Source organism: Paludibacterium sp. (assembly GCF_019232825.1).
Taxonomy (GTDB): domain Bacteria; phylum Pseudomonadota; class Gammaproteobacteria; order Burkholderiales; family Chromobacteriaceae; genus Paludibacterium.
In genome coordinates, this window is record NZ_JAFAND010000117.1 from 1 (window position 1) to 83,506 (window position 83,506).

At 62.5% G+C, this 83,506-nt stretch carries 85 protein-coding genes; 22 read left to right on the forward strand and 63 right to left on the reverse strand.

Annotated features, from left to right (window positions below):
• The first annotated feature begins 88 nt into the window (after nt 1-88).
• Nucleotides 89-346 (forward strand): hypothetical protein, encoded by a 258-nt coding sequence (locus tag JOZ06_RS14850; RefSeq protein ID WP_293233784.1) that lies wholly within the window; start codon nt 89-91, stop codon nt 344-346.
• Between the two features lie 283 nt (nt 347-629).
• Here JOZ06_RS14850 and JOZ06_RS14855 read toward each other — a convergent pair whose 3' ends face one another.
• Nucleotides 630-1,289, reverse strand: a complete 660-nt coding sequence (locus JOZ06_RS14855; protein WP_293233786.1) for a hypothetical protein — start codon at nt 1,287-1,289, stop codon at nt 630-632.
• Nucleotides 1,290-1,659: 370 nt separating this feature from the next.
• On the opposite strand from JOZ06_RS14855, the gene JOZ06_RS14860 reads away from it, so the two are divergent.
• From JOZ06_RS14860 to JOZ06_RS14875, 4 genes are read left to right on the forward strand one after another with little or no spacing between them, the layout of a single operon-like run.
• On the forward strand, nt 1,660-2,439 hold the full coding sequence (locus JOZ06_RS14860; protein WP_293233788.1) for an ABC transporter substrate-binding protein: 780 nt from the start codon (nt 1,660-1,662) through the stop codon (nt 2,437-2,439).
• 41 nt (nt 2,440-2,480) lie between these two features.
• On the forward strand, nt 2,481-3,233 hold the full coding sequence (locus tag JOZ06_RS14865; protein WP_293233790.1) for an amino acid ABC transporter ATP-binding protein: 753 nt from the start codon (nt 2,481-2,483) through the stop codon (nt 3,231-3,233).
• Entirely contained in the window at nt 3,230-3,973 is a 744-nt protein-coding gene (locus JOZ06_RS14870; protein WP_293233792.1) for an amino acid ABC transporter permease, read from the forward strand. Before JOZ06_RS14865 ends, JOZ06_RS14870 begins: the two co-directional genes overlap by 4 nt.
• On the forward strand, nt 3,963-4,673 hold the full coding sequence (locus JOZ06_RS14875; protein WP_293233794.1) for an amino acid ABC transporter permease: 711 nt from the start codon (nt 3,963-3,965) through the stop codon (nt 4,671-4,673). Before JOZ06_RS14870 ends, JOZ06_RS14875 begins: the two co-directional genes overlap by 11 nt.
• 264 nt (nt 4,674-4,937) lie before the next feature.
• On the opposite strand, the gene JOZ06_RS14880 is transcribed toward JOZ06_RS14875, so the two are convergent.
• The 9 genes from JOZ06_RS14880 to JOZ06_RS14920 form a co-directional block, all read right to left on the reverse strand.
• Complete coding sequence (locus JOZ06_RS14880; protein ID WP_293233796.1) at nt 4,938-6,602, reverse strand: family 2A encapsulin nanocompartment cargo protein cysteine desulfurase; 1,665 nt, start codon at nt 6,600-6,602, stop codon at nt 4,938-4,940.
• Nucleotides 6,577-7,506 (reverse strand): family 2A encapsulin nanocompartment shell protein, encoded by a 930-nt coding sequence (locus JOZ06_RS14885; RefSeq protein ID WP_293233798.1) that lies wholly within the window; start codon nt 7,504-7,506, stop codon nt 6,577-6,579. Before JOZ06_RS14885 ends, JOZ06_RS14880 begins: the two co-directional genes overlap by 26 nt.
• A gap of 73 nt (nt 7,507-7,579) precedes the next feature.
• Complete coding sequence (gene epsC, locus JOZ06_RS14890; RefSeq protein ID WP_293233800.1) at nt 7,580-8,524, reverse strand: serine O-acetyltransferase EpsC; 945 nt, start codon at nt 8,522-8,524, stop codon at nt 7,580-7,582.
• 9 nt (nt 8,525-8,533) lie between these two features.
• Complete coding sequence (locus JOZ06_RS14895) at nt 8,534-9,064, reverse strand: rhodanese-like domain-containing protein (RefSeq protein ID WP_293233802.1); 531 nt, start codon at nt 9,062-9,064, stop codon at nt 8,534-8,536.
• Nucleotides 9,065-9,373: 309 nt separating this feature from the next.
• Nucleotides 9,374-9,685, reverse strand: coding sequence for a cupin (locus JOZ06_RS14900; RefSeq protein ID WP_293233804.1), 312 nt, complete (start codon nt 9,683-9,685; stop codon nt 9,374-9,376).
• A gap of 399 nt (nt 9,686-10,084) precedes the next feature.
• On the reverse strand, nt 10,085-10,819 hold the full coding sequence (locus tag JOZ06_RS14905) for a peptidylprolyl isomerase (protein ID WP_293233806.1): 735 nt from the start codon (nt 10,817-10,819) through the stop codon (nt 10,085-10,087).
• 191 nt (nt 10,820-11,010) lie between these two features.
• A complete protein-coding gene (locus tag JOZ06_RS14910; RefSeq protein ID WP_293233808.1) occupies nt 11,011-11,418 on the reverse strand; it encodes a GFA family protein in 408 nt (135 codons plus the stop codon).
• Between the two features lie 29 nt (nt 11,419-11,447).
• A complete protein-coding gene (locus tag JOZ06_RS14915) occupies nt 11,448-11,678 on the reverse strand; it encodes a DUF2789 domain-containing protein (protein ID WP_293233810.1) in 231 nt (76 codons plus the stop codon).
• Between the two features lie 61 nt (nt 11,679-11,739).
• A complete protein-coding gene (locus JOZ06_RS14920; protein WP_293233812.1) occupies nt 11,740-12,174 on the reverse strand; it encodes a hypothetical protein in 435 nt (144 codons plus the stop codon).
• Between the two features lie 299 nt (nt 12,175-12,473).
• On the opposite strand from JOZ06_RS14920, the gene JOZ06_RS14925 reads away from it, so the two are divergent.
• Nucleotides 12,474-12,926, forward strand: coding sequence for a helix-turn-helix domain-containing protein (locus tag JOZ06_RS14925; protein WP_293233814.1), 453 nt, complete (start codon nt 12,474-12,476; stop codon nt 12,924-12,926).
• Nucleotides 12,927-13,277: 351 nt separating this feature from the next.
• Here JOZ06_RS14925 and JOZ06_RS14930 read toward each other — a convergent pair whose 3' ends face one another.
• From JOZ06_RS14930 to JOZ06_RS14940, 3 genes are read right to left on the reverse strand one after another with little or no spacing between them, the layout of a single operon-like run.
• Nucleotides 13,278-14,678, reverse strand: a complete 1,401-nt coding sequence (locus JOZ06_RS14930) for an efflux transporter outer membrane subunit (protein ID WP_293233816.1) — start codon at nt 14,676-14,678, stop codon at nt 13,278-13,280.
• On the reverse strand, nt 14,675-17,815 hold the full coding sequence (locus tag JOZ06_RS14935) for an efflux RND transporter permease subunit (RefSeq protein WP_293233818.1): 3,141 nt from the start codon (nt 17,813-17,815) through the stop codon (nt 14,675-14,677). Before JOZ06_RS14935 ends, JOZ06_RS14930 begins: the two co-directional genes overlap by 4 nt.
• A gap of 3 nt (nt 17,816-17,818) precedes the next feature.
• Entirely contained in the window at nt 17,819-18,937 is a 1,119-nt protein-coding gene (locus JOZ06_RS14940; protein WP_293233820.1) for an efflux RND transporter periplasmic adaptor subunit, read from the reverse strand.
• 177 nt (nt 18,938-19,114) lie between these two features.
• On the opposite strand from JOZ06_RS14940, the gene JOZ06_RS14945 reads away from it, so the two are divergent.
• Together JOZ06_RS14945 and JOZ06_RS14950 are read left to right on the forward strand one after the other, a co-directional pair.
• On the forward strand, nt 19,115-19,714 hold the full coding sequence (locus tag JOZ06_RS14945; RefSeq protein WP_293233822.1) for a TetR/AcrR family transcriptional regulator: 600 nt from the start codon (nt 19,115-19,117) through the stop codon (nt 19,712-19,714).
• A 10-nt stretch (nt 19,715-19,724) separates the two neighbouring features.
• Nucleotides 19,725-20,288, forward strand: coding sequence for a sugar O-acetyltransferase (locus JOZ06_RS14950; RefSeq protein ID WP_293233824.1), 564 nt, complete (start codon nt 19,725-19,727; stop codon nt 20,286-20,288).
• Between the two features lie 247 nt (nt 20,289-20,535).
• Here the strand turns inward: JOZ06_RS14950 and JOZ06_RS14955 are convergent, their stop codons facing one another.
• A complete protein-coding gene (locus JOZ06_RS14955; RefSeq protein ID WP_293233826.1) occupies nt 20,536-21,276 on the reverse strand; it encodes a metallophosphoesterase family protein in 741 nt (246 codons plus the stop codon).
• Nucleotides 21,277-21,381: 105 nt separating this feature from the next.
• The gene (locus JOZ06_RS14960; RefSeq protein WP_293233828.1) at nt 21,382-22,362 is read right to left on the reverse strand and encodes a pseudouridine synthase; all 981 of its coding nucleotides are present in this window, start codon (nt 22,360-22,362) and stop codon (nt 21,382-21,384) included.
• 47 nt (nt 22,363-22,409) lie between these two features.
• Between JOZ06_RS14960 and hflX the strand changes: the two genes are divergently transcribed.
• A complete protein-coding gene (gene hflX / locus JOZ06_RS14965; RefSeq protein WP_293233830.1) occupies nt 22,410-23,792 on the forward strand; it encodes a GTPase HflX in 1,383 nt (460 codons plus the stop codon).
• A gap of 5 nt (nt 23,793-23,797) precedes the next feature.
• Here the strand turns inward: hflX and JOZ06_RS14970 are convergent, their stop codons facing one another.
• On the reverse strand, nt 23,798-25,243 hold the full coding sequence (locus JOZ06_RS14970) for an MFS transporter (protein ID WP_293233832.1): 1,446 nt from the start codon (nt 25,241-25,243) through the stop codon (nt 23,798-23,800).
• Nucleotides 25,244-25,395: 152 nt separating this feature from the next.
• Here JOZ06_RS14970 and JOZ06_RS14975 point away from each other — a divergent pair, with 152 nt between their 5' ends.
• Nucleotides 25,396-26,331 (forward strand): LysR family transcriptional regulator, encoded by a 936-nt coding sequence (locus JOZ06_RS14975; protein ID WP_293233834.1) that lies wholly within the window; start codon nt 25,396-25,398, stop codon nt 26,329-26,331.
• Nucleotides 26,332-26,420: 89 nt separating this feature from the next.
• Here the strand turns inward: JOZ06_RS14975 and aspA are convergent, their stop codons facing one another.
• From aspA to uvrB, 30 genes are all read right to left on the reverse strand, one after another.
• Nucleotides 26,421-27,824 carry an aspartate ammonia-lyase gene (gene aspA, locus JOZ06_RS14980; RefSeq protein WP_293233836.1) on the reverse strand — a complete coding sequence of 468 codons (1,404 nt, stop codon included), beginning with the start codon at nt 27,822-27,824 and terminating at the stop codon, nt 26,421-26,423.
• 115 nt (nt 27,825-27,939) lie between these two features.
• Nucleotides 27,940-28,851, reverse strand: coding sequence for a LysR substrate-binding domain-containing protein (locus tag JOZ06_RS14985; protein WP_293233838.1), 912 nt, complete (start codon nt 28,849-28,851; stop codon nt 27,940-27,942).
• 19 nt (nt 28,852-28,870) lie between these two features.
• Nucleotides 28,871-29,896, reverse strand: coding sequence for an LD-carboxypeptidase (locus tag JOZ06_RS14990; protein ID WP_293233840.1), 1,026 nt, complete (start codon nt 29,894-29,896; stop codon nt 28,871-28,873).
• Nucleotides 29,897-30,046: 150 nt separating this feature from the next.
• Nucleotides 30,047-31,474 carry an ATP-binding cassette domain-containing protein gene (locus tag JOZ06_RS14995; RefSeq protein ID WP_293233842.1) on the reverse strand — a complete coding sequence of 476 codons (1,428 nt, stop codon included), beginning with the start codon at nt 31,472-31,474 and terminating at the stop codon, nt 30,047-30,049.
• Between the two features lie 156 nt (nt 31,475-31,630).
• The gene (locus JOZ06_RS15000; protein WP_293233844.1) at nt 31,631-31,891 is read right to left on the reverse strand and encodes an acyl-CoA-binding protein; all 261 of its coding nucleotides are present in this window, start codon (nt 31,889-31,891) and stop codon (nt 31,631-31,633) included.
• 215 nt (nt 31,892-32,106) lie between these two features.
• The gene (locus JOZ06_RS15005) at nt 32,107-32,877 is read right to left on the reverse strand and encodes a hypothetical protein (RefSeq protein WP_293233846.1); all 771 of its coding nucleotides are present in this window, start codon (nt 32,875-32,877) and stop codon (nt 32,107-32,109) included.
• Nucleotides 32,878-32,974: 97 nt separating this feature from the next.
• The gene (locus tag JOZ06_RS15010) at nt 32,975-33,715 is read right to left on the reverse strand and encodes a DsbC family protein (RefSeq protein WP_293233848.1); all 741 of its coding nucleotides are present in this window, start codon (nt 33,713-33,715) and stop codon (nt 32,975-32,977) included.
• An 11-nt stretch (nt 33,716-33,726) separates the two neighbouring features.
• Entirely contained in the window at nt 33,727-34,875 is a 1,149-nt protein-coding gene (locus JOZ06_RS15015; RefSeq protein WP_293233850.1) for a UbiH/UbiF family hydroxylase, read from the reverse strand.
• Nucleotides 34,872-36,044 carry an FAD-dependent monooxygenase gene (locus JOZ06_RS15020; RefSeq protein ID WP_293233852.1) on the reverse strand — a complete coding sequence of 391 codons (1,173 nt, stop codon included), beginning with the start codon at nt 36,042-36,044 and terminating at the stop codon, nt 34,872-34,874. The genes JOZ06_RS15015 and JOZ06_RS15020 overlap by 4 nt, the downstream gene beginning before the upstream one ends.
• 17 nt (nt 36,045-36,061) lie before the next feature.
• Nucleotides 36,062-37,351, reverse strand: coding sequence for a Xaa-Pro aminopeptidase (gene pepP, locus JOZ06_RS15025; RefSeq protein ID WP_293233854.1), 1,290 nt, complete (start codon nt 37,349-37,351; stop codon nt 36,062-36,064).
• Nucleotides 37,352-37,504: 153 nt separating this feature from the next.
• Nucleotides 37,505-38,233, reverse strand: coding sequence for a YebC/PmpR family DNA-binding transcriptional regulator (locus JOZ06_RS15030; protein WP_293233856.1), 729 nt, complete (start codon nt 38,231-38,233; stop codon nt 37,505-37,507).
• A gap of 153 nt (nt 38,234-38,386) precedes the next feature.
• Entirely contained in the window at nt 38,387-39,346 is a 960-nt protein-coding gene (locus tag JOZ06_RS15035) for a hypothetical protein (protein ID WP_293233858.1), read from the reverse strand.
• Nucleotides 39,347-39,411: 65 nt separating this feature from the next.
• On the reverse strand, nt 39,412-40,194 hold the full coding sequence (gene fliR / locus JOZ06_RS15040; protein WP_293233860.1) for a flagellar biosynthetic protein FliR: 783 nt from the start codon (nt 40,192-40,194) through the stop codon (nt 39,412-39,414).
• Nucleotides 40,195-40,205: 11 nt separating this feature from the next.
• Nucleotides 40,206-40,475 carry a flagellar biosynthesis protein FliQ gene (gene fliQ / locus JOZ06_RS15045; RefSeq protein WP_293233862.1) on the reverse strand — a complete coding sequence of 90 codons (270 nt, stop codon included), beginning with the start codon at nt 40,473-40,475 and terminating at the stop codon, nt 40,206-40,208.
• Between the two features lie 18 nt (nt 40,476-40,493).
• Complete coding sequence (fliP, locus tag JOZ06_RS15050) at nt 40,494-41,237, reverse strand: flagellar type III secretion system pore protein FliP (protein WP_293233864.1); 744 nt, start codon at nt 41,235-41,237, stop codon at nt 40,494-40,496.
• Entirely contained in the window at nt 41,234-41,662 is a 429-nt protein-coding gene (gene fliO, locus JOZ06_RS15055; protein WP_293233866.1) for a flagellar biosynthetic protein FliO, read from the reverse strand. The genes fliP and fliO overlap by 4 nt, the downstream gene beginning before the upstream one ends.
• Nucleotides 41,659-42,105 (reverse strand): flagellar motor switch protein FliN, encoded by a 447-nt coding sequence (gene fliN / locus JOZ06_RS15060; RefSeq protein ID WP_293233868.1) that lies wholly within the window; start codon nt 42,103-42,105, stop codon nt 41,659-41,661. Before fliN ends, fliO begins: the two co-directional genes overlap by 4 nt.
• The gene (gene fliM, locus JOZ06_RS15065) at nt 42,098-43,111 is read right to left on the reverse strand and encodes a flagellar motor switch protein FliM (RefSeq protein WP_293233870.1); all 1,014 of its coding nucleotides are present in this window, start codon (nt 43,109-43,111) and stop codon (nt 42,098-42,100) included. Before fliM ends, fliN begins: the two co-directional genes overlap by 8 nt.
• A gap of 3 nt (nt 43,112-43,114) precedes the next feature.
• On the reverse strand, nt 43,115-43,633 hold the full coding sequence (locus tag JOZ06_RS15070; protein WP_293233872.1) for a flagellar basal body-associated FliL family protein: 519 nt from the start codon (nt 43,631-43,633) through the stop codon (nt 43,115-43,117).
• 94 nt (nt 43,634-43,727) lie between these two features.
• Complete coding sequence (locus JOZ06_RS15075) at nt 43,728-44,981, reverse strand: flagellar hook-length control protein FliK (protein WP_293233873.1); 1,254 nt, start codon at nt 44,979-44,981, stop codon at nt 43,728-43,730.
• Nucleotides 44,982-45,030: 49 nt separating this feature from the next.
• On the reverse strand, nt 45,031-45,480 hold the full coding sequence (gene fliJ, locus JOZ06_RS15080; protein ID WP_293233874.1) for a flagellar export protein FliJ: 450 nt from the start codon (nt 45,478-45,480) through the stop codon (nt 45,031-45,033).
• A gap of 14 nt (nt 45,481-45,494) precedes the next feature.
• The gene (gene fliI, locus JOZ06_RS15085) at nt 45,495-46,910 is read right to left on the reverse strand and encodes a flagellar protein export ATPase FliI (RefSeq protein WP_293233875.1); all 1,416 of its coding nucleotides are present in this window, start codon (nt 46,908-46,910) and stop codon (nt 45,495-45,497) included.
• Nucleotides 46,882-47,727 carry a flagellar assembly protein FliH gene (locus tag JOZ06_RS15090; RefSeq protein WP_293233876.1) on the reverse strand — a complete coding sequence of 282 codons (846 nt, stop codon included), beginning with the start codon at nt 47,725-47,727 and terminating at the stop codon, nt 46,882-46,884. Before JOZ06_RS15090 ends, fliI begins: the two co-directional genes overlap by 29 nt.
• Complete coding sequence (fliG, locus tag JOZ06_RS15095) at nt 47,708-48,706, reverse strand: flagellar motor switch protein FliG (protein WP_293233877.1); 999 nt, start codon at nt 48,704-48,706, stop codon at nt 47,708-47,710. The genes JOZ06_RS15090 and fliG overlap by 20 nt, the downstream gene beginning before the upstream one ends.
• Nucleotides 48,699-50,444 (reverse strand): flagellar basal-body MS-ring/collar protein FliF, encoded by a 1,746-nt coding sequence (fliF, locus tag JOZ06_RS15100; RefSeq protein ID WP_293233878.1) that lies wholly within the window; start codon nt 50,442-50,444, stop codon nt 48,699-48,701. The genes fliG and fliF overlap by 8 nt, the downstream gene beginning before the upstream one ends.
• Nucleotides 50,445-50,498: 54 nt before the next feature.
• Nucleotides 50,499-50,825: a flagellar hook-basal body complex protein FliE gene (fliE, locus tag JOZ06_RS15105; RefSeq protein WP_293233879.1), complete on the reverse strand. Its 327-nt coding sequence runs from the start codon at nt 50,823-50,825 to the stop codon at nt 50,499-50,501.
• An 18-nt stretch (nt 50,826-50,843) separates the two neighbouring features.
• On the reverse strand, nt 50,844-52,196 hold the full coding sequence (locus tag JOZ06_RS15110) for a sigma-54 dependent transcriptional regulator (protein ID WP_293233880.1): 1,353 nt from the start codon (nt 52,194-52,196) through the stop codon (nt 50,844-50,846).
• A gap of 12 nt (nt 52,197-52,208) precedes the next feature.
• Nucleotides 52,209-52,892, reverse strand: coding sequence for a chemotaxis protein CheB (locus JOZ06_RS15115; protein WP_293233881.1), 684 nt, complete (start codon nt 52,890-52,892; stop codon nt 52,209-52,211).
• A 79-nt stretch (nt 52,893-52,971) separates the two neighbouring features.
• Nucleotides 52,972-53,457 carry a low molecular weight protein-tyrosine-phosphatase gene (locus JOZ06_RS15120; RefSeq protein WP_293233882.1) on the reverse strand — a complete coding sequence of 162 codons (486 nt, stop codon included), beginning with the start codon at nt 53,455-53,457 and terminating at the stop codon, nt 52,972-52,974.
• 12 nt (nt 53,458-53,469) lie between these two features.
• Complete coding sequence (uvrB, locus tag JOZ06_RS15125) at nt 53,470-55,485, reverse strand: excinuclease ABC subunit UvrB (RefSeq protein WP_293233883.1); 2,016 nt, start codon at nt 55,483-55,485, stop codon at nt 53,470-53,472.
• A gap of 233 nt (nt 55,486-55,718) precedes the next feature.
• On the opposite strand from uvrB, the gene JOZ06_RS15130 reads away from it, so the two are divergent.
• Together JOZ06_RS15130 and JOZ06_RS15135 are read left to right on the forward strand one after the other, a co-directional pair.
• The gene (locus JOZ06_RS15130; RefSeq protein WP_293233884.1) at nt 55,719-56,612 is read left to right on the forward strand and encodes a serine hydrolase; all 894 of its coding nucleotides are present in this window, start codon (nt 55,719-55,721) and stop codon (nt 56,610-56,612) included.
• A gap of 257 nt (nt 56,613-56,869) precedes the next feature.
• Entirely contained in the window at nt 56,870-57,205 is a 336-nt protein-coding gene (locus JOZ06_RS15135) for a hypothetical protein (protein WP_293233885.1), read from the forward strand.
• 64 nt (nt 57,206-57,269) lie between these two features.
• On the opposite strand, the gene JOZ06_RS15140 is transcribed toward JOZ06_RS15135, so the two are convergent.
• The 7 genes from JOZ06_RS15140 to JOZ06_RS15170 all read right to left on the reverse strand — a co-directional run bounded on the left by JOZ06_RS15140 (nt 57,270) and on the right by JOZ06_RS15170 (nt 64,698).
• The gene (locus JOZ06_RS15140; protein ID WP_293233886.1) at nt 57,270-58,526 is read right to left on the reverse strand and encodes a flagellar assembly protein T N-terminal domain-containing protein; all 1,257 of its coding nucleotides are present in this window, start codon (nt 58,524-58,526) and stop codon (nt 57,270-57,272) included.
• A gap of 12 nt (nt 58,527-58,538) precedes the next feature.
• Nucleotides 58,539-59,219, reverse strand: a complete 681-nt coding sequence (locus tag JOZ06_RS15145) for an LPP20 family lipoprotein (RefSeq protein ID WP_293233887.1) — start codon at nt 59,217-59,219, stop codon at nt 58,539-58,541.
• 99 nt (nt 59,220-59,318) lie between these two features.
• Nucleotides 59,319-60,215, reverse strand: coding sequence for an EamA family transporter (locus JOZ06_RS15150; protein ID WP_293233888.1), 897 nt, complete (start codon nt 60,213-60,215; stop codon nt 59,319-59,321).
• Nucleotides 60,216-60,257: 42 nt separating this feature from the next.
• Entirely contained in the window at nt 60,258-61,643 is a 1,386-nt protein-coding gene (gltX, locus tag JOZ06_RS15155; protein WP_293233889.1) for a glutamate--tRNA ligase, read from the reverse strand.
• Nucleotides 61,644-61,710: 67 nt separating this feature from the next.
• Complete coding sequence (locus tag JOZ06_RS15160) at nt 61,711-62,907, reverse strand: MFS transporter (protein ID WP_293233890.1); 1,197 nt, start codon at nt 62,905-62,907, stop codon at nt 61,711-61,713.
• Nucleotides 62,908-63,004: 97 nt separating this feature from the next.
• Nucleotides 63,005-63,769, reverse strand: coding sequence for a helix-turn-helix transcriptional regulator (locus tag JOZ06_RS15165; protein WP_293233891.1), 765 nt, complete (start codon nt 63,767-63,769; stop codon nt 63,005-63,007).
• A 59-nt stretch (nt 63,770-63,828) separates the two neighbouring features.
• Entirely contained in the window at nt 63,829-64,698 is an 870-nt protein-coding gene (locus JOZ06_RS15170) for a L,D-transpeptidase (protein WP_293233892.1), read from the reverse strand.
• A gap of 117 nt (nt 64,699-64,815) precedes the next feature.
• Here JOZ06_RS15170 and rlmD point away from each other — a divergent pair, with 117 nt between their 5' ends.
• Nucleotides 64,816-66,372, forward strand: a complete 1,557-nt coding sequence (gene rlmD / locus JOZ06_RS15175; protein ID WP_293233893.1) for a 23S rRNA (uracil(1939)-C(5))-methyltransferase RlmD — start codon at nt 64,816-64,818, stop codon at nt 66,370-66,372.
• A 480-nt stretch (nt 66,373-66,852) separates the two neighbouring features.
• On the opposite strand, the gene JOZ06_RS15180 is transcribed toward rlmD, so the two are convergent.
• On the reverse strand, nt 66,853-67,110 hold the full coding sequence (locus JOZ06_RS15180) for a hypothetical protein (protein ID WP_293233894.1): 258 nt from the start codon (nt 67,108-67,110) through the stop codon (nt 66,853-66,855).
• Nucleotides 67,111-67,438: 328 nt separating this feature from the next.
• Between JOZ06_RS15180 and JOZ06_RS15185 the strand changes: the two genes are divergently transcribed.
• From JOZ06_RS15185 to JOZ06_RS15195, 3 genes are read left to right on the forward strand one after another with little or no spacing between them, the layout of a single operon-like run.
• On the forward strand, nt 67,439-67,978 hold the full coding sequence (locus JOZ06_RS15185; RefSeq protein ID WP_293233895.1) for a hypothetical protein: 540 nt from the start codon (nt 67,439-67,441) through the stop codon (nt 67,976-67,978).
• Entirely contained in the window at nt 67,962-68,873 is a 912-nt protein-coding gene (locus JOZ06_RS15190) for a nucleotidyl transferase AbiEii/AbiGii toxin family protein (protein ID WP_293233896.1), read from the forward strand. The genes JOZ06_RS15185 and JOZ06_RS15190 overlap by 17 nt, the downstream gene beginning before the upstream one ends.
• Entirely contained in the window at nt 68,870-69,115 is a 246-nt protein-coding gene (locus JOZ06_RS15195) for a hypothetical protein (protein WP_293233897.1), read from the forward strand. Before JOZ06_RS15190 ends, JOZ06_RS15195 begins: the two co-directional genes overlap by 4 nt.
• Here JOZ06_RS15195 and JOZ06_RS15200 read toward each other — a convergent pair.
• The gene (locus tag JOZ06_RS15200; protein ID WP_293233898.1) at nt 69,112-69,744 is read right to left on the reverse strand and encodes a papain-like cysteine protease family protein; all 633 of its coding nucleotides are present in this window, start codon (nt 69,742-69,744) and stop codon (nt 69,112-69,114) included. The genes JOZ06_RS15195 and JOZ06_RS15200 overlap by 4 nt on opposite strands.
• A gap of 125 nt (nt 69,745-69,869) precedes the next feature.
• Here JOZ06_RS15200 and JOZ06_RS15205 point away from each other — a divergent pair, with 125 nt between their 5' ends.
• Nucleotides 69,870-70,292: a VOC family protein gene (locus JOZ06_RS15205; protein ID WP_293233899.1), complete on the forward strand. Its 423-nt coding sequence runs from the start codon at nt 69,870-69,872 to the stop codon at nt 70,290-70,292.
• A 67-nt stretch (nt 70,293-70,359) separates the two neighbouring features.
• On the forward strand, nt 70,360-71,064 hold the full coding sequence (locus JOZ06_RS15210; RefSeq protein WP_293233900.1) for a glutathione S-transferase N-terminal domain-containing protein: 705 nt from the start codon (nt 70,360-70,362) through the stop codon (nt 71,062-71,064).
• 1 nt (nt 71,065) lies between these two features.
• Here the strand turns inward: JOZ06_RS15210 and JOZ06_RS15215 are convergent, their stop codons facing one another.
• The 3 genes from JOZ06_RS15215 to JOZ06_RS15225 form a co-directional block, all read right to left on the reverse strand.
• Entirely contained in the window at nt 71,066-72,676 is a 1,611-nt protein-coding gene (locus JOZ06_RS15215; protein ID WP_293233901.1) for a mechanosensitive ion channel family protein, read from the reverse strand.
• Nucleotides 72,677-72,741: 65 nt separating this feature from the next.
• Nucleotides 72,742-73,344: a TetR/AcrR family transcriptional regulator gene (locus JOZ06_RS15220; protein WP_293233902.1), complete on the reverse strand. Its 603-nt coding sequence runs from the start codon at nt 73,342-73,344 to the stop codon at nt 72,742-72,744.
• Between the two features lie 183 nt (nt 73,345-73,527).
• Nucleotides 73,528-74,007: a GNAT family N-acetyltransferase gene (locus tag JOZ06_RS15225; protein WP_293233903.1), complete on the reverse strand. Its 480-nt coding sequence runs from the start codon at nt 74,005-74,007 to the stop codon at nt 73,528-73,530.
• 149 nt (nt 74,008-74,156) lie between these two features.
• Here JOZ06_RS15225 and JOZ06_RS15230 point away from each other — a divergent pair, with 149 nt between their 5' ends.
• A complete protein-coding gene (locus JOZ06_RS15230) occupies nt 74,157-74,375 on the forward strand; it encodes a DUF465 domain-containing protein (RefSeq protein WP_293233904.1) in 219 nt (72 codons plus the stop codon).
• 27 nt (nt 74,376-74,402) lie between these two features.
• Here JOZ06_RS15230 and JOZ06_RS15235 read toward each other — a convergent pair whose 3' ends face one another.
• Complete coding sequence (locus JOZ06_RS15235) at nt 74,403-75,053, reverse strand: pyridoxamine 5'-phosphate oxidase family protein (RefSeq protein WP_293233906.1); 651 nt, start codon at nt 75,051-75,053, stop codon at nt 74,403-74,405.
• Between the two features lie 171 nt (nt 75,054-75,224).
• On the opposite strand from JOZ06_RS15235, the gene JOZ06_RS15240 reads away from it, so the two are divergent.
• On the forward strand, nt 75,225-75,827 hold the full coding sequence (locus JOZ06_RS15240; RefSeq protein ID WP_293233908.1) for a UPF0149 family protein: 603 nt from the start codon (nt 75,225-75,227) through the stop codon (nt 75,825-75,827).
• Here JOZ06_RS15240 and JOZ06_RS15245 read toward each other — a convergent pair.
• Nucleotides 75,824-76,606 carry a transporter substrate-binding domain-containing protein gene (locus tag JOZ06_RS15245; protein WP_293233910.1) on the reverse strand — a complete coding sequence of 261 codons (783 nt, stop codon included), beginning with the start codon at nt 76,604-76,606 and terminating at the stop codon, nt 75,824-75,826. The genes JOZ06_RS15240 and JOZ06_RS15245 overlap by 4 nt on opposite strands.
• Before the next feature lie 117 nt (nt 76,607-76,723).
• Here JOZ06_RS15245 and JOZ06_RS15250 point away from each other — a divergent pair, with 117 nt between their 5' ends.
• Nucleotides 76,724-77,287, forward strand: coding sequence for a DedA family protein (locus JOZ06_RS15250; RefSeq protein ID WP_293233912.1), 564 nt, complete (start codon nt 76,724-76,726; stop codon nt 77,285-77,287).
• 15 nt (nt 77,288-77,302) lie between these two features.
• On the opposite strand, the gene JOZ06_RS15255 is transcribed toward JOZ06_RS15250, so the two are convergent.
• From JOZ06_RS15255 to speF, 3 genes are all read right to left on the reverse strand, one after another.
• Complete coding sequence (locus JOZ06_RS15255) at nt 77,303-77,719, reverse strand: cytochrome c (RefSeq protein WP_293233914.1); 417 nt, start codon at nt 77,717-77,719, stop codon at nt 77,303-77,305.
• Nucleotides 77,720-77,836: 117 nt separating this feature from the next.
• Nucleotides 77,837-78,985: a diguanylate cyclase gene (locus JOZ06_RS15260; protein WP_293233916.1), complete on the reverse strand. Its 1,149-nt coding sequence runs from the start codon at nt 78,983-78,985 to the stop codon at nt 77,837-77,839.
• Between the two features lie 229 nt (nt 78,986-79,214).
• Nucleotides 79,215-81,377 carry an ornithine decarboxylase SpeF gene (gene speF, locus JOZ06_RS15265; RefSeq protein WP_293233918.1) on the reverse strand — a complete coding sequence of 721 codons (2,163 nt, stop codon included), beginning with the start codon at nt 81,375-81,377 and terminating at the stop codon, nt 79,215-79,217.
• 774 nt (nt 81,378-82,151) lie between these two features.
• On the opposite strand from speF, the gene JOZ06_RS15270 reads away from it, so the two are divergent.
• Nucleotides 82,152-83,363, forward strand: coding sequence for an MFS transporter (locus JOZ06_RS15270; RefSeq protein WP_293233920.1), 1,212 nt, complete (start codon nt 82,152-82,154; stop codon nt 83,361-83,363).
• Nucleotides 83,364-83,506 lie beyond the last annotated feature (143 nt).

An 83,506-nucleotide genomic window follows, 5' to 3' on the forward strand; every position in this document is an offset into this window, starting at 1 on the left:
TGCGGCATCCGCCGCAAACAGGCGCGGGCCTTGAGGTGACCAGACCCCAAGACCCGCTAACCAAACCAACTACCCAGGAGTAGTCGATATGGCTGTTGTCCATGGTAATGCAGTTTCCGCCCCCTATTCAAACCAGCGTCTCCGCCAGCAGCAGTTACTTTCCTTGATCGCGGTGTTGTGCGAACCGCGCCAAAACCGTTCCAGCACAGACATGCGCCGGCTGATCGTCGACAGCCGTCTGAACTGGTCGGTGGCGCCGGTCGACGCCACCACGTCATGGCTCTATCTGCCGCAAGCGGTGCGGGCGAGAGAGATTGCGGGCTGCTTAGTGCTCACCGCCGATTAAGGCGATAACCGGAGGCGGGGCCGTAGGGCCCCGGACCTGGTCTGCGTCGTTGCCCGAATGAATGTAACGATCTGGGTTTGTATTACTGATAGACAGACACGCGCCAAACCACTGAGCCAAGAGTGCCGCCGCAGACGGTACGTTGGACGATTGTTCCACTTGGCTCACCCCTCTCTGGCAGTTCGTAGCGTCGCGGCATCCATGCATTTGGGCTGGAATCACTGAGCCCGGCCTTTACTTTTTGCAGAATGCTATCTGGGAGTAAATTACCCCCCGTTTCCCCCTACCCCGTCGTCAATACATCAGGGTCAAGCAATGCGCCCAGGAAAGGACGCGCAGCTTGCTTGTCACCCTGCGACTCGGCGGGTAAATAAGCGCAGACAACGGATGCGCTCTGTTCACCCATGATGGCGGCGCCCACTTGCCATTGCTGCCGATCGGCCATTCGCCACAGTTGGAAATACGCCCTGCAGCGCCAGAGGTAAAAACCCGCCAGCAACAGTTCAAGAATGATCATGGCCGTGTCGTTGGTGTTTGACCATGCCAGGGCATTCTTACTGATATCCACGACAGCCAAAACAAAACCGATCATGTACAACACGCCGCGCACCATCGCCTGCCGTGACATCCATTGGCGCATCAGATCGGCCGAAAAGAAGTAGACATTACGCAAAGTAGACGCTTGGTATGGAACAGCAACGCCGAGGAGGTAGGCTTTGTCCAGATTGGGTGTGCTGTCGTAAAGCAGTTTGTTTTGCCCGCTCAAGGAGCTTAAGGACATGGACAGCAGCATGGGTTGCATGCCAATGACCAACAACCAAAGCATGGAGATGTACGAAGCCGTCTGACCAACCGCCATCGCCAACACAAACCCTGCGACAAACACGATTGTTTTGAGCGGCCGTTCCAGGAAGTAGCTGATGAAAGGTGGGGTGTAGTTCATCGCGATGACACTCGTTAAGGTTTCTCGTCACGCCAGAGGCGCTTCTGGATGTTGACATAATATTACGCCTACAGCCATCAAAACAGCATAAAAAGAGGGGACCTATGAGTGCCGCCGGGATGCCAACGCCGAAGGGGATAGGTCGATGCATAATGATATTGTTGAGCCCCGCTCGACGCCATACAGGGGGAGCGTCGCCTATGTACAAAACGCCACACAGACCATTTAATGCAAATTAGATATAACAACTTAGAATATATTAATCGAATAGTAATATTGGATGATTGCGCACCACAAAGTTAGCATGTTGACTTTATAACTAATAACTTTATTTGGTGCGACAATGAGAACTGCAGGATATATTACAGCATTGGCCCTGACGCTGGGCGTTGCGGGCCTGGCCCATGCCGATCAGCTCGATGACATCCAGCGCGATGGCAAAATCACGATTGGTGTTTTTGACAGCAATCCTCCCTTTGGCTTCGTGGACAGACACAGCAATGCGCTGACTGGTTACGACATCGACTTTGCCCGTGAAATTGCCCGCAAGCTGGGCGTGAAGCTGGAATTACAGCCGACTAACCCGGCAAACCGTATCCCGCTGCTGGTCTCGAACAAGGTCAATGTGATCGTGGCCGACTTCACCATTACGCCGGAGCGTGCCCAGCAAGTTGATTTCAGCACACCTTACTTTGTCGGTGGCCAGCAGTTCCTCGCGCCCAAGGGCAAGTTCCCTCACAAGGAAGACCTGGCCAATGCCCGCATCGGTGCGGTAAAGGGCACCACCGAAGAACAAGCTTTGCGCAAGGAGTTCCCGGGCGCCAATGTGCTTTCCTACGATGAGATCTCCCTGGCCCTGGTCGCGCTGCGCAATGGCAATGTCCAGGCCATCACCCAGGATGGCGCCCTGCTGGCCGGCCTGCTGGCCAAGGCGCCGGACAAGTCGCGCTACGCCATCCTGCCGTACACCTTGTCGGTGGAAAACATCGGTATCGCGGTCAACAAAGGGGAGTCCCGCTTACTGGGCAAGATCAACCAGACTCTGGTCGAACTGGAAAAGAACGGCACGGCCGTCAAGATTTACAACAAGTGGTTCGGCAAGGGCAGTGAAACCCCGCTGCCGCGTACCTTCAAGATTGCCATTCAGTAACAAAACAGCCCCGCCTCTCTGGCGGGGCTTCTGGTATCCCCATGATTCAGTTCAAAAAAGTCAGCAAGCAATTTGGCACTGTGCCCGTCCTGCAGGACATTGACCTGCACATTGCCACGGGTGAAGTGGTGGTGATCTGTGGCCCGTCCGGCTCGGGCAAATCGACGCTGATCCGCTCGATCAACCGCCTGGAGGAAATTGACGCCGGCGAGATCCTAGTCGACGGCTTGTCGGTGCACGACCCCTCGCGCAGCCTGAATGCCCTGCGTCGTGAAATCGGCTTTCTGTTCCAGCAGTTCAATCTTTATCCGCATTTGAATGTGCTGGACAACATCACGCTGGCACCGCGACGCCTGGCCGGGCAGTCCCGCGCCGCGGCGGAGGCGCGGGCCGTGGCTTTGCTGGAGCAAGTCGGCCTGAGCGAGAAACAGGCGGCGTTTCCGGCCAATCTGTCGGGAGGACAACAGCAACGCGTGGCCATCGCGCGGGCGCTGGCGCTGTCTCCGCGCATCCTACTGTTTGATGAACCCACTTCGGCGCTTGACCCGGAGATGGTCGGCGAGGTTCTGACCGTGATTCGGCAGCTGGCGCATCAAGGCATCACCCTGGTGGTGGTCACGCATGAAATGGGCTTTGCCCGCGAGGTGGCAGACCGTATCGTTTTCGTCGACAAAGGCCGCATCCTCGAACAAGCGACCCCGGCGGCTTTTTTCCGCCAACCCTCTCATCCGCGCGCCCGTCAGTTCCTGCAGCAACTAACCAGTCCCCTGCACCTGAGCGAGGCCAGCACATGAAGCATTACCACTTCGACTGGTCCGCGGTATGGAGCGGCCAGCCACTGACCTGGCTGCTGCATGGCGTGGGCGTCACCATGTTGCTGACCGTGCTGTCCTGCCTGCTGGCCAGCTTGCTGGCCGTGATATTGCTGGCGCTGCGCTTTGTGCCGTGGCGACCCGCAGGCTGGCTGGCCGCCGGCTGGATTCAGCTGTTCCGCAATACCCCGCTGACCGTGCAGATGTTGTTCTGGTATTTCGGCGCCCTCCCTCTGCTGCCAGAAGGACTGCGCAATGCGCTTGCCAACGGGCCCATCTTGTTGGGCCTGCCCCTGCCCAGCAGCGAGATGCTGACGGCGATATGGAGCCTGGGTCTATTCAGTGCGGCGTTTCTGGCCGAGGATCTGCGTGCGGGCGTCAGGGCCGTGCCCTTTGGCCAATGGGAGACCGTCCGCAGTCAGGGGTTTTCCACTTGGCCGGCCTTGCGGTATGTGATTTTGCCCCAGGCGCTGGCTCATGCCTGGCCACCTATGGTGAATCAGTACCTGAACGTGCTGAAGAACTCTCCGCTGGCGATGTCCATCGCCGTCGCAGAACTCATGTATCAGACCAATCAGATCGAGAGTTTCAACTTCCACGGCATCGAGGCTTATGCCAGTGCCTCGGTCCTGTATCTGCTGATCGGGCTGGCACTCAGTCAGTTGCTGCAACGACTTGGGCCCGCACCGCTTCATGACAAAGGGGTACCCCATGGCCGTTGAGCGGTTTCATTTTCAGGTCATCATCGATAACGCCCACTACCTGCTGGTCGGCAATCTGGCCCAGGGGCAGATCGGCGGGGTATTGCTGACCCTGTTGATCGCGCTGTCTTCCGGTCTGCTGGCGCTGATCATCGGCTTTGTACTGGCCCTGCTCTGCCGGTTTTTCCCGCGCCGTCTGGCGCCCGCACTGGGCACGCTGGGGGAACTCGTGCGTGGCATCCCTTTGCTACTGCTGATTTTCTGGCTCTATTTCCTTCTGCCCATGCTGCTCGGCCGCGGAGCACCGGATACGATCTCGGTCATTGCCGCGCTGGCACTGTTCAATGCCTTTAGTGTCATGCTGACGATCCTGTCGGGCCTGGCTGCCTTGCCCCCGGGCCAAAATGAAGCCGCCATGGCCAGTGGTTTCACGCATTGGCAGCGTCTGCGCTGGGTCCTGCTGCCACAGGCACTGAGTCATATCCTGCCTTCACTGGTCAATCTGTTCGTTGCCCTGATCAAGGATACTTCGCTGGCCTTTGTGGTCAGCGTACCCGAGCTGACCCTGGTCAGTAGCCAGATCAACAACCGCGAGCAGATCTATCCACTGGAAATCTTTCTCACTGCCGGGGCGATTTATTTTGCGTTGTGCAGCAGCCTAACCTGGGCAGCACACCAGTTGGAGAATCGGTTGGCCAGACGTCAGCTATCCATTGTCTGAACGGATACCTTCCTCAGGCAGCGCCAAATAAAAAGCCGGCACATGGTGTGCCGGCTTTCAGCTTGCTGACAACCCCATCTCCGCGAAGCGGAGGCCCCCTTGCAGGGCAAGGGCGGGGGGATGGGGATTCGATGGACAGGCTGCGAAATCAGCAAGCTGCCTCCGAGGACCGGCTTTGCCGGGCCCTCCGGAACCACCGCAAACCACTAAGTCAACAGCCTGAAAGCCGGCACATGGCGTGCCGGCTTTGTCTCTTCATCAACGTTATCGTCTTGCCGAAGCCAGACGACCCACCACCTCGACCAGCTTGTCGACCTCTTCGCAGGTGTTGTAGAACGCCAGCGAAGGCCGTACGGTGGCCTCCAGACCGAAACGACGCAAAATCGGCTGAGCGCAGTGGTGACCGGAACGCACGGCGATTCCCTCCTGGTTGAGTGCCTGGCCGACCTGCTCCGGGGCATACCCTTCCAGCACAAAGGACAGCACGCTGGTCTTTTCCCGCGCCGTGCCGATCAGCCTCAGACCGCGAATGGACTGCAGCCCGGCCGTGGCATACTCCAGCAAGCCATGCTCATAGGCAGCAATCGCTTCCAGACCGAGACCACTGACATAGTCCAGAGCCGCACCCAATCCAATGGCATCGGCAATATTACCGGTTCCCGCCTCGAAACGATTGGGAGGCGGCTGAAACAGCGTCCGCTCGAAGGTGACGTCGGCGATCATATTTCCCCCGCCCTGCCAGGGCGGCATCTCGTCCAGCAGGGCCTTCTTGCCGTACACCACCCCGATGCCGGTCGGGGCAAACACCTTGTGCCCGGAAAAGACGAAGAAGTCGGCATCCAGCACTGCCACATTGACCCGCAGGTGTGACACCGATTGCGCGCCATCGATCAGCACGCGCGCCCCGGCGGCATGCGCCATGGCGATGACCTCGGCAACCGGGGTCACCGTTCCCAGTGCATTGGATACCTGTGTCAATGCCACCAGACGAGTACGCTCGTTCAGCAACTGCCGCAGACCATCCAGCCGGATCTGGCCATCGTCATCGACTGGAATCACCTTCAGACTCGCCCCGACCTGCTGGGCAAGCTGCTGCCAGGGGACGATGTTGGCGTGATGTTCCAGGTGTGACACAACAATCTCGTCACCGGCGCGAATGTTCTGCCGCCCCCAGGTCGACGCCACCAGATTGATCGCCTCTGTCGCGCCCCGCACGAAAATGATCTCCTCCGCACTGGCAGCGCCAATAAAATGCGCCACCTTGTCCCGTGCAGCCTCGTAAGCCTCGGTCGCACGCGCTGCCATTTCATGCGCAGCCCGGTGGATATTCGAGTTTTCGTGTTGGTAGAAATACGCCAGACGATCAATCACCGCCTGCGGTTTCTGGGTGGTTGCCGCGTTATCCAGCCACACCAGCGGCTTGCCGTTGACCCGTTCGGCCAACAGCGGGAAATCACGCCGAATGGCGTGGATATCCAGCCCGTGCTTAGGCGCAGAGGCCAACTGCGGCGTCAGACCCTCGCGTCCCGGATGCGACCAGTCCTCGACAAAATAATAGCCGCCTGGCGCTGTCGGTTCGGGCGGAGCTAGCACCGCCGGACGTGCGGGTTCCAGCAGCAGTTCACGCAATGCGGCCTCTCCCGGCAAACCGAAAGACTCGGCCGTTACCCGATCATCGACCACGATGCCACGCTCCTGACGCTCAGCGAGGAAGTAATAGTCGGAAGGGGAACGGGGCGTCGCCTGACTGACGGAGGGAGAAAGGTGCTCTCCCGCGCGCGGCGCGTCCGGGCTGGCGCGCGCGGCCGCGTCGGCAGTGGCAGTCTCTCCGGGTAGCGCCGAGAAAAACTGGTTGGCCAGTCGGGCTAGCTCAGCCAGGTCCGGCAGCCCCGTCGGAGAGGACTCACTTGTAAGTGTCTGGATAGTCATGGTATTTGCCTATCTCGACGTCTTCGAGCACCGCCAGGGAATCTTCTGTCAGCACCGCCAGCGAGCAATACAGCGAGATCAGATAGGAGGCGATGGCATTGCGATTGATACCCATGAATCGGACAGACAGCCCCGGGCTTTGCTCGCCGGCCACGCCCGGTTGATACAAGCCGATCACACCCTGGCGTTTCTGCCCCACCCGCAACAGCAGAATGCTGGTCTTGCCATCGTTGATCGGCACTTTGTCGGACGGAATCAGCGGTACGCCGCGCCAGGTGATGAATTGCGAGCCAAACAGGCTGACGGTGGGTGGCGGCACGCCGCGGCGGGTGCACTCACGACCGAAGGCAGCGATGGCCAGCGGGTGGGCAAGGAAAAAGCCCGGTTCTTTCCAGACCTTGACCAACAGTTCGTCCAGGTCATCAGGCGTTGGCGCGCCAGTCAACGTCGAGATACGCTGCGCGTCGTCCACATTGGCCAGCAAGCCGTATTCCGGATTATTGATCAGTTCGTTTTCCTGGCGCTCCTTGATGATCTCGATGGTCAGACGCAGCTGCTCTTTGATCTGGTCGTGCGGGCTGCTGTAGAGATCGGAAACGCGGGTATGAACATCCAACACCGTCGTGACCGCGTTAAGGAACAACTCGCGTGGCTGATCCTCATAATCGACGAAGGTTTGCGGCAGTTCTGCTTCGTCGCGATGCGAGCATGCCACCTGGATTTCAGAAGCATTCTTCACCCGGTTGAGGCGGAAGATACCCGCTTCTACCGGCACCCACTGCAACAAAAGTGTCAGCCAGCGCGGGCTAATGCGCGACAGCTGGGGAACCGTTTTGGTGGTATTGGCAAGCTGCCTCGCGGCGTTATCACTGAGGGCCTGCTGAGCTTCCTGATACTGACTCATAATTGACTCCTGCACTTGTGATAATCATGGTGATCATGGCCAGTCTGTGCATGATCTGAAAACAGCAGAACGACTACTCCCTGGGTAAATGGGGACTGGCTCCTTCGATATCGTGGTCAGACCGGATGATATGGCTGCCCGGCGCCACACTGTGCGTCAGACGGACATTGCTGCCGATACTGGACCCCTGACCGATGGTGATGCGGCCAAGCACCGTCGCGCCGGCGTAAATCACCACCCCGTCTTCTACCACCGGATGGCGAGGCAACCCCTTGACCAGCTCTCCGGTTTCATTCACTGAGAAGCGCTTGGTACCGAGAATCACGCCCTGGTACATGCGCACATTGCGACCAATGATGGCGGTCTCACCAATCACCACACCGGTGCCATGATCAATAAAAAAACCGGGGCCGATGGTGGCCCCGGGATGGATATCGATACCGGTCAGACTATGAGCAATTTCGGTGATGATGCGGGCAACCAGCGGCGCACCCAGCCGATATAGCTGGTGGGCCAGCCGGTGATGAATGATGGCCAGAAACCCCGGATAGCACAGCAACACTTCATCAATGCTGTGCGCCGCAGGGTCCCCCTGATAAGCCGCCAGCGCATCTGCATCCAGCAGGGCCTTGAGCGCGGGAATCTGGCGGGCAAACTGGCCTACCAGTTGCCTGGCCGTCGGGTCTGGCTGACCCGCAGCCCCGGCAGTCAGGCGCCCGGCCAGCTCTCGGCCAACCTGCTCGCTTAAGCGATCCAGCACACTCGGCAAGGTCAGCGCCACATGCAGGTCCACCTCGTCCGCCGACAGTCCGGCCGGCCCCAGCCAGAGCGGAAACATCACGCCGGCCAGATCGCGCACCAGTGTCTGCAATACCTCTCGGGACGGATAAACCCGCGGTGCCTGTTGCGCAGAATGGGCGGCACACCAGGCCTGACGGGAAGTGCGCAACTCAGCCAGGACCTCATCCAGAGGCCAATGATCCTGAACCGGAAACTGACTCTGAATGATCCCTTGCATTGATCGCCCTCAGTCTTGAATCCAGGGTAAATGCCAGTGGCGCCAGCCACCCAGCGCACCGCGTTGCTGGTGCTCGTCCAGATCGCCCTCGAAGCCTTCGGTCACGTTGTAGACCTGGCCAAACCCGGCCTTGGTCGCAGCGGCAGCCGCGGCATGTGAACGTTTGCCACTGCGGCACAGCAGCACCAGCGGTTCATTTTTACTACCGGCCTTGCTTTCCAGCTCACGCAAAAAGCGCGGGTTGGTCGACAGACTGCTGCCAATTTGCCATGGCACATTGCTCACGCCCGGAACCCGGCCGACATAACGCAACTCTTCAGGCGTTCGCACATCAATCAGCACGACGGCCCCCTGTTCGAACAACGACCAGGCCTCCTGTGGCGTCAAACTGCCGGCATAGGGCAGCCCATCCGCCTGCCCGCGTTGTCGGGCCTGCTGCAAAAGTTGTACTGCTTCGCTCACGATATCGGTCTCGCCCGGATCGATGGGCAAGTCGGGGGAAACCCGCGAAGGGTTTCCGGAAAGAGAGATCTGGGCCATGTCTGCTCCTGTGCTTATCCACGTTGGCAAGAAGACTATAGCCGAGGCCTAATAGACCGTGAACGAATCAAAAATGCATTACTTAGCACCAATAGAGATATAAAACCTTGAAGAAGCAACCAATAATATGCCAAATATATATCGCACACAACGCTAGACTGAGATGGATTAGTGTTGAACTGAATCACCCCTTTTTCCTAAGCACAGGTCGTGTCTGGATTTCTGTGTAAACCCGCCGTGCAAGAGCCATGTCTCGATCGGCAGCTCTGGCCGAATAACAGACCCTCGCTCCAGCCCAAAATCACGCGATCAAACACTCCCCTCACGCTCAATCACCAAAATCCGCGCTTCGCCGCGCGGATGCGCGACATGCTCGCAACCCACCCCGGCGTAAAACACATCACCCACTTCCAGCGTCACGACTTGCTCGATACCAGACTCGCGATAATGCATGTCGACCGTGCCGTCGAGCACCGCAAACACCTCGTCGCCATCGTTGACGTGCCATTTGTACGGTTGGTCGGTCCAGTGCAGGCGGGTCGTGGTCCCGTTCATGTTGGCGATATCGACAGCGCCCCAGGCGCGCGCGGCGGTGAAATCCTTGCTGCGAATAACCTTCATGGATGGTCGCTCGTGAAGTGGTGGTGGATTCAGCGATGTTTGGCAGCCCTTCGCGTCGTCAACGTCAGGCTAAGAACCTCTAACAGAACACATTTCGCGGTTGGGTAGCGTGCGTTCGCGAAGCAACGCACGGCCTGTGGGCTCGCGCAAGACGTGCATTGCCTGCGGCGAATGCACACTACAAAACCTGAGCGGATGCCGGTCAGGCGCATGGTATGCATGAGGCGCTGCTGTTGGGATGGCTAACGAAGCGCCCCACCATCAATCTTCTTGGCGAGGGATGGCGGGTTGTCGCTTCGCGCCGAACCCGCCCTACAAAACTGGCATCCCCCACGTTGCCAAGCCGAGAAATCGTCACCGGTTCCTCGGCGCCGGCCAGGGAGGATGTCAGTCAATGCATTACAGCGAAGGCATCGTGTAGCCTTCGATTTTGGCGGCATTAACCAGGCTGCTCAGGTACTGATGCATCATTTTGCTGCCCGCCATCTTGGTCAGGTATTGCTGCAACTGTTCCTTGACGTCATCAAAACTGATCTGTTCGCCCGCGTGGCGCTCGTTGACCTGGATGATGTGGAACCCGAACTGGGTCTGAACGAGCTGCGGGTTGATCTGGCCGGCATCGGTGCTGAAAACGGCCTGTTCAAATTCCGGAACCATTTGGCCACGGCCAAAGCGGCCAAGGTTGCCGCCCTGTTTGCCCGACGGGCAGGAGGAATGCTGTTCAGCCAGCGAGGCGAACAGCGACGGTCGGGCTTGGACTTCGCTCAGCACGCCTTCGGCCTTGGACTTGGTCAGCATGTTGGACAGCTCGTCGCCGCCGGTCAGCGGGAACAGGATGTGGCTGGCCACGGCGGATTCGCCGCTGTTGAACCGTTCCGGATATTGCTCGTAAAACGCGCGGCAGGTGGCTTCATCCACCGGCTCGACTTGAATTTCCTTTTCCATCAGCGCGCCAATGGCTTCGCTGACATTGCTGGTGTCTAGACCTTCGGCACGGGCCTTTTGCAGCAACAGTTCACGCAGGATCAGTTCCTGGATGATGGCCTCGCGCGGCTCGGGGGCCTCGGCATTGTGGTTCTGCTCAGCCTGGATCATCTCTTCGGTGATTTCGACGCCGTTAACGAGAATGGACATGTGATTTTCCTGAATGAAAGGTTGGTACGCTGCAAGGGTACACGGCGTGTTGAATGAACGGAATAAATGAAGCCAATGCGGCGAATGTCAAGAGGGCGGGGGCGATGCAGCACAAGGTTTCATTTATGCAAGAATCCAGATCACGGTGTGGATCTGCGCTTAACCCACACCTCAAAACCCTCGCCCTACCCTTACGCCCCGCCCTGCTTTTTGGGGAGTTCGGGGTTCATCACGTCCCATGTCGCGGCGCTGGCGACGTGAAAATCCAGCATGGGCACGTAGCGCGCGCTGTCGTTGAGCGTGCCGGCCTTGATGCCCAGCAGGCCGGGAAGGTGGCTGAATTTGGCGAACAACTGCGAGCCGCAATGTGGGCAGAAACCTCTGCTGTGGGTATTGCCGCTATCGGCCGTTGAGGCGAAATACTTGGCCTCGCCGGAAATCACCACGTCTTTTTCCGGGAAAACCATGGCGGGCACAAACGCGCTGCCCGACGTTCTTTGGCAGTCTTTGCAGTGGCAATTCCCCGCAAAGACCGGGTCGACATCGACCGAATAGTGGATGCCGCCACAAAGGCACTGGCCAGCGTATTTTGAACGCACAGATTGCTCCGCGAGGGATGATGACGGCGTCAGCCTGCCAGCAAATTGGCCAATTCGTCCACCGCTTCCGCCCATTCGGCGTCGTCATCCAGCGCCTGTTTCAAGAAGGCGGACTGGGCGGCGGTCCAAAATGGCGCGTCGTGGATGCGCGTTTCGCGCGGCAGTGGGTGGCTGACGATGAAGGCGCGGATGGCGCCGATTTCAGCAGGCAGGCCCAGTTGGCTGAACAGGCTGGGCAGATCGTGGCGGCTGGTATCCATGGATCACACTCCGAGGGTATCCAGTCCAGCATAGACCGCGTCGCGCCCAGCCTACAAACCGTCAGGCGTAGGTGTCCACCCCAGTGGTGCCGGTGGTGCCGCCCGTGTCCGACGTGGCGGCCGTGCTGGTGGCGGTGCCGGCGTCGTTTTGATTATTGGCATTGGCGGTGGCATGAGTGCCCGTTTTGCCGCTTTGTGTCCGTTGGGTTTTCTTGCGTTGGCTTTGTTGTGCCTTTTGTTGCTGCAATTGGCTCAATTGCTTGTTCAACGCTTCGATCTGCTTTTTGATTTGCTGCAGCTGTTTCTCCAGCGTGGTTTTATCCGTCGCGCTGCTGCTGCTCGTGCTGCTACTACTGGAGGCGTTGATCTCTTGCGTCAGCGTGATTTCCGACGACTGCAACGTGCTGATCTGGCTTTGTATCGCCTGAATTTGCGCGTCGAGCGCGCTGCTGTTGTTGCTGCTGCCAGTCGATGCGCTCACGGTTTGGATATTCATGACCTGCTCCTTTTTGATCGATGACTCTCCTTTCATCGGCGGTGCAAATCATTTCTATGGTGACTTTACCTATTTTTACCATGAGAACAGCCGAAGAAAGGCCTGACATCTCCTAGGCATCGCTGTCAGCCAGAATTTGTTTCGTTTATTTCGCTTGTTTCGCTTATTTCGTTTATCTATACTCGCAACGTAATGAAGAAATGCCATACATGGCACCGCACCAGCACCACGAAAGGCTAGCCCCAATGAACGGATGCGGGACAACGCAATCGAAGACACACCGAGACGAGATAATGAACATGACAGTCAAACCCGACCTGCCGACAGAGGCCGAAGTAACCCTAGCCAAGGAAAGTAGCCGCCTACTTTCTCTGTATCTCAGCAGCCAGGAAGAAGCTCAGTCAATTCGGGTCATCGATCAAGCAGGAGAGCATGAAGCAGTACAAGTGCCGACAGCCGCCTATCGCCTGCTGATCGATATCCTGGCACAGATGGCTCAAGGTAATGCGGTAAGCCTTATCCCCGTTCATGCTGAGCTGACAACCCAAGAGGCGGCCGACATGCTCAATGTTTCACGTCCGTATCTGGTCAAATTGCTGGATGGTGGGGACATTCCCTTTCACAAGGTGGGAACGCACCGGCGCGTGTGTTACCAAGATCTAGCGCAGTACAAAAACCGGATCGATACGGAGCGATTGAAAGCCTTAGAGGAGCTGTCGGCCCAAGCACAAGAATTGAATATGGGCTATTAAATGACCAGTTTCTCGGCGGTGTACGACGCATGTGTCCTTTACCCTGCGCCCTTACGCGACCTGTTGATGCATCTGGCAATGACAGATTTATACCGAGCAAAGTGGACCGAACGGATACACGATGTGTGGATCAGGAATGTACTACTACACCGCCAAGATCTGACCACTGCGCAATTGCAACGCACTCGCACACTCACTCAGTCTGAATGGGCAAGAGCCTTCTAATGACACAAACACGAGTGTGGTATCGCTTTGCATTCTGTTGCACCCATTCCCACTTTTGCTATTCCAATAAACAAAACCCCAAACCCAGCCAAGGGTTTGGGGTTTTGCTTTACCAGGCAAAACGGCTCAGGACCCGCCGCCGCCCAGCACCTTGAACAAGGTGACGCGATTGCTCTCCTGCGACAGCTTCAGCGTAATCAGCTTCTGTTGCGCAGCATAGAGCGAGCGTTGCGAATCCAGCAGCGACAGGTAGCCGTCGATGCCCGCTTGGTAGCGCGCGTTCGACAGTTTGTAGCTGTTGGCGTTGGCGTCGGTCAGCCGTTGTTGCGCCGACAATTGCTCGCCCATGTTGGCGCGCACCGCCATGGCGTCGGCCGCTTCGCGGAACGCGGTCTGGATATCCTTCTGGTACTGCGCCACGTTGATGTCGCGCGTTACCTTGGCCGCGTCCAACGACGCCATCAGCGCGCCGCCGTTGAAGATCGGCAAGCTGATCTGCGGCACGAAGCTCCAAGTGCCGTTGCCGCCCTTGAACAACCGTCCCATGTCGTTGCTGGCGGAGCCGGCATTGGCGGTCAGCGTGATGCTGGGGAAGAACGCGGCGCGGGCGGCGCCGATATCGGCGTTGGCGGCCTTGAGCGCGTGCTCGTCGGCGCGCAGGTCGGGCCGCGCCAGCAGCACGTCGGACGACAGTCCGGACGGCAGCTCGGACAGCACCGCCGGGCCGTCGAACAGACCGCTTTGCGGCAGCAGGTTGTCGGCCAGCGGCGCGCCGACCAACAGCGTCAGTGCGTTTTGGTCTTGCGCCACCTGGCTGCGATAGCTGGCGGCGTCGACGCGGGCGCTATCGACCGTGGTTTGCGCCTGGCTCACGTCCAGTTGCGAGCCGATGCCGAACTGGAAGCGGCGCGCGATCAGTGCGTACGAGGTCTGCTGGCTGCCCAGGGTGTCCTCGGCCAGCTTCAGCTGTTCCTGGTCGGCGGCCAGCGTCAGCCAGGCGTTGACCACCTCGGCCACCAGGCTGATCTGGGTGGCGTTACGCGTTTCGGCACTCTGCAGGAAGGTCTCCCAAGCGGCGTCCTTCTGGTTCTGCAGTTTGCCGAACAAGTCGATTTCCCAGCTGCTGAAGCCGACGCCGGCGCTATAGCTGTGCGTCACGCGCGGCGTGCCGCCCGAGGTCAGGTCCTGTGCGGTCTGGGCATGCGTGCCGGCCGCGGTGGCGTTGATCGACGGCAGCAGGTCGGCGCGGGTAATGCCGTACTGGGCGCGCGCCTTGTCGATATTGAGCGCGGCGATGCGCAGGTCGCGGTTGTTGGCCAGCGCGGTCTCAACCACTTGCCGCAGGCGGGCGTCGTGGATGAAGGTGCGCCAGTCCAGCGCCAGCCGCTGGGCATCGGTCTGATGGCCATAGTCCGGCAAGGCGGCCGGCACCGGCGCCGCGGGGCGCTGGTAGTCCGGCGCCAACAGCGAGCTGCAGCCGGTCAGCAGGATGGCGGCAAGCGCCAAGGGCAGGATGCGCGGCATCATGCGGTCTCCTTCTCGACGGCCGGGGCCGCCTGTTGGGTCGATTTGCTGAAGAAGCGGCGGATCTGCACGAAGAACAGCGGGATCAAGAAAATCCCCAGCACGGTCGAGGCGAACATGCCGCCCAGCACGCCGGTGCCGATCGCGTGCTGACTGCCCGAGCCGGCGCCGTTGGAGATCGCCAGCGGCAGCACCCCCAGGCCGAAGGCGAGCGAGGTCATCAGGATCGGCCGCAAGCGCATGCGCGCGGCTTCCAGCGTGGCCTCGATCAGGCCGCGGCCCTGCTCTTGCAGCGACTTGGCAAACTCGACGATCAAAATGGCGTTCTTGGTCGATAGGCCGATGGTGGTCAGCAAGCCGACCTGGAAGTACACGTCGTTGGACAGGCCGCGCAGCCACGTGGCCATCAACGCGCCCACCACGCCGAGCGGCACCACCAGCATCACCGAGAACGGCACCGACCAGCTTTCATACAGCGCCGCCAGGCACAAGAACACCACCAGCATCGACAGCGCGTACAGCGAGGTCGCCTGCGAGCCGGCCAGCCGTTCTTGATACGACAGCCCGGTCCACGAGTAGCCGATGCCGGTCGGCAGCTGCGCCGCCAGTTTCTCCATCGTCTGCATCGCCACGCCCGAGCTCAGGCCCGGCGCCGGCTGGCCCATGATCTCGACCGACGGCACGCCGTTGTAGCGCTCCAATCGCGGCGAGGCATAAGTCCAATAAGCGCGCGAGAAGGCGGAGAACGGCACCATGTCGCCATTGCTGTTCTTGACGTACCAGCGCTTCAGGTCGTCCGGCTGCATGCGGAACGGCGCGTCGGCTTGCACGTACACCTTCTTGGTGCGGCCCTTGTCGAGGAAGTCGTTGACGTACGAGCTGCCCCAGGCGGTGGCCAGCACGCTGTTGACGCTGTCCATCGACAAACCTTGCGCGCCGGCGCGTTCCTTGTCGACGTCGAGCTTGTACTGCGGCGTGTCGTCCATGCCGTTGGGGCGCACCGCCATCAAGCCGGGCTCCTTGGCCGCCATCATCAACAGCTGGTTACGCGCCGCCATCAGTTTCTGGTGGCCGAGGCCGCCCTGATCTTGCAACTGGAAGTCGAAACCGGTGGCGTTGCCCAGATCCATCACCGCCGGCGGGGCGAAGGCGAACACCATTGCCTCGCGAATCTGCGAGAACGCCGCCATGGCGCGCCCGGCGATGGCGTCCACCTTCTGGCTGGCCGCCTTACGCTGGTCCCAATCCTTCAGGCTGACGAAGGCGATACCGGTGTTCTGGCCATTACCGGCGAAGCTGAAGCCGGCCACGGTGAAGATCGAGTTGACGTTGGCCTTCTCATCCACCAGGAAGTGGTGTTCCACCTTCTTCAACACGTTGACCGTGCTCTCCTGGGTCGCGCCAGGCGGCAGCGTCACCATGGAAAACAGCACCCCCTGGTCCTCATCCGGCAGGAACGAGGTCGGCAGGCGCACGAACAACAGCGCCATGATGCCGACGATGGCCAGGTAGATCAGCGAGTAGCGCGTGGCGCGCGCCAGCACGCGGCCGACCACGCTCTGGTAGCGCTCGGTGTTGCGCTCGAACATGCGGTTGAACCAGCCGAAGAAACCCTTGTGGTGCTTCTCGTGATCCTTCTCCACCGGCTTGAGCAGCGTCGCGCACAAGGCCGGGGTCAGCACCAGCGCCACCAGCACCGACAGCGCCATGGCCGACACGATGGTGATGGAAAACTGCCGGTAGATCACGCCGGTCGAGCCGCCGAAGAACGCCATCGGCACGAACACCGCCGACAACACCAGGCCAATGCCCACCAGGGCGCTGGTGATCTGCTGCATCGACTTCTTGGTGGCTTCCTTGGGCGGCAGCCCCTCCTCGCTCATCACCCGCTCGACGTTCTCCACCACCACGATGGCGTCGTCGACCAACAGGCCGATCGCCAGCACCATGCCGAACATGGTGAGCGTGTTGATCGAGAAGCCGGCGACCGACAGCACGCCGAAGGTGCCGAGCAGCACCACCGGCACGGCGATGGTCGGAATCAAGGTGGCGCGGAAGTTCTGCAGGAACAGATACATCACCAGGAACACCAGCACGATGGCCTCGGCCAGCGTCTTGACCACTTCGCGGATCGAGATCTTGACGAACGGCGTGGTATCGAACGGATACACGGTCTTCATGCCGCGCGGGTAGAACTTCGCCAGCTCGTCGATGCGGGCTTCCACGCCCTTGGCGGTGGCCAGCGCGTTGGCGCCGGTGGCCAGGGTGATGGCGATACCGGTGGCCGGCTTGCCGTTGAAGCGCGTGGTGTAGTCGTAGCTTTCCGCGCCGCGTTCGATGCGCGCCACGTCCTTCAGGCGCACCGACGAGCCGTCGGTGTTGGTGCGCAGCAGGATGTTGCCGAACTGTTCCGGCGTTTGCAGCAGCGTTTGCGAGGTGACGGTGACGTTGAGCTTCTGGCCCTTCACCGACGGCGTGCCGCCCAGCTGGCCGGCCGACACTTCGGCGTTTTGCGCGGTGATCGCGCTCGAGATATCGGACGGGTTGAGCTTATAGGTGTAGAGCTTGTTCGGGTCGAGCCAAACGCGCATCGCGTACGGCGCGCCGAACAGCTGCACGCTGCCAACGCCGTTGACGCGGCTGATCGGGTCGAGCACGTTGGTCGACACGTAGTCGGCCAGGTCGGTGGCGTTCATCGAGCCGTCTTCCGACACGAAGCCCAGCACCATCAAGAAGCTGGCGTTGGCCTTGTTGACGGTAATGCCCTGTTGCTGCACCACCTGCGGCAGACGCGGCGTGGCCAGCGACAGCTTGTTTTGCACCTGCACCTGGGCGATGTCCGGGTTGGTGCCGGCGTCGAAGGTCAGGTTGATGCTGACGCCGCCGGAGGAATCGCTGGTCGACGACATGTACAGCAGGCCGTCGAGCCCCTTCATGTTTTGCTCGATCACCTGGGTGACGGTGTTTTCAATGGTGCCGGCCGAAGCGCCCGGGTAGGTGGCGCGAATCGACACCTCCGGCGGCGCAATGTTCGGGTACTGCGATACCGGCAAGCCGGTAATCGCCAGCACGCCGGCCAGCATGATGATGATGGCGATCACCCAGGCAAAGATCGGGCGATCAATAAAGAAACGCGCCATGGCTTATTCCCCCGCCTCGGCGCCCTGCGCCGGCACGGCCTTGACCGGCATGCCCGGGCGGATGTACTGCAGCCCGGTGACGATCAAGCGGTCGCCAGCCTTCAGGCCCTCGCTCACCAGCCAGCGGTTGCCGACCGCGCGCGGCGTTTGCACCACGCGCGCTTCGACCTTGTCGCCGGCGCCCACCACCATGGCCACCGCGTCACCCTTCTCGTTGTGGCTGATCGCGTCTTGCGGCACCAGGATCGCCTGTTCGTTCACGCCTTCGATCAGCTTGGCGCGCACGAACATGCCCGGCAGCAGCGCATGTTTCGGATTGGGGAATTCGGCGCGCAGCGTCACCGCGCCCGTGCTCGGGTCGACGGTCACGTCGGTGAACTGCAGCTTGCCTTCCAGCGGATAGGCGCTGCCGTCTTCCAGCACCAGGCGCACGCGCGCGGCGTCTTCGCCGGCGCTCTTGAGCGCGCCGCTGGCCAGCTGCTGCTTCAATTGCAGCAGTTCGCCGCTGGAGCGCGTCACGTCGACGTAGATCGGGTCGAGCGCCTGGATGGTGGTCAGCGCCGTGGTTTGATCGGCGGTCACCAACGCGCCCTCGGTCACCGTCGACTTGCCGATGCGGCCGGAGACCGGCGCCAGCACGCGAGTGTAGCCGAGGTTGATGCGCGCGGTGTCCACCGCCGCCTGGGCTTGCTTATACGCCGACATGGCGTCGTCGTAGTCTTGCTGGCCGACGGCGTTGATGGCGATCAGCTGCTGATAGCGCTCCGCTTTGAGCTTGAGCGAAGCCAGGCTGGCGTCGGCGCTTTGCAGGCTGGCGCGGTAGGTCGCCGGATCGATCTGATACAGCGGCTGGCCGGCCTTGACGTCGGCGCCTTCGGTAAACAGCCGCTTGAGCACGATGCCGCTGACCTGCGGCCGCACTTCGGCCAGGGTGTAGGCGGCCGTGCGGCCGGGTAATTCGGTATCCAGCGACACGCGCTGCGGCGCGATGGTCATCACGCCGACGTTGGCCGCCGCGGCGGCATGCTGTTGGCTCGCCGCTCCTTGGCCGCAGGCGCTTAAGCCGGCGGCCACGAGCAGCGCCAACGCGGCGCCGCGGAATAACGGGAGAGTTCTTTGCATACGAGATCTGATCCAGTGAGTGCTCCACCTGACCAAGGGGGCAGTGCGGCGGAACGTTTTAGTTTTAGAATGAACGCTCAATCTAGTTCGAGCGTTCATTCTATGCTAAAGTCGAACCATTCAGCAACCGGTAAAGTTTGAACAACAGTTTAGCTGTTTACTTTCAGGAAATTCTTAATGGCGCCTAAACCCATCGCGGTAGAACAAGAACGCGCGAGCAAACGCCGCAATCAAGTGCTGGAAGCCGCCGCGCGCTGCTTCCGCCTCTACGGCTTTCACGGCAGCAGTATGGCGCAGCTGGCCAAGGAAGCCGGCATGAGCGTCGGCCACATTTACCATTACTTCGAAAACAAAGAAGCCATCATCGACGCCATCGTGCAGAAGGACTTGGACGAATGGCTGGCGTCGATCCAGCATCTGCTCAACAGCAGCAATATTTTCGAGGACATGCTGGCGCAATTGGACGATCCGATCCGGGACTGGCTCGACCCCGACTACGCCGCGCTGCAAATCGAGATCCTGGCCGAAGCGGCGCGCAACGCCAAGGTGGTCGCCATCGTGCGCGCCTCGCACGACAAGATCCGCGATACGGTAGGCGAGCTGCTGCGCAAAGGCAGCTCCCGGCCGCTGACGCAAACCGAGATCGACAGCAAATTCGACCTGATCGGCGCCCTGTGCGATGGGCTGATGGTGCGCGCCATCCATTCGGGTACGCTGGATCGCGACAATTTGTTGGCGCTGCTGCGCCCAACGATCCGTTTCATCCTGGAGTACTGAGGAGTCAAACATGCAAGGCGATTGGGACCGGCTGCTGGCCGGCGGCATCTTGACCGAGGACATGACCGAGATTCACCGCGACCGCACGCGCGGTCAACGGCTGTTGGCGCGCTTCAATGCCGTGGCCGACGAAGACCGCGACGCGCGCCACGCCGCGGCGGCCGAATTGTTCGCCGCCTGCCCGCCCTCCTGCGTGATCAAGTCGCCGTTTCTGTGCGAGTTCGGCCGCAACATCCGCTTCGGCGAAAACACCTTCGTCAACTTCAACGTCACCATCATCGATCTGGGCGAGGTGGAAATCGGCAGTCATGTGTTGATCGCGCCCAACGTGCAGATCTACACCGCCACCCACCCGCTGGATTTTGCGCCGCGGCGCGACTGGCAGACCACCTGCCGCAAGGTGACGATCGAGGACGACTGCTGGATCGGCGGCGGCGCCATCCTGCTGCCGGGCGTCACCATCGGCGCGCGCAGCATCGTCGGCGCCGGCGCGGTGGTCACCCGCGACGTGCCGCCCGATTCGCTGGCGGTGGGCAATCCCGCACGCGTGTCACGGCGATTGAATCCGGACTAAGAATCTCTAACAAAAGCACCGGCCAGGTTTTGTAGCGTGCATTCGCCGCAGGTAATGCACGTCTTGAGCGGGTCCTAAGGCCGTGCGTTGCTTCGCGAACGCACGCTACCCAACTGCGAAAGGCATCCGCCCAGGTTTTGTAGCGTGCATTCGCCGCAGGCAATGCACGGCTTGCGCGGGCATTGGGGCCGTGCGTTGCTTCGCGAACGCACGCTACCCAACCACGGTATGTGTTCTGTGAGAGGTTCTAACGCGCCCTGCCCGTCTCCAGCCAGCGCGCCCACTCGTCGCTGCCATTGGCGCGCGCGCAGGCGGCGGCCGCGGCGTGATCGTACGTCACCGCGCGCAAGCCCACATCCCAGCGGCCGTCGCGCAGTTCGCACAGCGCATAGCGCGCATGCGGGCTGCCGTTCTCGATCTCATGGAAATGGGGATGATTGTCGTTGTAGGCCTGCAGGCCGACACTGCCCGGATTGACCACCAGGCGGCCATCGCAGAGCGCGTACACGCGCGGCTTGTGCGAATGGCCGCACAAGATCAGCCCGGCGCGAATGCCGGCCGCGCGCAATTCCACCGACTCGGTCGCGGCGGTGCGCGCGCCGCTAGGCGTCACCTCTTCCAGAAAATACGTCAGATCATCCCCTGGCACGCCATGGCAGACGTAAATACCCGGGTCGTCGAACGTCAGCTCGGCCGGCAGCGACGCCAGCCAGTCATGCTGCGCCGGCGTGGTGTGTTCGAAGGCGAATTGGTCGGACGGCCCGCCGGCGATTTTGGCGCAGGCGAGCAATTGGCGTTCGTGGTTGCCGCGAATGGTCGGCCAATCGAGCGCCATCAAGCGCTCGGCGGTAGCGGCGGGGTCGAGCGGACCGGAGAGAATATCGCCGACATTGATCACCACATCGGCCTCTTGACGCGCGATGTCGGCGATCACCGCCTCCAGCGCCCAGATATTGCCGTGAATGTCGGAAACCACTGCAACCTTCATGAGGAAACCTTCAATAGGCGATAGCGATACTTGCAGTATGGACCATCGCCGCCCCCGCTAGCAGCCTTCATGTAGTGCGCGTTCGCACAGCCAACGCACGGGCGATCAGCGCGGCCAGTCCAACGTCCGCGCGCTGCGGAAGCTGCGCGTGCCGCCGTCGAAGGGATCGACAAAGGTGATGGCCCGCGCCAGCAGCAGCAAGGGTGCGGAAAAATCGTCGATGGGTTTGGCCGGCAACAGCGAGGGATACCAGGGGTCGCCGTGGATGCCGATGCCCAAGGCCGCCATGTGCGCGCGCAGCTGGTGTTTCTTGCCGGTCAGCGGGGTGAGCCGATAGCGCGCCAACGCGCCTTGCCGCTCGATCAGTTCGATACGCGTCTCGCTGTTCGGCTCGCCGGCCACCTCGGTCATGAGAAAGCTGTCCGCCCCTTCCCTGAGCCGACTGCGCCGTACCGCCGGCAAGGGAAGCGCCGGGCTAAAACCGGCGATGGCCTCATACTCTTTCTGCACCTGGTGCTGTTGGAACAGGGTTTGATAGGCGCCGCGGTCATCTCGCCGGGTACAAAACAGCATCACGCCCGCTGTCTCGCGATCGAGCCGGTGGATGGGCGTCAGTTCAGGCAGGTCCAGCGCGACACGCAAGCGCGTCAACAAGGTTTCGTGAACATGGCGCCCAGCCGGCATGCAGGCCAGAAAATGCGGCTTGTCGGCCACCACCAATCGCTCGTCGCGATAGAGCACCGTCGAGGCAAACGGCACCAGGACTTCCTCCGCCACCTCCCGGTAGTACCAGATGCGCTGATTGGCCGGGTAGGCGCTGTCCAGCCGCAACGGCAGGCCCGTGTTGTCGCACACCAGCCCGCCGGCCAGGCGCGCGCGCCAGGCCGCCTCGCTGATGTGGGGGAAACGGTGCAGCAGAAAAGCCAGCAGCGAGGGCCACGAGCCGGGAGGCAGATGTAGATGGCTGGGAGAGATCCCATTGCGGCTGGGTACCGGCGCGTTCACATGATTCATGGCGAGGATGATACGGCTACCGCGGAAGTCGGACCAGCGCGGCCATCGTTTCTGGCCAGCGTAAATCATCATTTACGAGTAATATCCTGGCTCGCCCCCCCTTATAAAGCACTCCGTACATGCACACAGAAGTCAAAGAGAAGCCCCGTTACGCCCTTGTGGCCTCGGTCCAATTACCGGACGTCAGCGACGTCGAGTTCGAGGCCTCGCTCACCGAGCTCGCCGAATTGGCCAAAACGCTGGGTTTCCAGGTCGTAGAGACCTTTGTGCAAAAGCGTAGCAGCTTCGACCGCACCGCCTATCTCGGCGTGGGCAAACGGGAAGAAATCGGCCAATACGTTCAGCGCGCCGGCAACGGCGACGAACAGGACGAGATGCCGCCGGCGCGGGCCTCAAGCGCGGTCGAGATCGACGTGCTGCTGGTGGATCATGAAATTTCCCCTTCGCAAGCGCGCAACTTGGAGCTGGCCGTCGGTTGCGAGGTGATGGACCGCACCATGGTCATTCTGGAAATTTTCCATCGCAATGCCCGCTCGCGCGCGGCGCGTGCCCAAGTGGAGATCGCCCGTCTCGGTTACATGGCGCCGCGCCTGCGAGAGGCGGCCAAACTGGCCGGCCCGCAAGGCCGGCAACGCAGCGGCACGGGAGGACGCGGCGCCGGCGAATCGCATACCGAGCTCGACCGTCGCAAGGTGCGCGACCGCATCGCCGAACTGCAATGCGAGATCGTCGCCATGGAACAGGAGCGCAAGACTCAGCGCGCGCGCCGCCTGGAGCGTCAGGGCTTGGGCGGTGTGTCGCTGGTGGGTTATACCAATGCGGGCAAGTCCACACTGATGCGGGCGCTCACCGGCAGCGAGGTGCTGGTGGCCAACAAGCTCTTCGCCACGCTGGACACTACGGTGCGCGCCCTTTATCCGGAAAGCGTGCCGCGCGTGTTGGTCAGCGACACGGTCGGTTTCATCAAGAACCTGCCTCACGGACTGGTGGCTTCGTTCAAATCCACGCTGGAAGAAGCGTTGGATGCGGCGCTGCTGCTCCATGTGATCGATGCCAGCGACCCCGGCTTCGAACGCCAGCTGGAAGTGACGGACACGGTGCTACGGGAAATCGGCGCGGATGACGTGCCGCGCCTGCGCGTATTCAACAAGATCGACCATGTCGGCGATGAAGCCGAACAGGCGGCCTGGACCGCCGAATTGCAGCAGCGCTATCCGGGCTGCGTGGTGATGAGCGCGCGTCGTCCGGAAGAAGTGGCTAGCTTGCATGCCCGCATTGTCGCCTTCTTCCGACAGGATCTGATGGAAGACGAGCTGCTGCTGCCGTGGTCGGAACAGCAGCTGCGCGGCGAGATCTACCGTCACTGTCAGGTGTTGGAAGAGCGTACGGAGGAAGACGGCAGTTGGTTCCGCGTCCGCGGGGAACCGGACAAACTACGCAGTCTGCGCGCGCAGATCTACCCCGGCTCGCAAGGCCGGGAAAAGGAATACTGGGAAGTGTGACGCGCTCAGCGGAAAGACTTCTGCATGAGTAGGATCAGCGCCATGCCGAGCCCAACCCACATTTCCAAGCGGTAAAACTCCAGGCAGGACAGCATCAGCGTCTGCCGCGACAGCTCGGCGCCAAGAAGGCCCACGGCGCTTTGCGGGTCGATGGCCGGCAAAGCCGTGCGCAGCTGTCTCACCGCGTCGGCCAGCCACGGGCCGCCGGCATCGAAGCGCTCGATCAGGCGGTTGTAGTGCAAGGCGTTGCGCCCCTGGATGAATACCGTGCTCACCGACACGGCGCTGGACAAGGCAAGCTGGCGAATGATGTTCTTGGTCTGGTAGGCATGCGAGAACGCGCCCGGCTCGACCGCGCCGAACGTGCCCTGCGCCACCGCCATGATGAACACCGTCATGAAAGCGCCGTTGCACAGCAGGATGGCGGCGATGCGCCCCATGGTCGCCTCGCCGTTCAGTCCGCTCATCAGCAAGCCATAGCCCGCCAAAAACATCATGCCCAGCACCATCACCGGCTTGAGCGTGCTCACGTGGCCGCGCGCCAACAGCAACGCATAGATCGATGCGCACACCAGGCCGGCCAGAAAGCTGATCGACAGCAACACGCCCGTGGTCGGCACGGTGAAGCCCAACCCCTGCTGCACCAGCAGCGGCATGATGTAGCTGTTGGCCGCCACCATGGTGTAGCAGACGAAGTAATAGACAAGTCCAAGCAAATAACGCCGCCGGGCCAATTGGCGCCACATGTCGCCAACGCCGGCCGGGCGAGCCCGGCGCAGCCAGACGATGACCGCGAGCGTGAGGCCGGCCAGCAGGCCAAGCAGAATATCGGGCCGGCCGAAATAGTTGTACGGCGTCTGTTGAATCAGGAATTGCAGCAGCAACACCGCCACGGCAAACCACCATAGCGCGCGCGGCGTGGCGTGTCCCGCCTGGTAGGCGGTTTCGTCACGCTCGGCGAAACGGCCGGCGGCAACCCAGCCCATCAGCGTCCACGGCAGAATGCCCCAGCACAGCCAATGCCAGTCGGCGACCGACAGCAGCCAGCCGCCCAACAGCGGCCCCATCGCCGAGCCCAACAGCAATGCCTGGCCGAAACCGACCAGCGCCAGTGTGCGCTGCGGCCCCGCGATGCGGTTGACCTCGACCCGCGCGCCGGTGAAAAACGCCGCCGCGCCAAAACCTTGCCATGCGCGTCCAAGGATAAAGTCCGCCGGGCCGTGGGATTGCGCGCAGAGCACGGCGCCGGCGGCAAAGCTTAGCATCGATAAACGCAACAATCGACGCGGCCCCAGCGCCAGGGTCAGCCGTCGTTGCTGGCTCAAAGCCAGCACCGCGCAACTGGCGTACGCCATGGCGGCATAACTAAATTCCTCCGGACCGGCGCCGATGCCGCCCATGACATAGCTGGCGGCAAAATTCAGCATGCCGTTCTGGAGAAACTCAATCATGGCCACGGCCATAATGCACACAATGTGCCATGGCAAGGCGCGCGCGTTCGATGTGGGGTGCGTCATAACAAAACAACTCAAGCAATAACGGCTTGAGTATAATGACGTCATTAATATTCCAAAAATCGATATATTTAATACGGAATATCGAAATGGATAATGTGAATGGCGTACGCCTGCGCCGGCTGGATTTGAACGCGCTGGTGGTACTGCACACGCTGTTGCAAACCGGCAGCGTCAGTCAAAGCGCCGAGCGGCTTTGCCTGGGGCAGCCGGCCATCAGCCACGTACTCAAGCATCTGCGCGCCGAGTTCGGCGACGAGCTGTTGTACCGCAGCGGGCGCGGCATGGCCTTGACGCCGCTGGCGCAGTCGCTGCGCCAGCCCCTGCTCGACTGGCTGAACGAGGCGCAGCGCCTGTTCGTCTCCCATGCCGGTTTCGATCCGTCGGCGGCCCAAGGTACCTTGCATCTGGCGATGCCGGACTTGCTGGAGGCGGTGCTGCTGCCCAGCGTGCTGGTCGCGCTCTACCAACAGGCCCCAGGCTTGAATCTGTCGATCGAGGCCATGCCTTCGCGCCAAGTCGCCACGGCGCTGGAAGAAGGCCACGTCAGCGGCGCCCTGGGTTATTTCCCAGAACTCAACCCGCGCCTGTCACGCCTGCCGTTGTTCAACAGCCGCTTTATCGCGCTCTATCACCCCTCGCTGCTCGACCTGCCCGCGCGGCTCGGCCTGGCCGATCTGACGCCCGTGCCGCACTTGCACACCTCCTACGTCGGCGACGGCGCTGGCTTGATCGAGCGCTGCCTGAGCGCGCGCGGCCTCACGCGCCGCGTGGTGGCGCATGGCGCCAGCCTGCTGGCGCTGCCGATGCTGTTGGAATCGATGGCGGCGGTGGCCGTGTTGCCGGAGGCCATGTCCGGCTACCTGCGCGAGCGCCACCCCGCGTTGAGCCAAGTGGCGATCGACGATCCGGATTTGACGATCGACATCGAGATGGTCTGGCACCCGCGGCTCAGCAGCGACCCGCTCTGGGGTTTCGTGCGCGGGGTGATCGCCGCCGAAGCGGCACGGTTGTTCGGCGCCTGAATAGACAAAAAAAACGGCAGACCCTTTCGAGTCTGCCGAAGAAAAGTGTCCGGCGCCAGGACAGAACCGCCGGACAAGGGTGAATACTATCAGGCCTTGACCCAGCGCGGCTGCGTCAGTGCCTCAGGTTGTAACACGGCGTCGAGTTCCTTACGGGTCATCAAGCCGCGGGCCAGGACGATCTGGGCCACGCTGCCGCCCTTGGCGTGCGCTTCGGCAGCCACTTCGTTGGCGGCCGAGTAGCCGATGAACGGGCTCAGCGCGGTCACCAGACCGACGGAGTTTTCCACTAGGTGGCGCAGATATTCGCCATTGGCGGTGATGCCGCGTACGCAGTTTTCGGTCAGGGTATCGCAAGCGGCGCGCAGATGGTTGACGCTATTGAACACGCTGTAGGCAATCACCGGCTCGAAGGCGTTCAACTGCAGCTGGCCACCCTCGGCGGCGAAGCTGACGGTCACGTCGTTGCCGATGACTTCGAACGCCACTTGGTTGACCACTTCCGGGATCACCGGATTGACCTTGCCCGGCATGATCGACGAACCGGCCTGACGTGCCGGCAGGTTGATTTCGCCCATGCCGGCGCGCGGGCCGGAGGACAACAGGCGCAAGTCGTTGCAAGTCTTGGACAGCTTGACCGCCACGCGCTTCAACACGCCAGACAGCTGCACGAAAGCGCCGCAGTCTTGGGTGGCTTCGATCAGGTTCGGCGCGGTGAGGAGGTCGAGGCCGGTCAGCTTGGCCAGATGGCGGCATACCAGGCCGGCGTAATCCGGGTGGCTGTTGATGCCGGTGCCGATGGCGGTGGCGCCCATGTTGATTTCATGCAGCAGCGTGCAGGCTTCTTCCAGACGCAGACGGTCTTCGCCTTGCATCACGGCGTAGGTTTGGAATTCCTGGCCGAGGGTCATCGGCACGGCGTCCTGCAGCTGGGTGCGGCCCATCTTCAGGATATCCTTGAACTCCAGCGCCTTTTCGTGGAAAGCGTTTTCCAGGTTCTGCATCGAGGCGACCAGACGGGCGACGCCGAAGCAGCTGGCCAAGCGCAGCGAGGTCGGATAGACGTCGTTGGTGCTCTGGCTCAGGTTAACGTGTTCATTCGGGTGGAGAACGTCGTAATCGCCCTTCTTGTGGCCGAGAATTTCCAGCGCCACGTTAGCGATGACTTCGTTGGCGTTCATGTTGGTGGAGGTACCGGCCCCACCTTGAATCACGTCAACGATGAACTGCTCATGCCAGCGGCCGGCGCGAACTTGTTCGCAAGCCTCGACAATGGCCCCGGCGAGCTTGTCGTCCAGGAGGCCCAGATCGCGGTTGGCCATGGCGGCCGCTTGCTTGATCGATGCCAGCGCGACGATCAGGTCCGGGCAGCTGGCAATGGTCTTGCCGGTAATCGGGAAGTTTTCCACGGCGCGCAGCGTGTGGATGCCCCAATAGGCATCGGCAGGGACTTCACGTTCGCCAAGCAGATCGTGTTCAACGCGGGTGCTCATGATGTTTCCTTGTCCACAACGAGAGGTTGATGGAAGCACTCTAAGCCGCGTGACCGGGCGCTGGCCAATCCCGATTATCGATTCATCGATGCATTTAATGCATAGATTGACGGCATCATACCGTCGGGTATTGCGTCTGCAGATAACGCCAGAAAGCGTCCAACGCAGGCCGGCTGCGCTTCAGGTCGCGATAGAGCCGAATCTCCATATCCACGCCCCAACGTTCGTCGGCCGCCAGCGCCAATTGACCGGAAGTCAACTCGCGCTCGACGGTACTGTCTGGCAAAAACGCCACACCGTGTCCCTCGAGCACCATGTTCTTCAGCCCCTCGGCCATATCGGTTTCGTAGCGCTGGTGCAGATGGCACGGTTCCGGCGCGTTTTCCATGATCAGTTCGGTCATCAGCCGGAAATAGGCATTGGCGGCGTAGCCGAGGAAAGGCAGCGGCGACTTGGCGTCGCCGGGCAGCCGGTAGGCCGGCTGCCCCTGGGCATCGCTGCGGGCGTAGGGCCGCAACCGCTCGACGCCGAGGTTGAGCCCGGCGTAGCGGTCGTTGGACAACTCCACCGGCTGCTTGGGATGGTGGTAGCACATCAGCAGGTCGCAGCCGCCTTCGACGAAGGCCAACAGCGCGTCGTGCACGTTGCTCGCCTGCAGCCGGCAGGACAGATCGCCGAAACCGTCGCGCACGCGCGTCAGCCATTTGGGGAAAAACGAGAACGACAGCGTGTGCGGCACCGCGAACTCCATCGTGTCCTCGGGCAGCGGGCGCATGCCCTGCATCAGCGCGCGCGTGGCGTGAATCTGGTTGAGCATCGTCACCGCCTGCTCTTTGAACACCTCCCCCGCCGGCGTGAGCCGGGTCGGGTAGCTGCTGCGGTCGATCAGGTCGCAGCCCACCCAGCTCTCCAGCGCCTTGATGCGGCGCGAGAAAGCCGGCTGGGTCAGATGGCGCGCCTGCGCCGATCGGGTAAAGCTGCCGCTTTCGGCCAGCACGATGAAGTCTTCCAGCCAACGAGTTTCCATGTCGTGTCGTTTCTTTCGTTTACAGGGAAGCGGCCGCGTCCGGCGCGGCCCAAGCGGCCGGCAAGCGCGTGAGCGCCGGACCGCCGCGGACGTTGAGGGTAAAGCCGTCGGCGCCGGCGATCAGCTCGCCCTGGCCGCCGATCGGCAGCGGCACGATGTCGCGCACGTGGCCGATGGGCAGGCCGGTCAGCACCGGCACGCCGCTTTGGCGGGAAACGGTCTGCGCCAGCGCCGCCATGGTATAGCCGTCGGGATCGAAACCATCCTTGCGCTGCTCGGAGAATTGGCCGAGCAAAACAGCGCTTTGCCGGCCCAGAATGCCGGCCTGGCGCAGCTGCGTCAGCATGCGGTCGACCTTGTAGACGTCCTCGCCGACATCCTCGAGAAACAGAATGCCGCCGGGCACGTCCGGCATCCACGGCGTGCCGACCAGCGTCATCAGCACCGACAGATTGCCGCCCCACAGCGTGCCGGAAGTCTTGAACGGCGCGGCGGCTTGCGGCGCGTCGACCCGCAGCGCGTATTCGCCCGTTCGCAGCGCCTGTTGCAGCCAGGTCATGGTAAAGGCCGACAGCGGCTCGGCGGCGAAGTCGCCATACAGCATCGGGCCGGACACGGTCGCCACCTGGCCCTTGGCCCACAGCGCCAACTGCACGGCGGTATTGTCGCTGTAGCCCATCAGCACCGTGCCGCTCTGTCTCAGGCGCGGGCATAGATGGTCGAAATCGAGGTGCGCCAGCAACTGCGCGGCGCCGAAGCCGCCACGGGCGGCGATGATCAGTGCCGGCATCGGCGTGGCCGGGTCGGCCAGCGCGTTGAGGTCTTGCGCGCGCTCGGCGATGCTGCCGGCAAAGCGCGACTGGCGGCGCGTCAGCACCGCCAGGTTGTCGACGTGGAAGCCCTGCGCCTGCAACGCCGCCACGCCGCGCTCGGCGCGCGGCAGATCGATCATCGGCCCGCCCAGCGCCATCAGCCGCGCCACCGGCGCATCGCCGGCAACGGCCGGGGTGCCGGGACTGCCGCAGGCGGATAACAAAGTGTTCATGGAAATGACGGCCCCCCATTTCAGGACCAGCCGACGCTCTTGTTGCGCAGGACTCATCGGCATGTCGCACCAGGCTGGTGAAAAAATTTCCGCCATTACAACATGGAAGCCCCCGGCGGTGGCAAATTTACGTGGTTTTTCTGCGCCATGTCAGCCCGGCGAGGATTCGCCGGCAGACGTCAGCGCCACCTTGCGCAGCCCGGACAATGACCGCAGCAGAGCTTCGTCGTGGCTGATCAATAATAGCGCGCCCGGATAGGCTTGCAGGATATCGGCCACATGCTGGCGCGAGCGCGCGTCCAGATTGTTGCTGACTTCATCGAGGATCAATAGCCGCGGCGCGCGCGCCGCGATGCAGGCGAGCGACAGCCGCGCGCGTTCGCCGCCGGACAGCGCCTCGATCGGCATGTCGAGCTGCGCGTCGTGGCGAAACAGAAAACGGCTCAGGTGATGGCGCACGGCGCTGGCCGGCCAATCGGACGCGCAGGCCAACAGCGCCTGCAGCACGCTATGCCGTGGCGGCAGATTGGCGTAATGCTGATCGAGATAGCCGATGTCGGCCGCGGCGGGCGTCAGCCAATCGCCCCCAAGCCTCAGCCGCGTCTCCCCCGCCAGCGCGCGCGCCAGCGTCGATTTGCCGCTGCCGTTGGCCCCCGCCAGCCAGACCCGCTCGCCTGGCTCGACAGTCAGATGGAGCGGCGCTGTCAACGCCCCCCGGTGGCCGAACAGGGCGCCGCTGACCTGGACCACCGGGCCGCGTGTGCGCTTGGCGCCGGCCGGCAAGAAGAACGCCGGCTCAACCGTCTCGCCCGGCGCGCTTTGCGCCAACGCCGTCTGAATCTCCTCGCGCCAGGCGCGCAGCTCGGCCTTGTTGTCGCCGGCGGTGGTATTGCCGCGGCTGAGCTTGGCCGCCGATTTCACCGTGGCCCAGCGCCGTTCGCGAATGGCTTTCTCGCCGCGCTGGCGGGCATGGCTCGCGCGCTCCTGCTCCTTCATCAGCCGCTCGTGGGTCGCCCGGCGGTCTTGCTGGAGCATGGCACGCTCGTGTAGCAGCGCGGCATGGCGCGTGGCGCGTTCGTCCAGGTAATCCTGATAACGGCCGGCGAACGCCGCGATGCGACCGTCCTCGACGATCCACAGCGTGTCGCACAATTGCGCCATCCATGCCTCGTCATGCGTCACCAGCACCAGCGTGCCGGCGAAATGGCGCAGCATGCGCAACATGGCGCGGCGATTGTCGCCGTCCAGATGATTGCTCGGTTCGTCGAGCAGCAGCAGGTCGGGGCTGCTGGCCAGCGCCCGGCTCAGCGCCTGGTTGACGCGCTGGCCGCCGGAGAGCGCCGCGTCGCCGGACAGCACCTGCGCCACGTAACCGACCGTCAGATCCGGCGCGCGGACGATACGCCCCTCGCTCGGCGCGAGTTCGCCGGCAAGCAGGCGCAATAGCGAGGATTTACCGCTGCCGTTATCGCCGACGATGGCAATGCGTTCGCCCCAGGTCAGGGAGCCGGAAAAATCGGAAAAACAGGTTTTATGGGGAAAGGCCAGGCCCAAGCCTTGCCATTGGATCATCGACATGCAACACCTCTCACGCGTGGGCAACGAAACGAATCGCGATTTGCCCGAAAACGGGCGATTAGGCGTTGAAGCGCATGTCGGCATCCTTGAGGAAAAAACGGAAAGAGCGGCTATGATAAGGCAAACGGGGCGGCCGAGCCACCCCGTCATCGGTCATCAGGCCTCCAGGAGCGCCTTGACCACGTCGACGTAGCCCTGCATGGCGTCGTCGGCCGACGTGCCCTTGAGCTTCTCCCATGCGTCGAACTTAGCGCGGTTGATGAAGTCCATCGCGCCCGGGCGATCGCCATGCGCGTCGCCGTCGGTGGCTTGCTTATACAGCGCGTACAGCTTCAGCAGCGTTTGGTTGTCCGGGCGCTCGGCCAGGGTTTTGACGTCGGCTTGCGCCTTGGTGAATTGTGCTTGCAGATCGGACATGCCTACTCCTTTGTGTTATGTGTTAGCCCATGTGTTATGTGTTAGCCCAACGCGCGTTAGGGTCCGTCGTCAGGTGTTCGGCGCAATGCCGCGCGTTGCGCGCCGATTGCGCCCTACGCAACGGCACCCCCCTTCGCGTAGGGTGCACTCGCCGAAGGCAGTGCACCGCCAAAAGATTGACAGACAGGCCCTAATATACACGAAATATGCACATTTCATCTTGCGGACGGCGCATCGCCCTCCGCCTGCCAAGCCCTTAACACACCGGGCAAAAACGGCCGCGCGGCGGCGGGCAAACCCGCGAGGCTCAGCACCCGGCCGTCCGGCGTCAGTAGCGCCGGCAACTGCCCCGCCGCCAGGATATCGGCACCAGGCAGCACATACAGCCGCAGGTCCCGCCGCCGCAGCAATACCTGCCGCAACGGCTCGGCCGCGTTCGGATCATCTCCGGTCAACAACGCCGCGGCGAATCGTCCCTCTCCATGCACATCGGCCGGCGTGGCGTCGCGCATCAGCCGCTGCCAGCGCGCGCGCGCGAACTCATCCGCATGCGCCTGGGTCAGATCGCGCCCGTCGCTCACGTCGAGTAAGCGCCCCCAATACACGCCGCGCCGCGCCGGATCGGCGTACACGATCTGGCCATGCGGCAAGAACACCTCCTCCAGCCCGTCGAGCGACGCGTGCCGATGGCCGGCCGCCGCCATGCCGGCGGCGAATAGCGACGGGCTGGCGGCGCGCCGGCATTCGCCGTCGCACACGATCAGGTAGCGGCCGCGGGCCGACAAGTAACCGATCCGCCGGTTGGGCAACGTCAAGCGCCGCAGCCCGCCATCGACCGGCGCCGGCGTTTGCGCGGCCTCACGCGCGCGCGCCAACATGGCGCTCTCCCCTGTCGAGGGCGCGGCATCCGGGGGGTGAAGCGAGCAGGCGCCAAGCAGCCAGGGCACTAGCCCCATGCTGGCGATGAACAGGTCAAGTCTAGCCATGGTGCGCGGATTCTAGACCGGCGCGCGCGGGCATTCCTGAGGAACAATTAGGCGAGAATCGCCAGCCATGGGTGCATGGCTGGCGAACGGGCGGGAATTACTTGGCGTCGAGCAGCTGTTCCAGCTGCGCTTTGGGGATGGCGCCCGCCACAAGGCGGCCGTTGCCGAACACCAGCGCCGGCGTGCCGTTGACGCCGAGCTTGTCGCCCAGCGCCAGGTTGCGGTCGATCGGTGTGTCGCACGCGTCGTCGCCGGACGGCTTGACGCCGTTATCCATCCAATCGCGCCACGCCTTGAGGCGGTCGGGGGCGCACCAAACCTGCTTGGCCTTGTGCATCGCATCCGGATGCAGTTGGGTCAGCGGGAACAGGAAGGTGTAGATGGTGACGTTATCCACACCGGCCAAACCCTCTTTCTCCAGCTGATGACAGAACGGGCAGTCCGGATCGGTGAAAATCGCCAGCTTGCGCGCGCCGTTGCCGCGCACTTCCTTGATGGCGTCGGTCAGCGGCAAGACATTCCATGCCACGCGGTTGAGCTCGGCCTGGCGCGCCTCGGTCAGGCTTTGGCCGCTTTTCACGTCGATCAGGTCGCCGACGAACAGATAATCGAGCTTCTGATCGGCGTAGACGATCTGGTTACCCTGAACGTCGATCTCATAGATGCCCTTGAGCGGCGTCACGCGCACCGCCAGCACTTGGCGGTCGGTGAAACGCTGCTCGAAAGCTTTTTTCACCGCGGCAAGCTGGGCGTTGCCGTTGTTGTCGGCGTTGGCGCCGCAAGACAACAGCGCCGGCAAAATCCCGGCCACTGCCAGGCGAATCAGGGTTTTGTTCATGTCGTTCCTTGTTAAAAGCCCACGGCAAAGCGAGCCAGCAGCCGCTTGAGCGGCCCAAGATGATTGACCAGCGATAAACCGGTATTGCGCAAATGCGCGAGCCCTGGCGCCGTCTGGTGAAACAAGCGGAACAGACCGTCGCAGGTCATCTGCATGGTCAGCACCGCCTCCTTGCGGCTGCGCTCGTAACGGCGCAGCAACGCCCATTCGCCCGGATCGCCTTGGCGGCCGATCAGCTCGGCCAGCCGGGCCGCATCCTGAAAGCCCAGGTTGACCCCTTGCCCGGCCAGCGGGTGCACGGTATGCGCCGCATCGCCCAACAGCGCCAGCCGCTGGCCGATGACGCTATCGGGGCGGATGAGCCGCAGCGGAAACGCGGCGGCGGGCGTAATCGCGGTCAAGGCGCCCAGCGCGCCGCCGCCAGCGCGCGCGACCGTTTCGGCCAAGGTCGCGGCATCCAGCGCCAGTAAACGCTCGGAATCGGATGTCGACCACACCATGGAAAAATAGTTCCCCGGCAACGGCAGCCAAGCCAGCACGCCATCGCCCAGAAACCACTGCCGCGCACAGTCGCCATGCGGCAACGCGCAGGCGAAATTGGCCACCACGCCGGATTGGCCGTAAGGCCGCACCGAGGCGGCAATGCCGGCCTCGCGCCGCAGCCAGGAGTTGGCGCCATCGGCGCCGGCCAACAGCGACGCCGATAGCACGGCGCCACCGTCCATGGTCAAACGGGCCGCGCGCGGATCGGTATCGAAACGCTGCGCCCGCCCCTCGACCACGGTGATGCCGCTCGCGCGGATGGCGCGCCACAACGCGGCCAGCATCCAGCGGTTCTCGGCAATGGCGGCGAGCTCGACTTGACCGATCTCGGCGGCGCTGAAGGAGAGCCGGCCATCGCGGTCGCCGCGCACGTCCATGCTGGCGACGCGACCGATACGGCGCGCATCGGGCCAAGCGCCAAGCCCGGCCAGAAAATCGCGGTTTTGCGGACTGACGGCGTAGATACGCGTATCCCAGCCCGCCTCCAGACCATCGGTTTCGGGCGGGCGCGGCTCCACCAGCGCCACAGCGCGCCCTTGACGCGACAGCGCCAAGGCCAGGCTCGCGCCGACCAGACCGCCGCCGACGACGATGACGTCGAAAACCGGTTCGCTCATACGTCGCCCCCGAGGCCAAAGACCAGATGGCCGGCGAAACGGCGCCGCAGCGGCGGCAAGGCGTCCAGCAGGTTCATGCCGACGGCGCGCGCCACGCCGACGAGCGGGTCGCGCGATTCGAACACGCGCATCAAGCCATGGGTAAAGCCGATCACCGCCCGGGTATCCGGTTTGCGCGCGGCGGCATAGCGCGCCAGCAGCGCGGGCTCTCCCGGATCGGCCGCGCCGGCGGTCAACCTCGCCAGCGTCACCGCGTCGCGGATGCCCAGATTCAACCCTTGCGCCGCCACCGGATGCACGGTCTGAGCGGCGTTGCCGATCAGCGCCACGCGCCGGCCGGTCACGCGGCTCGCGCGGCGCAACCGCAGCGGGAACGTCGCCGGCCGTTCGACCGAACGCACCGCGCCCAGCCGTTCGCCGAAAGCCTTTTGCAGCGCCGCGGCCAGGACCTCGGGCGGTCCGTCGCGCAGCGCCTCGGCATCGGCCGGGCTGCGGGTCCAGACCAGCATGCAGCCGTCGCCGTACGGCAACAGCGCCAGCGGCCCATCCTGGCTAAAGCGCTCGTAGGCCACCCCGCGGTGCGGCGCATCGAAGCGCACTTGCGCCAGCAAGGCCGTCTGATGGTAGTCGTGCTCATCGCGGTGAATGCCGGCCAGCGTGTCGATCAAGGCGCCCCCCTCGGCCAGCACCGCCAGCCGTGCCGTGGCCGCCCCCGCGCCTTGCGCGCCGTGATAGCGCACGCGCGCGAAGCCGGCGAGCGTATCGAGCGCCTCGGCGCGACAACCCCACAGCACGTCGACGCCCGCCGCGGCGAGTTCGGCGTCCAACGCGGCGGTCAACGCCGCGTAGTCGACCACTTGCCCCAGGTGCGGCAAACCGACGTCGGCGGCGCGAATCAGCGTGCGCCCCCAACAGCCCTGCTGCGACACGTGCACGGTATCGATGGCCGTGGCCGGCAAGCCGGCGGGCCAGCCGCCGGCCTCGGCCAGATGCCGTTGGCTTTCGGCCGACAGCGCCAAGGCGCGCGCGTCGCGAATCACTTCACCCTCCGCGCGCGCCTCGAACAGCAGCACATGCCGCCCCTGGCGGGCAAACAGCAGCGCGGCCAGCGCTCCCGCCGGCCCGCCGCCGATCACGGCGACGTCGCCGTGCAAAACGTCTCTATTCATCGGTTGCCGGTCCGGGATCAGGCCATCAGCGCTTCGATGTCGTCGATGCGCTTGGGCACTTCGGCGGTATAGATTTCACGGCCATCGCGCGTGATCAGCACGTCATCCTCGATGCGGATGCCGATGTTGGCGAGTGCCGGCGGCACGTTGTCGGCCGGACGGATATACAGCCCCGGCTCGATGGTGGTGCACATGCCGGGCTTGAACTCGCGCCACTCGCCGTCCACCTTGCGCTTGCCGACGTCGTGCACGTCCAGGCCGATCATGTGGCCGACGCCGTGCATGTAGAACTGGCGATAGGCTTCCGATTCGATGATGCCGTCGACGGTGCCGGTCAACAGCTTCAGATCGACCATGCCTTGCGCCAGCACGCGCAGCGCGGCGTCGCCCGGCTCGTTCAGCCGCGCGCCCGGGCGCAGCGTCTCGATGGCGGCGAGTTCGGCCGCCAACACGATTTCGTAGACGTCGCGTTGCGCGGCGCTGAATTTGCCGCTAATGGGGAAGGTGCGGGTAATGTCGCCGGCATAGCCGTTGAGCTCGCAACCGGCGTCGATCAACAGCAGCTCGCCCTCGTTCAGACGGTGGTTGTTGCCGACGTAATGCAGCGTGCAGGCGTTGGCGCCGCCGGCCACGATGCTTTCGTACGACGGGAAGCGCGCGCCCTGACGGATGAAGGTATGCAGGATCTCGGCTTCGATTTGGTATTCGTTCATGCCTGGATGGGTGGCTTGCATCGCGCGGACGTGCGCTTCGGCCGAAATTTTGCCGGCGCGGCGCAGGATGCCGATTTCGTATTCGTCCTTGACGATGCGCATCTCGTCCAGTTGCGCCAACACGTCGACAAAGCGCGTCGGCACCTCGACGCCGGTACGGAAGCGCGCGCGCAGCGCGTCGAGCCAACCGGACACCCGCACGTCGAACGCCGCGTTGCGTCCGACCGGCCAGTGCACTTCGGGCTGCCCTGCCAGAATGTCGGGCATGCGTTGGTCCAGCTCGTCGATCAGATACGCCTCGTCAAAGCCGAATTCCTGCTTGGCGCCTTCCGGGCCATAGCGGAAACCGTCCCACACCTCGCGCTCCGGGTCTTTGGCGCGGCAGAACAGGATGCTCTTGTTATTGGTCGCATCGAGCACCAGCACAGCGCCGGGTTCGCCGAAGCCGGTCAGGTACCAGAAATAGCTGTCGGAACGGTAGGGATAGTGGGTGTCGGCATTGCGAATCGCTTCGGGCGCGGTGGCCAACACCGCCACACCCGAACCGATGTGCGCCATCAAACGGGCGCGGCGGTCTTCGTGCATCTGTTTCATGGTATGGGTTCTTTCGAGCTTGAGACGTAGAGCAGTGTACACCCGTATGCAGTTGGCGTGGACTCCTGCCCCGCATGGCCGGGAAGGCATGACGGCAAACAAAAACGGCAGGCGCGCGCCTGCCGTTTTTGCCCACGACGCGCGAGGCGCCGATCACTCCTCGTCGAATTCGGCCGAGGTATACACTTCCTGCACGTCGTCCAGATCTTCCAGCGCGTCGAGCAACTTCTGCATGCGCGCGGCGTCTTCGCCCGCGAGCTCGGTCACGTTTTGCGGACGCATCGTCACCTCGCCCATCTCCGCCTTGAAGCCGGCGGCTTCGAGCTTGGCCTTGATGTCGGTGAATTCGTACGGAGCGGTAATGACCTCGATCGAGCCGTCTTCATTGGTCACCACGTCGTCGGCGCCGGCCTCGAGCGCGGCTTCCATGATCGCGTCCTCATCCACGCCCGGCGCGAACACCATGTAGCCGCAGTGCGTGAACTGGAACGCCACGCAGCCGTCGGTACCCATGTTGCCGCCATACTTGGAGAAGGCGTGGCGCACGTCGGCCACGGTGCGGGTCTTGTTGTCGGTCAGACAATCGACCATCACCGCCGCGCCGCCGATGCCATAACCTTCGTAACGGATTTCGGCATAGTCGACGCCTTCCAGGCTGCCCGTGCCACGGTCGATGGCGCGCTGGATGTTGTCCTTCGGCATATTGGCGTCAAGCGCCTTGTCCACCGCCAGGCGCAGACGCGGGTTGATGTCGGCGTCGCCGCCGCCCATGCGAGCCGCCACGGTGATTTCCTTGATCAGGCGCGTGAAGATCTTGCCGCGCTTAGCGTCGGCGCGTTCCTTCTTGTGCTTGATGTTCGCCCACTTGCTATGTCCTGCCATAGTCGCCTCAATACATGAAGGGCCGCCGCCCTAACGGGCGCGGCCCGGTTTGAATCCGGAACGAGACGGCGCGAGGCTTTGACCGCGCGTCGCGCAACGTGCAGGCATTCTAGCAGCCCGGCGACGTTTACGCATTACCCTGACCGAGGGACGTCATTTGCGCTTAAGCCAAGGCGTTTCCGGCGTCCAGAACAGAATATTCGCACCGAGATAATCGGTGGCGAACGACACGATTTCGTCCTTGGAGAACGGCTTTTTCGTTTTCGGGTTGGTGTAGGTCAGCGTCGGCTCCTGGATCGCCATGGCCACCATCGGCAACTTGCCTTTGTAGCGGTTGAAGAACGGATAGGCGTTCTTCATCTGGCTCTTGCGGTACGGCACGACGTCCGGCCCGCCAAGTCCGATATGGTTGTTGGCGGCGAAAGCGAACAGGCGCGACATGTAGCGGTGGTCGTTCTCCCATTCGCACGGCCAGAAATTGACGTACTGCACCACCTGGGATTTTTGAAAGGCGCTCTTGGCCACCTGCATGTTCTGCACCTCGGCCTGAAAGTAACGCTCGCAGCTAAAGCCGGTGGCGTCGCGCTTCTGGTCGATGTCGATGGCGGTTTCCGGCAGATTGACGCCGTAGACCCGGCCGTCGAATTTGGCCGCCAGCGCCTTGAGCAGCGCCTGATAGCGTCGCTGCACCGCCGGGTTCCACTGCTGGGCCACCCAGCCCATGGCCGGCAGCTTGCCCTGCCCCGGGTTGTCCACCTGCGGCACGATGCCGCCCTTGTAGGCCGGCTCGGCCATCAGGTAGTCCGGCACGTTGCGGGCTTTGGGGTCGAAAAACCGATCCTGGATCTGGATGAACAGTTTCTTGTTCAGCTTCCGGGTGTAGGCCAGGTCTTCCTCGATGGCGGAGAAGTCGTACTGCCCCTTGCCTTTCTCCAGATTTTTCCAGGTGTACACCACTTGTGCCCCATCGACGTCGGGTCGGGAAAGCAAGTCGGCGAGCTGCGGCAAATCGCCCGAGCTCGCGAAGAGAAAGTTAACCGGCGCCGCCATAGCCGGCAGAGCGAGCAGAGACAGGCACAAGGCTGCCGCCGGCGCTGCGAAGCGGTAACGCATGATAATCAACCCGCGAAAATAATGAGTTATGGTTGACTACACATAGTAGAAAAAAGTTCGGCGCGCTATTTGGCGGTCACGCGGAACATTTCCAGCGCGAAGGAGAACGCCGCGCGATACATCTGCTCGACGATCGGCACCATCATCGGCAGGGAGATGTACAGGGCCACGAAGCCGATGGTCAGCGTCAGCGGAAAACCGAAAGACATGATGTTGAACTGCGGCGAGGCGCGAGTCATGACGCCGATGGCCAAGTTGGTCATCAACAGCGCGGCGATCACCGGCAGCGCGAGCCACAACCCCCAGAAGAACAGGTGCGACCCCCACTCGGCCAACACGCGCCAAGTCTGCCACGGCACCGTCTTGCCGATCGGCATCACCTGAAAGCTGTCGATCAGCGTCGCCAGCACCACCTGGTGGCCGTTGAACGCCAGAAACAGCAGCGTGACGAACAGCGTCAGCATGGTGGCGATGGTCGGCACCTGCGAGGCGTTCTGCGGATCGAACATAGTGGCGAAGCCGAGGCCCATCTGGTTGGCGATGATCAGACCGGCGAGTTCCACCGCGCCCATCACCAGCCGCATGACGAAGCCGATGGACAGCCCGATCAACAACTGCTGAATCAGCATCGCCACGCCTTCGGCCGACACGAGCGGAATCACCGGAAACTTGGGCAGCACCGGCGTCACGAGCAAAGTGAGAAACAACGCGAAGCCGGCCTTATAGGTGCGCGGCGTGCTGCCCGACGAATAGAACGGATCCGCCATCATAATGCCGCTGATGCGCGTGAACGGCCAGATGAACAGGCCGAGCAAGGCGTTGATCTGGGTATCGCTGATGGTGACCATGCTGCGGCGTCCTAGCCGATGACGTTGGGAATGCTCTTGAACAACCGCACCGTGTAATCGATCAGCGTGTTGAGCATCCACGGGCCGGCCAGCACCAAAGTGAGAAACAGCGCCAGCAGTTTGGGAATGAAGGTCAGGGTCATTTCGTTGATCTGCGTCGCCGCCTGCATGATGCTGACGAACAGGCCGACGACCAGCGATACCAGCAACACCGGCGCGCTGATCAGGATCAGCACGTAGAGCGCGTTTTGAACGATGTTGATGACCAGTTCCGGGGTCATGGCAGGCTCCCTATGCGCTTAGCCGGTGTAAAAGCTTTGGACCAGCGAACCCATCAGCAGCGTCCAGCCGTCCACCAGCACGAACAGCATCAGCTTGAAAGGCAGCGAAATCATCGCCGGCGACACCATCATCATCCCCATGGCCATCAGGATACTGGCGACGACCAGGTCGATGATCATGAAGGGAATGTAGACCATGAAGCCGATCTGGAAAGCCGTCTTCAACTCGCTGATGACATAAGCCGGAATCAGCGTTTTCATCGTCACGTCGTTGCGCGTCGCCGGGCGCGGCGACTGCGACACTTCGATGAAAAACTGCAGATCCTTCTCGCGCGTCTGCCGCAGCATGAAGGTCTTCATGGGCTTGCTGGCGGCGTCGAGCGCCTGATCGAAATTGATCTTGTCGGCGGAGAACGGCTGCCAGGCGGTGGCGTAGACCTGGTCCAGCGTCGGTCCCATGATGAACAGCGTCAGAAACAGCGCAAGCCCCACCAGCACCTGGTTAGGCGGCGTGGTGGTGGTGCCCATGGCCTGGCGCAACAGCGACAGCACGATGATGATGCGCGTGAACGAAGTCATCATCAGCAACATGGCCGGGATGAAGGTCAGCCCGGTCATGAACAGCAGCATCTGGATGCTCAGCGAGTAATTCTGCCCGCCGCCCGCCGCGGGGGTGCTGGTCATCATCGGCAAACCGGCCGCGTGGCTTGCCAGCGGCGCCAGGGCCAAAAACAGCCCAAAAATCGGAATCAAGCGTTTCATTGATTGTTATCGTCTTTCGCGGGCCGCTGGCGTTGCAGAGCGGCCTTGAACCAGCGGGCGAACGGATCCGCCGCGGTGTCCGACTGCGTCTCGCCGCCGGCCGGCCGCTGCCGGCGCTCAAGCAGGTTGACCGAGTGCGCGGTCACCCCCAGCACCAGCCATTGATCGTCGAGTTCGACGATGACCACCCGTTCGCGCTGGCCGACCATGACCGCGCTCACCACGCGCAGATGGCGCGGGATGCCGATCGCGCCGCTCGACACGCGACGGAATAGCCAAGCGCAGCCGACGATCGCGGCCAGCACCACCGCCAGTCCCAGCAGCACCTGCACAAGCCCAGCCAAACCGGACGGCACCGCGGGCGCGGCATCCGCCGCCCAGGCGAATCCCGGCAAACCGGCAAGCCACGCCGCCCGCCACCTCATTTCTGCAGTCGGCGAATACGCTCCGCCGGCGTAATGATGTCCGTTAGGCGGATACCGAATTTATCGTTGACCACCACCACTTCGCCCTGGGCGATCAGACAGCCGTTGACCAGGACGTCCATCGGCTCGCCGGCCTGCCCGTCCAACTCCACCACCGAGCCTTGCGCCAATTGCAGCAAGTTGCGAATGGCGATCTTGGTGCGGCCCAGTTCCACGGTCAGTTGCACCGGGATGTCCAGGATCATGTCGAGATTGGCCGGCACGTTGCCGCTGGAATCGGTGCCGGCGCCCAGGTCCTGGAACAGGTTGCTGGCCGGCAGGGCCTCCGCCACAACCGACTCGGGGGCGGCGTCGACCACCTCCTGCTCGGCCATCGCGGCAGCCCAGTCGTCCATGGACACTTCTTCTTCGGCGGCTGCGCCGGCGTTTTGCTCTTCACTCATCGTGTTCGCTTCCTCCCCCCGGCTGATCGGCAAACTCATTGGTGCCGGCCAGCACGGTTTCGACACGCAACGCATAGTGGCCTTGCAGCGTGCCGTACTTGCAATCGAATACCGGAATGCCGGACACGTCGGCCACGATCTTGTCCTGGATATCCATCATGATCACGTCGCCCTGCTTCAGATTGAGAATCTGTCCCAGCGTCACTTGGGTCGCGCCCAGCGTCGCCACCAGATCGACCTCGGCCGACTGTACTTGGCGCGACATCAGGCTGATCCAGCGATTGTCGACCTCGGTGCGGTCGGCCTGCATGGTGCTCGACAAAATATCGCGGATCGGCTCGACCATCGAATACGGCAGACAGATGTGGAAATCGCCGCCGCCCGCGCCCAATTCGATATGGAACGTCACCGCCACCACCACTTCGGTCGGCGTGGCGATGTTGGCGAACTGGGTGTTCATCTCCGAGCGCAAGTAAACGAACTCGATCGGATAAACCGGCTCCCACGCCTTCTGGCATTCGTTGAACACCACTTCCAGCAGACGGCGGATAATGCGTTGTTCGGTCGGGGTAAAGTCGCGCCCCTCGACCCGCACGTGGTAACGGCCGTCGCTACCGAACAGGTTGTCGACCACCAAAAACACCAAATCGGGATCGAAAATCAACAGGCCCGTGCCACGCAGCGGCTTGACGTGCACCAGATTCAGGTTGGTCGGGACGACCAGATTGCGGATGAACTCGCTGTACTTCTGCACCCGCACCGGTCCCACGGAAATTTCGGCATTGCGGCGGATGAAATTGAACAGGCCGATGCGCAAATTACGCGCGAAACGCTCGTTGATGATTTCGAGCGTCGGCATGCGGCCGCGGACAATACGCTCCTGCCGGCCGATGTCGTAATTATGGACACCTTCCGAATCGCCGCCGCCGTTGTCCTCGTCATTCTCGCCGGTGACGCCCCGTAATAGGGCATCAACCTCTTCCTGGGACAGGATTTCGTCGCCCATAGCCTACGAATTCTGAATGATGAAAGAGGTAAACAAAACGCTCTTCACAGGCTCGTCGCCACCACTATCCATGGCGCCGTTGATCACCTGCTTGACCTGATTCTTCAGCTTCAGCTTGCCCTCGGGCGTGCCGAGCTCCTCCACGGTTTTGGCCGACAGCAGCAGAATCACCGCGCTGCGCACCTTAGGCATATAGTCGGTCAGACGCTTTTGCGCATCGGCGTCTGACAGTTCGCACTGCATGTCCACCTGCAACAACGCGCCGGTCTGGCCGGACAGATTGACGACAAAGGTATCAAGTTTGGAGAAGACCGGCGGCACATCGGATTTCTTCGGTTGCGCGGCAGCCTGCGATTGGCCGCCACCAAAAAGGTGGCCCGATATGAACAGGTAGCCGACGCCGCCGACGCCGCCGATTAACACGACCAGCAGCAGGACGACGACCATCATCATCTTATTGCCGCCACCACGTGGTTTTTCTTCGGGAGGTGCACCCTTATCCAACTTTTTATCTTCTGCCATTGCCTGTCAGCCTGTAATGTTGGTATTCCGAGATTCTAAACTAATTTTTTATTATATCTTCCAGAATCCAACATGTGCTGAACAAAGGTCAAGATCAAGCGAAGATACTGAGCACTCCTCGCGCCGCTTTAATCGTCGCCAGCGTATCGAGTTCCTCACCTTCGGCCGGCTGATTTTGCATGGCGTTGCGTCCATTGCGGGCATTTTGCTGCTGTTGTTGCGATTGGCCGCTGGAAACCTGGGCATCGCCCAGCTGGATGCCGCTGGCAGACATCATGGCGTGCAGACGCGGCAGGCTGTCTTGCAGCGCGGCGCGCGTGGCGGCTGAATCGGCGGTAAAGGTGACTTGCGCCGTATTGGTGTGCGGGTCCATCTTCAGGGTCACGTCAATCGGCCCCAATTCGGGCGGATTCACCTGGATGTGCGCAGTATCCGCCTTGAGCGTCACCATGCCCATCACCTGGTCGCCGAGCGATTTGGTCCATGCCGGCGTGCCGACTTGCTGCGCAATGGTGAAGGTCGGCTTGGCGGTTTGCTGCGATGGCTGCGCCAGGTTCGCTTGTTGCGCGGCAAGCGCCTGCGGCAAATTTGTCGGCTGCTGCTGCGCGGTTTGCGGCAATTTTTGCAGGGTGCCGCCGTCGCTGCCGGTCAGCGGCTGAAACACATCGTTCAGATTGGCGGCGTCTTGCGCGTCCTTACCGGCGCCTGCCGCCGCGCCCTGAGGCAACGGCGTGGCCGTCGCGGCGGCCACGCCGGCGGCGCCTTGCGGCGCACCGTGCGCGCCATCGCCATCATCGGCTTGATTGGCCGCCGTCTGCGCGGGCACGGCCGGCACGGTCTGCGCGACCAGCAGCAGCGCGGGATTGGGCAGCGGATTGGCATTGGCGGCCGTGCCGCCGGTGGCGGTCTTGGCGGGCTTGACGGGCTTGCCGCTGTCTTGCGCCGCCGTGCCGGACAAGGTGCCGGTCGTGCTCTGCGTCTCTTCCAGCGTGCCTAGCTGGGCATCGAGCATGCGCGCGAACACGTTCTGTCCGGCTTGATCCGGCGTCTGGTTGGCTTGGGTGTTTTGCGCGTTCTGGGTGCTTTGCGCCCCTTGCGTATTTTGGGTGTTTTGCGCGGATTGATCGCTCTGCGCGCCCTGTCCGCTCTTGGCGGACTGGTTGCCTTGCGCGGCCTGGCCGCCTTGAGCCGCTTGTCCGGCCGACGAGGCGGCATTGCCGCCAGAGGCGCCTGCTCCACTGCCGGCGCTGCCTTGGGCGGAGACCGGCTGCGCGCTAAAAGCCGCCGCAGGCGATGTCGCCGCGGACGCTACCGGCACAGCGGGTGAAATAGACAGAGCAATGGCCATCGTGCAAACCTCCCCTAAGTTGCCCAACAACGAGCAATTAGCGTGCCAGTTACTCTTCCGAATGCGTCTGATCCCAGAAACGACGCGAGGCGAACTCGTCGGTGCTCTTCTGCTGGCGGCGGTTTTCCGCCCGCTGCAGGCGCACCGCCTCGCGCGCCATCAGCTTCTCGTAGGCTTTGAGCTTCTTGCGCTCGTTATGCCAGGCCTGGCGCTCCAGCATGAATCGCTGCATGCAGCGATCCACCTCGCCCTGCTGAATCTCCACCGCCTCGTCCAGCCGGCGCAGGAAGCGCTGAAAATCCTGCCACTGACCGATACCCATGCCGCGGATGCCGCCATCGGTCAACCGCTGGCGGTATTCCTGCAAAAAGGTCTTGAGCTGCGCGAGTTTGCCCTGGGCGGCCACTTGGCTTGCCTGCGCCTTGCGCATGCGCTCGGCGGCCGCATCGACTTTTTCCTGGGCCAGGTTCAACAGCAGGGCGTATTTGCTGTGTGCCATGCGCGGCTATCCGGTCAGCGCAGCACGTTACGCAGCTGCTCGACGGTGGAAGGGAAATTGTGCGCGTCGTGCATCGGCTGCATCAGAAACGCCGCCATCTGCGCCTCACGGCGAATGGCCTCGTCGAGCAACGGGTCGGAGCCCGGCACGTAAGCGCCCACGCTGATCAGGTCCTTGTTGCGCTGATAGCGCGAATACAACTGCTTGAAGCGGCGCGCCAAGTCGAGGTGTTCGCGCTCGACCACATCCACCATCACCCGGCTGATCGATTGTTCGATGTCGATGGCCGGATAGTGCCCCGATTCGGCCAGTTCGCGGCTCAGCACGAAGTGGCCGTCGAGAATGGCGCGCGACGCGTCCGCCACCGGATCTTGCTGGTCGTCGCCCTCCGACAGCACGGTATAGAACGCCGTGATCGAACCGCCGCCCTCGGCGGCATTGCCGGCGCGCTCGATCAGCTGCGGCAAGCGGGCGAACACCGATGGCGGATACCCCTTGGTCACCGGCGGCTCGCCGATCGCCAACGCGATCTCGCGTTGCGCCATGGCGTAACGCGTTACCGAATCCATCAAGAGCAGCACGTCGCGCCCCTGGTCGCGAAAATACTCCGCCAAAGCGGTGGCGTAGGCGGCGCCATGCAGGCGCATCAACGGCGGCATATCGGCCGGCGCGGCCACCACCACGGCGCGGCGGCGCCCCTCCTCGCCCAGGATGTTCTCGATGAAGTCCTTCACCTCGCGGCCACGCTCGCCGATCAGGCCGACCACCACCACGTCGGCACGGGTGAAGCGCGCCATCATCCCCAACAGCACGCTCTTGCCCACCCCGGAGCCGGCGAACAAGCCAAGACGCTGGCCGCGGCCCACGGTTAACAAACCGTTGATCGCGCGTACGCCGACGTCGAGCACGTCCTTGACCAGCGAACGGCCCAGCGGATTGATCGGCTGACTATGCAACGGGAAGAAGGCTTCGGGATGGATCGGCCCCTGGCCGTCGAGCGGACGACCGAGCGAGTCCAGCACCCGGCCAAGCAAACTATCGCCGACCGGCACGAGCCGCCCCCCCGGGCCATTGACCCGGGAGGCCACGGCGGCCTTGCCATAGTGCGGCGGGTGATGCGGCGTCATCGGCATGATCATCGTGCCGGGCTGCAGACCATGCACGTTGGTCAACGGCATGAGAAACAACTTGTCGCCGGAGAAGCCCACCACTTCGGCCTCGACCCGGTGCCCCTCGGACAGCACCACTTGGCAGGCACTGCCGACCGGCAGTTTGAGACCCACGGCCTCCATCACCATGCCGGTCACGCGCACCAGGCGGCCACTGGCGGGCGACAGCACCGCCTCTTGCGCCACTTGCCCGCATTCGTTCAAAAACTGGCGCTGGCGCGCAGCCAGCGCGTCAAACGGTGTCGTCGCCGTCGTCGTCATCGCCAGCCTCCTCCGCCAAGCCCAACGCGCGCGCCATGGCGGCGAGCCGAACCGGTTGCGTGAGCGCCTGGCTCAGGGACGGCGTCTCCAACAGACAGCCGCCGCGCGGCACCGACGGATCGTCGACCCATTGCCACAGCGTCTCGGGGCGTTCCTGCTGCAAAAAGGCGCGCGCCACTTCCAGGTCTTGCGGGTTCACGCGCAGCCGCCCCTGCGTCAACGTGGACGGCAGCGCGGCCAGCGCCTCGCGCAGCAGCGGTTCGATAGCACGGGGATCAACGGCCAGATGCGCGGCAACCAAACGCTCGGCGAGCTTCACCGCCAACGCCAGCAGATCCTCGGCCAGCTCGCTCTCCAGCGAGCCGAGCGCGCCGGAAAAACTAGCAGCCAGGTTGGCCAGCGGCGCCCAGGCATCGGCAAAACGCTGCTGCGCTTCGGCCAACCCTTCGGCACGCCCTTGCGCCAAGCCCCGCTCGCGCCCTTCGGCCTCGCCGGCGGCCAAGCCGGCATCGTGGCCGGTTTGCCAGGCTTCTTGATGGATGGATTCCAATTCGGCGGCCGTCGGGTACCCCAATTGCGGGGCCGGCGGCGCCTGTTCGATATCGTCAGGCTCGGGCAGCGGCTCGACCGGCGCACGCGCCTCACCCGGCGCCAAGCTCTCGGTCAACGCCCGCACCTGCTCGGGGGTCAAGCCTTCGAACGGCCGCTCTTCGGGTGGCGGCGGCTTGGGTCCGGTCTGCAATTCGCCCGGCGACCAGCTTTGCCAATCGGACAGTCTGTCGGCCGGGATAATGCCCTTATTCGACAAGTCCTTCATCACCACCCTTGCTGCCTAGCACGATCTGGCCATCGTCGGCGAGTTTGCGCACGACCTTGAGAATTTCCTTCTGCTCGGCCTCGACCTCGGACAGTTTGACCGGTCCCTTGGCTTCCAAGTCGTCGCGCAACATTTCCGCCGCACGCTGCGACATGTTGCGGAAGATCTTTTCCTTGAGTTCGGTGCTGGTCCCTTTGAGCGCCACCACCAGCGAGTCGGTCTGAACCTCGCGCAGGATGGTCTGAATGGAGCGGTCGTCGACTTCGAGCAAGTTTTCGAACACGAACATCTTGTCCTGAATACGCTGCGCGAGTTCGGGATCGTATTCGCGGATATAGTTGAGCGCCGACGCCTCGACCGTGTTGCCCATGAAGTTGAGGATCTCGGCAGTCATGCCCACGCCACCGGCCGCGCTCTTCTTGAGGCGGTCGGAGCCCGACAGCAACTGCGTCAGTACGTCGTTGAGCTCGCGCAACGCCTGCGGCTGCACGCCTTCCAGCGTGGCGGTACGAATCAGCACCTCGTTGCGCAGCCGCTCGGGGAAATACGCCAGGATGGAGCTCGCCAAATCGGGGTCGAGGTGCACCAGGATGGTGGCGATGATCTGCGGGTGCTCGTTGCGGATCAGATCGGAGGCGGAGCTCGGGTCCATCCACTTCAGGCTCTCGATACCGCTGTGATCGTTGCCCTGCATGATGCGGTCGAGCAGGTTGGCGGCCTTGTCCGGACCCAGCGCCTCGACCAGCACGTTGCGCAGGTATTCGTCGGACGCGCCGATACTGGCGCGCGCCTGGCACTCCTCGCGAAACTGCGAGATGACCTTGTCGATCTCCTCATGGCTGAGATTGTTGATCGCCGCCATGGCGAGCGAGATCTTTTGCACTTCCTTCGGGCCGAGATACTTGAACACCTCGACGGCGTGGGCCTGGCCAAGGCTGAACAGCAGCACGGCGCTGCGGTGAACTCCGGCGTCACTCATCGGAACTGATCCATTCCTTGATGATCTGAGCAGCCATGCGCGGATCGGACTTCACGATCTCGCGAGCCTGCTCGATATTGTCAGCATAGTGCTTGCGCTGCAGGTAGCGCGGGTCTTTGTTGCGCTCTTCCTCGGAGAGCGGCTCGCCGTTCTCGTCCACCAGCTCCTCGTCGCCGGCCACGGCCAGCAGGCGCCCGCCCTCGACGGCGAACCCCGGCTCCCCTCCCGGCTCCGGCGCCGGCGGACGCGGCGGACGCATCACCTCGCGCACCACCGGACGCACCACGCCCAACAGCAGATACAGCGCGGCAATGGCCACCAGCACGTACTTGAGGATGGTGACGGCATTGTCGCCGACGAAGGTAATGGCCTTATCCTTGAAGGTCACCGGCGCCAGCGCGTCGGCGAAAGCGGCGTTGACCACGTTGACGCTGTCGCCGCGCTGCGGGTTGAAGCCGACCGCCTCGCGCACCAGGTTGTTGACCTGCGCCATCTCCTGCGCGGTCAGCGGCGTCGGCTTCAGATCGCCGTTGCGGTCGGGCAAATTGCGATAGTTGACCACCACGGCGGCGGTCAGCCGCTTGAGAATGCCCTGCGGCAGGGTGGTATGCGAGATGGTCTTGTCCACCTCGTAATTGGTGGTGATGTCGCGCTCGACGGCGCCATTCTGCCCCACCGCCTGGCCGGACAGCGTCTGCGTGCCCGGCAACGCGCCCGGCGGCAGCGTGATCGGCGCCGAGGCGGCGGACGGCGGCTGGTTCGACAACGAACCCGGCACGCCGGTCGGCTGGGTGCTTTGATTATTCAGCTTTTCAACGATCTGCTGGCTGCGGGTCGACGACGGATTGGGGCTGGAGTTCGGCCGGTAGGTTTCCGAGGTCTGCTCGACCTGAGAGAAGTCCAGCGTGGCGCTGACTTGAGCGTGGGCGTTGCCCTTGCCGAAAATCGGCTCCAGGATCGCTTCGATGCGCTTGGCGTAGTCGTCCTCGACCGAGCGCACGTATTTGAGCTGACGGGAGTCGAGGCCGTTGCCGGAGGCATCCAGATCGGGCGACTGCGACAACAGGTTGCCGTCCTGATCGACGATGGTGACGTCCTTGACCGCGAGGCCGGGCACGGCGCTCGACACCAGGTGCAGAATGCCGGCGATCTGGCCCGGGTCAAGCACGCGCCCGGGATACAAATTCAACATTACCGACGACGTGGTCGGCTCCTGCTCGCGCACGAACACGCTTTGCTTGGGCGTGGCGATATGCACCCGCGCGGTCTGCACGGCTTCGATCGACTCGATGGTGCGCGCGAGCTCGCCCTCGATGGCGCGCTGGTAATTGACCTGCTCGGCGAATTGGCTGATGCCGAACTTCTGATTGTCCATCAGCTCAAAGCCTACACCGCTTGCCTTGGGCAGCCCTTGGGCGGCCAGCTTGAGGCGCACGTCGTACACCTGGTCGGATGGCACGGAAATCACGCCGCCGGCGCCAAGCTGATAGGGAATGTTCATCTGCTGCAACGCCGCGGTTACCTGGCCGCCGTCACGGTCGGCCAGATTGGCGAACAGAATTTTGTAGGCAGGCTCGCGATTGAGCAGGGCGAGGCCGATGACAACGGCAAACAACGCCGCCACGGCGCCGTAGAAGAGAAACTTCTTATTGGGCGGCAGTGCCTTGAAGCGCTCGAGCACTTCATTGACGCGCACCCGCCACGCGGGAAGATTTTCGTTTTCTGCCAGATCTGCCATACAGTGGTTTTAGCTTTCGGTTCTAACCGCTGCCGGCAAGCTGACAGGACAGCGCTAGACCTGGGTATTCATAATATCCTGATAGGCGGTCACCAGTTTATTGCGCGCCTGGACCATGGTCTGGAACGACAAACTGGCTTTCTGCAAAGATACCATAACATCTTGCAGATTGACGCCCTCGTCCCCCAGCTCGAACTGCTTCTGCATTTCCTGTGATGTTTGCTGCGCAGAGTTCACCTGATCGATGGTGGACTTCAGCACATCGGCAAAATCAACCTGAGGGGTTCCATCTTGCTGTTGTGCGGCGGCCGGCTTGCCCGCGGCCAAGGCGGAAGCCGATCTAAGCTCGCTTAACAGCTGATCGATTCCTTGCGTCGACATGGTCAACTCCCAAACTCGTTACGATGGTGGCGCCGCCGCTCCGCCGTCTTCCTCGCGGTAGCGTTGCAGCTTGTAGCGCAGCGTGCGTTCGCTGATGCCGAGCTTCTCGGCTGCCAGCTTCTTCACGCCGCCCACGGCCGCCAGGGTTTCCAGAATATGGCGCTTCTCCAACGACCGCATATCGGCATCCGCCTCATCGGTCAGGGGTTCGGCGCGCAGGGTAACCTGTTGCGCAAGCCCGGAATGCGAATCCAGCATCAGATCGGCGGCAAGAATTGCCGGTCCGGCGGCAAGAATGACCGCCCGCTGCATCACGTTTTCCAGTTCGCGGATGTTACCCTCCCACTCATAGGCCGTCAATTGACGTTCCGCCTCGGCGGACAGCGTCAGATGCGCTCTGTCCGCCGCCTGTCCGTACTTATGAAGCATACGCCGTGCCAGGGGCAGAATATCTTCGCGTCGCGCGGCGAGCGACGGGATCTTCAGCGGGAACACGTTCAGGCGGAAATACAGATCCTCGCGGAAGCGTCCGTCGTCGACAAACGACTGGATGTCGCGGTTGGTGGTGGCCACCACGCGGATATCCAGACGGATGGTTTTCGCGCCGCCGACCCGCTCGAGCTCGCGCTCCTGCAGCACACGCAGCAACTTCGCTTGCAGCGCCAGCGGCATCTCGGTCACTTCGTCCAACAGCAGCGTGCCGCCCTGCGCCTGCTCGAACTTGCCGGGCATCGCATGGCTCGCGCCGGTGAACGCGCCCTTCTCGTGACCGAACAAGGTCGACTCCAGCAGCGTGTCGGGAATGGCGGCGCAATTGACCGCCACGAACGGCCCGCCGCTACGCTTCGAATGACGGTGGATATAGCGCGCCAGCACTTCCTTGCCGCTGCCGCTCGGTCCGGAGAGCAGCACCGTGGCATCGCTTTGCGCCACGCGGCTCGCCAGCGAGAACAATTGACGCATTGCCGCCGATTCGGCCACCACGTCGTCGCCGTCCCCCTCCGGCATGCGCAACAGATGCTTTTCCACCTCGGCGATCAATTGCTGCGGCTCGAACGGCTTCAACAGATAGTGCGTGGCGCCGGCCCGCAGCAGGTCGATGGCGCGCTCGATCACGCCATAGGCGGTCATCAGGATGAACGGCAACCCGGGATGGCGCCGCTTGACCTCGTCGAACAGCGCGTAACCGTCCATGGGCGCCATCTGCGCGTCGGAGATGATCAGTCCGACCGGCTTGGACTGCAGACACGTCAGCGCGCTCGAGCCGTCCTGCGCCTCCAGCGCCTGATACCCGGCAAGCGTCAAGGTATCGACGATCGCCTCGCGCAAATCGTCGTCGTCCTCAACCACCAGAACAGGAAGAAAATTCATCGGATCAGAATGTCAGTTAGTCGGTTGTCTTTGTTTGGCCAGCGCCATCAACCGGTTGGCGATGGCGTTGAGCGGCAGTATCTCGTGGGTCGAGCCGTTGGCGATCGCCTCCTTGGGCATGCCGAACACCACACAGCTCGCCTCGTCCTGGGCGATATTGTATGAGCCTGCTTGCTTCAGCTCCAGCATGCCGTTGGCGCCGTCGCGTCCCATGCCGGTCAAGATCACCGCCAGGCAGTTGCGGCCGACCACATTGGCCGCCGAGCGGAACAGCACGTCCACCGAGGGCCGGTGGCGGTTCACCGGATCGCCGCTGGAAAGCGCCGTGGCGTAGCCGATGGTCGGCGCCGCCTTGACCATCAGATGCGAGTGGCCCGGCGCGATATACACCGTGCCCTCGGCCAGCCGTTCGCCGTCGCGCGCCTCGCGCACCTCCAGCTTGCACAGACTGTTGAGCCGCTCGGCGAACGAGTGGGTAAACATTTCCGGCATATGCTGGGTGATCAGAATCGGCGGCATTTCCTTGGGCAAAGCCGTGAGCAGCACGCGCAGCGCCTCGGTGCCGCCCGTCGACGAGCCGATGACGATGACCGTCTGGCGCGCCAGCGGCATGCGTCCGGGCGTGAGGGGCAAAATGACGTCTGCGCTGAGGCTGGGCAGCACTTGTAACGGCTGGTCCGAACGCACGCGTTCCATTACATGCTCCCCTTGTTATTTGGACACATGGCTCTAGCTTAGCAGTTGCCAACACCATTCACTACTTGTAACGCATAGCCTACATAGCGCGGATTTTTTCGATCCAGCCGTCGCATGCCGCCTCGAGCAAATCGAGTACGCGATCAAAACCCGACGGCCCGCCGAAATAAGGATCAGGCACCTCGCGCTGCCCGCCGTCGGGCAAGACGTCCAGCATCAGCGCCAGCTTGTGCCGCAACGGCTCGGGGCAACGGCGGCGCAGGCTGGCCAAATTCTGCCGGTCGGCCGCCAAAATCAAATCGAAACGCTCGAAATCGTCGTCGGCCACCTGCCGCGCCACGAGCGCCGACAGGTCATAGCCGCGCTGTCCGGCGGCGCGTTGCGAGCGCCGGTCCGGCGCCTCGCCGACATGGCAGTCGCTGGTGCCGGCCGAGTCGACCCTTAGCACCGCGCCAAGCCCCGCCCGGGCGGCACGGCGCCTCATCACCGCCTCGGCCGTCGGCGAACGGCAGATGTTGCCATGACAGACGAACAGCACCGCATAGCCTCGAGTGGCATCGATCATCGCGTGGCCTTCCTATTCCCCATTGATAAAGGCGGCTTCCTTGAGCGCCTTCAGCTCGTCGCGCAGTTGCGCCGCGCGCTCGAAATCCAGGTCGCGCGCCGCCGTCATCATTTCCTTCTCCAGACGCTTGATCTCGCGCGCCAGCTCCTTCTCGTCCATGCGCGCCACGCGCCGGTCGAGCGAACGCTTGCGGCCTTCCGCGTCGCCGCCATGGTAGACGCCGTCGATCAGGTCCTTGATTTCCTTCTTCACCCCGGCCGGCACGATACCATGCTCGGCGTTGAAACTCAGCTGCTTCTGACGCCGGCGCTCGGTCTCATCCATCGCGCGCTTCATCGAGTCAGTAATGCGATCAGCATATAAAATTGCCTGGCCATGCAAATGGCGCGCGGCACGGCCGATGGTTTGAATCAGAGAACGCTCGGAGCGCAGGAACCCCTCCTTGTCCGCGTCCAGGATCGCCACCAGCGACACTTCGGGAATGTCGAGCCCCTCGCGCAGCAGGTTGATGCCGATGAGCACGTCGAACATGCCGAGCCTCAGATCGCGGATGATTTCCACCCGCTCCACCGTGTCGATGTCCGAATGCAGATAGCGTACCTTGATGCCGTGTTCGGTGTAGTAGTCGGCCAGCTGCTCGGCCATGCGCTTGGTCAGCGTGGTCACCAGCACGCGCTGGCTGGCGTCGATGCGCAGGCGGATCTCCGACAGCAGATCGTCCACTTGGGTCGTCACCGGACGCACGATCACCTCCGGGTCGACAAGGCCCGTCGGGCGCACCACCTGCTCCACCACCTGGCCGGCATGCGTCGCCTCGTAATTGGACGGCGTGGCCGACACGAAAATCGCCTGCGGCATCAGCCGCTCGAACTCCTCGAAGGTCAACGGACGGTTGTCCACCGCCGAAGGCAGGCGGAAACCGTAATCGACCAGGTTGACCTTGCGCGCGCGGTCGCCGCGGTACATGCCGCCGACCTGCGGAATGGTCACATGCGATTCATCGATGAACATCAGCGCGTTTTTCGGCAGGTAGTCGATCAGGGTCGGCGGCGGATCGCCCGCTTGGCGGCCGGAGAAATGGCGGGAATAATTTTCGATGCCCTTGCAGAAGCCCATTTCGTACAGCATTTCCAAGTCGAAGCGCGTGCGCTGCTCGATGCGCTGCGCCTCGACCAGCTTGCCTTCGCGCTGGAAGAATTCCACCCGCTGGTTGAGCTCCAGCTTGATCTGTTCGCATGCCTTGAGCACCGTGTCGCGCGGCGTGACGTAATGGCTGCCCGGGAACACGGTGAAGCGGCCGACCCGCTGACGGGTGACGCCGGTGAGCGGGTCGAACAGCGTCAGCGTCTCGATCTCGTCGTCGAACATCGTCATGCGTAGCGCAAGCTCGGCGCTTTCCGCCGGGAAGATGTCGATCACGTCGCCGCGCACCCGGAAGGTGCCGCGGCGGAAATCCACCTCGGCGCGCTCGTACTGCATGCCGACCAGGCGGGCGATGATCTGCCGCTGCTCCAGCCGCTCGCCTTCCTTCAGATGCAGGATCATTTGGTGGTAGTCGGATGGGTCGCCAATACCATATATTGCGGAAACTGTTGCAACAATGACGCAGTCCGGCCGTTCCAGAATGGACTTGGTCGCCGACAGCCGCATTTGCTCGATGTGCTCGTTGATGCTCGAATCTTTTTCGATAAAAAGATCGCGGCTCGGCACATAGGCTTCCGGCTGATAGTAGTCGTAATACGAGACGAAATACTCGACCGCGTTGTTGGGAAAGAACTCGCGCATCTCGGCATAAAGTTGCGCGGCCAAGGTTTTATTGTGCGCCATAATGATCGCCGGGCGGCCTGTTCGCGCAATAACATTCGCCATGGTGAAGGTTTTCCCGGAGCCGGTCACCCCGAGCAAAGTCTGGTAGGCCAGCCCATCGGACAGCCCTTCGACCAGGTGATCGATCGCCTCCGGCTGGTCGCCGGCGGGCGGAAACGGTTGATTCAACAAAAACGGACTGTCAGGAAAGCTGACTTGCATGGCGGCGATATCCGGCAAAGAAACGATCTAGTATTTTAGCGCAGTTGCTCAAACCCGCATTCTCCGCGGTAATTTTCCCAAAATTTTATGAATTAATACCCACACAAAAACTGGGCTTGATTAGAATAGGGTTAAGAACATTTATCCCTCACGGCGGACCTCCTCAAAAACCCCTGTCGACGCAGTATCGGCGGGGTTTTTTGAAGGGTTCCGCCAGGCAAAGGAAAGTACTGATGTTGAAGCATTTCGCTGGCTGGCTGGCCATGTCCCTGGCTGCCGCGGCGCTCCCTCTTGGCGCCTCGGCCACCCCTCTTCACACTGCAGAAACCGTACGCGTGGCGGAACAAATGGCGTATTACACCGCCCCGCGCCTGTCGGCTCAGTCGGTGCTGGTGCTCAACGGCACCACCGGCGAGCCGATTTATGAAAAACGCGTCGACCAGCGCCAGCCCATCGCCTCGATCACCAAGCTGATGACCGCCATGGTGCTGATCGATTCCGGCGTCGCGCTCGACGATGACATTTCCGTCACCGACGCCGAAATCGACCGCGTCAAGCATACGCGCTCGCGTCTGGCCGTCGGCACCACGCTGCCGCGCAAGGAAATGCTGCTGTTGGCGCTGATGTCGTCGGAAAACCGCGCCGCCGCCGCGCTGGCGCGCACCGCGCTGCCCGGCGGCACCCGCGCCTTCGTCGCGCGCATGAACGACAAGGCGCGCCAACTCGGCATGAGCGACACGGTGTTCTATGACCCGACCGGGCTCGACATGCGCAATACCTCCACCGCGCGCGACCTGGCGCGCATGGTCAAGGCGGCGCAAAACTACCCGCTGATCCGCGAATTCACCACCACGTCGGAACATGAGATCACCTCGGTCTCCAACCGCATGCTGCAGTACCGCAACAGCAACGCGCTGGTGCGCGAGGGCAATTGGGACATCGCGCTGCAAAAAACCGGCTACATCAACGAAGCCGGCCACTGCATGGTGATGGAAGCCACGGTCGGCAGCCAACCGCTGATCATCGTCATCCTGTCCGCCGGCGGCGGCCAGCGCCGCGTGCAAGACGCCCGCGCCATCAAGAGCTGGCTGGAAAGCCATCCGCAGAGCTGGCTCGCGACGAGCTGAACGCGGATCGTGGACATGAAAAAGCGCGGGCAACCGCGCTTTTTTGTTCCCGCCTTATCCTCGTCCTTGTGCCAGCCCCCACTTTCAGACCGCTTCGCCGCCGCAGCGGGTTGGCTATAGTGCCGACAGTTCCTCTCCATACGGCCGCCGCAAGGCGGTTTTTTTTCGTTCGCGCGTTCCTCACCAAAGCCGCTGCCACTTCGTCATTGGCATGTGCACGCCGTGCACGCGATCAATCCGATAACGAGGAAACGACGATGAAGCGCCAACTTGCTCTCGCTGTACTGGCCCTGGCGGCCAGTCAATACGCTCTGGCCAATTGCAAGATCGATCCGGATGCCGTCCATAAAAACTTCACCCACGCCCAAGCCGCCGTCAACTACTCCGAGGACGCCAACTTGGCCGCTGCCGCCGCTGCCGGCCCCAGCCATTGCACCATCCTGGAAGGATGGCACAACGGCGGATACGTCCCGCCCAACTTACCCAACTTCGCCAAACACATCAAGGTGCGTAACCTCAATACCGGCGAGACCTGCCATGTGTTCGAGTACCCCAAACCCAATGGACACGACTTCCCAACCACTTGCTGGTAGCCGCTGGAAAAGCGAAAACCGCCCGGTTCAGGGCGGTTTTCGATGATGGCGGCAACCGGCGCGATCAGCGCCGCGGCACGAAGCGCAGCAAATCGCCCGCCTGCACCGCGGCGCGGGCGCCGTGCGCCACCGCCACAGACAGGTTCGGCTGCACCTGGATCAGCGAGACGTCGCCGAGCAGGGTTTCCGGCACGCCAAGCTCGCGGCCGCTTTGCGGGTCGATCACCGCGTTGGACAACCGCTGGCGGTAGACCAGCAGCTTGTCCCCCACCTGCAGACCATCCAGGCCGCCCGCGTCGAGGAACAGCTGGTCGCCGGCCACGCGCAGCACGCGCGCCGAGAACGGAATGCAGCTGAGCGTCGACGCCACCTCGTTGGTGACGTTGTCCATCAGCGTGTTGATCTCCTCGCCGTAGTCGGTCTGCCAGAAGGCTTCCGTGCCGTACACCAGCGGGGTCTTCGGCTGCACGTAGCCGGTGGCGATGGTGGAGAATTGCTGAGTGCGCAGCAGGCTGCCGGTCAAGCCGTCGTAAATCCACAGCTCCAGCTGAAATTCGCGCGCGGTCGAACGATAGATCAGCCCGGGGCCAAACAGCGCGGCCGGCGGACCGTTGAAGAACAGGCCTTGTTGGCTGGAGATGGTCGAACCGAAAAACGTCAGGCGCGGCCCGCGGTTGGTCACCGCCGCCGACAATACCCGGCCGGTGACCACGAACTGGCTATTGGTGCTCGCGGCCAACTGGCGCACGGCGCTCGCCGCCAAGTCCGGCTCGGTCAAATGGCTGTCGGGCAGCACGCCGATGTTGCCGGCGTCGCGCGCGGCAAATTCATTGCTGCGCTGGGCCAGGCGGCGCGCCACATCGTGCGCCAGGCGCACACCGAGCGCGTCCAGGTCGCTCGCGTCGGCCTCATGATCGATATAGAAATATGCCGCCACCACGCGGCGGCGCAGCGCGCGACCGACGGGCGAACGGCAGCCGGCCGCCGTATGCGCGGTAGCCGGATCGGGATCGATGCTGACGCGGACCTGGTAAAGGCCGCCCTCCTCGTGCTCTTCCAGCACGCGCACCTTGCCGGAAATCGGCGCCGCCGACAGGCTGGTCGATTCGCTCACCTGGCCGGAGTTCATATACTGCGCCGAGTCGACCTGCGCCCCTTGCGACAGCGCCGCTTGACGCAGCGCGTCCTGAATCGCCATCTCGCGCGCGGCGGTGGCGCCGGCGTCCATGGGCGCCGTGCCGTTAGCCTCGATCGGCGCCGCGGACGCCGCCACACAAAACAAAGCCGCCACGAGGGCGGCGCAGAATCGGTTCAGGCGCATGGCCATCCTGGATTATTGAGCGTTATAGAAGTTGCTGCCGTAGCGGGCATTGGCGCAGGCGCTGTTGTCCACGCCGCATTGTACCCCTTGCGCGCCGCTTTGCTGCGCGGCCTTCATCACACTGCCGGTCTGCTGCAGCGCGCTCTTGAATTGCAGGTAGAAATCCTTGTCCAGCACGATCTCGGCGATCACCTCGCTCGAGCCGTCGGCGTGCATCGAGGTGGAAACGATGTTCACCCCGCGCAGGTAGGCATCGACATAGGTGCGGAAGCTATCGCTGACCGACACCATGTTGGCCACCGAGCTGTTGCCCACCAGCTTCATGCCCTGGACTTGTTCGGCGATGGCGCGGAAGGCATCGAGCTTGGCGGCGCGGATCGACAGCAGCTTGCGTTGCGAGGCGGTCAGCGAGCGCGATACCGGTACCGTGCCTTCGCCGGTGACGCGAACCTTGATCGGTTGATAGGGGTCGACTTCCTTGACCACCACCTTCGGGGCTTCCGGCTCGATACCAGCACCGACATAGCCGACGCCGGTACGGGCATCGGTCGATGCGACGTCGGGCGTGCTCATCGGCGCGGGTACGGTGGCCACCGGCTGGGCGGCGGGCGGGGTCATGACTTGAGGGTTGTCGGCGTGAGCGCAGCCGGCCAACAACAGCAGCAGCGGAATGATTTTATAGGTGTTCTTCATGTCAGACCCCATTTGTAATATTTCGAATGGTATGAACCAATGCCAGCAAACGTCAACCGCTTCTTCGTCCGTTTAAAGGAAAACTTGAGAAAAAACAGCCTAACGTGCCTGTTTTAATAAGAAATTAGCCACTCGTCCCCCCAGTACGTTGACCACCAGACCGGCGAGCAGCAGCACGCTGCCCAGCGCCTGCACCGCGGTCAGCTGCTCGCCCAGCAGCAACATCGAGCAGACCAGCGCCACGAGCGGCGCCAACAGCGAGAACGGCGCCACCGAGTTGGCCGGATAGCGCGACAACAACCGGCTCCAGATGCCGTAGCCGAGCATCGACGCGGCCAAGGCCAGATAGGCCACCGCAGCCAGCGAGCCCCAGGAGAAATGTGTCAGCGCCTGCCAGTCGCGCGCGCCGCCCTCCAGCCACAGCGACATGGCCAAAAACGGCAGCGGCGGCACCAAGGCGGACCACACCACGAGCCCCAGCGGTTCGATCTGCATGCCGCGCCGGACCATGACCCGCACCACCACGTTCGACATCGCCCAACTGCTGGCGGCGATGAGTGTCAACACGAAGCCCAGCAGCGTCATATTGGCGCCATGGGTGGCGCCGATCAGCCCCAGCCCGGCGGCCGCCAACAAAAGCCCGGTGAGCTGGCTCACGCGCCAGTGCTCACGCAGCAGCAGCGCGGCAAACAGCATGGTGAAGAATGCCTGCGACTGCAGCACCACCGACGCCAGGCCGGCCGGCATACCGAACTTGATGGCGCAGAACAGGCCGGCAAACTGGCCGAAGCCGACGGTCAGACCGTAGAGTGCGAGCCAACGCCAGGGCAGGCGCGGCCGCGCCACCCAGAAAAGACCGGCGAACGCCACGGCGCTAAAGCGAAGGCAGCCCAGCAACAGCGGCGGCACGTCGGCCACGCCCCACTTGATGACCACAAAATTAAAGCCCCACAGCACAATCACCAGCAGGGCTTGGAGAATATCCGGAGTCTGCATGCACGGTCCTCGCCGGGGCATGCCGCACCCCGGGGTTGAAAATCAGCCTTTCATGCGCTTGAGCACTTCTTCCTTGCCCATCAGCGCCAGCACGGCGTCCACCGACGGCGTCTGCGCGGTGCCGCACACCAGCACGCGCAACGGCATGCCGAGCTGGCCCATCTTGATGCCCTCATCCTGGCAGAACGGTTTGAACAATTCGTGAATCGCCTCGGCGCTCCAGCTCGGCAACGCCGCCAGCCGCTCGGCGAAACGCGTCATGCGCGCGCGCGCCTCCTCAGGCAGATGCTTGGCCACGTCTTCCGCCGACGCTTCGCGTTTGCGGTAGAAGTAGTCGGATTCGCGCGCGAGCGCGTTGACGTCCTGCACGCGTTCGCGCACCAGCGCCAGGACCTCGGTCAGCGCCGGGCCATCGGCGAGCGCGATGCCCTCGGCCGCGAGGCGCGGGGTCACCAGATCGGCCAGCCGCTGCAGGTCGGCGCACTTGATATGCTGGGCGTTGAGCCACAGCAGCTTTTCGCCGTCGAAGCGCGACGCCGAGGCGCTGACGTCCTTCAAATCGAACCAGTCGATGAACTGCGGCATGTCGAAGAACTCGTCGTCACCATGGCCCCAGCCCAGACGCGCCAGGTAGTTGAGCAGCGCCTCGGGCAGAATGCCGCGGTCGGCATAGTCGACCACGCTGACCGCGTCGCGGCGCTTCGACATCTTCTGGCCGTTCTCGTTGAGGATCATCGGCAAGTGGGCGTACACCGGCAGCGGCGCGCCCAGCGCCTGCAGAATGTTGATCTGGCGCGGGGTATTGTTGACGTGGTCGTCGCCGCGGATCACATGGGTGATCTGCATGTCCCAATCGTCCACCACCACGCAGAAGTTATAGGTCGGACTGCCGTCCGGACGGGCGATGATCAAGTCGTCCAGCTCTTGATTGCTGATCTCGATGCGGCCCTTGACCGCGTCGTCCCAAGCCACCACGCCATCCAGCGGCGTCTTGAAACGCACCACAGGCTCGACGCCGGCAGGCGCCGGCGGCAGCGTCTTGCCCGGCTCCGGGCGCCAGCGACGGTCGTAGCGCGGCTTCTCGCCACGCGCCTCCTGCTCGGCGCGCATCGCCTCCAGCTCTTCCTTGCTGCAATAGCAGTAGTAGGCGTGGCCGGCGTCCACCAACTGCCGGATCACTTCCTTATAACGGTCGAAGCGGTGAGTCTGATAGAACGGGCCTTCATCGTAATCCAGGCCGACCCAATGCATGCCGTCGAGAATCGCCTTCACCGACTCCGGGGTTGAACGCTCGAGATCGGTGTCTTCGATGCGCAGCACGAACACGCCGTGGTGCTTGCGGGCAAAGGCCCAGGAAAACAGCGCGGTGCGCACGCCGCCGATGTGCAGAAAACCGGTCGGGCTCGGAGCGAAACGGGTACGGATCATGAGTCGGGTCCAGCAGGGAAAAATAAACGCTTATTGTACGCTGTCGGCAAAAGCCGCCGCAAATCGGTTACGACCGATGGCGCGCGCCGCGCCAGGCGGAAACCCCGGCCGCGGCGCCCAACACGCACGCCGCCACGCTCCAGCCTGTGCCCTCGGGCAGCCATAGCGCCAGCATGGCGGCCACACCGGCCAGCATCTGCTGCAGAAAACCGCATAGCGCCATCGCCATGCCGCCCTGGTCGCGCCCGTCGTCCACCGCCAGCGCCATGCTGTTGGGAAACACCACCGCTTGACTGAACACCGCCCAGCCGTAAAGCAGCACGAACAGCGGCATCCCCAACGCACCCTGCCCGCGCCACAGCCCCATCCACAACCAGATTGCCAACCCCGCCAGCACCAGTTGCAGCCCGCCGTGCCGCAGCAGTTGCCGCGCGCCGTGACGCAGCGCCCAGCGGTGCACGAAGAGCGAGCCCGCCAGGTAACAACCGGCGAACAGCAGCCCCAGCGCGCCAAAGGCGGTCGCGCCCAGCGCGAAATGGCGCCGGAAGACGAATGGGCTCGCCTGCTGCAGCGTCACCACTACCGCGTAGCCCCAGCCGCCGGCGCTTGCCGCCAGCAGATAGCGCGGCCGGCCAAGCAGCGTCTTGACCGCCCGCCAGCCGTCGGCTTGCCCCGCCGCGGCCATCGGCGCGATGCGCACCCGCCGCGTGAGCAGCAGCGACGCCAGCGCCGCGACGGCCATCACCGCGAAACCGGCCGGCCAGCGCGCATAACGCGCGATCAAGCCGCCGACGAACTGCCCGCCGCCCAGCGCACAGATGAACGCCATCGACAACAAGGACAAACGGCGCGCCAGCTCGTTGCCTTGCCACTGGTCGCGCACCAGAATGCGGCCGATGATGGTCGCGCCGCCGGCGGACGCGCCTTGCACGGCACGCAGTAACAGCAGTTCTCCATACGAGGCGCAAAACGCCAGGCCCAGGCTGCTGGCGAAGAACAGCCACAGCGACGCCATGAGCGGCGCGCGCCGCCCCCAGCGATCGGCGGCCCGGCCCCACAACAGCAATGGCGCGGCGGCCGACAAGACAAAGATGGAAATCGACAACTCGACCTGGTTCGGCGTCAGCGCCAAATCGCGCGCCACCTCTGGCAGCGACGGCAAGTACACGGTGGTCGCCATCTGCGCCATGAACACCAGCAGGCAAGCCAACGGCACGATGCCGCCGCCGTGTGACGGGTGGGGGTTGGTATTGGGTTGCGCCATCAATCTTGGTCCGGCAAAAGAGACAATCTCATGCTAACGAGACTCCGCTGGACGCGCCGCTGCCAACGCGCCAATCACGGCGGCGAATCGGACAAGTTCAGTCTTTGCCCTGCCGGGCATAGTCAGAGGGCGAACGCCGCATCAAGCGGCGAAACATCGCGGCGAAGGCGCCGGGATTGTCGTAGCCCAGATCGAGCGCCACAGTACTGACCGGCTCGCCGGCCGCTAGGCGCGGCAGCGCGTTCATCACGCTCAGATGCTGCCGCCACAGCTGGTAGGACATGCCCAACTCGCTGACGAACAAGCGCGACAGCGTCCGGCCCGAAGCGCCGACGGCGCGCGCCAACGTATCCAATCCGCGCGGGTCGGACGGATCGGCGGCCAGCTGCGCGCACACCCGCGCCAGCCGCTCGTCGGCATTCACCGGCATCGGCAGGCTCAGGTCGTCCGACCAGGCCAGTTCATCCACCAGCAACTGCATCAGGCGTTGCTCGCGCTCATCGGAGCATCGCACCCGCTCGGTGCGCACCAGCCGCAGGATCAGCTCGCGCAGCAACGCGGAAACCGTCAGCGCGCGCGGCTCTGCCGGCAAGCGCGTCATATAGAGCGAGTCCGGCATCACATACAACGTGCGCAACGACACCGCCCCGCGGGCGCGCATGCAGTGCGCCATGCCGGGCGGCATCCACACGCCGCGCTGCGGCGGCAGCAGCCACATGCGGTCGCCGCATTGCAGCGTCATCACACCGCTGATCGCCACGATCAGTTGCCCCTCGGCGTGCGCATGCGGCCCGGTGCCGTCACCTGGCGCGTAGTCGCGCGCCAACGTCCAGGCCGACAGATCAGCCGACAGTTGCGTCATGAGCGTCATTGGCCACGAAAGGGAAGGAAAACGTCGATTTTAATATGAAATATGGGTAATCAGAGCTGCGATTGTGATTCGCTCGCCGGCGGACGCGGCAGCGACGGCGCCGAACTGTCGCCGGGCAGCGTACTGTCCGGCGGGCTCGACAGCCAGCGGAAGACGGTCAGCGACACGACGCGGTAGTCCGGCAAGCTGCCTCGGCAGGTCAGGCACACCGGTTTGCCGTTGCGCAGCCGCAGCGCCTCGTCGACGCGATTGCCGTAAATCGCCACTTTATGATCGTGCTGCCACTTGAGCAGCACCTGTCCGAGCCACGGCATCGACACGTCATCGTGTCCGTAAGGATTGCGGTAGGCGGTCAGCCACAGATGCCCGGCGTCGTCCTGATTGAGCAAGATCGCCTGGTAGGCCACGGTCACCGCGTCGCCGACGCTGACGAGACTCGCCAAGTCGAGCGCGTCGGGATTCTTTAGGCGCACACAGCCGTGGCTGCGGAAACCCGGCACGCTCCCCGGCGCGTTGGTGCCGTGCATGCCCAAACCGAGCCCCGGCTCGCCAAAACGGATGAACACCTTGCCCAACGGATTATCGGGCCCGGGCGGCACGGCGGTTTGCACCGGTTTGCCCTGCGCGCGCATTTCGTCCTGAATCGACTTGGGCACGTGCCAGGTCGGATCGTGGTAAATGCCGGTGATGTCGAAACTGCCGGTCGGCGTGCCGGTCAGCATCTTGCCCACCGCCACCGGCCACGACTTCACCAGCTTGCCATCCTGATAGAGAAAGAGGCGGGTTTGCGGCACGTTGATCACCACCTGACGGCCGCTGTCGGCCACTTGCACATCCGGTTCGGGCAATCCGGCGCGCGCGCCGACGCATGCCAGCAACAGTCCCATGCTTGCCACGAACTTGACCATCCCGACCTTCATTCCGCTTTGCCCGTCTCTGATTTAACTTGCCGCCCGCGGCATGGATACAAAAAGCGCTGCGCGAAACGCCGCTTTTTGAGAAAATCGACTCTTTAGTGGTTGATTTGGCACCGAACAATGAATTCGTCCGAAACGATGGCCCTGGTTGAGTCGCTCGACCATGAAGGGCACGGCGTTGCGCATGTCGATGGTAAAACCATTTTTATCGACGGAGCGCTACCTTACGAGCGTGTAATATACCGCTCTTATCGCAAAAAACCCACTTTCGAAAACGCCGACACAGTCTCGGTGCTGAAAGAAAGCTTTATCCGCACCACCCCGCGCTGTCCGCATTACGACACCTGCGGCGGCTGTTCGATGCAGCACGTCGACTTCTCCGCCCAAGTGGCGATCAAGCAACGCGTGCTCGAGGACAATCTGCGCCACATCGGCAAGGTCAAGGCCGAGCGCATGCTGACGCCGATCGCCGGTCCGGCCTGGGGCTACCGCCACCGCGCCCGCCTGTCGGCGCGCTGGATTCCGCGCAAGGACACCGTGCTGGTCGGCTTCCACGAGAAGCGCTCCAGCTACATCGCCGACATGCACGAATGCCACATCCTGCCGCCGCACATCTCGGCGCTGTTGATGCCGTTGCGTGATCTGATCGCCCGGCTATCGATCCGCGAACGCATGCCGCAAGTCGAGCTGGCGGTGGGCGAAAACGTCGACATCCTGGTGTTGCGCAATATGGACGCCATCACCCAGGACGATGAAGCGAAGCTACGCGCCTTTGCCGACCAGCACACCGGCGAACGCCCGCTGCAGCTGTGGCTGCAGCCCAAGGGGCCGGAGACCTGTTATCCGTTCTATCCGCACAAGGCGCCGCGGCTGACCTACCGCCTGCCCGAATACAACATCGAGATGCCTTACAACCCGACCGAGTTCACCCAGGTCAACCCGCAGATCAACGCCATCATGGTCAAGCGCGCGCTGGGCATGCTCGATCCGCAGCCGGGCGAACGCATCGCCGACATGTTCTGCGGCATCGGCAACTTCACCCTGCCGATCGCGCGTAGCGGCGCCCAAGTGCACGGCATGGAAGGCAGCGAGGCGCTGGTGCGCCGCGCGCGCGAAAACGCCGCGCACAATGGCCTGCAAGATCGCGTCAGCTACGAGATGGCCAACCTGTTCGACGTCACCGACGAAAGCTTCGCGGCACTCGGCAAGTTCGACAAAATGTTGATCGACCCGCCGCGCGACGGCGCGGTGCAACTGGTCAAGGCACTGTACGACGACACCGCGCCGCAACGGCTGGTGTACGTGTCGTGCAACCCGGCCACGCTGGCGCGCGACGCCGGTATCCTGGTGCACCTGAAGGGTTACACGCTCAAGGCGGCGGGCATCATCAACATGTTCCCGCACACCGCGCACGTGGAAAGCGTCGCCTGGTTCGAGAAGACCGGCCCAGGCAAGAGCCGCGAGGAAATCGCCGCGCTGGAAGCCGCGGAAGCCGAGCGCATCGCCGCGGGCAAGGCGGCCAAGGAAGCCAAGAAGAAGGCCGAAGCCGAGGCGTTGGCCCAGGTGCAGAAACAAGCGGCGGCGAAAAAGGAAGCGCGCTACCAGCACTACCTGGCCAACAAGGACTACTACGACAACCGCAGCAAGGCGCAGGACGAGGAGAAAACGTCGGAGTAAGCCGTCTGCATCCCGACTCGATCCAGAGACAGTCCATTCTCACGGGGTGAATGGCTGTCTTTTTTTATGGCCTGGCAAGAATGGCTTTCGAACCGACCAGCAATTCAGACAAAGTGCCGCCCTCCCTTATGGAAGAGCGTGGGACCACCCCAAATCGCCGCTTTCATCCATGTAGACCGTAGCGTTCATCGTTACCATCATGACAGTGGCCTCTCGGATGAGAGGCCACGAAAAGTTCGGTACCCAGCTTTGACGCGTTCATAACGCGCTTACGATCATGACGAGCTTTGTCGCGAAGTGCCTGGGCGTTTATCTACTTACACCGATCTCGTCATTACGCCCGCATTCTGGGTGCCCTCTACCGCACCGTCAATGGAGGCCGGTCGCAGGAGTAAGCCATTCAAGCCGTGCGTTGCTTCGCGAACGCACGCTGCCCGATCTTCGGCCGAGGGGCGAAGCCCCTCGCCTCCGGTTAACGCCTTATTCGGCGGTTAAGATCACGCATCCCGCCACGCGCCGGGTTCGCACCGGTTCCGGCAAATACATCCAAGAACGCTCCGAATCGACGCGCAGCGACGACCACGGCAGACGGCTATCGATGATCAGCCGGCAGATGCCGGGGTCGGCTTGGCCCGCGCGTGGCGCGCACAGTTCAGAGATCAGAGAGAACAGCGGCAGTTGCTGGAGGTCGCGGTTTGAAGCGGCGGTGGAGATTGCAGTACGATGTGAGATAGCCATATCAACTTCTCCTGGTTAAGGGATTGCAGAGTTGGTGTGGTCAGCGGCTCCGAGGTGTGCGAAACCTCGGGGCCGCGCCTGTTGCGGCTTTCGCCGCAATCCCCACGATATCCAGCAGACGCCGAAAAGACAATTGGGCAACACCGTCAGAAAATGCTGAAACTGCGCGATACGCGCAGGAAGCATGCTTGGCGATAGTGCCAACACCGTCATGGCACAAGTACACGTAAACTGAATTTAAAAGTGCATTTTGTGTATAGATAAATTTTGCATCCGCATCCATGTAACCCTAAAATGAACTCAAATGTTCACTTAGTGTTCAGATGATATGAAACTCAAAGCCTTGATGCAGGAACTGGATAAGTGGGACCAGCGCGGCGTCTGGATTTTCTCTTCGGCGACTATCCGCCGCCTGTTTCCCAATGAGTCCCCCCGGGGTCTGCAAAAAGCCCTCGCCGACCATCAAGAAGCTGGCGTGATTTGTCGTGTCGCTAGAGGGCTATACCTCAACCCCAAATCCCGGCGCATGCCGCCGGATATTCTCACTACGCTGGTGGCATTCCTACGACCTTGGGACGTCAACTATCTGAGTTTGGAGTCAGCATTGTCGGATGCTGGAATGATTTCCCAAATTCCTTCGCGGCTGACGGTCATGACTACAGGTCGTAGCCAAATCTTTGAGACACCTTTCGGCACCATCGAATTCACACATACCGCGCGCGCGCCCTCCTCGTTGCGCGACGATGTCGCGTTCGATGCGACACGCCGGATGTTGGTGGCTAGACCGAAAGCGGCGGTCAGAGACCTAAAGCGGGTTGGCCGCAATGTTGATCTGATTATGGGAGCAATGGATGACACTGCTGCGTAACCTAATGGATTTGCATGAGCTCGCCGGCCGGTATGCCAATGAACGGCGCGTCCCCATGGCGACCATCCTGAAAGAAATCTTGCACTACGAGATTCTGTACGCGCTGACGGAAAGTGACGCAGCCCGCTACTTGGTGTTTCAGGGCGGCACAGCGCTTCGTCTGTGCTACCAGGGGACACGCTATTCCGAAGATCTGGATTTTACCTGCGGCACATCGTTTGATCCCCGATCCATGAAACCATTTGCCGATATTCTGCAGCGTGAGATTGCCAGCGCCTATGGACTGGAAGTCGAAGTGAAGGAACCGGCGGAGGAAACACCAAGTCACCACGAAGGCGTACCGGTAGCGCGCTGGAGCGCCAAGATCAGAATTCCGAATGCGGACCCTCGCGTCAAACAAAGCCAGGTCATCCACATTGAAGTTGCTGGCGTGCCGGCGCACGACCCCGAACTGGTATCGATCACAGCCAACTACCCGCACCTTCCCGAACCGCTGCGCCAGATGATCATTGCGGCCGAGAGCCAAAACGAGATCCTCGCCGACAAGTTGGTAGCGCTCGGCGCCAGACCCTTTTTGAAAGCGCGCGATCTTTGGGATATCAAGTTCCTCACCGACGCCAACGTAGCGCCGGACTATGCGTTGGTCCGGCAGAAAATTTTTGCTTATGGCTGGACTGCGGACGATTTCCGCATACAACTCAAAGCAAAGCTGCAGCAACTCGATGCGGCGGAGACAGCCGACCATTTCCGCAAGGAAATGAGCCGGTTCGTTGACACACGCGTTGCCCGGATGTTGGACAACGCGGTCCTGTGCGGCAAATACCTCACCAAGGCAAAAAAACTGGGCCAAGAACTGATTCTAACGTTGGAGAATGAACGGCACCGGCCCCGATGACGACTCGTACGTTGGCGCTTGCATTCATTCTGAACCGTTACAACGAAGACATCCTGCAGCAGGGGGGAACGCTAGAGGATGAGGAGTCGTTCTTGTTGCCGCCGAGCAAGTTCTACCAGGTGGAAGCGGAGATCGATGCCAAGGATCGCGGCATCTCGCTCTTGCACCCGCTAAACGCGCTCAAGATCATTCTCAATCTCGATCAGGGCTCCGGCAGTCACGGGCTCACCCCATCGCCTTAGCTCACATCGACCGACGCCAAAAACGTCATCTCGCCCCCTTGGTTCGCCGGCAACATCTCCGCCGGGGTCAGCCAGTGGAATTCGGGACTGCCGGGAAACGGATCGATCACGCCGATGGCCCGCACGTTCGGCCCCATCGGCGTGGCGAAGTAATCGACGGTCACCACCACCATCGCGTGATGCGTGTTGCAGTAGAGCAAGGGCCGGTCCTGGCTCAGTTGGTCGATCAGGATGATGTTGTTGATGGCGTACAGGCCGTTATAAAAATCGTAGGCGGCGTTCACCTGCGAAGTGAAGCTGTCGCCGTTTTGATCGGTCCAGCTATCGCTCAACGCGCTGCCGATCACGGTGCTGTTTCCGCTGGCGCAAACGGCGACATTCGAATTGAAGCTCTGGCGCACGATGTCGGCTTGATCGACGGGATGGCCATAGCTCTGGAACACCATCGAGATCGATGCCGCCCAGCACCAGAATGGGCACTGCTGCACCACGCGCGTCGGATGCGCCACCAGCACCCGCATCGGCACGCCCATCGGCGTCATCGGCCCCATCATCTGCGGCTGCGCGGCCCGCAATGCGGGAGATAGCGCCAAGGCGCCGACCGCACCGAGAAAAAGTCTTCGATTCACCGGGATCTCCCCAAACGCGTTCAACTTTTTATGCACCAGCAGCCATGACGTATGGGTAGACACATCCATCGGCAATGTCAAGCTCACCGTCTATAGTGGTATTTTTCCCCGAACCGGAGCACCCGATGAATGTATTGCCCTATGTGTTCTTCCATGGCCGCGGCGAGGAGGCCATCGCCTTCTACCAACAAGCGCTGAATGCCGAAGTATTGATGATGCTGCGTTTCAAGGACGCGCCGCCGAATGCCGGCCGGGCGCCGGAACCGGGCACCGAAGACAAGATCATGCATGCCACGCTGCAAATCGGTACGAGCCAGCTGCAACTGTCCGATGGCGATTGCGGCACCACGGCCGTGCCCCACGCCGGCTTCTCGCTCTCGCTCAACCTCGACGACGCCGCGACCGGCGAGCGCTGCTTTCAGGCACTGGCACAGGGCGGTCAGATCACCCTGCCTTTTCAGGCCACGTTCTGGTCGCCGGGTTTCGGCATGCTGGTCGATCGTTTCGGTATCGCCTGGATGGTGAATGTCGGCCGGCCCAATCAGTGAGACGACACAGCCTCAGGCATTTGCACTATGCTATGCGCCTACGCAAATCGCCCCAAAAGGAATTCGCATGACAACCCTGTCCGATTTCGCCGTTACCCGTAAATGGCCCGCCCAGCATCCCGACCGCCTGCAGCTGTATTCGCTGCCCACGCCCAATGGCGTCAAGGTATCGATCATGCTGGAGGAGACCGGCTTGCCCTACGAGGCGCATACGGTCAGTTTCGAGCGCAACGATCAAATGTCGCCGGAATTTCTATCGCTCAACCCCAACAATAAGATTCCGGCCATCCTCGACCCCAACGGCCCGAACGGTCAGCCGCTCGGACTGTTCGAGTCCGGCGCCATCCTGATTTATCTGGCCGAGAAGACCGGCCGCTTCCTGCCGGCCGATCCGGCGCTGCGTTATGAAACCCTGCAATGGGTGATGTTCCAGATGGGGGGCATCGGCCCGATGTTCGGCCAGCTGGGCTTCTTCCATAAATTTGCCGGCAAGGCGTATGAGGACAAGCGTCCGCGCGACCGCTACGTCAACGAGTCGCGCCGCTTGCTGGGGGTGCTCGACCGGCATCTGACCGGGCGCGACTGGATCATGGGCAGCGAGTACACGATCGCCGACATGGCGATCCTGCCGTGGGTGCGCAACCTGATCGGCTTCTACGATGCCGGCCAGCTCGTCGGCTACCAGGACTTCAAGCAGGTCGACCGCGTGCTGCAAGCCTTCGTCGCGCGCCCGGCGGTGCAGCGCGGTCTGGAAGTGCCGCCGCGCGGCTAAATCAAGCGGCCGGCGGACGGTACCAGTCCTCCGGCGCCACCACCTTCGTGACGGGCGTATCGGCCATATAGTGCGGCGACATGATCTGCACGCCGTAACGGTTGAACACATCCTGAATATTGGCGTGCAGCACCGACAGCACCTCGGCGCGAGGCTGCGGCGCGGTCGGCACCGCCTGCGCCACCAGCCGGTAGACCGGGTAGAAATCGCCCAGCGCGGTTTGATAAACCCGCGGCGCCGGCTCGGCCAGAATGCCCGGCGTCAGCCGCGCCGCTTCGATCAGCATCGCCTCCACTTGCCGCCACGGCGTGTCGTAGCCGATGCTGACCGAGGTGTCGACGATGTAGCCGGCGCCCACCACCGTGCGCGAATAATTGCGCGTGACGCTACTGGTGATCAGCGCATTGGGCAGCGTCAGTTCCTCGCCCATGCCGGTGCGGATGCGGGTGGTGAAGAGCCCCATTTCCATCACCGTACCTTCGTGTTCGCCGACACGCACGTATTCGCCCGGACGAAAGGTGCGGGTATAGGTCAGAATCAGCCCGGCCGCCCCCTGTCCCACCATGCTCGACGCGCCCAGCGTCACCATCAGCCCCAACAGCACCGACAAACCCTTGAACGCTTCGGTCTGCGCCCCCGGCAGATAGGGATAGGCCATGGCCAAGGCAAACAGCCAAATGGCGAAGCTGAACAGCCGGCGCGTCGTCGGCAGCGTATCCACGCTCAGCCAATGCCAGGCGCTGCCGTTTTCCGCCAGGCGCTGACTGATATGGCCGGCGAACACGGTGGCCATGCGCGCCAAGAAAAAGATCGCCAGCGCCACGATGAGCCCCGGCATGGCGCCGGCCATGGATTCGACGAGCCCGCCGAACAAGGCAAGTAGATAGTGATCGAGCTGTTCGCCCCACGGCCGAGTGTAGGGAAAGCGCAATAGCACGAAGCTCAGCCAGCGGTCGGTCAGCAGCAAGATCAGTAAGACGCCGCAGGCGGTCAGCGCGCGGCCGAGCAACAGGTAGAGATGGCGGCGCTCGAATAAGGGCGTATTGCCGATTTTCAGCGTCCGGACTTTACGGTCGGCCAGATGCACCAGCCGCGCGGCCAGCATGCGCCGAAGCCTGAGCCAGCCCCACAGCGCCAGCCCATAGAGCGCAGTCGCCAACAGCGATAGACCGACGGCCTGCGTCAGCGCGCGCAGATTGCTGGCCTCGCGCGTGGCGGCCACCGCCGCGCGCAGCTGACCTGCCGCGCGCTCGGCGACCGTTTGCGCGGTCTCCTGCGCCAGCGGATCGGCGTCGCCGCCGGTCACCACGAACGCAAGCCGGTTGCCAACCAGCACCAACTGTCCGAGCGAGCTCTGCTGTACGGCCACCGCCAACGGCCCCTGCTGCGCCAGCGCCTGATCGACCAGCGCCTCGGCGCGTTCGGCGCGCTCGGCTGGCGACGCGCCAAAGAGCGGCACGCGGAACAACATAATGTCGCGCTGAAACACCACCAGCCGCGCCGCCTCGACGGCAGGCGCCGAGCTATCGGCCGGGGGCGCGGCGACGGCCAGCGTCGGCAAACACAGCCAGCCGACGGCCAACCATCGTCGAAACCAGGACCTTACACGCATGCGTTTTCTCCTAGCCAACGGACAAGGGGAAAATATCACAATTGAATATAGTCAGCGTCGGCGCGTCACGCCGGGGCATAGCCGCGCAAGAACAGATCGACGGCTTGTTGAACATGGCGGGCAAGCTCATCGGCTTCGGTGGCCAACGGTACGCCCAATATCGCGCGTAGCGGATAGTCGCCTTCCAACAGCGACAGCAAATGCCGCGCCGCGACCCACGGGTCATGCGCGCGCAGGCGCCCCGCCGCCATCTGCCCCTGCAGAAAATGCGACAGCAGCGTCATGCCGCGTAACGGACCATCCTGATAGAACAAACGGCCGACGTGCGAGCGGTTCGCCTCGGCAAAGACGCTGCGCCGGATCGCCACCAGATCGGGAGACAACAACGTGGTCATCAGCGACTGACCGAAAGCGTTCAGCGACGCCGCCAAGTCGCCGTCGAACTGCAGATTGCCGAAGGCGCCGGCAAAGCGCGCCGCGCAATGCTGGTCCATCACTTCGTGAAAGAGCGCATCTTTGGAGGGGAAATAGCTATACAGGGTGGCCTTGGAGGCGCCGGCGCTCAGAGCGATGTCGGCCATGGTGCTGGCCTCGAAGCCTTTCTCCAGAAAGACCGCCCTCGCCGCCAGGACAATGCTGGCGCGTTTGGCTTCGCTTTTGACCCGCACGGCCCCCCCTTTAATTAAACCAATTAGTACAGTTTACTTGACAATCCCCCCACGTCAACTCTATAACTGTACCGAACGGTTTTGTTATAGCGCCAGGGCAGTTGAACTGCCGCTTGAGCGACACCGTTTTCACCGCGTATTACGTTGGCCCGGCGCTTGCGCCGGGCGTTTTTCTATCCTGCGTCACCCGCCGGGCAGCAGCGTCTTGCTCATGGGAATGCAAGGCAGACTAAAACCTCGCGGCGAATCGTAGCGCCCCTGGCTATCCCCGATGAAACCCAGCCGCCGGTAGAATGGCGCGGCATTCAAGGTCGCGTCGAGACGCAGTGTTTCCAGCCCAAGCGTCCGCGCCCGCTCTTCCAGAAACGCCATCATGGCGCGCGCGTAACCGTGGCCGTTTGCCGTCGGATCGACGAACACGGCATCGATCTGGCCACTGTCAGAATCGAGCGCACCACATGCCAGCAACGCCCCATCCCGTTCGCCAAGATAAACCTTCTCGGCAACGAATGCTTCGAACGCCGGGGTCACGCCGCCCTCGACCCAGCGCTGCAGCAAAGGCATCGGATAATGCGTTGGGCAATGCGCGAGAATCGCGGCGCGGCGCAGGCCCAGCACGCCGGCGGCATCGATACCGCGGGCTTGGCGGATACGCAACATCATTTCTCCCTCACCACATTGATAAGCTACGTGTATCGCAACAGTATTTTTTGCGCAATCACAACGGCGGGGGGATGAACCGCATTTTCTCATGCCATCCGCCGTCAGGCGGCGTAGGCTGAAAGAAAGACCGATGACTCTGGGGAGGCACAATGTTTCGCGAGCACCGAGAATTGATCTCTCAACTGAAGCAAACCGACCGGCATTTCGAGCGGCTGTTCGAAGAGCATAACGCGCTCGACGAGCGCATTGCCCAGGCCGAGGCGGGCCAGGCGCATTTGAGCGAGCAAGAGATCGAAACCTTGAAGAAGCGCAAGCTGCTGCTCAAGGATCAGATCTACGCCATCTTGCAGGCCAAGTCCCGCGCCTAAGGTCCGTCACCAGCGGTTCGGCGGAGATTACCTTTCGAGCAGGCGGCGCAGACTCGCCGGCAGCGGTTTATCGCCGCTCGCGCCATCGGCCACGAGCTCGCCCCAGCCGTGGCGATAGACGCGCACCCCGCCCCAGACGTCCGGCGCCTCGGCCTGGTCGTCCGGCTCGCCCTCGGACACCTTGGCCACCGCTTCGCTCAGCGGCAAACGCAGCACAAAGGTGGCCGCCAGCTCCTGCGGCGTCGGCGCGCGCACTTCTTCCCAACGTCCCGGCACCAGTTTTTCGTAGAAGGCCTGCAACAGCGCCAGTTGTTCGTCGCGCGCGCGCACCGCCTCGAACTGGCCATAGACCGACACCGAACGGAAATTGATCGAGGTATCGAAGGCGGACCGCGCCAGCACCAGGCCATCGGTCGCGGCGATGGACACCGCCGCCGGCACGCCGGCGGCCAACAGCTTGCAAAAGCCGCTGCCGTTGCTGCCGTGGATGTAGAGCGCGTCGTCGATGCGCCAGTGGGTCGACACCATCTGGCGTGGCAAGCCGGTTTGCGGCTCGCATACGGCAATGGTGCACTCCGGGATGTCGTCTATGATCTGGTAGACGGTGTCGCGATCGTACCGTGCCTTGTGGGCACAGTGTCGCATGCGCGTGCGCGCGGTCGGTTCGAAGTCAGACATCGGGAAACCCATCCATTAGAATGTGCTCATACTGACAGCCGGACATGCGCGCGGACAGAACCACCTTGCGACAAGCCGAGGGGGCCACTCCCGCCCCGACGCGCGTAGATTTTTCCCCCTTTGCGCGCCAAAGCGCCGATAATGCCGACTCACCCACGCGAGAGCCTCATCATGACATTTGAAGCCTTGACCGACCGGGACTATCAGCGCCTGGCCGATACCCTGGCCCGGTTCAGCGATCAGGACTGCATGAACCTCGAGCAACTGGACGGCTTTTTCACCGCGCTGCTATGCGGCCCGATGCCGGTCAAGCCGACGGAATGCCTGCAGATCATTCTGGGCGAGGCTTTCGACGACGAGGCCGCTTTTCCGGGCAACCAGGCGCTGGAGCGTTTCGCCAGCCTCTTGATGCGTCACTGGCTGGAGATCGCGCGCACGCTGAAGGAAGAGCTGCCGTTCCACCCTTGGCTCGATGCCGACGAGCACGGCGTGTTCCGCGGCAACGACTGGGCACGGGGCTTCGTCGAGGGCATGCAGTTGGACTACGACGACTGGGGGCCGTTGCTGGACGACCCCGCGCAGGCGGAGCTGTTGGCGCCGATCATGGCGCTGGCCTTCGAGGGGCAAGAGGACGAGGACATGCAGGATTATCTGCGTGAGATCAGCCCGGAACAACGCGCCGACTGGCTCACGGCCATCACGCCCAACATCGCCGCCATCCATCGACACTTCGCCCGGCTGCGCGCGGAGCTCGAAACCGGCGGCGAGGACTAAGGCAGCGTGCCGCGCTGGTAGATCTGTTCGCGCGTATCGCTGACCAGACGATTGAACTCCCCCGTGCGGCGCAGCTGCTGCAAACCCAGGTTGAAACGCCGCACGAGCTCGGCTGCTTGCGGCTGCCCTTTCCAGATCACCACATGCATGGGCGCACTCCAAAACGGCGTGCCCTGCATTTCGATCTGCTGACGTTGCCCGGCGCTGAATGCTTGCATCAGCAGCATCGCGCCGACCTCGGCATCGATCGGAAACAGGTCCAAATGACCAGCCATCAGCTTGCGAAAATTCGCCACGTCGTCCGGCGCGGTTTCAACCTTCAGCACGCCCGCTTGCTGCAACTGGGCAAACTCGTCCGAATACGTATTGCCGGTGGTGGCCCCGATGCGATAGCCGGCCAGATCGCGCAATTGCTGCCATTTCACCGGATGGTCCTTGCGCTGAAAAAACACCATGCGCAGATTCATTACCGGATCGGTATACAGCAGGTCACGCTGACGCTCGGGCGTCTTGGCCCAGCCCAGGCTGCCGTCGACGGCGCCGGTTCGCGCCGACTGCAAGGTGCGGTTATTGGGAAAAAATACATAACGCACTTGCACGTTTTGCAGCTTGAACGCCTCGGTCACCACGCGCGAGAGCACGCCGAAACCTGGGAGCCGCTCACTGACATAGGGAGGGTATTCATCGTTAGACAGCACGACGTTCATCGTGCTTTGCGCCTGACAAAACGCGCTGGCCAACAACAGCGCGCACGATAGCGCCCGGCGGATCCGGTACATAGTTGTTAACCTCGTCGGATTGGGATCCACTGCGATCAAGTTGAATTAAAGCAAGCCCCACGCATAGGCCATCTGGTAAATTTATCATAATCCATCGAGAGACACCTCGCGCGCATCATGCACTACTCTGCCTTACTCGCCACTTACGGTTACTGGGCCGTCTTCATCGGCTGCTTGCTCGAGGGCGAAACCATTCTGATCCTCGCCGGCTTCGCCGCGCATCAAGGCTATCTGTCGTTTCCGCTGGTAACGGCGCTGGCCTTCATTGCCGGCAGCCTCGGGGACTTACTGTTCTTTCTGCTAGGCAAAACGCTGGGACCGAAGCTGATCGCGCGCTTCCCCGCGCTCGCGGCCAAGGTGGACCCGGTCAATGCGCTGCTGTTGCGCTACCAGCGCGGCATCATCGTCGCGATTCGCTTCATGTATGGCCTGCGCATCGCCGGGCCGATCATCATCGGCGCCAGCGGCGTGCCGGTCGTGCGCTTCATGCTGTACAACATGCTCGGCGCCGCCATCTGGGCGCCGCTGGTCGGCGGGGTCGGCTATCTGTTCGGCAAGGCGGCGCACCGGCTGTTTACCGATCTGCGTCACTATCAATGGGTGGCGGTGCTGGCGCTTCTGGCGCTGGTGTGGGGCTGGCACGGCTGGCGTCAATGGAGGCGCCGCCGCGCCAAAAAGTGAGTCCGCGCGCGGCAGTCAGTTGCGGAACTTGTCGTGGCAGGCCTTGCAGGACTGCTGCACCTCGCGGAAGCCCGCGCGCACCAGCGCCACGTCGGCGGCCGCGGCGAGTTGATTGAGCTTGCTCACCTTGCCCTCAAAGTCGTCGGACGCCTGTTTGAACCCTTGCGGATTGCTCCAGATCTCAGACCGGGTGTCACTGGTTTTGCTGTCGGCAGGGAAATACTGCCATGGCGCATGCGCCTCGGCCGCGAGGGACTTGGCGGCGGCGGCGAATTGCGCACGGTCGAAATTGCCGGCATTGAGCTGCTTGTTCATGCTCCCAAGCGCTTGCTTGTAATGCTTGAACACCGCGCGGCGCTCGCTGGCCGGACCGGCGGCGAATGCGCTGGCGGTGGCGAGCAGCAGCGCGGCGATCAGGACGGACTTGTTCATCAGACTGACTCCATGACGTTACGATAATTTGGCTACGCCATACTAGCCTGGCTGGCTTAACCCGGCATTAATCGCGCCGACAGGCGGATAGCAGCCTCGCCATCCCCACCTCGATGTTCAGCCGCTCACCACGCAGTTCCGACCGCTGCTTTTGGCGAGATACATGGCCTTGTCCGACCGGTCAATGGCCGCCATGACCGAACTTTCTCCCAAATAACATTCGGCAACGCCAATGCTGACCGTGATGTGAATCACCCCCTCTTGGTAATGGACCGATATCTGCGCCACTTCCTTTCGTAAGTCCTCCGCCAGCGCCATGGCATCGCCTTTTGTGCAGTTGGGCAGGATCACGACGAATTCTTCACCGCCATAGCGGCCCAGAGCATCCGATTTTCTGAGGCGCCGCGCAACGCATTGTACGGTGGCCCGGATGACGGCATCCCCGGCAAAGTGTCCGAAACGGTCGTTCACGCTCTTGAAATGATCCAGATCGATGAACAGGACACTGGTTGGCGCCTGGGTGCGGTGTTGGAGCAGCATCAGCTTTTCTCCGGCCGCAATCAGGTAGCGACGATTCAGGCATCCCGTCAGCGGGTCGCTCTGGGCAGCTTCTTGCAAGGCCGCTTGCGATCCGGTGATGTACCGGTAAAGAAAAAAGAACAGCAGCCCAAAGGACAGCACGGTGGCGAAAATCACCGCGACCGACAAAACAAAAACAATGTGATAGCGCGCATTGTTTTGCCGGTCGAGGTCATCGGCCTGCGCAACATTGAAAACATAGTGTCTGGACAGTGCCGCAGTGACGTTGTCCGAGGCATGCGGCGCATCATTGAGCAACGCTTCGTTCGCGAGTGCCCTCTTGCCGGCCATCTCCAGCGTCATGATGCGGTGAAGGCTGGCACGATAGACCTCCAAGGCCTGGATGTCCTGAACCAGCAATCTCCTGTCTTCGATGCTCAAATCGTCATGCCTGCGGTAATCCGCCATGGACTGGTCAAACAGCAGTTCCGCATCGGCGATTTGCACAAGCGCATTTTGACGCTGGAGGGTGGAGGGTAAATACATGAAACGCCAGATATTGGCCCGCATATTGCTCACAGCATGCCTGGCATCGTTCATGCTTTTCAGGCGCGGAAGGATATTGCGCGAAATGTAATGAAGGCGCGCCTGAGACTTGCTCAGCTCCCAAACACCGAACCCCCCTACAAATAGCATTCCGGCAAGCGCCAGCGCCAGCGTGATGACTAGGCGTTTCGAGATTGGCATGAGACACCACCCGGCCTTTGAGTTTTTTTTATTCTAGCTTGAATCCATACAAAGGCGATTTTCCCAAACCTGCCCCCCGCGAACCGATCGACATGGAATAGGGGCATTCATCAGACGCGCAAAGAGAAACACCCCCGGCAGGCATGACGCCTGTCGGGGGTGCAACGACCAGCGCGACAACGAAAAAACGGCCGGAAAACCCGGCCGTTGTTGACGACTGACGCAGCGATTACTTGTTCAGCATGTAACCGTAAGCGCGCTTGCGGCCGTCTTCGTCTTCTTGGATGTACACGCCTTGCAGTTCCGGCGAGAAGCCCGGCAGCAGATTGATGCCTTCTTCCAGCGCCAGGAAGTACTTCAGCGCGGCACCGCCCCACACTTCGCCCGGCACCATGCACAGCACGCCCGGCGGGTACGGCAGCGCGCCTTCGGCGGCGATGCGGCCTTCCGACTTGTCCAGCGCGATCAACTCGACGTTGCCGCGAACGAATTCGATGTTGGCGTCTTGCGGATTCTTCACGACCTTCGGCAGGTGCGACTTGCGGAACATTTCCTTCTGCAGCTGCTTCACGTCACGGCTGACGTACAGGTTGTGCATTTCTTGGCACAGCTGACGGATGGTGTAGCCGCGATAGCGCGCTTCGTTGTTGGCGTAAACGGTCGGCAGAACTTCCGACAGCGGCGCGTCTTCGTCCAGATAGCGTTCGAAGCGGGCGATCAGCGCCACCAGGTGCTGCATCTTGCCCATGTCTTCGGCCGGGGTCAGCAGGAACAGGATCGAGTTCAGGTCGCACTTTTCCGGCACGATGTTGTTTTCGCGCAGGAAGTTGGCCAGGATGGTGGCCGGCACGCCGAATTCGGTGTACTTGCCGGTCGCGGCATCGATACCCGGGGTGGTCAGCAGCAGTTTGCAAGGATCAACGAAGTACTGGCCCTTTTCGTAGCCTTCGAACGCGTGCCACTTCTGGCCCGGTTGGAATTCGAAGAAGCGCAGATCGTTGGCCATCGCTTCGGTGTCGTGGTCTTGCCACTTCTTGCCATCGACTTCAACCGGAACGAACGGACGGATGTGCTTGCAGGTCTCGAGCAGCATCTTGCGGGTTTCGATACCGATCTTCACGCAGTCGGCCCACAGTTTGCGGCCCAGTTCGCCTTCGTGCATCTTGGCGTTGACGTCAAGCGCGGCAAACAGCGCGTAGAACGGGCTGGTGGAAGCGTGCAGCATGAAGGCGTTGTTGAAGCGCTTGTGGTTGCAGTAGCGCTTCTGACCCTTGATGTGACGGTCCTTCTTGTGGATCTGCGACGTTTGCGAGAAGCCGGCTTGTTGCTTGTGAACCGACTGGGTCACGATGATGCCGGGGTCCTTTTCGGTCAGATCGAGCAGCAGCGGCGAGCAGTCCTTCATCATCGGGATGAATTGCTCGTAGCCGACCCAAGCCGAGTCGAACAGGATGTAGTCGCACAGGTGGCCGATCTTGTCGACAACTTGGCGAGCATTGTAGATGGTGCCGTCGTAGGTGCCGAGCTGAATGATGGCCAGACGGAACGGACGTTCTTCCTTGGCGCGTTCCGGCGCCACTTCGGCGATTTGCCCACGCAGGTATTCTTCGTCGAAGCAATGCGCGTCGATGCCGCCGATGAAGCCGAACGGGTTACGCGCGGTTTCCAGGTACACCGGGGTCGCGCCGGCTTGGATCAAGGCGCCGTGGTGGTTGGACTTGTGGTTGTTGCGGTCGAACAGCACCAGGTCGCCACGTGCCAGCAGGGCGTTACATACCACCTTGTTGGAGGCGGAAGTGCCGTTCAGAACGAAATAGGTCTTGTCGGCGTTGTACACCTTGGCGGCGTAGGCTTGCGCATCGTGCGGCGCGCCTTCGTGAATCAGCAGGTCGCCGAGCTTCACGTCGGCGTTGCACAGGTCGGCGCGGAACAGGGTTTCGCCGAAGAATTCGAAGAATTGACGGCCGGCCGGATGCTTACGGAAGAACTGGCCACCTTGGTGTCCCGGGCAGTCGAAGGCCGAGTTGCCCATTTCGACATACTGCTTGAGCATGCCGAAGAACGGCGGGAACAGGCTGGCTTCGTACTTGGTCAGCGCGGTTTCCACTTGACGGCCGTAGTGCACGGCGGATTGCTTGCCCAGCTCGATAACGCCATTGATGCGCTTGAGCACGTCGGCGGCCAGCTTCTCGTGACAGCCGGTCACGACGAACACCGGAATCTCCAGACCCTTGGCAGCCAGGTCGCCGATACGGCCGGCAGCGACATCTTCCATGCCCAGGACAATGGCGCCCACGTCGGTAAAATCGGTTTCCGCCAGGTTAACCAGCGCACGCGTGGTCTCGAAGCAAGTCGAGGGCGCCGAACCTACCGCTACTTTCAAATAAGTCATGTTTATCCTACCTTGGGTTGGAGAGCGACCGATCGATCGGACGACCGCGCGGGAGGCTCTTTCAAAATAAACTGGCGCTATAGCGACAACAGATCGCATTACAGGCCGGCCGGTTTTCAGGTTCGCAACGTTTATCGTGGCGCGCTCCGAGAAAAGCGCTGGATCGATCGCGAGCAGTATCGACTGCGACACGCGAAACGAAGCATCTATGGGGTAGATTTTATATCAGCGTTCGCTTGACTGATTTCTTTGGCGAGAACCGGAAATATATCCGTGCGACACGGCAACTCCGGAAATTCCCATACCTCTAAACGTCCCGGCAACGGCCTGGCGCCGTCAGGAAATCATTTGACGGGCGGTAGGCGCTTCGGTCTCTTTCCGCGAGGAAAGCTTAGGAGAAAATAGGTTGTTTAAGCCTATACGACGGCGCCCATTATTCTATAGAACAATTTGTTTTTGTTTGATTTTCGACAAATAGCCCCATGGCTAAATTTTGAGATATGGAAGTGATTTTTCATATTTGCGACATGCCATGACATTTGCAAATAATTACCCGTATCTTCTCGTTAGCCGCTCTATTTCCAATAATGCTTTTAACCGGCTAATATTTCACCCCCACCCGCGCCAGATCATTCCCACTCCGCATCCCCCCTCCTGGCAGGCCTCAAGACAATCGATTGCCCTGCGCATGTCTAAGGCATATCAGTTGGCCTTTTTGTGCCATAGAAGGTTAAAATCCCTCTCTTCCTCTACCGACACACCCACAGCATTCCGATGCCCACTTCCCCCGCGCCGGCACGGCGCATACTGCCCTACTTTCTCGCCAGCCAAAGCTGCTCCACGCTGTCGTATCAAATGCTGGCCGTGGCGTTTGGCTGGCAGGTCTACGCCTTGGCGCACAGCGTGTTCTATCTCGGATTGATCGGTCTCGCGCAATTCACGCCGCAGCTCGCGCTCACGCTGATCGTCGGCCAAGCCGCGGACCGCTTTGACCGGCGCCGCATCGCGCAATGCGCGCAACTCGCACAGGTGGCGGGCGCGTTCACGCTCGCGCTGGCTTGTCTGACCGATCATCAGAGCCTGGCATTGATCTTCGGCTGCGCGATGCTGACCGGTGCCGCGCGGGCGTTCGAAAGCCCCAGCATGCAATCGCTACTGCCGACGCTGGTGGAGGAAGGGCACCTGCCCAAGAGCCTGGCGATGGCCGCCTCGGCGCGGCAGACGGCGGTGATCGTCGGCCCGGCGGTGGGTGGGCTCGTGTTCGTATTGGGCGCGGCCAGCGTCTACCTGGCATGCGTGGCCGCTTACCTCTCGGCGGCGGGTTTGCTCTCGCGCCTGCCCGCCGGGGCGCGCGCGGCGAGCAAGGCGCCGATCTCCCTGCAATCCGCGCTGGCCGGCGTACATTTCATCCGCGAACGACCGGTGCTTTTCGGCGCCATTTCGCTCGACCTGTTCTCGGTGCTGCTGGGCGGCGCCACCGCCCTGCTGCCGGTCTACGCGCGCGACATCCTGCACACAGGCCCGTGGGGATTGGGGCTGTTACGCGCCGCGCCGGCCATCGGCGCGCTCGGCATGTCGCTCTATCTGGCGCGCCATCCGCTGCACCGCCATGTCGGCCGCAAAATGGGCTGGGCCGTGGCGTTGTTTGGCGCAAGCACGATCGTCTTCGGCTTGTCGCGCTGGTTTGTGCCGTCTTTATTGTCGTTGGTGGTATTGGGCGCCAGCGACATGGTCAGCGTGGTGGTGCGCTCGTCGCTGGTGCAGTTGGAAACGCCGGACGCCATGCGCGGCCGGGTCAGTGCCGTCAACTTCATCTTTATCGGCACCTCGAATCAATTGGGCGAGTTCGAGTCGGGCATCACCGCGGCCTGGTTCGGCACGGTGCCCGCCGTGGTGTTGGGCGGTATCGGCACGCTGGCGGTGGTGGCGCTATGGCGGCGCTGGTTCCCCGCGCTGTTCGCCCGCGACACGTTCAGCCAACACTAGGGCCTGTCTGCAAACTATTTGTGAACTGCGCTGGCCTGGTAAATGGCCAGCCCTTCGGGGCCGGTATCAGCCGGCGCATCGCGTTGTCGCTTGCCCCTTGCAGTGAATGACACTGCGGCGGGACGCGCTTCTAGCGCTGCATC

Excerpts from the sequence above, each read along its gene's own strand:
- JOZ06_RS14900 (WP_293233804.1), bottom strand. The coding sequence starts at position 9,685 with ATGAAGGTTATTCGCAGCAAGGATTTCACCGCCGCGCGCGCCTGGGGC.
- JOZ06_RS15230 (WP_293233904.1), top strand. The coding sequence starts at position 74,157 with ATGTTTCGCGAGCACCGAGAATTGATCTCTCAACTGAAGCAAACCGAC.
- JOZ06_RS14925 (WP_293233814.1), top strand. The coding sequence starts at position 12,474 with ATGACAGTCAAACCCGACCTGCCGACAGAGGCCGAAGTAACCCTAGCC.
- JOZ06_RS15015 (WP_293233850.1), bottom strand. The coding sequence starts at position 34,875 with ATGAGCGAACCGGTTTTCGACGTCATCGTCGTCGGCGGCGGTCTGGTC.
- JOZ06_RS15270 (WP_293233920.1), top strand. The coding sequence starts at position 82,152 with ATGCCCACTTCCCCCGCGCCGGCACGGCGCATACTGCCCTACTTTCTC.
- JOZ06_RS15035 (WP_293233858.1), bottom strand. The coding sequence starts at position 39,346 with ATGCGTTACCGCTTCGCAGCGCCGGCGGCAGCCTTGTGCCTGTCTCTG.
- JOZ06_RS15240 (WP_293233908.1), top strand. The coding sequence starts at position 75,225 with ATGACATTTGAAGCCTTGACCGACCGGGACTATCAGCGCCTGGCCGAT.
- JOZ06_RS14930 (WP_293233816.1), bottom strand. The coding sequence starts at position 14,678 with ATGATGCCGCGCATCCTGCCCTTGGCGCTTGCCGCCATCCTGCTGACC.
- fliN (WP_293233868.1), bottom strand. The coding sequence starts at position 42,105 with ATGAGTGAAGAGCAAAACGCCGGCGCAGCCGCCGAAGAAGAAGTGTCC.
- rlmD (WP_293233893.1), top strand. The coding sequence starts at position 64,816 with ATGAATTCGTCCGAAACGATGGCCCTGGTTGAGTCGCTCGACCATGAA.
- JOZ06_RS15005 (WP_293233846.1), bottom strand. The coding sequence starts at position 32,877 with ATGGCTAGACTTGACCTGTTCATCGCCAGCATGGGGCTAGTGCCCTGG.
- JOZ06_RS15210 (WP_293233900.1), top strand. The coding sequence starts at position 70,360 with ATGACAACCCTGTCCGATTTCGCCGTTACCCGTAAATGGCCCGCCCAG.
- JOZ06_RS14905 (WP_293233806.1), bottom strand. The coding sequence starts at position 10,819 with ATGTCCATTCTCGTTAACGGCGTCGAAATCACCGAAGAGATGATCCAG.
- fliO (WP_293233866.1), bottom strand. The coding sequence starts at position 41,662 with ATGAGGTGGCGGGCGGCGTGGCTTGCCGGTTTGCCGGGATTCGCCTGG.
- fliI (WP_293233875.1), bottom strand. The coding sequence starts at position 46,910 with ATGACGACGACGGCGACGACACCGTTTGACGCGCTGGCTGCGCGCCAG.
- JOZ06_RS15130 (WP_293233884.1), top strand. The coding sequence starts at position 55,719 with ATGTTGAAGCATTTCGCTGGCTGGCTGGCCATGTCCCTGGCTGCCGCG.
- JOZ06_RS14955 (WP_293233826.1), bottom strand. The coding sequence starts at position 21,276 with ATGAAGGTTGCAGTGGTTTCCGACATTCACGGCAATATCTGGGCGCTG.
- JOZ06_RS15090 (WP_293233876.1), bottom strand. The coding sequence starts at position 47,727 with ATGAAGGACTTGTCGAATAAGGGCATTATCCCGGCCGACAGACTGTCC.
- JOZ06_RS15145 (WP_293233887.1), bottom strand. The coding sequence starts at position 59,219 with ATGAAGAACACCTATAAAATCATTCCGCTGCTGCTGTTGTTGGCCGGC.
- JOZ06_RS15255 (WP_293233914.1), bottom strand. The coding sequence starts at position 77,719 with ATGAACAAGTCCGTCCTGATCGCCGCGCTGCTGCTCGCCACCGCCAGC.
- JOZ06_RS15245 (WP_293233910.1), bottom strand. The coding sequence starts at position 76,606 with ATGTACCGGATCCGCCGGGCGCTATCGTGCGCGCTGTTGTTGGCCAGC.
- uvrB (WP_293233883.1), bottom strand. The coding sequence starts at position 55,485 with ATGCAAGTCAGCTTTCCTGACAGTCCGTTTTTGTTGAATCAACCGTTT.
- JOZ06_RS15160 (WP_293233890.1), bottom strand. The coding sequence starts at position 62,907 with ATGGCGCAACCCAATACCAACCCCCACCCGTCACACGGCGGCGGCATC.
- JOZ06_RS14975 (WP_293233834.1), top strand. The coding sequence starts at position 25,396 with ATGGATAATGTGAATGGCGTACGCCTGCGCCGGCTGGATTTGAACGCG.
- pepP (WP_293233854.1), bottom strand. The coding sequence starts at position 37,351 with ATGAAACAGATGCACGAAGACCGCCGCGCCCGTTTGATGGCGCACATC.
- JOZ06_RS15165 (WP_293233891.1), bottom strand. The coding sequence starts at position 63,769 with ATGACGCAACTGTCGGCTGATCTGTCGGCCTGGACGTTGGCGCGCGAC.
- JOZ06_RS15235 (WP_293233906.1), bottom strand. The coding sequence starts at position 75,053 with ATGTCTGACTTCGAACCGACCGCGCGCACGCGCATGCGACACTGTGCC.
- JOZ06_RS15195 (WP_293233897.1), top strand. The coding sequence starts at position 68,870 with ATGACGACTCGTACGTTGGCGCTTGCATTCATTCTGAACCGTTACAAC.
- JOZ06_RS14850 (WP_293233784.1), top strand. The coding sequence starts at position 89 with ATGGCTGTTGTCCATGGTAATGCAGTTTCCGCCCCCTATTCAAACCAG.
- fliQ (WP_293233862.1), bottom strand. The coding sequence starts at position 40,475 with ATGACCCCGGAACTGGTCATCAACATCGTTCAAAACGCGCTCTACGTG.
- JOZ06_RS15260 (WP_293233916.1), bottom strand. The coding sequence starts at position 78,985 with ATGCCAATCTCGAAACGCCTAGTCATCACGCTGGCGCTGGCGCTTGCC.
- JOZ06_RS14875 (WP_293233794.1), top strand. The coding sequence starts at position 3,963 with ATGGCCGTTGAGCGGTTTCATTTTCAGGTCATCATCGATAACGCCCAC.
- JOZ06_RS15135 (WP_293233885.1), top strand. The coding sequence starts at position 56,870 with ATGAAGCGCCAACTTGCTCTCGCTGTACTGGCCCTGGCGGCCAGTCAA.
- JOZ06_RS14915 (WP_293233810.1), bottom strand. The coding sequence starts at position 11,678 with ATGGATACCAGCCGCCACGATCTGCCCAGCCTGTTCAGCCAACTGGGC.
- JOZ06_RS14865 (WP_293233790.1), top strand. The coding sequence starts at position 2,481 with ATGATTCAGTTCAAAAAAGTCAGCAAGCAATTTGGCACTGTGCCCGTC.
- epsC (WP_293233800.1), bottom strand. The coding sequence starts at position 8,524 with ATGCAAGGGATCATTCAGAGTCAGTTTCCGGTTCAGGATCATTGGCCT.
- JOZ06_RS14970 (WP_293233832.1), bottom strand. The coding sequence starts at position 25,243 with ATGATTGAGTTTCTCCAGAACGGCATGCTGAATTTTGCCGCCAGCTAT.
- JOZ06_RS15000 (WP_293233844.1), bottom strand. The coding sequence starts at position 31,891 with ATGTCCGATCTGCAAGCACAATTCACCAAGGCGCAAGCCGACGTCAAA.
- JOZ06_RS14895 (WP_293233802.1), bottom strand. The coding sequence starts at position 9,064 with ATGGCCCAGATCTCTCTTTCCGGAAACCCTTCGCGGGTTTCCCCCGAC.
- JOZ06_RS14950 (WP_293233824.1), top strand. The coding sequence starts at position 19,725 with ATGCAAGGCGATTGGGACCGGCTGCTGGCCGGCGGCATCTTGACCGAG.
- JOZ06_RS15225 (WP_293233903.1), bottom strand. The coding sequence starts at position 74,007 with ATGATGTTGCGTATCCGCCAAGCCCGCGGTATCGATGCCGCCGGCGTG.
- fliR (WP_293233860.1), bottom strand. The coding sequence starts at position 40,194 with ATGGTCACCATCAGCGATACCCAGATCAACGCCTTGCTCGGCCTGTTC.
- aspA (WP_293233836.1), bottom strand. The coding sequence starts at position 27,824 with ATGAGCACCCGCGTTGAACACGATCTGCTTGGCGAACGTGAAGTCCCT.
- JOZ06_RS15070 (WP_293233872.1), bottom strand. The coding sequence starts at position 43,633 with ATGGCAGAAGATAAAAAGTTGGATAAGGGTGCACCTCCCGAAGAAAAA.
- JOZ06_RS15010 (WP_293233848.1), bottom strand. The coding sequence starts at position 33,715 with ATGAACAAAACCCTGATTCGCCTGGCAGTGGCCGGGATTTTGCCGGCG.
- JOZ06_RS14985 (WP_293233838.1), bottom strand. The coding sequence starts at position 28,851 with ATGGAAACTCGTTGGCTGGAAGACTTCATCGTGCTGGCCGAAAGCGGC.
- speF (WP_293233918.1), bottom strand. The coding sequence starts at position 81,377 with ATGACTTATTTGAAAGTAGCGGTAGGTTCGGCGCCCTCGACTTGCTTC.
- JOZ06_RS15250 (WP_293233912.1), top strand. The coding sequence starts at position 76,724 with ATGCACTACTCTGCCTTACTCGCCACTTACGGTTACTGGGCCGTCTTC.
- JOZ06_RS14920 (WP_293233812.1), bottom strand. The coding sequence starts at position 12,174 with ATGAATATCCAAACCGTGAGCGCATCGACTGGCAGCAGCAACAACAGC.
- gltX (WP_293233889.1), bottom strand. The coding sequence starts at position 61,643 with ATGATCCGTACCCGTTTCGCTCCGAGCCCGACCGGTTTTCTGCACATC.
- fliF (WP_293233878.1), bottom strand. The coding sequence starts at position 50,444 with ATGGCAGATCTGGCAGAAAACGAAAATCTTCCCGCGTGGCGGGTGCGC.
- JOZ06_RS14885 (WP_293233798.1), bottom strand. The coding sequence starts at position 7,506 with ATGAGTCAGTATCAGGAAGCTCAGCAGGCCCTCAGTGATAACGCCGCG.
- JOZ06_RS15190 (WP_293233896.1), top strand. The coding sequence starts at position 67,962 with ATGACACTGCTGCGTAACCTAATGGATTTGCATGAGCTCGCCGGCCGG.
- JOZ06_RS15120 (WP_293233882.1), bottom strand. The coding sequence starts at position 53,457 with ATGATCGATGCCACTCGAGGCTATGCGGTGCTGTTCGTCTGTCATGGC.
- JOZ06_RS15150 (WP_293233888.1), bottom strand. The coding sequence starts at position 60,215 with ATGCAGACTCCGGATATTCTCCAAGCCCTGCTGGTGATTGTGCTGTGG.
- JOZ06_RS14940 (WP_293233820.1), bottom strand. The coding sequence starts at position 18,937 with ATGCAAAGAACTCTCCCGTTATTCCGCGGCGCCGCGTTGGCGCTGCTC.
- JOZ06_RS14935 (WP_293233818.1), bottom strand. The coding sequence starts at position 17,815 with ATGGCGCGTTTCTTTATTGATCGCCCGATCTTTGCCTGGGTGATCGCC.
- JOZ06_RS15215 (WP_293233901.1), bottom strand. The coding sequence starts at position 72,676 with ATGCGTGTAAGGTCCTGGTTTCGACGATGGTTGGCCGTCGGCTGGCTG.
- JOZ06_RS15185 (WP_293233895.1), top strand. The coding sequence starts at position 67,439 with ATGAAACTCAAAGCCTTGATGCAGGAACTGGATAAGTGGGACCAGCGC.
- fliM (WP_293233870.1), bottom strand. The coding sequence starts at position 43,111 with ATGGGCGACGAAATCCTGTCCCAGGAAGAGGTTGATGCCCTATTACGG.
- fliJ (WP_293233874.1), bottom strand. The coding sequence starts at position 45,480 with ATGGCACACAGCAAATACGCCCTGCTGTTGAACCTGGCCCAGGAAAAA.
- fliE (WP_293233879.1), bottom strand. The coding sequence starts at position 50,825 with ATGTCGACGCAAGGAATCGATCAGCTGTTAAGCGAGCTTAGATCGGCT.
- JOZ06_RS14960 (WP_293233828.1), bottom strand. The coding sequence starts at position 22,362 with ATGATGATTTACGCTGGCCAGAAACGATGGCCGCGCTGGTCCGACTTC.
- JOZ06_RS15170 (WP_293233892.1), bottom strand. The coding sequence starts at position 64,698 with ATGAAGGTCGGGATGGTCAAGTTCGTGGCAAGCATGGGACTGTTGCTG.
- JOZ06_RS14870 (WP_293233792.1), top strand. The coding sequence starts at position 3,230 with ATGAAGCATTACCACTTCGACTGGTCCGCGGTATGGAGCGGCCAGCCA.
- JOZ06_RS15110 (WP_293233880.1), bottom strand. The coding sequence starts at position 52,196 with ATGAATTTTCTTCCTGTTCTGGTGGTTGAGGACGACGACGATTTGCGC.
- JOZ06_RS15075 (WP_293233873.1), bottom strand. The coding sequence starts at position 44,981 with ATGGCCATTGCTCTGTCTATTTCACCCGCTGTGCCGGTAGCGTCCGCG.
- JOZ06_RS15115 (WP_293233881.1), bottom strand. The coding sequence starts at position 52,892 with ATGGAACGCGTGCGTTCGGACCAGCCGTTACAAGTGCTGCCCAGCCTC.
- JOZ06_RS14995 (WP_293233842.1), bottom strand. The coding sequence starts at position 31,474 with ATGTCGATGATCCAATGGCAAGGCTTGGGCCTGGCCTTTCCCCATAAA.
- JOZ06_RS14990 (WP_293233840.1), bottom strand. The coding sequence starts at position 29,896 with ATGAACACTTTGTTATCCGCCTGCGGCAGTCCCGGCACCCCGGCCGTT.
- JOZ06_RS14945 (WP_293233822.1), top strand. The coding sequence starts at position 19,115 with ATGGCGCCTAAACCCATCGCGGTAGAACAAGAACGCGCGAGCAAACGC.
- JOZ06_RS15205 (WP_293233899.1), top strand. The coding sequence starts at position 69,870 with ATGAATGTATTGCCCTATGTGTTCTTCCATGGCCGCGGCGAGGAGGCC.
- fliP (WP_293233864.1), bottom strand. The coding sequence starts at position 41,237 with ATGAAACGCTTGATTCCGATTTTTGGGCTGTTTTTGGCCCTGGCGCCG.
- fliG (WP_293233877.1), bottom strand. The coding sequence starts at position 48,706 with ATGAGTGACGCCGGAGTTCACCGCAGCGCCGTGCTGCTGTTCAGCCTT.
- JOZ06_RS15140 (WP_293233886.1), bottom strand. The coding sequence starts at position 58,526 with ATGCGCCTGAACCGATTCTGCGCCGCCCTCGTGGCGGCTTTGTTTTGT.
- JOZ06_RS14880 (WP_293233796.1), bottom strand. The coding sequence starts at position 6,602 with ATGACTATCCAGACACTTACAAGTGAGTCCTCTCCGACGGGGCTGCCG.
- JOZ06_RS15020 (WP_293233852.1), bottom strand. The coding sequence starts at position 36,044 with ATGAATAGAGACGTTTTGCACGGCGACGTCGCCGTGATCGGCGGCGGG.
- hflX (WP_293233830.1), top strand. The coding sequence starts at position 22,410 with ATGCACACAGAAGTCAAAGAGAAGCCCCGTTACGCCCTTGTGGCCTCG.
- JOZ06_RS14855 (WP_293233786.1), bottom strand. The coding sequence starts at position 1,289 with ATGAACTACACCCCACCTTTCATCAGCTACTTCCTGGAACGGCCGCTC.
- JOZ06_RS15030 (WP_293233856.1), bottom strand. The coding sequence starts at position 38,233 with ATGGCAGGACATAGCAAGTGGGCGAACATCAAGCACAAGAAGGAACGC.
- JOZ06_RS15180 (WP_293233894.1), bottom strand. The coding sequence starts at position 67,110 with ATGGCTATCTCACATCGTACTGCAATCTCCACCGCCGCTTCAAACCGC.